We start from the raw sequence: 115,343 nt of genomic DNA, 5'->3' as shown, positions 1-115,343 counted from the left end.
ACTCCGGCGGCACGCGCGCGTTTTCGCCGCGCGAACGCGAGCCAATGCTCTGGGACAACTGGACCATGGAAGCCGACGGCGGCGCGGGCGGCCACGCCGTGGTGCAACCGTCCGCCTGGCTGATGGCGTATTGGATGGGGCGCTATCACGGTTTCATCGAAGCCCCGCGCGTCACCGATCCGGCGCTGCTCACCGTGGAGCAGAACCGCGGACGGGTGCTGGGCGCGAAACCGTATGCCGGGCCGCCACGGCCCAGTGGATTTTGAGCGATGAACCGGTTTCAAATGCCGGCCAACTGAAAGACATTAACATGCAACAGATCAAACAACTCATCGGGCCTCGAAAAGGGGCGTCCCTGTGCCGGTCGCTGAGTTTCCTGTTTGCGCTGCTGGTGGCGGGCGCCACGGCTTGCGCTGACGACGCCGACATTCGGCAACGTGGGAATCAGTGGACGCTGCGCACGTCGCAGATGGAGCGAGTCATTGCTCTCGAAGATGGTCGGCTGGTGTTGAAGCGCTTCACGGATCGAACCACCGGGCGCGAACTGGCGGCCAGCGGCGCGGCGACCGAGGAATTCCTTGCGCCACTGGCCGACAGGACGGAGCTTCAGAATGTTTCCGCTGGTGGCTGGCGGCTGCTCGGCTCGAAGCAATCCAAGCTGCCCCAGGGTGAGCGCCAACTGGACATCACCGTTCAGCGCGAGGCGCTCCAAGCCACGAAGAGTTATCTGCTTTACCCCGGCTCGAGCATCGTGCGCGAGTGGGTCACGTTCAAGAACGCCGGCACGGTTCCGCTGCCCATCCACGACCCGTGTTTTCTCAACGTCACCGTCCAGCCGGGCGCGGTGTCGTCCCCGGATTTCTCCTGGATGTCCGGCGGCGAAAACAACCCCGGCTCCTGGAAGCTCAAGACCGAGTCGTTGGATCCGGTGAAGCCGCGGACGTTTGATTCCTACGAACCTTTCCCCGCCGAAATGATCGGTGCGCAGCAATTTCCCGGCGACGGCGTTGACGCCAAGGTTTTGCTCAATGGCCGGCAAGTCTGGCCCGCCACAAACTGGCAGTACGTTGCCAACGCCACAGTGCGCGTCCCGTTCGATTTCAACGCCGACGTTCAACCCGGTGACCAGCTCGTCTTTCTCGTCAACATGCACGGGAACATCGGCTATGACACGACGGCCTTTGACCCGAGGATCACCTACGCCGATGGCTCGCCCCGTGGGATATATCGTCCAGAACCCGGCAGAGTACCGGTGGCGCCTATCCCACAGGGCGAGACGCACACCGCCTCCAAGGAGTTCAGCGAACAACAAGGCAGGAACGGCTGGCGCTATCAGTATCTGGAAAACGGCAAGTTCGTTGACCTCGTTTACTATCCTACCCCGAAGCAGTGGCGAAAGGAAAAGGACAACGCCACCGGCACGCCCTTCGTCGGCATCGGCGATCAGCATCCTGATGTCGGACAAGATGCCGCTCGCGTGTGGACGGCCCCGAAGGCGGGCCAGGTCCATGTCACTGGCTCGATTTGCAACACGGGGAACGGCGTGGGCAGCAACACGAGCTATGGTTTCCGGCCGGGGAGTGCGAGTTACGCTCCGTGGTATGCGCTTTACGCCAACGACACGAAGCAGGGCATTTTCATCGGCTGGGATTACTTCGGACACTGGACTTCGTCGTTCTCGCTCAATCCGAATGGCAGCGTCACGGCCCAACTCAAAGTGGCCGGTCACCAACAAACCCTCGCGCCAGGCGAATCCGTTACGACCCCGAAGGCGTTCGTTGGCCTCTACTATGATGACCTCGACAACGCCGGCAACGAGTGTCTCGACTGGCAGTATCGCTATCTCTGGGATTACACGAGGGACGGCTGGTTTCCGGCGATCCGCATGTTGGGCTACTGGATGAACGGCACGGGTTGGGGTCAACCCGGCGCGGCCTGGACCGGCGGCGGGCCGGATTACGACAGCACGTTTCGCAAAGTGTTTCGCGTCGCTGATCTGATGAGCTACGTCGGCGCGGATGTTTATCACCGCGACTGGGGTTGGTGGGATCGCGCCGGGGATTGGAACGGCCCGGACTTCCGCACGACCATCGCCTACCTCCGCAAACACGACATGGGCCAGCTCATTTACGCCTTCCTTTACACCGTGGACAAGAAGTCGCGCGTCGCGCAGGAGCATCCGGACTGGCTGCTGGGCGAGACGCTCGACATGTCGAAGCCGGAAGTGGTCGCGTTCATGCAGAACCAACACGACCAGTTTGTCGCGCGCTGGGGTGACTTCGAGTGGCGCAATGACAGTTTCTTCACCGCCAAGCGCGAGGGAGGCGACAGCGCAATGCTCGCGCAGGACGAAGGCTTGCGCCGCCTGATCCGCACGTTCCTCGACCGACATCCGAAGTGCGCCTTCCAAGCCGTCAACGGCGGCGGCAACTACGGCGGTTATGACTACACGCGGTACGCCTCGGCGTTCTCGTTCAGCGACGGCGCCGTCGGCCCGTTGCGCAATTATTACGCCGCGTTGCTCTTCCCGCCGGACAAGACCAGCGACATTCCGGACGTCTGGAATCCGAACGACTACAACAAAGCCACCTGGCGCGGGTTGCTCTGCATCAACTTCGACATGACCGGCGACACCACGGACGCCGCGAAGCTCGAAGGGTTGCGCGAACTGGTGGACATTTATCACTACCTGCATCAGCAAGGCGTCGTGGGCCGCTGGGTGCGCGTCTTCCGTCCGCTGATCACCGGCGACGACCCGACGATGTATTTCCAGCGGTTGAGTCGCGACGGCAAGCGCGGCGTCATCATCCCCAAGCGGCCCGCGCCCGGCCCGGTCACGATCAAGCCCAAAGGACTTTTGCCGCAGCAAACTTACTTCGTTTCGTTCCACGAATCTGATCGGAGCGAACGGCGCACCGGCACCGACCTGATGGAGCGCGGCATCTCGTTCGACAAAATGCCAGCCGGGGAACTCATTTACCTTAATCTGCCCCTCCATCCCGGCAGCAAGCTGGACACGAAACCGCCAACGCCACCCTCGCGAGTCTCCAAGCGTAGCGGTGAAAACATGGGCTATCCTGGCGTCGAACTTGGTTGGAAGGCGGGCACGGACGACAATTGGGTTTCGTACTACGAGGTGTTTCGCAACGGCGCAGCGTTGGACAAAGTGGCCAAGGGAGCGTTTTACTTCGACCACTCTGCCGGCGCTGATTTGGCGGCACGGTACGAAATTCGCACGGTGGACGGTGCGGGCAACGTCTCAGCCCGGGTCGCGGCCAAAGGCCCGGCGGCAAAGCCCGCGCAAGTCTTCGACGATGCGTCGGGAGGCGGGATCAAGTTCGGCGGCGAATGGAAGCACCAGAACAATCTGCTCCTCACGCACAACCACACGCTCTCGTCCTCGAATCAAAAGGGCGTCAGCGCCGAATTGAGTTTCAATGGCCGGACCGTGCTCGTGTTCAGCAAGCTTGGCGCAAACTGCGGCAAAGTGGCCGTCAGCATTGATGGCGCGGCGCTAGAAGTCGTGGACACTTATTCCGCCGACGACATCTGGGGCGTCTGCATCTATCGCAAGGAACTCGCGACGGCTGGCCCGCACACGCTCCGGCTTGAAGTGCTCGGGGAACACAGCACGCGCGCGAAGGACCAAGTCTTCCACCTCGACGGCGTGCGCGTGGAGACCGATTGAGCGGCCGGGATTCCATCCGGCCCACCGCCGCCAACTCCGCCGGCCTAAAAATCCGGGAACAACGTAAGCAAACTCACAGCGGCCTTCGGAAACGGAGGCCGCTTTATAATTCTGCGGCTGACTTCCACCCTTGTTTCAATGGAAGCATTCAAGTTTACTTCGATGAAGATCGTTGCAAAGATTCTCAAATGCTAAATTCAGTTGACCTTACAACCCGAGACGCTCCGGTCAGCGTGTTGTCGCTCCCTCGCGAGGACAACAAGCTCCGGGTTGAAGATCATGCTGCCCACGACTGGTATCGCTTTGTTCTATCGTTTCCAGCTCATTTGGTAAGAACTTATATTGACCGGTTTTCACTCGACGCAAGACACACTGTTTTGGATCCTTTTTGCGGCACCGGAACCACCTTGGTGGAATGCAAAAAGCACGGAATCCCAAGCTTTGGGATTGAACCCAATCCAATGGCTGCATTCGCCAGCCGCACCAAAGTTGATTGGGAAACAGACCCAGAAGCTCTAATCAGGCACGCAACTCAGATTGCGAAGATCGCATTGGACAAATATGCGAGCGAAGGAATTGAGGACGAAGGGGCGCTCCCATTGTTCAAATCGAAGGAAATGATTGTTCCAACACTCCAGAAACTCACGCCCGATTTGCTGAAGCTTTTGTTGACCGATTCGATAAGCCCACTTCCGCTCCATAAAACTTTGGTGCTCTTGGAAACGCTGGAGGAAAATAAAGACGAACGATTAGCTCGGCACGAGCATCTGGCGCTTGCGAAGAGTTTGGTGAACGACATAAGCAATTTGCACTTTGGCCCTGAGATTGGCGTTGGGACGGTTAAGCAAGACGCTGCCGTGGTCGGCCCCTGGCTCCGCAACGTCAAAAAGATTGCAAATGATTTGCGGAAGCTGAACCAAATAGCTGGAGCTCCGGCGATTATCCATCAGGCCGATGCGCGCGATCTGATATCGCTCTTACGGCCAAGTTCAATTGATGCCGTAATAACATCTCCACCATACCCAAACGAAAAGGATTATACCCGGACGACGCGTCTCGAATCGGTGCTGTTAGGATTCATCAAGAGCAAGGATGATCTGCGACGCCTGAAGCAAAGTTTGGTTCGGTCAAACACGCGCAGCGTTTACAAAAGTGATACAGACGACCGGCTGGTTGAAAATCACGAGGAGATTCAGCGGATTGCAGACGCAATTGAAAGGCGTCGAATCGAACTTGGCAAGACGTCCGGCTTCGAGCGACTTTACGCACGCGTCACGAAACTGTATTTCGGCGGCATGATGCGCCATCTGATGGACCTCCGGCCGGTCCTCCGCCCCGGTGCGCAACTGGCGTACGTCGTGGGTGATCAAGCGTCCTATTTGCGGGTAATGATCAGGACCGGCCAGCTCTTGGCCGATTTGGCGAAATCTCTTGGATACGAAGTCGTAGGTATTGATTTGTTTAGAACCCGGTTGGCAACGGCTACTAAAGAGCAGCTTCGCGAAGAGGTTATCATCCTCCGTTGGCCGGGACCAATGAAAATTAGTTCCTATCCTCAAGAACCGACCTGGAACATTATGAGCATGAAAGACGAACCATTGAAAAAGCCGGCAAAGAAAATTAACCGTTACTCTGCCATCATAGAGAAAATCTTTTTCTCGAAATATGAAAAGGGGATGCGCGAAGTGCCGTTTGAACGGCACGAGATGGAAAGGTTCGCCACAAAGCTAAAGGTCACACTCCCCAAAAACCTCGGCGATTTGGTCTATACCTTTCGATACCGGGCGTTGTTGCCAAAATCCATTACGTCTCTTGCGGGCGAAAAGGAGATTTGGATTATCCGTCCCGCCGGGCGCAGCAAATACAGTTTTGCTTTGATCGCAAACACTCCAATTGTTCCCAACGAACATTTGGCGGTAACGAAAGTTCCTGATTCGACGCCGGGAATTGTCGCCAAGTATGCGTTCAACGATGAGCAGGCGCTGCTCGCAAAGGTGCGATATAACAGGCTGGTCGATATATTCAGTGGCGTTACGTGTTACTCGATTCAAAATCATCTCCGCACGACCGTCCCGGAGATGGGTCAAGTCGAGACTGATGAAATCTACATTGGGGTCGATAAGAAGGGGGCGCATTACGTTTTCCCAGTTCAAGCAAAAGGTGGCACGGACAAACTTAATATCGTGCAGATCGAGCAAGACTTCGCGGTTTGCGCAACCAAATTTCCCCTGCTGGTTTGCAGGCCGATTGCCGCTCAATTCATGAATGCAGGGATTATCGCGCTTTTCGAATTCGAATCTGGCGAAAACGGAGTTACCATTTCCTCTGAAAAGCATTACAAGCTGGTTTTTCCCAAAGAAGTGACAGACGCGGATTTAGCAACTTATCGCGCGAGAACAGAAGCCACGCCCTAATCCGGCCGTTGAGTTCCCTTCCCGCCGCTTGATCGAGGCGGGGGCTATCCGCCGCGTTCCGCCAGAAACACTTCCTCGTCGCTGCGCCGCCAGTTTTTCGCCGAACGCAGCGGCGTCTTTCGAAAAAAGCTAAGTCCAGAGCATTGACACGCACTCGACGCGCGGTTAATCAGGTTGACGAGCGCGACGCTCCAGTGGATTGCGGAGAAATCGCAAATGAGCACGTGGACAGAAGATTAACCTTCAGGAAACCGCCAACTGAAGGCACCAAGTATGAAACCAGCCACACCTGCCTGTGCGGAGCACGCAGACAGGCCGAAAATCGAACTGCCACCATCAACCCAACTCCGAAAAGTGGTTTGAGAAGGTTCCCAAAAAGCCGCCTGCAAAAAGCAAACGCAAACCTGACCCGATGAAAACCTTGAACCTTCTGGCGGTCGCGCTCGGCTGTCTCGCAACCGTCTTCAATGCGCACGGCCTGACGGTCAATGCCCGCGACTGCGGCGCGGCGGGCGACGGCACGCAGTTGGATACGAAGGGGATTCAGACGGCCATTGACAAGTGCGCGGCTTCCGGCGGCGGGACGGCGTTGCTCGCAGGCGGCAGGTTTCTCTCCGGCACGATTTACCTGCGCAGCCATGTCACGCTGCGGATCGAGGCGGGCGCGGCCCTGCTCGGCAGCACGAATGTCGGCGATTACCCGCACAACATCCCGGCCATTCGTTCCTACACTGACAATTACGTGAAGCAAAATCTCATCGCCGGCGAGAACCTCGAAAACGTCGGCCTGGTCGGCGACGGGTTGATTGACGGCCAGGGCCGCTTCTTTGCCAGGAAACCTGGGCGGCAATACGAAGACCGGCCGTATCTCCTCCGGCTGGTGAATTGCCGCGACGTGCGCGTCGAGGGCCTGCGGTTGCAGAACTCGGCGATGTGGATGCAGCATTATCTCGCGTGCGAGCGCGTGACGGTGCGCGGCATCCGCGTGTGGAATTTCTGCAACGCCAACAACGACGGCATTGACCTCGACGGCTGCAAGGATTGCCTCGTTTCGCAGTGTGTCTTTGAGTCCGATGATGACGGGATCACGCTCAAGAGCACGCTCGACCGGCCAACGGAGAGCGTCACCATCAGCGACTGTGTCGCCCGCAGCCATGCCAACGCGATCAAGCTGGGCACGGAGTCCAACGGCGGTTTCAAGGACATCACCATTGTCAACTGCGTCGTCACGTCGCCCCGTGGAGAGAGGCTGGTTGGCGGCAAGGGGCGCGGGCTGAGCGGCATCTCGCTCGAGTTGGTGGACGGCGGCCAACTGGAGCGCATCGCCATCGCCAACATCACGATTCACGGCGTCACCGTGCCGCTTTTTCTACGGCTCGGCGACCGCGCGCGGCCTTTCAAGAAGGACATGCAACCCCAGCCCATCGGCTCGTTCAGGAACGTGGTCATCAACAACATCGTCGCGACCGATGTCGGAAAGATCGGCTGCTCCATCACCGGCCAGCCGGGACATCCCATCGAGAACGTCCTGCTCAGCAATCTCGCGTTCACCTTCGAGGGCGGCGGCGACCGCGAGTTGACGGCAAAGGAAGTCCCGGAACTTCCGAAGCAATACCCGGAGTGCCTGATGTTCGGCGAACTGCCCGCTTATGGGTTCTACGCCCGCCATGTGAACGGGCTGCGGTTCTCCAACGTGCGGTTGCGGACCTCCAAGCCCGACTTGCGTCACGCGATGGTCATGGACGACCTCGAAGACCTGGCGATTGACGGACTCGACGCCGGTTTCTGGCCGGGCGCCGCGCCCATGTTGAGCCTGATTCAGCCGCGCGGCGCGATCATTCGCGGCTGCCAACCGCGTGCGAAGGACGGCACCTTCCTCAAACTGGCTGGCGACGCCGCACGCAATGTCACGCTCATCGCCAACGACCTCGCGGGCGTTGGCCAGCCCACGGAAGTCGCCCCGGATGTGCCGGCCGGCTCGCTGTCCTTGAAGTGAGCATCGCGGACCGGGCGGCCCCTTGTTCCGCCGACGACATCTGGGGGCGTGTGTGCCATTCCGCGATTCATGGTTGCATGATTTGGTTCATCGGTTCGCTGCGGGAGGGCTGGCGTTCGACTCCCGAACACCAGGGAAGTAGCCGTCGAAGAACTTCGCGAGCGGGACGTCGGCGACCGAGCGCCGGAGCTTGGCCCAGGTGTGTTGGTCGCCGACCGAGTAGTAGAGATAGGTCTTCCCCTTGAACTCGATGATGTCCGGGTCGGAAGCGTTGATGCCGTCGTTGAGGCCGGGCGTGAGCACCGGGTTGGCGGAACTGAGTTCCCACGTCTTCAAGTTCTTCGAACGCGCGAGGTAGGTTTCGAAGAACCAGCGCGGCGTGCGGTGTTCCGTGTAGAGCACATAGTAGGTGCCGTCCATATAACGAAGGCACGGGCAGGCGACGTAGCGGTCCGCGCCAAACACGGTGTCCGGCAGTTTGGTCCAGTTCTCCAGGTCAGTGGACGTGGCGAACTTCACAGTGAACGGCGTGAACTTCTGGTCATTGGATTCGTAAGCCATCACGAAACCCTTGGGCGTGGCGCACACGGAACTGTTGAACAGGTGTTCGCCTTCCTGCGATACGACGACTTTCTGCTCCCAGTTCTTGAGGTTCTTGGATTTGAACATCGTCACGTCGTTCCAGTCGGCCGACTCAAAGCGCGACGCGAAAATGTAGAGCGTACCTTTGTGAACGAACGCGGAGGCAAGGCTGTAACCCTCGGCGAAGCGTGCGAGTTCGCGCCCGGTCTCCACGTCTTCGAGCGAGATGGTGTAGTCCGCCTTGGTGCCGCCGCTGGCCGGCCGCAGGCATTTCATCAACGTCAGCCGGTTTTTCCAAACGATGGGTGCGACTTCGCAAACCTCGCGCGATTCCGGGCGCTCGCTCTTCAGCGCGTGGCGATTGGCGGGCGGTGCGTTTGGCAGAATGGTTTGAAACACGTCCGCCGGCCAGTGGCCGAGGCGGTGCATGCCCTTGGGCACGTCTTGGTTGAATTGCACGTAGGCCTTCACGTCGCCCGCCGTCGTGAAACTGACGTCACCTTTGCCGGCGCCAAAAATCTTGCAGCCCATCAACGTGGAATCCTCGATGTCCACGTGCAGGAAGCGGCCTTCAATCGTGCTGTGGATGACGCCGGAGCCGGGCTTGCCCTGCGGTTGCGAGAAGTTGAGCGAAACGAGTTGGCAGTTCTTCACCTTCACGCGCGTAAAGCCGCTGTAACCGGGATTGCCGGCCTGCAACGCGTTGTCCGGTCCGACGAGCGTCGAGTCTTCGAACACCACGTCCGGATGCGTGGGCATTTCCGGATGCTCGGCGCGCACGTAGGCGCCGGCGGCATCGCCCCACCAGTCCAGACACCAGAGCTTGCAGCGACGGAACACGCACGGTTCGTCGGGGCGCGAGAGGATGTTGCCAACACCGCCGCCGAAAGCGCGGCCGATGCTGATGCAATCCTCGACGATCACGGTGAACGGCTCCGCCGTGTCCACGAGATCGAAAAATAGCCCGGCGTCGCCGCCCGTGGCGTAGAGGTTCTTGAATTTCCAGCGATCCCAACCGATCGAGGAGAACGTCTCGGCTTTGTGTTCCTTCGACCAACCTCGCTTATAGGCGCGAATCGTACCCCACCAATCATAACTCTTGAACCCTTTCTCCGCGTCGCCAGAATCGAGGATCACCCAACCGCTGGTGCCGGAGCCAAGACGGCCATCGGTATCGCCGATGAGCAGGTTGTAAGCGCCGGCGACCCCTTTGTGGGCGGGGAACAGATTCGCCTCCATGTAAGTGTCCGGCCGGACGATGATGCGATGCCCGCCCTTGGCATCCGGCACCGCGTTGAGCGCGGCCTGGACGGTGCGAAACGCCTTCGGCCACGACGAGCCATCCGAGTTGTCGCCGAGCTTGGAGACGTAAAGGTTTTGGCCGGCGTCGGCGGGAAACACTCCGAGCGTGGCGGTGAAGAACGCGAACGCGGCGAGCATCGCCGCTCCTCGCAACGAGGAACCTGGAACGTGATGTATGGGCATATTGGTGGTCAGTTGGTTTATTTCATTTTTTGGCCGCCGGCTTGATGAGTTTGTACTGGAAGATCGCCGATCCGCGAGGCCCCAACGTGACGGTGAGGCCGGTCTTCATCAGGTCTTTTCCCGAAACCGACGATTTTTCTGCCTTGTCGAAATCCTCCACTTCGTAGGTCTGCTCCGGCTCCAATCCCTGCAATGGGAAGGACATGGTGGCAATCGGGCTATTGGTCCGGCGAAAGATCTGGGCGTGACCTTCGCCAAGATCCGGCCGGTCAAACTGCCAGGCCATCCACACATTGTTCGAGCGGCTGTACGGTGTCAGCGGATAGTAGTCGCCATGGATGATGGCCGGGCCAAGTTTCTTACACTCGTTATAGGCCTGCTTCTGCGCGGCAGTTGTTTCAGGAGAAAGTCCTCCCATGCCGAATGAGGCCATGTAAAAGCTGCGGAAGGAATACGGGTCATAAAGATAAGCGCCCGTGCCTTGAAACGGCAGCCACGACGAAGCGCCATAGGTCTGACACTGGTTTCCATCCACGACATTCGGCATGTAAACGAACTCGAAATCACTGCGGGTCAACGGCACCGCCCGCCGCATGGTTTCGAGATCATTGCGCCTGCCGCCTGAAGCGCACGAATCAATCCTTAATCCGGGATTCATGGCCTTCAAGGCATCCCAATACGCAAGGTGGTTTTGCACGTAGAAGTTTTCCGTAATGCCTTGACGATTGGCAGTGTCGTTGGTGCGCCACGCGGTCAACGGCCCGTCGCCATTCATGTCCTCTCGATACCAGTCAATGCCGTTTGCCTTGATCAAGGCATCGAAATGATTCGTCAGCCAGTGAAAGGCGCCCGGATGTCCTTCATTCAGGATGTAACCTACCGTCCAACGCGTTCGCGGCAAAATCCACTCGGGATGATTTTTGCTTAGCCACGAATTCGTGTTGCCAATCCGTTCCGGCTCGAACCACAACAGGAACTTCAACCCCCGCGCGTGAATCCAATCGCTGTAGGGCTTGAACCCGGCCGGATATTTGGCCGGATCAACTTCCCAATCGCCGGTGTTGAGCCAGATATTATTGTCGCCCGAGAAAAGGCCGGTGCTGCACGGATACCAGGTGTGCGGCCCGCCGGCGCCGGCGTCACGCCAGCAAACGTCGGGCTTGACGCCTTCCTTAAAAAAACCCTCCACCTGGGAAGTGTCGTCGCCGCTCACCTGGATTTGGGAAATGGGCGCGGGCGGCTGGCCGTTGATCCGGGGAATGTTGTGGGCGATATACCAACGCCGCCAGAGATTTTGCGCCCGCACCGTGTTGGTCCCTTGCCAGAACAGCAGCGCGATCAGCGGCGTGCGGATGGTTTCGCCCGGTTGCAAAAAGAGATGCGTGAGTTGCTGACCGGCTTGGAGATTGAGACCGTCGGTGGCATCGCGGGTGAAGGAGCTTTCCCATTGCCCCGGCCAGCCGATCGCCAGAATGACGCCGCCGCCGGGAATCTGCAGATTGTAATAGGGCCAGCCTTCGGGACCATCGGACGACTTGCCCGAATAATAAAACGGCGCGCAAGTCTTGACGGTGTTGGGCCGCAAGGTGACCCGGTACGGCTCATAACTATCCTCAGTGGTAAAATCGCCTTTGTTGCCGTTCAGAACAAACTCCGGGCCGTTTGCGCGATGGAAGCTGGTGTTCAGTCCTTTGATGTCTTGCAGGATCGGGGTGTTGCTCGTGCCCGAATTTTTCAGGAAGACGGTCCATTCCACCACGGGATAATCGCTGTATTCCACCGCCACGCATTTCACGACGAGGCCGCTGGCGGCATCCGTCCAAGTGATGACACGCTCGGTGCGATTGGCATCCAGGGTTCGCCGGGCATCAACACGCTTCCACGAGCGCAACAGCGCAGCCGAGGATCTGCCGTCGAAGGTGAATGAAAATGGCGGAGCTTTCGCGGGCGTGAGAAGATTTTTTTGCACCCAGTCGGTCTTCAGCGCCATTTCCGCCGGGGCCACCGTGACCGCGGCGTGTGCCGAGACGGCGGCGAGTGCGGACAGAAAAACCAAGGCCGCCTGGAGTGTTCCAAGCCGTTTCAGACCGCGCACGGAACCGTTGGTCTCTTGATCGCGGAAAAACTTCATGTTGAGATCTGTAAAGGTCCAGCCGGCAATCACGATCCTGGGTTTGGTGGAGTTCATAATTTGGTTGTATCGATTGCAGTTGATGTTAACTCTTTCGCAACGTGCCGTCTGTTATTTTAACCGGATTTTTCGGTGTGTTGCACGCTTCGAAAGATGTTATTCGAAGGACAACTCCAAGAAGAGTATGAATCAAACAACGAACCCCAAACGAGCGTTGGTAACCGGCTCCGGCACGGGTATCGGCCGGGAAATCGCGCTGGAGTTCGCCCGCGAGGGCGCGGACGTGGCACTCCATTACTCGCACAACGCCGCCGGTGCGCGTTCGGCGGTCCAAGTAATTCAAGCCCTGGGCCGGCGCGCTGAGGCGTTCCAGGCCGACTTCAACGATGTGGCACAAGTCCAATCCCTCGGCCAACAGGCCCTCAACTTTCTCGGCGGCGTGGATTGTCTTGTGAACAACGCCGGCATCACTTTCAACCGGCCCTTTCTCACGGTGACCCCGGAGCAGTTCGACACGGTTTACCACGTAAACATACGCGCGCAGTTTTTCCTCACCCAAGTCGTGGCGGAAGACATGTTGAAACATGGCGGCGGAGCGATTTGCAACATCACCTCCATCCACGGCATATCCGGCGCACCCGAACATTCGGTTTATGCCGGCACCAAGGGGGCGATCATCGCCTACACCCGCTCACTGGCAGTCGAACTGGCGCACAAAGGCATTCGCGTCAACGCCATCGCGCCCGGCTGGGTGACGGTGGAAAATTATTCCCAGGCGATTCCTGGCTTCAACGACGCGGACACGCGCAAGGTCGCCTACGAAAAAGTCCCGGTGGGCCGCTCCGGCGAAAAAGTCGAGATCGCAAAACTGGCGGTGTTTCTCTGCTCCGAAGCCGCGGGCTACATCATCGGCCAGACGATCATTGCGGACGGGGGCACGACCGCGTTGATGTCGCTCATTTCGGATTTCCGCAATCCATCCACCGCCCGGTTCGGGGCTGGTTACGTGCCGGGAGTTTGAGTTACGCGATTGAAAACCCTGCGCAAATTATGGGCGGTTCCCGAGCTGGGCGTGCTGGTTCCGCTCGTGATTTGCACGCTGCTGTTCTATGGCGTGAGCCACTCCTTTCTCAGCTACAACAGCGTTGCGTCGATGCTGCGGGCGATGGCATTTGTCGGCGTCATCGCGGTGGGCCAGACTTGGCTGATGATCGCGGGCGAGATTGATCTGTCGGTCGGTTCGGTCGCGGGTTTGTGTGCGGTCGCGTCGTCCTGGCTCATGAAACATGCGGGCTGGCCGGTCGAGGCCGGTTTGGCGGCGGGGATTCTGCTCGGTTGCATGGCCGGGTTGATCAACGGAATTGTTGCGGTACGATTTGGCATCCCCGCCTTCATTGCCACGCTGGGGATGCTCTACATCGCGCGGGGTTTCAATTATCTTCTGTGTAAAGGCTATCCGATCTACCCCATTCCTGATTCGTTGAAAGCGTTTGGCCGGGCTGAACCGCTGGGTTTGTCCTGGGCCTTCGTCATTTTTATCGGGGCGGTGCTGATCGGTGATTTCTGTCTGCGCAAGACGGTATTCGGCCGGATGGTTTACGCGACCGGAGGCAACAAGGAAGTGGCGCGCATCGCCGGGATCAACACCGATTGGGTGAAGCTGAACTGTTACATGCTGACCGGTGCGCTGGCCGGAGTTGGGGGCATGCTCCTGATGGCTCAACTCAATGTCGGCCAGCCAGAGATCGGCGTGGGCTGGGAACTGGACGTCATCGCCGCTGTGGTGATTGGGGGCGTCAGCCTCTTCGGCGGAATCGGGACGGTCACCGGGACGTTTCTGGGTTTGATGATCATGCAGGTCGTCCGCAGCGGCTTGGTGGTCACGGGCGTCAATACTCATTGGCAGACCGTGGCGGTGGGCGTGATCATGATCCTCGCGGTGGGCGTTGATCTCCTGCGGCGGCGCACCAAAATATCGTGAGCGCAACCAGAGCAAGAAGTTGAACGATTTGGAAGATGAAACTTTTCGACATCCTGAAACTTGAACTGCCTTCACTGAAACCGGAGGAATGCAAAATCCATCTCGCAAGCTGGAACGGCAGAGACGATCCGTTGGATGTTTTTGTGCGCGGCGAATTTCCTGAGTGGCAAAATTGGCAGAGCAACAAGAATTTTGAGCGTCCGTATATCGTTTCGCTAATCAAAATGGACGGCCCGTCCAGATGGCTTTTCGCCGGAGTTTTCTCCACGCATGGATGCAGCGCCGTGGAAGCGCAACAGGATCGGCCCTGGGAGAAAAGCACAGAATATCGCCCAACCACCGAGAGCAAGGTCGTAAAACAAGCCTTCCGCTACGATACCAAGGAGCTGCCAGAATTTGCCGCGCTGACGGGCCGTTTAATCATTGAATTCTCACGTCCGGGGCGTCAGTCCTACCTCAAGGCAGAGAATTGGGCGGAGCGATTGCAGGTGAGCGAGCTAAAGCCGCGTCCTGTGGCGGTCGAAGAATTTCCAGGTTTTTCAAATGTCCTCCTGCCAAAGTGGAAATTAGACATCATCGTGGCGCAAGAAATCGAATCTTGGAAGTCGGCATTGTCGAGTGTGGCTGGGGTTTATTTGATTACCGACACAAAAACAGGGCGGCATTACGTTGGCAGCGCATATGGCACAGGAGGCATTTGGGGAAGGTGGAAGGCGTATTCGGAGGATGGACACGGGAACAACAAAAATCTAAAGAGCCTCCTGCAAAAAGAAGGGGTTGATTACAGCCTCAACTTCCAGTTTTCCATTTTGGAAACAGCGGATACCAGCGCGAGCGAGGACGATGTTCTAAAGCGCGAGACGCATTGGAAGAACGCGCTTTGCAGCCGAGAAAGTCATGGCGGCTACAATGCAAACTGAATTATTTGAATTGCGGTTTCAGATGTGTGGCGCGAACAAGTGAGTTCAGATTAGGACACTACCAATATGAAGATGATGCGAAACATGAAGTGGTTTTGGGCGCTGGGATTGGTCGCGCTGCTGAATGGCTGCGACAAACCCTCAGCCGAATCCTCCGCCCTGAAGAAGAACGGAAAGAAGTTCTATTGGGTGCAGCCGATGAAGGGTCACCCGGTGCATCAGATGACGCAGATCGCGTTCAAGGAAGGCTGCCTCAAGTATGGCTACCAGTATGAGATCATCGGCACGGACGCGTGGGATTTGGCCGGGACGATTGCGCTGGCCGAACAGGCGCTCGCCAAGGGCGACGTGGCGGGCCTGGCGATCTGGACGGGCAATCCGGCGTGGAATCCCTTCATCGAAAGAGCCGGCAAGGCGGGTGTGCCGGTCATCCTCCCGCATTTTCCGGTGACGGAAGGTTCGGTGCCGGGCGCGACCGGCATCATCAGTTGCGATCCGGCGGCGTATGCAAAGGAAGCGGCGCGGGAGATCGGCAAAGCCATCGGCGGCAAAGGCAGCGTCGCGATTACCCAAGGCTCCTTTAACACGACCGAGAACATGGTGTCCGAAAGCTTCACCGCCGCGATGAAGGAATTGTACCCCGACGTGAAAGTGCTCGCGCCCGAGGAGGAGGGTTTCGACGCGCCCAAGGCCATCTCCAAGGCCGCGTCCATCCTGCAATCCCATCCCGAGGTGGTCGCGGCGCTCTCCACGACTGGTGGCGGCCCGACGACTTGGGCGGGCGCCCAAAGGGAAGCGGGGCGCAAGATCATTGCCGTGGGCATGGATTACACCCGGGTCAACTTGGACTTGGTGAAAGACGGCGCCGTGTATGGGGTGATCGGCCAGCCGTTGTGGGAAGAGTCTTTCGGCGCGGCGGAACTGCTCGACAAAGTCATGCGCGGCGAAAAGATTCCTTGGTGGACAAAGCTGCCCGCCCCGTTCATCACCAAAGACAAGCTCGCGCCGTACTACACCCTGATCAACAAGGTGGAGGCGGCCATCCAACGGTGAGAATTCCCCAAAAAAGAAATTCGCGCTTTGAACCCCTGAACCGTGGGTCGGCCTCGCGGCAGAGCGAGAGCGGCGCTAAAGCCGCCCGCACTCCAGACGCTGACGCGCGGTACGAAGCGGCTGGGTTGGCGCGAAGCGTTTGGAGTGCGGGCGACTTTAGCGCCGCTTTCCCCGCGCCGAGGCGGTGCTCGACGTTCCGGTTCATAGGGAGGGGTTGCGTGAAAACACACCGACGGGCCGCAGTTTCCCCCTCACCCCAGCTCTCTCCCCCTCGGCGGGAGAGAGGGAGAATCTCCCGGCCGGCTCTTGGTTCTGGCGTCCATCCTACGGACTGCTCCGCATGTCGCTCCATTTTGCGATTCTCCTTAGCCTGCCTATTTCACAAATATCCAACTCAGGAGCTACGTCCGCCCTGTAGCGCAGGTTTCCCAACCTGCTGTATCGCCGATTTCCAAATCGGCACGGGATTTGAAACGCCGGACGCGCGGCGGGTTTGGAAACCCGCGATACAGCAGACTTGGAAGTCTGCGCTACGAACAACCTGTGAGATATCCGGGTTAGCACCGGGCTTCAGTCCGGTGTCGGGTTGCCGGTGGATGTCTCCAGCCGTTTCAACAGCTTTCTCGAAAGTTCACAAAGCCGCTAAAGCGGCTGGATTGATTTTCTGCGGCTTGGTCACCGGGCTAAAGCCCGGTGCTAATGAGAGAACTGCGCAGGACATCGAATTTTCAAAAACCCCGTGAGCGTCAGCCCTGATCCAAACCCGCCCGTTGTCCTGGAGATGCGCGGCATCACCAAGGAGTTCCCGGGGGTGCGGGCGCTCGACGACGTGACGCTTCAAGTCCGGCGCGGGCACATCCATGCGTTGCTGGGAGAGAATGGGGCCGGCAAATCCACGCTGATGAAGATTCTCGATGGCGTCTATCCCGCAGGCACGTTTCAGGGCGAGATCATCCTGGCGGGCATGCCCATCCAACTCCACTCGCCACATGACGCCCAGCGCAAGGGGATCGGTTATGTCCCGCAGGAGATCACCGTCATCGAAGGTCTCACAGTGGCGGAGAATATTTTCGTCGGACACTGGGTTGACCGGGGCGTCCTCGTCAGTTTCCGGAATCTCTTTGCGCGCGCGGCGCAATTCCTGAAACAGATCAACATCAATCTCGATCCCCACCGGCTGGTGTCGTCGCTCAACGCCAGTCAGCGCCAGTTGGTGATGATCGCCCGGGCCATGTCCACCCATCCGTCCGTGCTGATTCTCGACGAGTCCACCGCGTGCCTGACGCAGGACGAAACGGAAAACCTGTTCCGCATCCTGCGGCTCCTGCAACAACAGGGCGTCACCTCGCTGTTCAGCACCCACAAGCTGAGCGAGGTCTTTGAACTGGCCGACCGGGCGACGGTGATGCGGGACGGCGCAATCGTGGCGCACTTTGACCGAAGTCAGCTCAACGAAAACGATATCGTGTCGGCGATGATCGGACGGAAGATCGAGAACTTCTATCCCGCCCGCGACTCCGCTGTCGGCCTTGACGAAGTGCTGCGCGTCGAGAACTTCACCGTTCCTCATCCTCACATCGCCAACAAGAACGTCGTCGAAGCCGTCAGCTTCGCGGTGCGGCGCGGGGAAATTCTCGGCATCGGCGGCCTGGTCGGTTCCGGCCGGAGCGAAATTGTGAATGCCTTGTATGGCCGCCTTCCGTGCAGCGGGCGGATTTTCATCGAGGGCCGTGAGGTCAAGATCCGCAACCCGCGTGACGCGAAGGACCACGGCATTGGCTTGCTGACCGAAGAGCGCAAACAAGACGGCCTGCTGTTCAACTTCGCCATCCGGGAGAATGTGACGCTTCACAGTTTGGCAGCGGTTTCCCGGTTTCAGGTGCTGGACCGGAAACGCGAGACCCAGTTGGCCAACGATTACAAGGATCGGCTGGCCATTCGCGCTCCGTCCGTCGCCACCTCTGTTGCGACCCTGAGTGGCGGCAACCAGCAGAAGGTCGTGCTCGCCAAGGTGCTGCTGCCGAATCCGAAAGTGCTCCTGCTCGACGAGCCAACCAAGGGCGTGGACGTGGGCGCGAAGAACGAGATTTACAAACTGATGATGGACTTGGTCCGCCAAGGCATCGCGCTGGTGGTGATCTCGTCGGAACTGCCTGAACTCCTGGCGCTCTGCGATCAATTTATCGTTTTGACCCGGGGGAAACTTGCCGACCTATTCGCCAAAGCCGAAGCCAGCGAACATCGCCTCATGCTGGCCGCGACGGGACTTGCCCAGGGTCGCCAAAGCTCCACCGCCGCCCTGAATTTGACGAGCCCTTCGACATCGTGAACCGCGATGCAAGCCCGGATATTTCATCCGCTTTTCGTAGCGCAGACTTCCAAGTCTGCTGTGTCGCGGGTTTCAAAACCCGCCGCGCGGTCTGCGTTTCGAACCCCCTGCCGATTTGGAAATCGGCGATACAGCAGGTTGAGAAACCTGCGCTACAGGGCGGGCGCAGCTCCGGCGCTGGAAGTTTGTGAAATATGCGACGCCTGCCAGACTCGATGAAATCGCTGATCAATGTTCTGAAGAAAGTCGGCAAGCCGACGAAGGTTTACTCAACTCCGGACGGAACGCGCGTGCTTGTCCTGCCCTACGGTGGCCGCATGCTCGGATTGTTCCCGCCGAAGAGCGATGAAAACTTCTACTGGACACACACGGCGCTGGAGTCCGTGAAGACAGCCAAGCAGTGTTATGCCGGCGACCAGTGGCACAACTCGGGCGGCGACCGCACGTGGCTCGCGCCGGAAGCTGATCTGTTCTTCCCAAACTTTCCGAAGCTCGACCCATACTTTCAGCAACGCTCGCTCGATCCAGGTCGCTACGAGGTGGTGGAGACGAAGGACGGTTTCCAGCTCGTGAGCCGATTTACCGTAAACCTCTCGCGGTCGAAGAGAGACTTGCGTCTCAAGATCACGAAAAGCTTCGGTCCGGCCGCAAATCCGTTGCGCCATGAGCGCGGGTTGATGCTCCGAGGCATCGCGTATGCCGGCTACACCCAATCCACGTCGCTGGAACTCGTCGGTGCGAGTCGGCAAACTCGCGACCAAGTCGGGCTTTGGAATCTCATCCAGATGCCGCATGGCGGCGACCTGTTGATCCCGACTTTCAGCCGCGCCGAACCGCGCCACCTCTTTAGCACCGTGGGCACCATCCCGCCGCAGGATTTGATTACGACGGATCATTTGATTCGCTATCGCATGCGGCAGAAAGGCGAGCACAAGATCAGCATCCGCGCTGTCTCGGTTTGCAACCGCATCGGCTATCTCCACCCAACCGGCAACCAGTGGGCGTTGATCATCCGCAACTTCGTCGTAAATCCTTCGGGCGAATACGTGGACGTGCCGTGGACGGAGACGGACGACTTCGGCTTCGCGGTGCAGGCGTGCAACATCAACAGTCAACTCGGCGCGTTCAGTGAACTGGAATACCACAGCCCCGCCATCGGCCACGGCACTGGTTGCACGCGCCGCGACGATGCGGCGCAGGTCTGGGCCTTTCGCGGAGGGAAGCCGGAAATCGAACAGATCGCCAAAACCTTGCTCACGCCGACTCCGTGGGCGGAAGGGGAGGCGTGAATTAGGCAGTGTTCTAATTTGACGATAGGGATTAGCCCGGACAAGACAACTCACCCTGTCGTTTTGTTTTTCCGCAGCGCGAATGGATGAAAACTCCCGCGAGTTCGTGAAAAGGGTGCGGAGGTTTACATCCGGGCTTAAACCTGTTATCCGTTTTGCATGATTCAACCGGAACAGTTGGTTGGAGGCGAGTGGGCCGAGTGGTATCGGCTTACGCCCGTCCAACGCTGGCTGGAAAGCGAGAAACTCTGGCAAACCTATCTCGCGCTCGGAGGCTCCCTTGATCCCGAACCCGATACGCAAAGTCCTTTCTTCGATGCGCACGCACCGCGTCCGCGCCCTGCTAATGGGCGGACAGGCGTGCGTGTTCTACGGCGCGGCCGAGTTTAGTCGCGATACGGATCTGGCCATCGTCGCCAACGCCGCGAATCTCGCCCGGCTGCGTCGGGCGCTGGAAGATTTGGAGGCGGGAGTCATCGCTGTCCCACCGTTCAAGTTGAAATATCTGCGCCGCGGCCACGCCATTCACTTCCGTTGCCGGCATCCGGAAGCCTTGCGGATGCGCGTGGATGTCATGTCCAAGATGCGCGAGGTGGAGGGGTTTCCCAAACTTTGGCAACGACGTACAACCATCGAACTCCCCGACGGCACGCGCTGCGATTTGCTTTCCTTGCCGGATCTCGTGCGGGCCAAGAAAACCCAGCGCGACAAAGACTGGCCCTTGATCCGGCGGCTGGTCGAGGCGCACTACTTTCAGAACCACACCAAACCCAATCCGGCGCAAATCCGCTTCTGGCTTTTGGAACTCCGCACCCCGCAACTGCTCGTGGAAGTGGCACGAGGCCGTCCCCAGATTTGCCGACAGTTGGTCACGCAGCGACCGCTGCTCGCCCAGGCCACGCCCGGCAAGCTGAAGGAATTGGAACGGGCGTTGGCGGCCGAGGAATCCGCCGAACGCGAAGCGGACCGGCGTTACTGGTTGCCGTTAAAAGCGGAATTGGAGAAACTACGCCACAGCAAATGAGAATTTGCAGCAACCCCGGCTGACTCTCGCCCGGGTTTGATTCGCCCACGTCCGGGGTCAACGAGCATGGCGGTTGCGGAGCGGGAACCGTGTTTCGCTCTCGACTTGAAACCGCGCAAATTTTCTGGAAAACAGGTTGAGTCGTGAAACGCATCAATGTCAGTCTGAGCACACCATGAGAGTTGATCTTAACGGCCAGGTGGCGCTCGTCACGGGTGCCGCCCGTGGCATCGGCCAGGCGATCGCCGACCTGCTGACGCAAAATGGCGCGCGGGTGGTGTATGCGGACATTGATTTCGAAACGGCGAAGATTTCCGCTGCGCGATCACCGTCCGGCACCGCCCTGGCGATGGACGTGCGCAACGAGGCGCAGGTGGACGCGGGCGTCGCGCAAGTGCTCAAGCAGCACGGCCGCCTCGACATCCTCGTGAACAATGCGGGCATCAATACCGCGAAGCACCGCGTGAACATTGACCAATTCCCGCTAGACGAATGGCAGCGCATCCTCGACGTGGACCTGACTGGACTGTTCCTCGTCAGCCGCGCCGCCAGCCGGGCGATGATTCCGAGGAAGAGTGGTCGCATCGTCAACATTGCTTCGGTCATCGGTGTCGTGCCCGCGCGGTTGCAATGCGCGTTTGCGGTGGCCAAGGCCGGCGTGGTTCAGTTCACACGCGCGATGGCCATTGAGCTTGCGCCCAGCGGCATTCTCGTCAATTGCGTCGCCCCCGGCTCGACCCTCACCGAGGCAACGAAGTCGTTGTTTTACGGCGACGATGCGCTGATGAAAGATCGGGCGCAGCGAATGCTGAGTCACGTACCATTGGGCCGGCCAGGCACCACCGAGGAAATCGCTAACACAGTGCTCTTCTTTGCCGCGCCGGAGAGCAGCTACGTCACGGGCCAAATCCTTTGCGTTGATGGCGGCTGGACCGCGGGCGGATTCTTCCGGGACTTTTGACCAGTAACCCTGAGCTACGAAACATTCCCATGAAACGATTAACCATGAAGCAGATCAAAGCCCACCGGGTGCCGCGCCGATCGGTGACGATTTGGTGGTTGGGCCAGGCGGGTTTCATCATTAAGACGCCGGGAGGTAAAATTGCCGCGCTTGATCCGTACCTCTCCAATTCCTGCAAAGCGATCGGCGAACAGCACGGCTTTCGCATGGATCGCCAGGTGCCCCCGCCGCTGGCGGCCAAAGACCTGGTCGGCGTTGATCTCTACCTGATGACGCACAGTCACCAGGATCATCTCGATCCGGAAACCATCGGGCCCTATCGCAAGGCAGGCGGACGCGGCAAGTTCGTCGCGCCCGCCGAAGCGCTGGAGCGTCTTCATGCCATCGGAGTTCCAGAAGAGGAAACGACGCTGATCTGGCCCAACAAGAGCGTTACCGTTGGCGACCTCACGGTGCGCGCGACGTTTGCCATTCCTTTCGGTGGCGATGATCTGACCCACGTGGGTTATCTGGTTTTCGTCAAGGGCGGGCCGACGCTCTATTTCACCGGAGACACGGCCTATCACGATTTGCTTGCGGATGCCGTCGCGCCTCACAAGCCGGACCTGCTCGCCGCCGTGATCAACGGTGCGTTTCGCAATCTCAGTCCCGCCGAGGCCGCGCTGCTGGCCAAACTGTTGCAAGTCAAGGTGGTCATACCCTGCCACCACGATCTCTTCCTCGATAACTGCCAACCGCCCCAAATGCTGCACACCAATCTCAAGTTGCAAGGCATGGGCGATGCGTATCGGCTCCTCGAGCAGGGCGTTCCATTCAGATTCGCGCGGATTTGAAGCGTGTTCAACCTCGGCAGACTGCCCGGCACGGATTATTTTTGTTTCCTGCGGTTGGCGCGCCTTGTTCATTGCAAGTGGGCGATGGCCCATTAGCATCCGTCCGAAACGATTGACCTGACGTGGTCATTACTGCTGTTATGCAGAGACTGAATTTTGTTTTCTTTGGCATCTACCTGTTGCTCACGGTCGCGCTGGGCCTCTGGGTGGCACGCCGGAAGACCGCGAATGCTCGGGATTACTTCCTCGCGGGGGAGGGACTGCCGTGGTACGCGATCGGCGGTTCGATCATCGCGGCAAACATCAGCACGGAACATTTCATCGGCATGGTGGGCGTGGCGTATGCCGTGGGTTTCGTGGTGGCGCAGTGGGAATGGGGGAACGTCATTACCTTTTCCGTGCTGATCTGGATTTTTCTGCCCTTCTACATCCGGGGCGGGCTTTACACGATGCCGGAATTTCTGGAGCGCCGCTACAACTCACATTGCCGCTACTTTTTCGCTGTGTGCTGCCTCGTGCTGTGGATCGTCGCGCAAATGGCGGTCGTGATGCTCGCCGGCGCCAAGGCGATGCGCGGCATGTTTGACATCAATGAAACCGTCACCATCGTGACGCTCGCGTTGCTGGCTGGGAGTTACACCATCTACGGCGGGCTGCGCTCGGTGGCGTGGACAGACTTTGTTCAGTTCCTTGTGATGATGATGGGTGGTTTGCTGGTGGCCATCGTCGGTCTGGCGAAAGTCGGCGGGTTGATCGCACTCATGCACGCCGCGCCGGCGAAATTCAAGATCGCCTATCCGATCACCGATCCCGATTACCCCTGGTTCGGCGTGTGGACGCTCTTTCTCTCGATCGGCATCTGGTACAACTGCACGAATCAATTCATCGTGCAACGCTGCCTTGGCGCGCGCAGCGAATGGGATGCGCGCATGGGCGTCGTCTTCGCCGGCTTCATGAAAATTCTTCTGCCGCTGCTCGTGGTGATTCCCGGCATCATCGCCTTCCGGCTTTACCCCGGCTTGGTGGACAAAGACCTCGCGTTTCCGAAACTCGTCCGCGAACTGTTGCCGGTGGGCTTGAGCGGCATCGTCATGGCCGCGCTGGCCAGCGGGATGCTCTCGCACATCAGCTCCGTGCTGAACTCGTGCAGCACAGTGTTCACGATGGATTTGTATCGGCCGTTCTTCGGAAAAAACAAAAGCGACCATCACATGGTCACGGTCGGCAGATGGAGCGCGTTTCTGATTCTGGCAATTGCCACGCTGCTGGCAATTTGGTTCACGAAGAGCCAACTGGGCGTCTTCATGGTCATTCAAAATGTCGGCGCGTGGGTTGCCGCGCCGATCGCCGCGCTGTTTCTGGTCGGCGTGATGTGGGGCCGCACCACCGCGGCGGCGGCGACGTTTGTGTTGTGGTTCGGTTTTCCGTTCACGGCCCTCGTGGAATATGTGCTCTTCAAGCACGTGCCGTTCTTGATGCCGTTCGACAACTGGCTGAATCGCACATTCGTCGTGTGGCTCACCTGCATGGCGGCGATGGTCATCGTGTCGCTGTTCACGCGCGCGCCATCACCGGAAAAAATCGCGGGCATCATCTGGTCGCCGAAAATGGCGGCGCTGCCGGAGTCGGAACGCCAGCGCAATCGCGGCTGGCGCAGCCTGTTCCTGTGTTGGAGCATTTTCGCGGGGCTGGTCGTCGTGCTTTACCTCTATCTCTTTTACTTCCAGTTTTTCGGACCAGCGAAAGGACTTTAATTCATCATGAAAATTACCGCCATCGAAACACACGTCTGCCACGCGCGGATGCGCAACTGGGTGTTCGTGAAAGTGCTAACCGATCAACCCGGGCTTTGGGGCTGGGGCGAAGCCACGCTCGAGTGGCACACGCGCGCGGTTGTGGGCGCCGTGGAAGACATCTCGCAACTGCTCATCGGCGAAGACCCGCGCCGCATCGAGCATCTCTGGCAGATGATGTATCGCCAGCACTTCTGGCACGGGAACGGCATCGTCCGCGGCACGGCGATTAGTGGCATTGACATCGCGCTCTGGGACATCCTCGGCAAAGTCCACGGCGTGCCCGTCCATCGTCTCTGGGGCGGCCCCGTGCGCGACCACATCCGGCTTTACTGCCATCTCGGCGGCGGCAAGATGGAGGACTTCTACGAAACGGACGTGAGCGATGCGAAGCGCTTCGGCGAACTGGCGCAGCAGGCCGTCGCGGAAGGGTTCACCGCGTTCAAATCCATGGCCGTGCCCTCGACGATGCCACTGGAGGGCAATGCGCCCGTGCGCTATGCGGAACGTTGCGTGGCGGCGATGCGCGAGGCGGTGGGGCCGGACATTGACATCATGGTGGACTGCCACGCGCGTCCCTCGCCGCGCATGGGAATGCTGTTCGCAAAGGCGCTGGAGCCATTCAACCTTTACTGGTTCGAGGAACCCTGCTGGCCGGAATCGGTGGACGACATCGTGCTCATCCAGCACGCGGTGCGCACGCCGATTGCCACCGGCGAGCGGCTCGTGACGCAACATGCGTTTCGCGAGCTGTTGGAGAAACGGGCTTGCTCGGTGTTGCAACCCGACATCACGCATTGCGGCGGACTCTCCGAAGCGCGGCGCATCGCGGCGATGGCCGAGGCGTATCGCGTGGCGCTCGCGCCGCATAACCCGCAAGGCCCGGTGAGCACCGCCGCGTCGCTGGAGTTCGGCTTCGCCACGCCGAGCTACATCATCTGCGAAAGCGTCCACAGCGATGTGCCGTGGCGTCAGGATTTGGTGAGCGAACGCTTCACGGTGGAAACGAAAGGCCGCCTCGTGCGCCCCAGCCCCCGCCCCGGTCTCGGCATCGAAATCAACGAATCGGAGGTCAAGAATCACCCGTTCCAACAGGAGGCCCTGCAGCGGGTGCTCCATCGCGATGGATCCGTCGGCGACTGGTGATCTGACCTCGAGACCGATTATTTATGACAACAATCTCCGGCGTCCTTCCCGTCCTGCAACTGCCCTACGGCGACAACGATGCCATTGACTGGAACACGCTCGACCGCGAGGTGGACTGGGCCTTTGCCAACGGCGCGCAGGGCGTGGTCGCCGCGATGGTGACCGAAGTGTTGCGGCTCACCGATGCCGAGCGCGACGAACTCGCCGCGCGCCTGGTCGCGAGCGTGAACGGCCGCGGCCCCGTGGTGATGAGCGTAGGCGCAGAGAGCACCTGGCAGGCGGTGCGTCATGTGCGCGCGGCGGAGCAGGCAGGCGTATCGGCGCTCATGGCCATTCCGCCGACCAACACCCGCGCGTCGGCCGCCGAAGTCATCGGCTATTACGAAAGCATTCTGGCCGCGACCACGCGGCCGCTCGTGGTGCAGGATGCGAGCGGTTACGTGGGCGCGCCGCTGCCGATCGCCGCGCAGGCGGACTTGTTTCGCCGTCATCCCGTGCGGGTCATGTTCAAGCCGGAGGCGCAGCCGCTGGGGCAGAACCTCTCCTTGCTGCGCGAGGCCACCGGTGGCCAGGCGGCCATCTTTGAAGGCAGCGGCGGCATTGCGCTGCTGGATGCGCATCGCCGGGGCATTGCGGGGACGATGCCCGGCACGGAAATCGTATGGGCCATTCGCGCCGAGTGGGACGCCTTGCAAGCGGGCGATCTCGTCCGCGCGACCGCGCTTCAAGGCCTCATCGCCCCGCTCGTCGCGCTCCAGCATGGATTGGACGGCTTCCTCGCCGTGGAGAAACTTCTTCTGCATCACCAGGGCGTTCTGAAAAATCGTCGCGTGCGCGGGCCGGTTGGATTCAAGCTCGATGCCGCCACGGAGAACGAAGCGCTACGGCTCTTCGCGGCGCTGCGAGAACTCTGTTCACGATCAGGGGCCTCATTCAGAACCGTAGCCGCGGACGTTGGTCGGCGCTCGGTTTGATTTGATTTACGGCGACTAGAGCGGTTGCCAAAATAAATTTCTAAAAAGAAACACACAGACCCCTCACCCGGTCTTCGACCACCCTCTCCCCATCGGATGGGGAGAGGGAAGGGGTGAGGGGCAATTCGGAAACTGATTCGGGCAGACAGTATAACCCCGGCTGCTATTTCAAAAGCCACTTATTCAGCCATTCAAATGCCTCCTCCTGCATCGTCGCATTGAACTCGTGCGGCGCGTCGAAAAGACGGGTCTCCAGTTTTTCGCCGGCCTGCTGCGAATTCCACACCCGCCGCATTTTCGTGAACGCCTCTTCAATGGCCTTCACCGGAAACAGCGCATCGCGGCGTCCGCACAAAAACATCATCGGTTTTGGACACGCCAGACTCGCAACGTCCGGATAGTCGAAGTAGTTGGCCAGTCCGGGATGAATCATCGTGAACGCGGACTGGCCGGAGGTCTGATTGTTGCCCGGCACGAGCAAACCTTTGCTCGTCGCCATCCAGCAAACTGACACGCCCGCCACGATGCGTTCCGACAACGCCGCCAATTGCCAGGTCCGATATCCGCCGACCGACAATCCCATCGCCGCGATGCGCTTGGGGTCAACTTCGGCACGGCTGGCAAGAAACTCTGCGGCATGGAGGTCTTCGTGTGCGATCAAACCCGCGAACGAAGTGCCGAACTGCAACAGGTTCGCCGCCAGCGCTTGTTGCCCGTCGAAACCCGCGCCGCCGCGGTCGGACCAGTTCAACATGTCTGTGGCGAAGCAGACGTAACCGCGCTGCGCCAGTTCATCGCCGAGGAAGCGTCCGCCATAATATTTTTCAACCCACTTCTGTGCGGATTCGATCTTCTCCGGTTTTTCGTCCCACGGGCGGATGACCTTCTCCTTGCCTATATCGAACTTGGCTCCGTGATCGTGGAGGAGCAAAACAGCGGGAAACGGCCCTGCGCCTTTTGGGACGGTCATGAGCGCCAGCACACGGCTGTCGGCCGTAAGATTGAAAATAATCTTGCGCGCCACGTAACCGCCCCGGTCTTGCTCGGCAATGTTGCGCGCGTCAAACGGCGCAGGCGGCGCCGCCGCGAGCAGATGCTCCATCACTTTTGCCCGGCCCGCAGATCGCCACGCATCGAAGTTGGTAAAGTTGCCCGACAGCCACGACATCGGAAACGTCATCCGCTCCGCCAGCCGCTCGTAAAATACCGGAAGCCGGTCCCGGATTCCCGGCGTCTGAAACGCCGTTCCGCCTGTCAACATGTTTCTTGCCTGCGCATGATCGAAATCCTTTTCAGCTCTGCGCAACAGCTCATCGGGATCGCTCGCCATCGCATAGATTTTCAATCGCCAGACCTGTTGCGCGGGCGGAGCATTGGCGGGTGTCCATTGCGCGTTGTTGTGCATGCAATCGTGCCAAGCTTGCGCCATCACCGTAGCGGAGTCGTTGGCAATGGCAGCAAGATATTGGCCGTCGCGCGAAACCGCGCCGATGACACGTGTCATGTAGCGGTCGGGACTGTAATCAGCCCAGGAATTCGTGGTGGCTTCGGGCACGTTCTGCCACGTGCCTACATACATCTGCACCCACGGCGGATTGTTGTAAGGATCGCTGGCAGCGCGAACTGGAATCTTGCGCCGGGCGGTGTGGTCGAGAAACGTCCGTCCCTTTTCGGTGAAAATGAAACAACGTTTGACAAACTCCGGATAAGGGTCAGGCGCGCTGCGGAAGCCGGGTGCGCGCCGCAGTTGCCAGCAAAGATTCGGCGTGAGCAGGTTTGCCGGAAGTGACGCGGCGGCAGGCGGGACATTCGTGGCGCGAACAAGAAACTCAATCGCGCCCGGCTCCGGTGTGATGGTCGTGATGAACAGGACGTTGGACTGTTCATTGACGTGATGACGCAGTTCCAGCGCGCCGTCCGGCAATCCGCGCGCACCGATGAACTCCAGCGCGCTTTCGTAGCACCAGGAGTCGCAAATGAAATCGGGCACATTGGGAAACGCCGCCGAAACCATCGTGAGTTTCCGTCCCGGGCTGAACTGCGCATCCTCCCAAACGCCAAGCGTCGGCAGGTGTTGCGGATCAGGATTGGTCGCGGTCACGATCATCTTTGGTTCAGCGGAAATGGCGGCGAGCAACGACAAGACGATAACAAAAATCGTGATGGGAAATGGTGGAACGATGGGGATGCGATTGAAGAAATTCATGGCTGTTTGAGCGGGACGCGGCTCAGCACCTGGCCGAGCGGCTCGTCGGCTTTTGGCTCGGCCAGCAATCGTGACGCTGGACGATGCTCCAGGTAATACGCCAGCACTTCGTTGAAATAAACCAAGCCCTCCGGTGGAGCAGACCCAAAGCCCGGTGCGCCTTCGGTATAATCACGCGTCGCATCGCGGTCGGAAGGCTTCTTGTAGAGATCGTAAAGTTCTTTGGGCGATTTCACTTTGCCCGTAGTAATCTCCCAACCGCTCAGGCCGGCGAAGATTTGTCCAGTGCGTCGCCATCCATGAATCCGCTGGCGCAGAACGCGCTCGATGGCGTCGAGGTAACGCCGTTCTGGTCCGAGTAACTTCGCCGCCTGCGTGATCTGCCACGCGTGCTCCAATGCCTGACCGAGGATCAAGCCGCTGGAGCGCGGATGTGGATAACGCCAGCCGCCAAGCGGGTCCTGGCTGGCGGCCAGAAAATCGGCGACCGCACGAACCGTGTCACGGAGTTTCGGTTCATCGGGTGCGAGGCGGGCGAGTTCCGGCAAGCCGGCAAGTGCGTAACCGATGATGTAAGGTTTGGCGTAGCCGACTTTCAGTCCGCCCTGATCCTCCTCGATGAACGGCGGGTCGGGATCAATCGGCTTGCCACCTTGATCAAACAAGTCGCCGAGTGAAAGTTTGCTGCGAAGCTCACGGAACAAGCGCAGAGCCTCGTCGAGATAACGTTGTTCACCGGTGTAACGGTAGAGATCGACGAAGTCGCGCACGTCGCCGATGTTGCGGCACTCGCCTCGGTCAGCGTGCAAATGCTCGGCGGCGTAAGCGAGTTGTGCGTCGAGCGCTTCCTTCATGCGCGGATCGCCGGTTTCCTCCCACGCGAGCCAGAAAGCCGCGTAGCCCTTCGTGCAGAAATTCACCGAGCCGTTCGAGCGCCACATGTATTTTTTGTCCGGTGGCGTGCGGTTCATGGCCACGATGTTGTTGTAGCGTGTACCGCCGCGCTCTTTGTCGCCCCACCAGACGGATTGGTTGTAAAAGTTGTCGCACCAGAGCAGCGCAGTGTCGCGCAGCCGTGTGTCGCCGCCGCGCCAGGCTTCCTCGAAGATCGGCGCGCAATGGTTTAGCCGGTTCATGCCAAAGATGCCGCCGTGCGGCTCGGCGTCCGAATAACTCGTCACATTGCCCAAGTCGTCGCCGACGGCCATGCTGCGGACAATAGCGTCGCTATGGAAACGAACAAGCGCCTGCAACTCTTCCGGCAGCTTGTTCTCAGCAAGAGTGGCGCTCTTGCCGTAAAGCGCGTCCCAATTTTTCGCGTCCACCTCGACGCGGTGCGGCGACAACAAGGTGGGCGTCAAATGGGCGAGGTTGGCCGGGGCGATGACGATCTCGGCGCGGTGCCAGGATTCCGGCTGCATCGGGACAAGTTCCTCCGCCGTGCAACGCAAATAGTGATAGACTAGTTGTTCGCCTTCGGTGAAGCGCGCTTCAACAAAACCTCGACGCTTGAGCGACGCGACCGGGTGATAGACGGTGAGGCGATTTCCGAAGAGTTGCAACGCGACATTGTCGTCGTTGGTAAAAGCGTGTTTCTGAAGCGTGCCGGTGATTTGCCGACTGCCTTGCGTTGTTTGCAATGTGGCTTGGTCAGAGCGCGCGTGCAGTTCCCAGCCGAAATCTGGCGCGCGGCCATCGTCGGCGAGGTTGCGTTGCAGATGTGCAACCACGACAACGCCGCCGAGTGCGTCCATGCGCAATTCGATTACGCGCGGCCACTGCGGGTCGTCCAGATGAAGGCGCTGCCAGCGGAAGTATTGGTTGTGCTCAACAATTTCGACGCGTGGAGCGTTAGTCGAGGTGCGTTGTGGAGCCAGCAGTCGCAGTTCTACGCGATTGCCATCCGTCCAGATGAACGTGAGGGAACCGTCTTCGAACATAGTCCGAATCGGAAAATCATCGGTGGGTTTGGCCACGTTCTTCTGGGAGTTGAACGTGAACCGGATCGGTGTCTTGGCCTTGAACGAATAGGGGAAGGTGACCAGCACGCGGCGGCCGGAACGAACTTCGCGTTCCTTCGAGGGGTACCACGAAAGGACGCGAACAGCCACCGGCAGACGGCGATGGCCGTCATCGGCCACGAGCGTACGCCCTTCCGCCAGCAAGCCGCGAGGAAGCGGGAGTGAAGTGCGAACCAATTGCTCCCCCGTCGTCGTCGGAGTGATGGCGGCCGAAAAATCCCTGGCGGCGCAAAGTTTCGGGACGACAGAGCACAAAACCGAGGCGAGCAATGTTATGCGAACGAAAGACAAAAGGGTTAGGTGTGATCTCACGAGTATCCTGATTGGAATAAAATTCTGTTAGATAAATAAGGGCAAAGGGGTCCCGCACAAGCGCATTTTTGGAGGTTTCGAGCATTAAGCAAACACGTGGAACGCGGGCTCGCGGCGGTCGCAACGATTCATGACGCTTGTCGCGCTGAAACTCACAGCGCAAGCGGATGATAGATCGCCCCAGGATATTCGATGCGCAGTTGGCGCGGCATGGCAACCCTTTACCGCCACGCCCGATTTGTGTCAATAGTATGGAGCGACCCCTTTATGGAGCGACCCCTTTACGACCCCTTTATGAACCATTTTGAAACAACCCGGATCCGGGGTCCAGAACTATCTGCAACCAGATGAAGATTTTTTACGCCCTGCCTTAACTAAGCGCCATTCAGGACCCCTTTAAGGAGCGACCCCTTTACAAATAGTTGTCAATACCAAGACCCCTTTACAACCCCTTTAGAAATCAGCCTCTGGTGCTTGTAAGCCGGCTTGCTCAAGCCGGCTCCTTAAATCACGCACTAACTGCCGATAATCGCGTGTAGGGTGGGAGATATGGTCCTCCTCTACGTCAACTCTGATTGGGAGCCCACCAAAATGGATCGTGATCCATAAATTCGGTTTATACTCGGCCAGCCGGACATAGCTTTTGTCACGAAGCTGACCCTTCTCATCAACGCGCGTTTTGAGGAGGCTCAGCCCGTGGGCTTGTGCCACGGCTTCCACAATGCGGTCTGTTGTTTGTTCTATTTGGAAGCGTGGAACCCCGGCGGAAACCGGAGTAACCGAGTAGGCGCGCCGCACACTGGGCTCACCAAGCAAATTACACCCGCTAAGAAACGCTAAACTGCACGCCATCGCTACGACAAAGAGTATTTTGTTCATCGTCATCACTTGGATTGACACCTTTCCAGCTTAAAATCTCGGCGGGAAGAATGATGGTCTGTAATTCGCATCAATGATTTTGGGCGAGCGCTTACTATCCAACCATATAAACGTTTCATTCGTTGTCATCGCGAGATAGCTATCACCATAGGTTTTCCCCACCCGAACGGCAACAACACATTGATACTGCGTCTTGTCGATAGTCACTACAACGTTAGTCGGCAGCCAAACCTGATAGTTAGGGTTACCACTCGTGACATATCCATGTTTTGAGTACTCCGCATAGGTCAGCTTTAGCAAACTCTTTCCCTCGGTAATGCTAACGCGCCGCGTCATCCACGCATTGTGAAGAAATACGTGCACGAAGAGGCCAGTGAATATAATGGCCAAGAATGCTGCGATCCATTTAACGTTCATGAAAGGACAGCGATATTATGGTTTTACTTCCACAAAGCGCGAACCCGTTATTCCATACCAGCGAGAACCTGTCTGGGTTGTTCCCCACCAGCGCCAAGCAGAGCCCGTATATCCAGATACTTTGGCGGATGGCAGGATCGTCTTAAATCCACCCGCAATGGAAGACATGCCGCCACTAGCCGACTCGCAGCCACACAATTTTATTGTAGCATTTGGGGCAAATGCTCGTCGTATGACGGCGCTCGCTGACGTAAAATCCCCAGTTGTGCCGCGAGCAATTCCAACATCCCCATTCTGATTCAGAAGTATATCATCTCCAGAAAATGCTAAGGCCAAAGGGTTGGAATGCCCAACATATTTCTGCGTCAGAAGTGAGTGTTCCTCCACTTTTGCCATCCACTGGACATATTGATCTGGAGAAGTGAATTCCTCGCTGTAAGACTTTCCTGACGTAAACTTCCCCTTCACAAATGCTTTGTCTCCCTGGAGAGCTGGGCCGAGTTCTTCGGCCTGCTGAGACGCCTGTACCGCGCCAATTGCACCTACAATCGACGCTGCCACTCCGGTCCCAAACGCTGCCCATCCCAGATCTTCGGCAAGTCTCTGGTCGCCGGCTAACGAGGCGCCGGTTGCGGCGATTGATAACGTTGCCGACGTAATGCTCAGGACTCCCGCTGCAATCACCCAGGGTCCCGCTGGCGCGCCGGGTGTGAAGAGAAGAATGACTCCAATAACAATTGTGGCCACCGCCAAGATGATGTTTGCTGCCGCGCCCTGGTAAAAAGCAGCCTGCTGTCCGAACACCTGACCGAAGAGGTAGTTGTCCGTCGCCTGGAACAGCGGCAACAACCCTCCACTCAGCACCCCCGTCACAATACTTTGTGGACTGGAGAAGGCATTCCCCCAGGCACGGAGCAGCCCGCTGAAAAAGGCGCCATGCCCACTGGGGTCGGTAAGGTTAAGCGGGTTGTTGTTAACATAAGAATAACGGTTGAGGTTTTGAGGATTAGCTGCGCCCGGCACCATCGAATCCGGCTGGATGAAACGCCCAAGTTCGGGGTCGTAGTAACGGGCATTGTAGTAATACAGCCCGGTGTCTTCATCGAGCACTTGGCCGGTGTAACGATTCGAGACTTGAAACGCGCTCGTTGGCTCTTTGTATTGCTCCCGGCCAAACCCGCTATATTCGTAATGCTCCACCCGGTTGCCCTGCCGGTCCGTCATCACGCTTGATGATCCCAAATGATCCGGGTGGTAATAATAGAATACTGGATCGTAAACTTGGGCCTGGACGTTCGTCTCAGTCGTCGCCATTACGAGCGCGATGATGACAAGCAGGGAGACGAACTGCTCGCACAGTGGACGCGGCTTGAGAATAGAAACAAACGCCCTCACCCCGGCCCTCTCCCCCAGGAAAGGGTGAAGTTTTCGGCGCGGGCGCTTGCTCGTGGGTAGTTGCCGACGGGCGGCGACGCAGACGCCGAGAATGCCGAGCAATGTGCCGACGAGCAGAGTCCACGGAGTGCGGCCTTCCTGGAATGGCCAGTTGGAGGTTCGCGTCAGGAACGCGCTGGTGGCGGCGAGCCAGGGGCGTTTCTGGATGGACCAGGCGAAGCCGCTTTGCGGTTCAAACGTGGCGATGCGCCGCCCACCGGCAAAGACATGGCACAGTTGCTTGTTGTCCTTAATCTCAAAAATGCCGGCGATCCAGATCGTGTAGCCATTGGTGCTGCCTTTCCAGAGTCGCGTGCCGCCGTCAGCATAGCCAAACGTGACCGTCGGTCCGCCGCCGCCGCTGACTTGTTTGAGTTGATTCTCCTCATCATACGCGAGGGTCTGCGAACCACGCGTAATCATGTTGCCGTTGGCATCGTAGGTGTAGCTCTTGCCGTTGGCGTTGGTGACGGCGTGCGGTTTGGCCCCGTAAAGATACTGTCCCGCGACGGCCTCGCCATTTGTGATGACATTTCCGATGGCGTTGTAACTGTAGGTCTTCGTTCCTGCTGCCGTCGAAGTCAGTTGAGTGAGCCGATGCAAGTCGTCGTACAGAATATTGGTACGCGTGGCCGAGGCTGTGGTGCCGAAAACGCCGTCGATAATGCTCTTAAGGTTGGATACTTTGTCGTATGTGTAGCTCAAGTCTTGATGCCAACCTCCACCCGGCGCCGTGGTCTTGAGCCGCTGAAGTCGCTTGGAATTCGCATAATACAGATTGGTACTCTGCAAGCCGTTGCCGAAAGCGATGCCCAGCGGCTGGCCGAGCGCGTTAAAGCCGAGCGGGCGGTAGAACGTTTCCGCCGTGCCGGTGCCCGCGGTGCTCACCACGTTGCTCAGGTTTCCGCCGGTGTCATAGCTGTACTGAATTTTGACCGTGAGCGTGGAAGGATAAGTGACCTCTTTGATCCGGTCGGCATCGTCGTAAGTGGACTGGGTTGTGTAAGTCGTGGAGTTGACGGACAAGAAACGGCCGGTTTTGAGGACCCGTCCCCGCACGTCGTAACTGTTTTTCTGCCAGCCTTGCGCGTCCGCCACTTTGTAGAGGAGCCCCTTGAACATGGTATAATTATTCGTATCGTCACTCACGTCGTAAACGTTGGTGACGGTGTTCACTAAATTGGTATTTGAATCGTAGATTTGTTTGGTAATCAGACGGCCCAGCGGATCGTTGTAATTGAGAACACGTTTTTGATTCTTGGCGTCGATTTGCTGAGTCAATCGGTTGGCCGCATCATAGCTGTAACTCCACGTGCCCATGTCCGGGTCGGTCATCGAAGTTTTGCGGCGCAAACTGTCGTAAACCATCGTGGTGACGTTGCCCGCATTATCCGTCACATTGGTCAGGTTTCCGACGAGATCGTATTTGAAGTAGGTGTTGTAATTGCCCCCACTCGTGACCTCGACAACCTGGATCACGCGACCATAGGCATCGAAGTAGGATTTGTTGGTCTTGCTTTCAGCATCGGTCGTCACGGTCGCCCAGGGATTCGAGCCATCGACGTATGCCATTGTGCTTGGTCCCGTTGGCGAGCCGGTGTCGCCGGCGGGCGGCGTCACGCGGAAGGGACGGATGATCGGATCATACTCAGTCAAAGTGCCCGGCGCATTCGGATCGCGGGCGGTGAAACTGAAATTCGTGCTGAAATAGGGTAGCGATTGAAAGTAAGCGTTGCCGCGGACATCATACCAGACATCTGCCGCCCGGAACTGCCCGGTCTCCGCTTCCACGCGCGTCTGGATCGTGCGCCCGACGCCGTCGGCATAAACGTAGGACTCAAGACCGTTGGTGGTATCCACAGCGTCGTTCACCTGTTTGCGCACGTAATTGTAGCTGAGGCCACTGACAATCCCGAACTGGGCGTAAAGATAGCGTTCTTTCCAGAGCACGGGCGCACCGAAGGCGTTCGTCGAGATTTTGGTTTCAACCAGACGGAAGAAGGTGTCGAATGCATTGCTGACCACCAGACCTTTTGCGTCGGTTGTGGTAATCACACTGCCCGAACGAACATCGACGGAAGTATCGTTCGTGAAAGTGGCGGTGATTTGGCGAAGAGGAAAGGTTTGATAGGTTGTGTCGTAAACCGTCGTGGTGACGATGCCAACCGTGTTGGTCGCTTTTACGGGGTTCCCATAAGTGTCGTAGCCGATGGAGTTCGTGACGTATTGCCCGCTGGTGTTCAGCCAATCAGCGGTGGTGGTCAAGTTTCCACGGCTCCCGTCGTAATAGAACAGGGTTTCCCGGAGTTTCTGCGTTCCGCTGGTATCCGCGGTGACCTTGAGGCTGGAAGGTTTGCTCAGGATGTTGGTATTAGCCAGCGATGCGTAAGCGGTGAATGTAAAGACCGAATCGTTACCAATGTTAGTGAAGCCATGCGTCGAAACGACAACGTTGGTGACCTCCCCGAAATCACTTTCCTTGATGATATTTCCGGTGTTCGTGTCATAAGCAACTTGCTTGACCGTGGCACGATAATTTGTCAACCCTTCATACACCATGTTGATCGACTGGGAGAGGAAAGGAAAACACCAGCCGTTGGTATGAAGCATGACCTCTTCGATCTTGTTCAAAGTGAGGTGATAGAGGTTCCCGTTGGTGCCGTAAGCTTCAATGCGATAAGGCATCCCTTTCTTGGCAAAGGAACTCTGGTCCTGGTATTCTCCGTTCGCGCTCTCATCCCGCCCGCCGCCTTGATGAAAGTATGTGGTAGTTTTTGCGCCGAGCGGCTCGGTGACTTCCACCCGGTTGAATCCTCGGAACTCGCGCCGGACTGTATCATAGAAGCCGCCGCGATAATTGTAGCTGGTGGTGTTGGTGTTTCCCATGCCATCCGTTACGGCAACGGTGGAAACCGTGTAAACAGGAAAATTAAGCGTGCTGATCGCATTGTTCGTCCACGGATCACCCACCCAATCACGGTCCCGATTGTCGTATTGGGTGGAAGGTTTGTACGTGACCTTCACGTTGCCACCCAGGTTGTTGGTGACGCCACTCAGCAGGTCAGGGAACGGCCCCTTGTTTAACTGAACGACAAGCGAGTCGTAGGGAGATGAAAATTTGCGCATCACGCGGTCGGGCAAACCGTCCCCGTTGATGTCGATCAAATCGACTTTTGTGTCACCACTGGCTTTGTAAACCACGCTGTTCCAATCAGCACTCGTTTGGTTCTGGCTCTCCAACGGCGTCCAATCCACGTTGTTGGTGATAAAACCCGAACCCGTGTTGATCTGCACCTTGAATCGGTCATAGGATGGATTGGCTACGCGCATCACACGGTCGGGTAATCCGTCGCCGTTAATATCAATGAGGGTGTTGAAGGTTACGCCGAGATCATTTGCCGCCGGACTCGCCCAGCCGTCACCGCTTTGTCCTTGCGTATCCAACGGCCCCCAATACTCCCACCTGTCGGAGCCAGCACCGTTGGTCTCGAAACCGGCACCATTGTTGAATTGAACGGCAAAGTTGTCCCTGGGGTTGTTAAGCTTCTTCATGACCCGGTCAGGCAGGCCGTCACCGTTAATGTCATACATGCCCACGAAGGTGTTCCCGTTGGCGTCGGTGCTGAAGATACTGTTCCAACCGTCGCCTGCCTGTCCTTGACCATCGACTCCCAGCCAATCCACCAAGCCACTGAAACCGTTGCCGGTATTGAACTGAACCTTGAACCGGTCGTACGGCGAATTGTATCGGCGCATGACGCGATCGAGCAATCCATCGCCATCCATATCGATCAGATCAACCTTGGTTGGATCACCTCCCCGGGGTGAACACCAGTCCTGCACTGCATTCTCCGCCGTCACCGGCCCCCAAATTTGAGCGGCTCCAAATCCATTGGTTCCTTGGTGCCCGAGATTGAATTGGACCCAGAAGTTGGTGTAGGGGTTGGATACATTCCGCATGATGCGATCCAGGAATCTGTCGCCATTGAGGTCGAGGAACTCAACGTAAGTATCTCCAACACCGTTGCCGGCCCTTGGACTGTTCCAATCACTGCCGTTCTGACTCTGACTGTCCAATGTGCCCCACGTATAATTGCTGTTAGTCGGCCAAAAACCGGTTCCGGTGTTCCGCTGAATGTAGAAATTTGAATACGGCGAAGAGACGCTACGCATCACGCGGTCCGGCAAACCATCCGCGTCAATGTCAGTCAGGAGCAAACGGTGGTCATTATTGCCATCAATCGAATGCACACTATTCCACATGGTATCCGTTTGTCCCTGGCTATAAAGTCCCGGCCAACTCGTCGCGGACTCAAACTGAAATGGCTTCACTTGATACGTGAAATTGAGCGGCGGCAACGTAGTTGTATCGTCCGCACCGTAAACTGTCACAGAGTTGAGCAATGAACGGAATGTGGAGGGCGAATTGGTGTAGCCTAGCACGTAAGTCCGGACCTTTAACCCGTTCGCCTTGACAACGATTTTCGAAAGTCGGTTGCTGGTTGTTACACGGTAGCCCGGCTGAAAGGTAATCGTCTTGTCGCTCCGGCCCTCCGGAATAAAGTCCACCGTATGGGTCGCGCTTAACGAGTTGGTGTTTCCGTTGTAGGCGATCTGCGACAAATAGAGCATGCCGAGCATGTTCGTGTAGCTGAAATACGTCGTGTTGGCGTTGGCGTCCTCAACGTAGTTGATGGCCCAGCGGAACGTGCTCTTGGCCAGGCCAGCCGTCCAATTCGTCTTGTTGTTTTCCATCCGGCTGTTGGAAGCCGTGCCGAAATACATTTTATTTCCGCCCTTGTCCGTGACCAGCCAGTAGTTTTCAAAGTAAGCAAATTTTAAGAACGCTCCGTCCACCTCAGCCCGGTATTGGTTGCCGCCCACATTGACCAATTTGCCACTCACCCCGCCCATGCTGAAAATGAAACCAAGACCATCATCATATTCGCTAAGCGGCTGCGTTGAACCCCATTTGACCGGCACCCCGTACCGCGTCTCTCGTTGAATGAATCCGACTTCCAGTCCCCAGCCCACACCGCACCAACCATTGCCATTCCCTGAATTGTAGCCTAAGGCAAGTTGCGGTTGCGCGCCTTGCCGGGCCGGTGCAACGACAATGGGCACGGTGTACGTAAATCGACCGGTGAAAAGATCGGGTTGAAAGTTCAAGATTCCGTTGGGCAACTGGCCGCTACCGGAAGCACTGCCCGGCAGACCATCTGCAGTGGGCGAGGTCGACGCGGTTTGTGTAGATAAGGTCGAGTCTGTAGAAACAGCGTCAGTCGCCGGTGCTGCAGCAACTGGCTGGTCGGAAGTTGTTGCCGCATCTTGCGCTGTCGCGGTCAGTGCGAGGGCGAGAAAGAGGGTGGCCAAAAAGCAAGTCGTTTTCATAAATGAATTTTTTTATGCGGGGGGCGTGGGGGGGTTGGGTGGTCCTGGTTTCGGCGGTGACCCGCCGCGCGGCGGAAATCTGCCCAGGCGAAATTCCGCGCGCACCGCCGCGTTCGAGGAGTCGCGTTCCGGCCATTGCAGGTTCGCCGCGTTCTGCACGGTGAGCAGCCGCTCGTAAAGGTCGTTCGCGTTGCGATTGCGCGTGCCCGTCGTGCCCGTGCGCGTGGTCTTGGCCGTTTCCTGGGAATCGTCCGCCGATTCGGCGGGAGCGATTGGCGGTTGCGCGGGAACGCCCGCCGGGAACGCGGGAGCGCCGCAGGCTTTCGTGAACCGCGACACGGCGGTCGTCCTCACCGGAAAATCGTTCCGCAGCGAAGCACACAATCGGCTGGATACACTACCGCGCTTGGGGGAGTCAGCGTTACGGTTTTGCTGGGCGGCCTCAGGTCGTGCGACTCTTGTCACGGTTTGTTTCATAGCTCACCACGAAACCGCAAAACAAGAAGCTCGAACAGACACTTGGAGTTTTCTACGGAACGGAGTTAACCAAACTTGCCCGGAACTTGTAAAGAAGTTCTTCGGGAAATCTCTCAGCCTCCAGCCGGAATTTGGATTGCAGCCGCCGGAGTGAGGAGGCGAAACAGGCTCAAGTTACTAGCGTGGGAGGTCCGCCTCGTTTCCTCGCCGCCTACACCTTGACCCACTGACGGGTTTTGGCGGATTGCTCGACGGCGGCGAGCACTTGCTGATTCTTTAATCCGTCTTCGAACGTCGGTTGCACGGATTTACCGCCCACGATTCGGCACTGCTCGTCGCCGAAAGCGGCATTCACACACGCGCGGATGTCGTGCGGCTGGCCAACTGGGGCGTGCGAGTGATTCTTGTGGGCGAGGGATTGATGAAACACCGGGACATTCAGGACGGCGTGCGGGAATTGATTGCGATTGACCACAAGCGCGTCCTTGCTTGCTCCCTGCCGGGCTCGTTGCTAGACTTTGAGTGCAATCTTTTTAACTAACATGAAAAGGCCATCCAAAGAATTCTTCCCAGGTATTTCAAAAATCCAATACGAAGGGCCACGTTCGAGAAATCCTCTCGCCTTCAAATATTACAATCCGGACGAGGTCGTCGCGGGCAAATCCATGCGCGAGCAACTTCGGTTCTCGGTCACTTACTGGCACACCATTCGCGGCCAGTTATCGGACATGTTCGGCGTGGGCACGGCCGTTCGGCCGTGGGAAGACGGCACCAATTCGATGAAGATGGCCGAGACGCGCGTCCGCGTGGCCTTTGAGTTCATGGAGAAACTCGGCGTGCCGTTCTACGCGTTTCATGACCGCGACGTGGCGCCCGAGGGGCGCAACTTGCGCGAAACGAATCGAAACCTCGACGCCATTGTGAAGGAGCTGAAGCAGGAGCAACAGCGCACGGGCATTGGGTTGCTTTGGGGCACGGCGTGCCTGTTTGTCCATCCGCGTTTCGTGCATGGCGCGGCGACCAGTTGCAACGCGGACGTGTTTGCCTACGCCGGCGCGCAGGTGAAGAAAGCCATTGAGGTCACACACGTATTGAAAGGCGAAGGTTATGTTTTTTGGGGTGGACGCGAAGGTTACAGCACATTGCTGAACACCGACCTCAAGCGCGAGATGGATCACCTCGGTGCGTTCCTCCACATGGCCGTGGATCACAAGAAGGCCATCGGATTCAAAGGCCAGTTCTACATCGAGCCGAAGCCCAAGGAGCCAACCAAACATCAATACGATTCCGACGCGGCGGCGTGCCTGAATTTCCTGCGCGAGTACGACCTGCTGCGCGATTTCAAGCTTAACCTCGAAACCAATCACGCCACGCTCGCTGGCCACACGATGCAGCATGAACTCGAGGTGGCCATCGCTGCCGATGCGCTTGGCTCGATTGACGCCAACACCGGCGACCTGTTGCTCGGCTGGGACACGGATCAATTCCCTACCAACATCTATCTGACCACGGAGATCATGCTTTCGATCCTCAAGATGGGCGGTTTAAAGACCGGCGGGACCAACTTCGACGCCAAGGTGCGCCGCGAAAGCTTCGAGCCGGTGGACTTGTTCCACGCTCACGTCGGCGGCATGGACGCGTTTGGGCGCGGCCTGAAGATCGCCGCCGCCATTCGCAAGGATGGGCGGCTGGCTGAGTTTGTGCAGAAGCGGTACAGCTCGTGGGACAGCGGCATCGGCGCGAAAATAGAAGCCGGCAAAGCCAGTTTCGAAGACCTCGAAGCCTACATGCTCAAGAAAGGTGATATCGCGCCAAACACCAGTGGCCGGCAGGAGTTTCTCGAAAACCTGATCAACGAGTTCATCTGATTCTTTCGGTGCATGGCATTTCAACATCGGCGAGTTGAAGTGCTTGAAGTTCCAGCCAACAAAAAAGGGACGGCGTGAATCGCCGCCCCATTGTGCAAAACTCCACCGAAACTAAATCTTCTTCGGCAACGCTTTCCAGGCGCCCTTCTTCGCGCTACTCCTGACGCAGGTTTCGATGAAGGCAATACCCATCCAGCCGTCCTCGATGTTGGCGTACTTGGAACCGTCGCAGGCGAAGGGCTTGCCGGCTTGCCATTTGCGCACGTCGGCCTCGAAGCAGCGATGCAGGCGGGCATAGGCATCGTGGAATGCTTCCGGATGTCCCGCCGGAATGGTTGGCTCGGCCATGAGGTCAGCCGGCATTTCCTTGGGCAGAAAACCATCGCCCGGCGTGACCGCGCCGCGCCAATACACGCGATCCGGTTGGTTTGGCAGTTGAATCGTCAGGCACTCGGGATCTTCCGCACGCCAGACGAGAGTGCCCTTGGTGCCGGAGATTTCGATGCCAAGATCGTTCTTGTGGCCGATGCAAATCTGCGAGGCGCGCACGAGGGCTTTGCCACCGTTGCTCAACTCGCAATAAATGGTGAAGTGGTCGTCCAACATGCGGCCTTCGACGAAAGTTTCGAGATGAGCAGCCACCTGCGTGACATCGAGTCCGGTTACGAAACGAAGTTGCATGAGCGCGTGCGTGCCGATGTCGCCGCCGCAGCCGGAGCCGCCGGCGAGTTTCGGGTTGGTGCGCCAGGTGGCCTGCATCTGGCCGGTGGCTTCGAGCTTGGTCGCGAGCCAGCCTTGAAGATAGTAGCTGTCCACCCAGCGGACTTCACCCAACAACCCCGCGCGGACGATGTAGCGGGAGAATCGGCTGGTCCAATGGCCGATGTAAGTGTGCGCCACGCCGAAGGGAATCTTGTGTTTACGAACAGCCTTTACGAGGGCGTTCGCCTCTTTGAGATTCAGGCACAGGGGCTTTTCGCAGAATACCGGGATGCCGGCCTTGATGGCCTTCATCGCTGGGTCAAAATGCACGTGGTTCGGGGTGACAATGAGGATGTAGCTGAGCTTCTGGTCTTCGGGCAGGCTGGCGTTCGCTTCGATCATCTCGGTGTAAGAGCCGTAACCTTTGATGGGATAAGGCCAGTTCGCCGCTTCTTCGAGGGCGATTTTGGGATCGGGGAACAGCGCGCCCGCCGTCACCCGGCGCGTGCCGTCAAAGTGGATGGCCTTTTGATGGGGATTGACGATGAACGCGCCTTTGCCGCCGCCCACCAAACCGACATTGATTGGTTTAATTGACATAGCTGGTTGTGTTTTGTCTGTTCTTTAGTTTGTCTGCAATCGTTATTTCGTCCGCCGGGAACCGTTGGGAGACACAGCAAAAGAAGCTGTCCGTTTCGCACCAAGATTATCGCAACCCCAAGTCCGTTCAAGCAATTTGTGCCGGCCTAAACTTTCACCCAGTGAACCTTTTTGGCCGAACGTTCCACCGCGTTCAAAACCTGCTGATTCTTGAGGCCCTCTTGAAACGTCGGGTGAACCAATTTTCCCGCCACGCAGGCGTTCTTTTGCCATAAAGTAAACTTGGTGTTGAATTAGGTTACGCGGACTTTATAGTGACAACCGAATTTCAAGTCAACGGGCGAACGCAAATCAAAATTGAGTTCAACACCTGAGGCGCGACGCTGAAGAGTTGGGCGTCGGCTGAATCTTAACCTGTATTCAAAACATGCCTTTCACGGCCGCTGAAATTGCCGAACGTCTGCGCGGGGAAGTTCTAGGGGACGGCGCGACGCCGCTGACGGGCTTCGCGCCCGCCAGCACCGCCAAACCCGGCGATCTGACCTTCGCGGAGAACGAAACTTATTTTGCCCGCGCCGAACAGAGCGCCGCCTCGGCGATTCTCGTTGAAGGCAGTTTCGCCTGGAAGCAGAAGGTGTTGATTCGTGTGCCCAACGCGCGCATCGCCTTTGCCAAGGTGCTGCCGCTGTTCTTTCCCGAAGTGCCTTTTGAGCCGGGGGTTCACTCCACAGCCGTGATTGCCGGGTCGGCCCGCATCGATCCGACCGCGCACATTGGGCCGTATTGTGTGATTGGGGAGGGGACAACTGTGGGCACACGCGTGGTTTTGGAAGGCGGCGACCATGTCGGGGCGAAGTGCGTGCTGGGTGAGGACACGCATATTTTCCCCAACGTCACAGTTTATCCGCGCACGCAGATCGGCAAACGCGTGCGCATTCACGCGGGCGCGGTCATCGGTGCCGATGGATTTGGTTACGTGTTTGACGAAGGGGTGCACCACAAAGTGCCGCAAGTGGGGAGCACGATCATCAATGACGATGTCGAAATCGGCGCGGGCGTCACGATTGATCGTGGCGCTTTGGGACCAACGATCATCGGCAAGGGAACGAAGATCGACAACTTGGTGCAGGTGGCGCACAACGTGGTGATTGGGGAGCATTGTCTGTTGGTTTCCCAATCCGGCATCGCCGGCAGCACGAAACTCGGCAGTTATGTGACGCTGGCCGGCCAGGTGGGGCTGGCGGGCCATTTGAAGATCGGCAATCGCGTGACCATCGCCGCCAAATCGGGCGTGATGCACGACATCAAGGACGGCGACAAGTGGTTTGGTTATCCCGCGCAACCCGACCGGCAAATGAAGCGACAACTCATCGCCCTGCAACAGTTGCCCGACCTGTTGCGCCGGATGAGTGAACTGGAGAAAAGGCTCGCGGCGACGATTCCGCAAACCACCGCACCGGAGCATACCGCGAAGCCGCCCCCCGCGTAGCGCAAGCCCCGACGGAGATTTACGGGAGAAAATTTTTCGCTTTCTGGTTGACCTCCACCGCCAATTTGTGTCGAGATGATAAACCTTTACAGGTTGTTTTAATCAGATGGCAAAACTTTCAGTCAAAAACGGAAATCGTCCAAGGCCCGCCGGTGCCACCCGCTACGACGCACATCACAAGGTGCTCTCGAAGACCTATGGCGCGCTCGCCGATCTGCGTCGCGAACTGGCCGATTCCAAATCCGCCGTCGCCGAGCGGGAGGAAATCCTGAGGCAGTTTGCCGCCTGCGCCGATTCTCAACGCGCGTGGTTGCTGCTGGAGGATTATTTCGAAAAGCTTTCCCTCTCCCGCAAGGATTTCAACGGGCAGGATTGGTGGCCGCATCTGCTCAACGCGCAAGGCCAGGCCCGGCTCGAAGAAATCGCCATCCTGTTCCTGCGCGCCCGCCGTCCGCTGCCGACCGAGCTGATCCCGCACGCCAACCTCGACCACTTTGCCGAGGTGGAGGAAGCCGAGCAGGAACAAAAGCTGGTGCAACAGCTCGAGCACTGGCTCTTTCCACCCACGCCCGGCCATCTGGACCTGCCGCGAGCGGCATTGCATGTGATTTGCCAGCCGCAGGCCGAGGGCGAGCAAAGCGCGCTCCACCGGCTGGCGGTTCAGTTTCATCTGGTCCGCCAGCGCACTGGTGGCAAAACCAAAACCCTCAAGGAGCTTGTTGAACTGACCACACGGGCTGCCCACGAGCAGGAACTTTTTCCGCCCGGCGACTGGGAATTCATTCAGTGGCTCACTGAAACTTACGCGGGCCGCGAACTGGACGGGGAACCATTGCTGTTGTCCGACCTGGATTTGCTCCAGTGGCTCGCGCGCTGGGGACACGCGGCGCGACTGGAGAGCAGAGACGGCAAGAACACGTTCAACTTTCTCGGTCAGTTGGCGGAGCTGACGCCACATCTGGAGAATGGCGACAAGGAACTCTCCTTCACCCACCGCCTGACCTTGCCCAACAATGAGATTCACGCGCTTGAGGGAGTTCAGTTTTTTTCCGGGCGCCCGCCCCTGGTCCTGATCGGGAACACTTTTTATCTTTTGCGCAACGCGCCACCTTCCGCTGTGCTGGAGCATTGGACGAAAAAACCCGCCGTCCTCGTCCGCAAACTCAGTCATCGCCTGCTCATGCACCTGCGCAAAACCAAGTCCGGTGAAAGCGTCGATTGGGAACAACTCTGCGTGGCGCACACCGCGATGCCGCAGTTCATCTTCGAGTTGTCCGAGGACACCGTGCGCCTGCGCTTGCGCGCGCGCAGCGAACGCGATCAAAGTCTGTGGCTCTGGAACGGCCACGATTGGCAACCCGAAGAACCGCGCGTCCGGCAGCACGCGAAGCCGGAAATCCTCGACGACCCGCGCCTCGAACCGGCCGCCCAATGGCTGCGGCGGCTCGACTGGTTCACGCCCGAACCCGGCCTGTGGCTTGGGGACGCGAACGAAAATTTTTTGGGGGCGCTCGCCACCGCCTGGCCCGAGCGTCCGGCGGCGGCCGAATATCTCGGCAATCCCTCCTTCCATCGCCTGTTCCTGAACCGCCGCCAACTACGACCCAAACTCATCGTCAAAGGCAGCGGCATCGACTGGCTCTCCGTCTCGGCGGAGTGGGAACAGGAAGGACTCAAACTCACCGCCGCTGATCTGCAGCGGCTGCAAACCGCGACCGGACGCTTCGTCAAACTGCCCGATTCCGGCTGGGTGGAATTGGACTCTGCCGCAGTGCAATCCGCTCACGAAACGATGGCGGACCTCGGCGTGGACGGTTTGATCGCCGTGCCCAACCGCATCGGTCTGGAACAAGCGGCGCATCTGGATGAGGCCGGCCTTCAACACTTCGCCGACTCGCCGCAGGCCCAGGCCCTGCGCGAACGCCTGAGCGAATTCAAAGGGGTTCCCGGCGTGCCGCTCCCCGCCAATGTACAGGCCGAGATGCGCCCCTACCAGAAGGACGGTTTCGATTTTCTGTGCCACCTCGCGCGACTCAAACTCGGTGGCATCCTGGCTGACGACATGGGCTTGGGAAAGACGTTGCAAACCCTCGCGTGGCTCGCGTGGTTGAAGGAGACGCGCGCCGAAAAGAAATCCAAGCCCGCCCTGGTCATCTGTCCGGCCTCCGTGCTGCACAACTGGCGGCGCGAAGCCAACCGTTTCACCCCGCACCTGAAGGTGCTCGTGCTCGAAAGCGGCGCGGCGCGACACAACCTCCGCAAACAGATTCCGCAGCACGATTTGATCGTCACCAATTACGCCCTGCTGCGGCGCGACCTCGAAGCCTTGCAGAAATTTGATTTCAATGCGGTGATCCTCGACGAGGCGCAGTTCATCAAGAATCCCGCCGCGCAGGTGACGCATTCAGTCAAACAACTCCGGGCCAATCATCGGCTTGCCCTCACCGGCACGCCGCTGGAAAACCGGCTGCTCGACCTCTGGAGCATTGTGGAATTCATCCAGCCGGGCTACCTCGGCAAGCAGGACCAGTTCACCCAGACCTACGAACCGCGCGGCGAGGGGGCTGAAGGCGCGCAGCGCATCGCCCGTCGCCGGCTCTCGGCTAAACTGCGACCGCTGCTTCTGCGTCGCTTGAAAAAACATGTGGCCAAGGACCTGCCTGACCGCATCGAGCAACGGCGCGATTGTTTGTTGGGCGATGAACAGCGCAAACTTTATCTGGCGGAATTGCGGCGCAGTCGCGAACAAGTGTTCCAGACTGTGGCGGAAAAGGGATTGAACAAGAGCAAGATTCACGTGCTTGCCGCGCTCACGCGGTTGCGGCAGATCTGTTGTCATCCGCAGTTGGTGGGCAATGATTCCGCCTCCGGCAAGACTGAGACGTTGTTCGAGTTGCTCGAACCGTTGCTGGCCGAGGGACAAAAGGTTCTGCTCTTCAGTCAGTTTGTGCAGATGTTGCAACTGCTTGAAAAGGAATGTCAGCAGCGCCAGATCAATACGCATCTGCTCACCGGCCAGACCAAGGATCGGCAGGAAGTGGTGAGCGCCTTTCAGAACGATCCCAATGCCGGTGTCTTTTTGCTCAGTCTGCGGGCCGCCGGCACGGGCCTGAATCTGACCACCGCCAGTTACGTCGTGCTTTATGATCCCTGGTGGAATCCTGCCGTCGAAGCGCAGGCCATAGACCGCTCACATCGCATTGGCCAGACGAGCACCGTCAACGCCTATCGTTTGATTGCGCCCGGCACTGTGGAAGAAAAAATCTGGGAATTGCAGCAGAGCAAAGCACAAACAATCGCTGACGTGCTCGGCGAAGAAGGCTTTGCCCGCAGTTTGTCGAAGACGGATTTGGAATACTTGTTCGCGGAGGATTAAGCCCGTGGAATCTACGAAGTCTCAGGGCGGCGAGGTTTCTTCGACGCGCTGTAGTTTTGGCAATATTCGCCTCCCCCCATAGTCGAGTGATTTCACGAGCAGCCAGAAGAACAGGACGATCATGGCGAAAACCGCCGCCGCAACCATCCAGTATCGCGACCGGTATTGCGCCAGAGACGGTCCGAAAGCAAACAAAGCCAGCACCGCCGCTACGACTACGATGCTATCCCAACTCGCCCGCTGCCAATAGCTGCCGCCCAGGTGCAGCCACATGCCGAACTCGTCGAAGGTCAGCGCGAGGCCGACGCCGTAGAGAATCGCGGGCCAGCGGAAGTTCCTGGGCGGACGTAGCAGCAACCACGCGCCCACGGCGACAAGCAGGAAGATACCGTAGTTGAGGTGATGCACGTGCGTTCCACGAACATGCAGGAAGAAATCGGGGATCTTCCTGGCCATGATGAGGAACACGAGAAGGCGAGCGCAAATAAACGTGGCGAGAAAGGCCAGTAGAATCAACTGTGCCCGTTCGCGTCCGGTGACGATGGTGGCATCGCGCGAAAGGTCGGCGGCCGATTCCGGCGTTTTGGTTTGCGCAGCTTGCATCGCCGGAACGCGGAACGGATGGTTGGCAAGAGCATTCCGAAATCCGTTCCGCGTCTCACCAGTCTCCTCCTGGCGGGCCGCTCCTTCAACTCCGCATTGGCTGTGCATGGCTTCACGGCTTCACGTTGGCGGCGAGTGTGGATTGCCGCGCTTCGCTGGCGAGTATGTCTTGCCGGCGGCGTAGCGGAACGGCACGTCGCGCCCCGCAAGCCGGGCGAGGTGCGTCTCGTCCGATTCGGCGAGCAATCGAGCGATGGTTTGGAGCAGAATGGGAATGTCCAAGGGCTTTTCCAACAGCGCACCCACACCCGCGCCCACCGCCGTGAAAAGTTGGTTCGGCCGCGCGGTGATAAGGACGACGGGCACGAGCGGATGCTCGGCGCTGAGGCGCTCGAAGGTGTACCAACCGTTCTTGCGCGGCATGTTCAGGTCGAGGAGCACGAGGTCAATGGAACTGGAGGCGCTGAGTTCCAGCGCTTGCTGGCCGTCATTGGCGGGAATCACCACGTAGCCTTCCTCAACCAGCACGTCCTGGAGCGAGCCGCGCACGTCGGCGTCGTCATCCACAAGCAAAATGCGGCGGCGAGCAGGCGGTTTCGTGGTTGTCGCGCTGACGGCGGCCGAGGCCTCGCGCGTTGCCCCCTTCTCTGTCTTGTCGGGTTGCCGGTCGCGGGACTTTGACGCTGCTTTCATGTCAGGAATGGTTTGAGTGGTTGCCGTTAAGCAGCCGCGTGACGAATGCCCGGTCGGTGATGCGCTCGGTATGCCGTTTGTCCGGTTCGTGCGTGAGCTTGTGGATGGCGCGCAGCAGCACCGGAAAATCGAGCGGCTTTTCCATGAACGCATCCACGCCCAACCGCACTGCCTCCTTGTATTGGTGCGGACGAGCCGTGATGACGATGACGGGCAGCAACGGACACACATGGTCGAGTTTCGTGAAGGCAGTCCAGCCGTCCACGTGGGGCATGTTCAGGTCCAACAGCACGAGAGCCGGTGGCTGAGCGGTGGCGTGCGCGACGGCTTGACGGCCATCCGCAGCCTCGTCCACGTCGTAACCTTCCGATGCAAGCACGGCGGCCAGCGCGGCGCGCACCACGGTATCGTCGTCGGCTATGAGAATGCGTTTGCGATTCGCGGTGGCGTCGGATAGGCGCGCTGCCGGTGATGGCTGCACGCGAGGGTCAATTCTTGAGAGGGTCGTCAAACTATTCATAATCGTCTTTCTTTGAGTTGCCCGTCGGAGCGGGCGTTCGGACGAGCTGAAGTTAAGCCGCCAGGATGCCAACCGGTTGGTCTGTTGATTTGCTGGCCTTTAGTTCGAGAACGAGTCCGGCGGGTCGTTTTTTTGATTAAGAAGTTACCGCCATCTGATAAGCTGCTTGCCATTGGGATGCACTCAGCAGTTCACCTGGGACGCCTGACGCTTGTCCTTCAAGAAACCTCAACTTTCGAGAATGTGGCGAATCGTATCGAGAAGCTGATATGGCGGACAGGGCTTTTGCACGAAGTTCTGTCCGGCCTTCAATTTCAACTCCTGCCCGGCGATTTCCAAGCTGTAGCCGCTGGTGAAAATCACTTTGAGTTCCGGCCGATCCACCTGCAACTGGCGGGCAAGTTCCCGACCGCTCAAGCTCCCGGGCATGACCAAATCGGTCAGGAGTAAGGCGATTTCGCCGCGATGGCGCTGCCAGACCTCATGCGCCTCAACTCCATTGGCCGCCTCCAGCACGCGATATCCTTGCCGCTCCAGGGTCACGCGCGTCAGCATCCGGACGGCAGCGTCGTCCTCGACGACGAGAACGGTTTCCGTTCCGCCATGCGGTTTGAGTTGAACGGCCTCGTCCGCGAGTTCCTCTGGCGACGCGTCGCTGGTCGGCAGAAAGACCTGAAAGTTCGTGCCCTGACCGGGTTCGCTGTAAACCTTGATCCAGCCGCGATGTTGTTTGACGATGCCAAACACAGTCGCCAGCCCGAGGCCTGTGCCCTGGCCCGCCTCCTTGGTGGTGAAGAATGGTTCGAAGATGCGGGGCAAGACCTCGTGCGAAATGCCGCAACCGGTGTCGCTGACGCTTAGCCACGCGTAACGTCCCGGAGTTGCCTCCGGGTTGAGGCGCACCTGCTCCTCGGCAAAAGTTTTCTCCGCCGTCTCGATGAGCAACCGTCCTCCGTTGGGCATGGCGTCACGAGCATTGACCGCCAGGTTCATCAATAATTGGTCGAGCATCCCGGCGTCGGCATAGATCATCAGCGGCGCGGAGTGGAGGTGCAGTTGCAGACGCACGTCTTCCCGGATGATGCGCTGAAGCATTTTGGCAAGGCCGGTCACCACTTCGTTCAGATCCAGCAGGCGCGGCTGCATCACCTGGCGGCGGCTGAACAGCAGCAATTGCCGGGTGAGATTGGCCGCGCGTTCGGCTGCCGCTCTGATGTCCCGCAAGGTTTCCCGCACTTCGGGGGGCGTGGCTTCGACCAGGTCCGCCAACTCAGTCTGCATCATCATGGCAGCGAGAATATTGTTGAAATCATGCGCCACGCCGCCGGCAAGCTGGCCGACGGCCTCCATCTTTTGTGATTGGCGGAGCTGCATTTCCAAGCTGCGCCGGTTTGTGATGTCTTCGATGACGGCGATGAAATAATCCGCCTCGCCGCCGGATTTGCGCACGAGGGACACGGTCAGCTCGACCCACACTTGCGAGCCGTCTTGGCGAATGTATCGCTTTTCCATCGAGTAGGTTTGGATCTCCCCGGCGAGGAGACGTCGCACCTGTTTGAGGTCTGCCTGAAGGTCGTCTGGATGTGTGATGTCCTGGATGGTGCGCGCAAGCAGTTCGTCGCGCGAATAGCCCGTGATATCACAAAACTTCTGGTTCACGCGCTTGAACCGGCCTTCGGGCAGGACGTGCGACATGCCGACGGCCGCCTGCTCGAACGTGGCGCGGAAACGCCGCTCATTTTCACGGAGGGCTTCCTCGGCGCGCTTGCGTTCGATGCCTACGGCAATAGCGTCCGCCACCGAACCCAAAGCTGTTAACGTCGTGTCTGATAGCGGGTGTCGGGCAAAGAGAGCCATGACCCCGATGACACGGTCTTCGACCAACAGCGGATAGCCGGCAAACGCGACCATGCCCTCGCGCCTGGCCCATTCCTGGTCATTGACGCGTGGGTCGCCAATCACCGAGTTGGTGAGATGCGGCTTTCGCTCCTGCGCAATGAGACCAATTTTGAATTGGCCGACCGGCACACGTCCGTGCGATCCGTCCAGGTGCGTGTAGATGCCGGCACTCGCCTGCAACTCGAGCACCTGTTCTGCTTCGTTGAGTGTCCAGACGCGGGCAAACGCCGCGTCCAGATGTTTGACCAGCGCTTCGGCGCAGTGCCGCAAAACCTCTTGCAATGACCCGGATCGAGTCAGAGCCATCCCCACATTGGCGCCCAAGGCCGCGAGGCCGGCGTGTTGCGCGAGCGCTTCGCCCGCTTGAATGCGGTTGAGGGCGCCACCACAATGATCCGCCAGCGCTTGCAGCGTGGTCAGATCGTTTTGCGTGTAAGCGTGACGGGTATAGCTCTGAATCGAAACGATGCCCACGACCCGCTCTCCGATGGGCATGGGGGCGAACATCAGGGAAGCGGACCGGCGGGTTTCGCTTCCAAAGGGAATCAATCCCGAATCAGCCTCGTCAGGCTGGCCGCGTAGAATCAGACGCGGGCCTTCCAGGATGACCTGGCGCATGAGCGGTCCCGGGCGGCCGGCCGCACCCCAAGGAACGGTCACCTTTTCCCCGTTGATGGTGTCCATTCTCAGGACCAGTTCCCAGAGTTCTTGCTGCGGATCACACAGCCCAACCAGACAGGCGTCCCAGCCCATAAGTTGCTCGGCTGCGTCAACGATGATCCTGGCTGCTGCCGCTCTATCGCGTGGGCGTGCGCTCCGAACTGGTCATGCTAGGCGATTTCAACAGCGACAAGCGTTGGGATCAACAGGACCGCGAACTCATGCAGTCGTTGCTCGCGAACCCTTTTCAGCGCAGCGCCAAAGATTGCATCAGGGCCGACCTGAACAACGACGGCCGACTGGACGCCGAGGACCTCGCAATTTTGGAGCAACTCACCGCCACCGGCGATCCCTACGAGACCGAAGCCAAAGCCGTGGACGCGGGCAAACCTTTCCCCCGACCGCGTGAGCTTTATCGCTACGTGTCACCGCAAGATTATGTGAACCGCCCTCTGTTCGCGCTGCCTTACGCCGGGGCGAAACAAAGTCCGCTCGATTCCCTCAGTCACCCCAAACCGCCCGCTGCCGATTCGCCGTACGCGCGGCAACTGGCGGAAGAGACTTACAACGAAGCCGTGCGCTTCGATCTGGCTTACCACGCGCGCCTCCCGCAATTGACCGAGACCGAACAGACCTATTGCCGCGGCAAGATCGAAGACTGCAACCAGTTTTACGCGGCAGGCATGGGCTACGATCTATTGCTTGAATTGATCGGGCTGGTCGAAGACGCGGAAACGCTCACCACCCGGGGGCAGGACGAGTTTATTTCCAAGACGCTTTTCTTCCGCGATCACCTGCGCGAGTTGCTCGACTCACCGCAATACTCGAAATTCGAGGCGGGCCGCGTAACGGCGCCGGAAATCTTGAAAACCATCGAACGTTACCTCAAACAAGACCTGGGGTTGGAGGTCACGCTGGAAAAACTCGGGCCACCGCGCGACCTGACGCATCTCAAGAATTACCTGAGTCGCACGCAGTGGCAGTATTACAAGTCCCGCACGCGCGTCGAACAGTTCGAGCAACTCATCCACTTCGCTCAGCACGACCGCCGTTATCTGCGCGCCGTGTGCCAGACCACGCCCAAGCATGGCGACCCCGGCGTCGAGAATCACAACCTGCCCATGATCCTGCTGTTCCGCGAAGCCGTCCGCATCACCGGCGACAAGCGCGCCGCCGTGGGACTCGTGGACGAAACCATCCGCATCCCGTTCTTTTGGGTCAAATCCATCCCGCGCGACAAACTCCCCGGCTCGGTGGCGCAGGAAAACTTCCTGCTCCCGGGCAACAAGGAGGACGGCTCGGATAAAAGCCGGCACTGGAATGTCTTTGGCGGCATCTGCCTCTACAAATCACCGCAGGAATCCCTGGACCTCGCCTTGAAACGCGAAAGCCAGGATTTGCGGGAAGGCCATTATTCACCCGACGCCATGACCGAATTCATCCGCGACACCATTGCGAACCTGAACGGCATCTACTACGTGGTCAGCATGAATCCCGACCTGTTGCGTCCTGCGACCAACGCGATGCCTGCGGCGGACAAGCGGTGAAAAGATAATAGCCCGGGGTGAAGCCCCGGGTTAATCGGCAATAAATCCCAAGCCCTGTAAGGGCGACACACCTACCCTCAGGACATTCCTGCAAACCTGCAGCGCACATTTTGTGTCCGGCAATGTGGACACATCAATTCTTGTTTCGTCGCTTTTGCGACTGTCGTAAAGTCCGCCGCTCCACAGTGGGTACAATTGCCCAACTTCAGCTGGAGATTTTCTTTTCGCCAACGCAGCCAGCTAAGACGCCTTCGACTTCCGGCGCTTTACCACACGCAGTGCATTGGATGCGGTAAATGGCAGGCATGAATTAAATAGGATTCGACTGCAGACGAACGTTCAGAGCTGCGGTGCAAGAGCCTGCGCACGGGGCGAGACTCTGCGAATCAGTTCCCGTCTTTGGCCGCGTCAGCAACGGCGTGTTTATCAAACCCGATGTAGATTCGCGCGTTGGCATTTCCTCCCAACTCGCGAAGGGTTTCCAGTTCCAAGATGCGCATGAGAGCCGGGTGTTTTGCGTAGGCTTGCGCGTTACGTTCGCGTTCCTGCAGGCGTTTGATTTCGGCTTCGGTTTGCAGGCGCTGGACTTCGGCATCGCCTTGCGCGGCGAGGCGTTGGGCGTGGGCCCGGCTTTCGGCTTCCGTTCGTTGTGCGTCGGCTTTGCTTTGCGACTCGATCTTTTGCACGTCGGCCTTGGTGCGGGCTTCCACGAGTTGCACCTGGCTCATGCGTTCGGCGGCGAGCACCTTGTTCATGATCTCCTGAAGGTTGCCGGGGAAGACGAGGTCTTTCACGTCGGCGCGTTGGATGGTGACGCCGTAGGTGGCGGCGGTGTTCTTCACGTCGCGCAGGATGTCTTGGCTGAGGCGATTGCGGTTGGTGAGGATTTCCTCCAGCGTCATGGTGGCCAGCGAGCGGCGGGCGGCAAGTTGCACGTCGCTGTAAAGGCGGTCTTCGTATTTCTCGACGGCGTGCAGCGCGAGCTTCGAGTCAACGACGCGAAACTGCACGATGATGCTCACGCGCAGGGAGACTTTGTCGGCGGTGAGGATTTCCTGGCCTTTGATGGTCAGGTCGCGCTCACGCATGTCCACGAGCTGAACTTCGACGCGGGGTTTTGGCCGGAAGAAGAGCAAGCGTTTGAGGGGAATCTAGTAGCGGCCGGCTTCGACCACTTTGGTAAGCACGCCGTCCTCGTACCACAGTCCGCGATGGGTGTCCTTGATAATGATCTCGAGTTTGGTTCGGCTCATAACGCGCTCCAGTTTGCTGCATTGGTACCCCGAAGCTGGGCTGATATTGAGCACGGCCGAGAACAGATCTGCATCTGCTGAGTCACATTCGCAATGAGTGACAACAATGCTTGTTGGAGGCCGCTCATTAACCCCGCCGGGGCGAAAAGCAGTGAACACCTAGCGACGCGAGAAGTCAACGACGGGTAGGAAAAACCCGCAGCCTGTCACAAAATCGTTTGCGTGCGATTGGATGAGCGGCAATCCTTGACCGAAACCATTACTCCGGACAAGAGCTCAATCTGCTGGAACTTGAAACCGATCTAAACCGTGCAAGATCATTCGCCATCCACCAAAAAGTCTCCCATGACTGAAGGCGAAATCGCATCACCGCGAATAGGCTATTATCGTTGGATCATCTGCGCGCTGCTCTTGTTTGCGACGACGATCAACTACATGGACCGTCAGATTCTGGGCATTCTGGCGCCGCTGTTGCAAAAGGAGATTGGCTGGAGCGAGGTGGACTACGGCAACATCGTCGTGGCTTTTCAATTGGCTTACGCACTGGGATTGCTCGTGGCCGGAGCGTTGATCGACCGGTTCGGGACGCGGCTCGGCTATGCGGTCGCGCTTGCGATTTGGAGTGTGGCGGCGATGGCTCACGGATTGGCGCATTCGGTAGCCGGTTTTGCGATCGCGCGGTTTTCGCTCGGTCTCGGTGAGGCTGGCAATTTTCCAGCCGCCATCAAAACGGTGGCCGAGTGGTTTCCGAAACGCGAGCGGGCGCTGGCCACTGGCATTTTCAACTCGGGCACCAACTTTGGCGCCATCATCGCGCCATTGACAGTGCCGTTCATTGCATTGAACTGGGGCTGGCAATGGGCCTTCGTGATGGTCGGCGCCGTTGGTTTTCTCTGGCTGGCCCTTTGGCTGCCGCTTTATCGCCGGCCGGAAAAACACCCGCGGTTGTCGGCGGCGGAACTGGCCCACATCCGCAGCGACCCGTCTGAAAGTCTGGAGAAAATTCCCTGGCCACGGTTGCTGCCGCATCGGCAAACGTGGGCGTTCGCCATCGGTAAGTTTCTCACCGATCCCGTGTGGTGGTTCTATCTTTATTGGACGGCAAAGTTTCTCGACAAGAACTACGGCATCAGCCTGGCGCAGGTCAGTTTGCCGCTGGTCGTGATCTACCTGGTCGCGGATGTGGGGAGCATTGGCGGCGGCTGGCTCTCGGGGCGGCTCATCAAGCGCGGCTGGAGCGTCAATGCCGGGCGAAAGACCGCGATGTTGTGGTGCGCGCTCTGCGTTGTGCCGGTGATGTTCGCGTCGCAGACGAAGGATTTGTGGATCGCGGTTGCGCTGGTAAGCGTGGCGGCAGCGGCGCATCAAGGCTGGTCCGCGAATCTGTTCACGCTGGCGTCGGACATGTTTCCCCGCCGCGCGGTGGGCTCGGTGGTCGGAATTGGCGGCATGGCGGGTGCCGTGGGAGGCATTCTTTTCAGCAGCGCGACCGGACACATACTGCAATGGACCGACGGCAACTACCTGCCGGTTTTTGCGGCCTGTAGCGTGGCGTACCTTGTGGGGCTGCTGATCATTCACGGGTTGGTGCCGAGACTGGAGCCGGCGAAATTATAGCTGGTCAATTTGATGCGGTTCAGTGCCGGGACTTAAATCGAGTTTGACTCCGCATGGCTTTCTCCGCCTACTTTGCCCGCATCAGTTTATGAGCGACCCGGCCCAAGTATTGCGCGACTTCAAACCAACGAAGGAATTTTTCATTGGTATTGATTCGGACGGCTGCGTGTTTGACACGATGGAGATCAAACACAAGGAATGTTTCGCGCCGATGTTCATCAAGCATTTCAACCTGCAAGCGGCGAGCAAATACGCCCGCGAGGTTTGGGACTTCGTCAATCTCTACTCGAAGACGCGCGGCGCGAATCGCTTCCCCGCCCTCTCGCGCGCTTTGAATCTGCTGCGCGAACGTCCACAAGTCGTCGCCCGCAAGGTCGTCGTGCCCGCCACCAAAACGCTCGACCAATGGGTTGCTCACGAAACCAAGTTGAGCAACGCCACGTTGAGCGCGGCGGTCAGAAACGGGAACCAGGAACTCGCAACGGTTTTGACCTGGTCCCACGCGGTCAACGCCATGATCGGGGACATTGTCAAAGGCGTGCCGCCCTTCCCGCGGTTTCGCGAGAGCCTTGGCCAGATGAAGCAGAAGGCCGATACGATTGTGGTTTCCCAAACTCCGACCGAGGCTTTGGAACGGGAGTGGGCCGAGCACGACATCGCCAGCGCGGTGCAACTGATCGCGGGTCAGGAACTGGGCACGAAAACCGAACACATCAAATTCGCCGCGGCTGGAAAATATCCGTCAGAGAAGATCTTGATGATCGGCGATGCCCCAGGGGATTTCAAAGCGGCGAAATCGAACCAGGCGCTTTTCTATCCTATCGTGCCCGGCCGCGAGGAAGCTTCCTGGCAACGTTTATACGACGAAGCTCTCGAAAGGTTTTTCGCCGGCGAATACGCCGGTGATTACGAGGCGCAACTCGTGAGCGAGTTCGACGCGAGTCTCCCGGAAAAACCCGGCTGGTAATTTTTCCATCGGCCGCGTTCTTCACCCGTCTGGACGCCGGACCAGAAGCGAAAGCGGTCGAAACGGCCTGGCGGTTGAAGTCGTTGGCGATAATGATTTGCGAAAATCAGGCGTGGCAGGACGCGCCCCGCGTTCCCAAGCTGCTCCATCTGGAAATTTGTTCGGTCCATGATCATGGATTTGTCCGGCGGTCTTGACCTGCATCAAAGCAGACGGCCGCGGGCAAATTTAATTTGATTGGCATGAACGAAACCTTGAAGGCCCCGCAAACCAGCCCGCTCGTGCTGGACACGCGCCCATTCTTTGCGCGCGGCGCCACACCGTGCGATGCGATTGACAACGTTGTCGCGCGGCTGCGGCCTGGACAACCTTTGGTCCTGCTCGTACCCTTCGAGCCGGTGCCGCTTTACACCAAGCTGGGCAGAGAAGGGTTTGTGCACCAGACGACCCAAATGGAAGACGGCACCTGGCGGGTGGAATTCCGGAAGGGCGCTTGAGGATAGACAGATTTTTGTTTGGTTGATTGATTTGGAAATGGCCGTGGGTCTTGCCACACTTAAGTGAGTTCACTAATCGCTAATCTTCTTGCCCGAGGGCCGGTTGTGACCGACGGCGCCTGGGGGACGGAGCTACAGGCGCGTGGATTGGCCACCGGCGAAAATCCCGATGCTTGGAACCTCGCCCATCCAGACCTCGTCCGTGAGGTTGCCGACGCCTATGTTGCGGCCGGCAGCCAGATCATTTTGACCAATACCTTCGGCGCCAACCGGATTCGGTTGGCGGAGTTTGGTCTGGCCGACCGGGTTGCGGAGATTAATCGAGCCGGTGTTGAGATCTCGCGGGAAGCGGCCAATGGCCACGCCCGCGTTTTCGCGTCGATTGGCCCCAGCGGAAAATTGTTGATGAGTGGCGACATCGGCGCGGACGAATTGGCCGACGCCTTTGCGGAACAGGCGCAGGCACTGGCCAACGCCGGCGCGGACGCGCTCGTGATCGAAACAATGGCGGACCTGGCGGAAGCGCGCTTGGCGGTGGGTGGCGCGCACACGACCGGTTTGCCGATTGTGGCGTGCCTGGTGTTTGATTCGGGCAAAAACAAAGACCGCACGATGATGGGGAACACGCCGGAGCAGGCCGTCGCGGACTTGGTCGCGGCGGGCGCGGATGTGATCGGCGCAAACTGCGGGCAGGGCATCGCGTCGTTCGCCGCAATTTGCCGGCGGCTGCGGGCGGCCACCGACCGCCCGATCTGGCTCAAGCCCAACGCGGGTTTGCCCAGGCTGGTCGATGGCCGGGCGCACTACGACGTGACGCCCGAAATATTCGCCAGCTACGTTCCTGAACTGATCGAACTGGGTGCGGACTTTGTGGGCGGCTGTTGCGGCACGCGACCGGAGTTCATTGCGGCCATCCAGCAGCGTCTCTTCGCCGTGCACTCCATCCGCTGATGCTTTAGCAGAGAACCGAAACATGACTGGTCGTGAACGAATTTTAGCCCACTTGAACGGTCGTCCAGTGGATCGACTGCCGCTGATGCCCATCACCATGATGTTCGCGTGCGACCAGATTGGCGCGCGGTATCGCGATTATTGCACCGATCATCGCGTGCGGGTCGAAGCGCAGATCCGCACGGCGGAAACCTTCGGCTTCGATTACGTCAATACGATGTCCGACCCGGCGCGCGAAGCGGCGGATTGCGGCGCGGTCGTGGAGTATTTCGACGACCAGCCGGTGGCGATAGTCGAAGAACAAGCGTTGTTGACGGACAAGACCAGGCTGGCGCGGCTGAAAATGCCCGACCCGCTCGGCGGTGGGCGAATGCACAACGCTGTCCAGGCGGTTGCGCTCCACAAAGAAAAGTTGCGCGGCGACAAATTGATCGAAGGCTGGGTTGAAGGCCCGTGCGCCGAAGCGGCCGACCTGCGCGGCATCAACAATCTCATGCTGGATTTTTTCGACGACCCGCCATTCGTGCGCGACCTGTTCCAGTTCGTCATCGATCTGGAATTGCGCTTTGCCCGCTGCCAGGTCGAAGCGGGCGCGGAGGCGATTGGGATCGGCGACGCCGCTGCGTCCCTCGTCGGTCCGCGAATCTACGAAACCTTTGTCTGGCCGTACGAGAAGAAACTGGTGGATGGCATTCAGGCGCTCGGGGCTTTGGTGCGATTGCACATTTGCGGCAACACGCGTCCCATTCTCGGCGGCATGGGCCGGCTCGGCTGCGACATTGTGGATTTGGATTCACTGGCGACCCTGTCCGAAGCACGGCAGCAAATGGGCGCCAGCCAGGTTCTGCTTGGCAACATCAATCCTGTGGTGGTGTTGCGCAACGGCGATGCCCTCGGCGTGACGAAGGCGATTGCGGAATGTCATCGCCAGGCAGGGGCGCGTTACATCGTCGGCGCAGGTTGTGAAATTCCGCGCGACACGCCCCGGGAAAATGTTCACGCACTGGCAGAGTATGCACGCCGTCAAACACCTGTTTGAGCTGGAAACCAAAACTCTTGCCTGGGAAATGACGCGAATAGATGACCCTTCTGGCCGAAATGTTGGTGACGCTGTCGCTCTCACCGGGTGCCTGGGAGACTCCCTTCAGGCGTGGTGCTGATGAAAGTTCACCAGCCGAAGTCGCTGGCCAAACTCCGGCCTCCGAACTCCACCCGCCCATTGCTCAATATGGCGCTAAAGACGGAGAGGAAATCTTGATGTGGCCGCGGCGATCGGGTGATAGGTTTGTTTTGCACAGTTGCTGGCGGCGCTGAAAATGTTATGAGGATTCTCTTGGTTTATCCGCAAAACCCGGACACGTTTTGGAGTTTCAAACACGTGCTGCGTTTTGTTTCGAAGCGATCCCCCTTCCCGCCGCTCGGCCTGCTCACCATCGCCGCGATGCTGCCCGCCGATTGGAAGCTCAAGTTGGTGGATTTGAATGTGGAGCGGCTCACGGACAGCGATTTACGCCGGGCCGATTACGTGATGATCAGCGCGATGATCGTGCACAGGGATTCAGCAAATGAAATCGTGGCGCGGTGTCTGGCGCTTAAAAAACCGGTCATCGCCGGCGGTCCGCTCTTCACGACCGGCCACGAAGCGTTTCCCGCGATTCAGCATTTCGTTTTGGGCGAAGCTGAGGAAATCATGCCGGAACTGGTTTCGGACCTGATCGGTGGAACGGTGCGTCCGCTCTATCAGGCCACGGGCCGGCCCGACATCACGCGCGTGCCCGTGCCGCGCTGGGACCTCATTGATTTGCGGCTGTACGTCACGATGGCGGTTCAATTCTCGCGGGGCTGCCCCTACGACTGCGAATTCTGCGACATCATCATCATGAATGGCCGCGTGCCCCGCACCAAGACCCCGGCGCAACTCATCGAGGAGCTTGAATCATTGCGGCGACATGGGTGGCAGGACATGGTTTTTATCGTGGATGATAATTTCATCGGCGACAAAAAGCGGACGAAGAGTCTGCTCCGCGAGTTGATTGCCTGGCGTTCGCGCACGCGGCCCAGCCTGGGTTTCTTTACGGAGGCCTCCGTCAATCTGGCTGATGATGCAGAACTTTGCGAGTTGATGGTCAAGGCGGGCTTCAAAAAAGTTTTTGTCGGCATCGAAACGCCATCGCCCGAAAGCCTCCAGGAATGTCACAAGCTCCAGAACAAAGGCCGCGATCTCGTCGCCACCATCCACACCCTCCAGCGCGCCGGGATGGAAGTGATGGGCGGATTCATTGTCGGCTTCGACAGCGACAAGCATGACATCTTCAAGCGCCAATTCGAGTTCATCCAAAACTCGGGCGTGGTCACCGCCATGGTGGGTCTCTTGCAGGCGTTGCCGCAAACCAGACTGTATCAACGATTGGTGAAGGAGGGTCGCATGGAAACGGCCAGCACCGGTAACAACACCGAAGCGGTGCTCAATTTCAGAACCAAGCTGGACCGGGAGTTCCTGCAATCTGGTTACCGTGAATTGATGAAGAAACTTTACGAGCCGAAAGTTTATTACCAAAGAATCCGGACTTTCATGGAACAGCACCGGTCCCGCGGCCCGCGTTTGCGGCTTTCGGGAACTGATTTTCGCGCGTTCGTGAAAACCTTCTGGCTGCTCGGCGTTTGGGACCGGGGTCGCCACTTTTACTGGAAGTTTTTCTGGAGCACGTTGCTGCGTCGGCCAAGGCAGTTTCGTCATGCCATCGAACTCGCCGTTCTGGGCTACCATTTTCGCCGCATCGCCAGCCGCCTCTAAGCAGGCACCTTGCAGCCTTGGCGGATCGGGGCGGGCGGAGGACCTCGGCGGGCGGTCATTTCACGGCGGGCCGATTAGTAGCTGAAAACGTTTGCTCGTTATTGGCGAGGATGGCCTGTTCGCCGATTTCATTTAGAATTTCCACCCCCTTGACGCCGTTATTCTCGCTGATGATGGCGTGCTGAAGTCCCGGGCGCAACGCGATGGCCGGTTCATCTGTTCCAAAGCTGCACCCGCGCACTTGCAATTTGCCGCCATCAGCCTCAACCAGGGGCAGGCGGGATTTGTTCTTCCCGCCGAAAGTCGTGCTCAGGTAGCAATCCGAAAGCGAGACGAAGCTCTTGCTGTGCGACACGACGCATTGCCGGTTTGGTCCCCAGAACGCGCAGTTCACGAGGCGCACCGAACCTTGACAAGTGTTCTCGACCACCACGGGGACGCGCGTGTCGCCGTGCATGCAGACGAACTGGCCGTTTGAGATGAGCAGGCCCATCGGCTGGATCGCCTCGACCTTGACGCAAATTTGCGATTCGTCCGCGCCAATGCCGGAGAACTGGCCGTTGGCGGCGCCGGCTTTTGTTTGAATGAACCGGTAACCGATGTTCACGGGAAAGACGAACGTGTTGTTCACGTACTCCCAGTCCGTGCGGCCGAAGATGAAGGCTTCGCAGTTCTTCCACATGAACTCATGCACCGGTTTCCAGTCGCCGCCCACTTCCTTTGCCGACCACCAATGGCAGTGGAACTGGACGTTCTCGATGCGCCCGATGTCCGAACAGGAATCCACAAAAATTCCGCGCCGCAACACGCAGCCATAAACGCTGCGGATGCGATGTCGCACGTTGCCTTCCGGGCCGATGCGAATGCCGTTATAGCTGTTGATGAGGGTGACGTTCTCCACGGTGTTGTCGTGACCTTGCAGGTGAAATGTCCAGGCGTACGGATGAATGTTTGTCGCGATCTGTTCGGGATAAAATACCGTCAAGCCGCGCGCGGCAGAGGAATGACCCAGTTCAAACAGCGCCGGGCCGTCCTCGTTGTCGCGTCCGCCGGTCGCAAGAATAATCGAGCCGTTCAGCGGTTCAGTCCACACGGGCGATTCCATGTCGCCCTGCAGCGTGACGCCGGGCGGAATACGCAAACTGCCTTTGACGAGGTAGCGCGCGGGCGGCAACCAAGTGCGTCCACCGGTTTTGCCCGCGTCGTCGAGCGCTTTCTGGATGGCGGCGGTGTCATCAGTCACGCCATCGCCTGTGGCGCCGGCGGATTTCGCCGAGAAGATCCCTTCCACGGCGAGGTCGCTCGCGGATGGCTCGCCCCCTCCGACTCGCAACGGAGTTAAAAATGACGGCAGGCAGGCGATCAGCAGGGCGATGCGTAGTTTCATGGTTTTTCCTCAGAATTCGGGGCGCAGCCTGATTGGCAATGCGCCGGGCGTGATGGTGATCGTTTCTGCTCCGGAGTCAAACACGCGATGGCGTTGGGGGCATCTCAATTCTTGAGCACGGCTGCCAAAGCGGAAGGTCCTCCCTCACCCCGGCCCTCTCCCGCTGGGAGAGGGAGTCGTCTTCGCCGGTGCTTGAAAAGTCGTGCGTTTGAATCGGCCGGACTATCGTCCGCAAGTCGAAGAGTATTCGCCTGCTGTTCCCTCTCCCAGCGGGAGAGGGTAAGGGTGAGGGAGAGCCGCTGAACTGGATTTGACGCGCTCATTTTTTGAGGTGCCCGCGTTCACCTGAATTCTTGGCGAGCGGAGCGCCACGCATGGCCGCTCACCAGAACCGCCAATAGAGATACACCCAGACGATGGTGTAAATGACCCACCAAAGCAAAACGCTCTGATACCACGGGCGTTTCACGCCGTCGTCGTATTGCTTGAGCGCTGTGAGCGTCCAGTGGAATGGCCGCCACTGACTTTCCGGGGGCGGTGAGGTGAGCAGCGAAATCACCACGATTCCTGCCATGGTGATCGCCTGCGCGATGGCCGCGACGTAAAGCCAGTGCAGCTTGATGCCGACCAACGGCGCGCCGAACGCCATCGCCAACGTGATCGCCGAGCCGCCGATCAACCCGAACAGCGCGCCCTGGCGATTGGTCCGCTTCCACAACAGCCCGAGCAGCATCACCGAGATGAACGGCGTGGCTAGGTAAGTCACGCCATTTTGAAAATATTTGAAGACGCCGCCCAAGTGCGCGACCGATGGGGCCACAAGCGCGGCGATGCCCATCGCCGCCAGCGAGGCGACGCGCCCCATCCGCACCAGCCGCGCGTCGTCCGCGTCGGGGCGGAAGATGCGTTTGTAAACGTCGAGGCCGAAAATCGTGGCTGTCGAGTTGGCCAGCGCGCTGACGGTGGACATGACCGCGGCGAGAAAGCCGGCGAGGATGATGCCGCGCAGTCCCCAATCGGGCGCGAGGTAGCGCAGCGCAAACGGGAACGCCTCATCCGGATTCTTCAGTGGCGGCGCGGCGTGCATCACGTTGATCCAGTGGAACACGATCAAGCCCAGGAAACACGTGACCAGCGGACGGAGCAGGTTGACCACGCCGGCCCACCACACGCCCATCAACCCGTCCCACGTCGAGCGCGCGGCAAGGATTCGTTGGGCCATCACCTGGTTGCCGGCGGAGTAAAAGATGTACACGCCGAACGTGGCCAGCAGGATGCCGGGAAACGGCGCGGCTTCGTCGCCGGGTGGGCGGTAAAGGTGAAACCGATCCGGGTTCGCGGCTGCCATCGCAGCCCAGCCGCCCGGCACTTTGCCCAACGCGATGAAAAACAAAATCACCCCGCCGCCCACGAGCATCAGACATTGCAAGGCATCCGTCCAGATGACCGACGAGAGGCCGCCCTTGGTCGTGTAGAGCGCGACGAGCGCGACCATGCCCCACAGCACCGCGTAAAAATTCCAGCGGGTCAGTTCGGTCAGCGCGAGGCTCCCGCTGTAAAGCACCGGCACCAGGAACACGAAGACGTACGCAACGAGCATCACCCAACTGTAAATGTCCGCGCACCCCGGCCCAAAGCGGCGTGCCAAAAAATCCGGGATGGTGATGACGCGGTTGCGCATCCAGATCGGAATGAACACGAGCGTCATCAGGCCGTAGGTGGGCACCAACCACCATTCCCAGTTCGCGATGCCCATGCCGTATTTGTAGGTGGCGCCGACCGTGCCAACGATCTGCTCACTCGACACGCTCGTGGAGACAAACGCCGCGCCGATGATGTACCACGGCAGCCGGCCCGAAGCGAGGAAGTAGCCGCGCGCCGATTTCTCCTGGTTGCGCGCCGCCCACAACCCCACCGCGACCACGGCCAGGATGGAAACTGCGATGACCGCGATATCCAGGGGGCTGAGGGCGAAGGTCATTTGGTTATCGGGTTTGCGCTTCTCCGGGCCGGGACTCCTTCACGAACTCAATGCATTTCTCGCCCAGCAGTTGTTTCAACACGTTGTCCTGCGGATGGCCTTCGCCGACGTGCTGGATGAAACCTTCCGCCTGTGCCACGCCCGCCCGTCGGCCGTCGTTGACCGCCAGCTTCCGCATCAGGTCCAGATACTCGTCGCAGTTCATGATGGCGCGCAGCCATTCGCGCTGCGAGGCGTGACAGGCGAGCATCCGCGTCTTGGTTTCCATGACGGTGGAAATGTCCACCGCGCAGGTGAGCGGCAAAGGGCGGCCAAAGATGTCGCGCCCGCCGATGGCGTTTGCGTAATACAAATGCGGGATGCGCAAGGTCGGCGGCGTGGGCGTGCCGCAATCATAGTTGGGCACGGGACCGATGAAGGCGGCGTTGCGGACGAGGCGGGAGGTTTCCTCGTGGTCCGGCAGGTAATCGTACGGCGGGTGGGTGAACACGATGGTCGGGTTCACCACGCGCATCACGCGGATCGCGCGGCGGCGATACTCGGCGTTGTATTCCACCTCGATGTCCTGGCCGCCTGCGAAATGGAAACGCGCTCCGATGACATCCGCGGCGGCCTGCGCTTCCTTGAGCCGCAACTCGCGAATCTCCGCACGCGGCAAGGTCGGCGAGCCGACGTCGCCGCCGGCCATGATGGCGATGTGAATTTCGCAGCCGCGTTGCGCGAGCAACGCCAGTGTGCCGGCGCAGATGAACTCCACGTCGTCCGGATGACAGCCGAAAGCCAGTACTCGATGCATGTCAAATCTCCTTCAGGTAACGGAGGGTGCGTTTCAAACTTTCCGCCGGCGGCAGCGTGGGCTGGTATTCGAAGGCGAACACGCCTTTGTAACCGGTCTTTTCAATTTCCCGGACCACGAACGGATAATTCGTCTCGCCCAGCCACAGTTCGTGGCGGCCCGGATGCCCAGCCGAGTGGAAATGGCCGATGACGTCCAGATTCCGGAAAATGTGCCCGCATAAGTCGCCTTCCATGATCTGCATGTGATAGCAGTCGAAGAGCAACTTCAATTGTGCCGACCCAACCTCGCGGCAGAGCGCCGCGCCCTCGTCCGAACTCGTAAGGAAATAATCCGGGTGGTCAACCTTGTCGTTCAACGGTTCCAGCCAAAGATTCACCTTCAGTTTCTCCGCCAACTCCGCAGTGGCCGCGAGGCCGTCGAGCACGTTCCGGCGCTGGCGTGGCCGCGGCAGGGCCTTCACCACGTTGCCCGTGCAGACGATGGCCGCGCCGACGCCCGCCTCGCGGCAGAATTCCAGCGTGTCCTTCGCCCGCGCGAGCCAGGCGCGGCGGTTTTTGGCGTCAGTCAACCCACCGCCAATCGAGCCGTCCGGTGAACCGATCACGGCGTTGGTGAGCGTCACGCCCGCCTTGGCAGCGGTGGTGCGGACTTTGTCCGGGCGCTTCACGTCGTCTTTGTTCATCCCGTTCGTCCACGCCGTCAGGTCGGTGAACCACAGCTCGGCGAACTTGACGCCCGCCCGTCCCGCCGCCGCGATGCGGTCGAGAAACGGACGGTCGGGAAACTGCATTTCCAGGCAAACCCCGTATTTCATAATCGTTCCTCCCGTTGAAAGTGATTTTTCAATGAAGTATTCATGCTGCCATTATCTTGATTGCTTCCATTGCCGGTTATGAGTCTCACAACTTCTTCGTCAGCACGATGGTGTGACATCCGGTCGCGCCGGTGAAGTTGAGGCTCAGGCTGCCCTGCGCGTCAGTTTTCAGTTTCGTTTTACTCATCGGCTGCCAGGCTTGATCGTAAACTTGGGCCGCCCAGTCGCCTTTTACACCTTCCAACCGGGTCGCGGTGCGTTTGCTGAAGGCATTGACGATGGTGATTCTGTCCACGGGCTTCGAGACTTCGATGAGGCCCGGCACGGCTTCGAAGAAACCGAAGAACGCCTGTTTCTCACCCTCAATCCGCAGGGCGGCCGAGGGCGGCGTGGGCAGCAGCGGCGTCGTCCGGCCAAGCACGAGGTCGCGCTTGTTCGGTTCGTAGAACGCCAGCCAGGCTTTGACGATGGCATTGTGCGCGGCGGGCGACTCGGCCAGCTTGACCGAGAAGGCCGGCACGCCAGCCAGGACCATGCTGGCCATCTGCCGGGCGACGTTCACATCGCTTTCGGTGATCGCCCAACTCGTGCAGCACGCGTGGGTCAACACCCCCGGCCCGAACGTCTTCATATAGACGATGTCGCGCCGGTTCATGTTGTAATCCTGCGGCGTGTCCATCGGCCAGACGTGCGTGCAGTAAGTCTTGGCGTTCAGGTTGGCCGAGGGACGGCGCAGAATGATCACGGCATTGGAGTTCAGCGCGAGAGATTTGTTATAGAGCGATTGCATCAGTTGCGTGTAGGCAACGTGCAGGTCGGATGAGGCGACTCCCATCCCGGCTGCCGGCGGGTCGGCACGATCGGGAATTTCGAGAAAGTCGTACCACAGCCCGTCAATTCCATACTCGGTGAACATGTGTTCCCAGGCAGCCAGCAGGTAATCCTGAACTTTCTTGAGGCGCGGGTCCAGGTGCGCATCCGGCTTGCTGCCCACCATAATCATGCCGTCCTTCATCTGTGCCCAAGCCCGGGAATTCTTACCCATCAGGAGCGGGGCGACGTGGAGGACGACGCGCTGGCCGGCGGCGTGCATCTCGCTGATCATCCCCTTGGGGTTGGGGAAACGGCCGGAGTCGAAGTCGTAGTCGCCCTCGTTATCAAAGGAGTAGGGAACCCCACGCGGCATGTTCCAGCCGGCGTCAAGCTCGATGGTCGTTGCGCCGAGGGCGCGGGCATGGCGGGCGTCGTCCCGGATCTGCGCCTCGTCAATTTTGTCGCCGTGGGCATACCAGGAGTGCCACATCGGGTTCAAGGCCCACTCACTCACCGGTCGCGCCTTGAAGTCGCGCGCCGCGTCAACGGCCGCGCTGTAACCTTCGAGGGCCTCGAACCAGGTAAGGTCCGGATTGGCGTTGAAGTAAAGGGCGTCCTTGAAAACCAGCGCGGGCGCGCCATTGGACCAGGTTTGTTTCAGAACGATGCGCACATAGCTGTTGGCAATGCCGGGCGCTTCGCCGCCATTGCTGGGGTCGTAGGTCGAGCCTTCAAAGCTGGTGACCGCCACCTGGTCCAGCAGACCCAGGGTCAGCGTGTTGCGACCGTCGGTTTGCTGCATCCAGAGCACCGGTTGATCAATCTCAGCGCGCGCTCTGCCGCTGATGCGGAAGGGCAGATCAATCTTGTAGTTCTGCTGGCTGAAGGACCCGGGCTCGAAAATCTTGTAAACGCCCGAATAGCTGGTCTTGCACTCAAGGCGACTCTCAAGCCTCCGGAAGGGCTGACCATCCGCGCGGGTGAGTTCATAGTTGATCAGGCGCGTTTGTTTGCCCGCGTCCTTCTCGCTGAGCTTGAGCCGGTAGGCGCCACTCTTGTATTCGCCGCTGGCCAGTCGGGGATCATCGCGTTTGAGCGCGTCCCAAGTGGCCGCGGGCGGATCAAGGGTGAAGCTTATGCGAAAGTGTCCACGCAACGTGTCCCAGACCAGTTGGCCCGTGGAGTTGGGGTAGGCTGGTTGCGCCTTGATGGTATCTTTCGCATCGGCGGATTTGCTTTCAGTTGCTGACAAACTGGCACCCACCACAGCCACAACCGCGCAGGTGGCAAGCCACTTGGTGAAGATTCCACGGAAGGAATTGGCATTGTTTTTCATTGCAGATTCGTTCAAAAGCGCTTTCGTCTTGGGGCAATATTTTACAGCGCCGCCAGCACTTGATTGATCGCCCGCGCAATGGCCGCGCAGTCGTCCTTCGAGTATTGCCAGTGGATGTCTATCATGATTGCGCGCGACAGGTAATCCGTGCATTGCGGACACATCGTCGGCGAGTAGCGCGGCAGTTCCTCCGCCGGCACGCCCGACCACGGCAGACCATCGCGGGCCACAGATTTCTTGTCCAGGATATGCTCCCAGTACGTGTAGATGTGCCAGTCCTTGACCTTGCTGTCGTAAATGCCGCCCGCCGGAACGCCGGCGGCCTGCATCGCGGCGAGCGCACGCTTGGTCTGCTCCACACTCGGCAGGAAGAGAATCAGATTGGAGCACGCATCGCCGGTGGGATCCGACACCCGCTGGAGCGTTACTCCCGCTGGCAGCTTCAGTTGGCCCACGATCTTTGTGAACGCCGCGCGATAGCCCAGAATAAACTTCCGCGCCTTCCGGATTTGTGCCAGCGCCACCGCGCCCTGCAATTCGCTCATACGATAATTCTCGCCGCAGAACAATTCGCCCTCGCGCCGCTCGGTGGCGAACCGGTTGGGACGCCAGCACGCGGCGCAATCGTGCCACGACTGCGCGCGGGTGTGCAGCCACTCATCGTTGGTCACGACAAAGCCGCCTTCGCCAGAGTTCAGAATCTTGTAGTAGTCGAAACTGAAGCAGCCCATCGTCCCGATGGAGCCGAGCATGCGGCCTTTATAGGAACCACCGGCGGCCTGCGCCACGTCCTCGATCACCGCGAGCTTGTGCCGTGCCGCAATCGCCATCAATTCATCCATCTGCGCCGGTTTGCCGCGCATGTGAACGACGATGATCGCGCGCGCGCGCGGCGTGATCTTCCGCTCCACGTCTTTCGGATCCAGTGTGAGCGTGTCATCCACGTCCGCGATGACCGGGATCGCGTTGCACGTGCCAATCACAGCGGCGGACGCGAAGAACGTGTAGGCCGGCACGATCACCTCGTCGCCCGCGCCTACGCCCAACGCCCGCAGCGCCGCGATGAGCGCTGACGTGCAGGAGTTCACGGCCAGCACGTGTTTGACGCCCAGCAACTCCGCGAACGCCTGCTCCGCGGCGGCGACCTTGCTCGGTCGCGGGTTGTAGTAGCGGAAGAGGTGCGGCCCCTTCAAAGCATCCGCCTGGTCGTGGATCAGTCCGGCGATCTTCTCCTTGAGCCCCGGGGCGAACTCCCACAGGTCTAGCAGTTCGATCAACTCTTCCTCGTGAATTTTCGTCGCATACGGTCCCAGCGTGATTTTGGTGTCGGTTTCAGCAGTCATAAATTGGTTCTTCCGGGCCGCGCCTTTTGGATGACGAACTCGATGATGGCCCGGCCGTCGTCGTAGCTCGTCAAGTGGCCGGCTTCCTCGCGATGGATCAGCAGCACTTCGCGGCCACGCGCTTTCAGATCATTGGCCAGTCGCACGACGCTTTGGGGCGGCACGACGTCGTCCTTGCCGCCCGACGTGATGCCCACCGGCATCGTGAAGCGCTCCGGCCAAAATTCGGCGCTGCGCTTTTTATATTCCTCGGGGATCGCCGCCTTGCTGCCGCCGAACGAGGCCGCAATCGCTTCCGAAAAACCGGCATACTCGACCAGGTTGGCCGTCCCGTTCATCGAAGCCACGCCGTCCACAAGTTCCGGATGCAACGCCGCGAACGTCAGGCTCGCGGTGCCGCCCATCGAAGCGCCGCACAGGAAAACGCGCGACACCCGATACGCCTTTTTCAACTCGCCGATGATCTGGACAAGATCGGCTTCCGCCTTTGGGCCCATCCATGAAGTTTTCGCGCGATAATCCGGCGAGACGTAGATCATCCCGTGGGCCGCCGCCACGTCCCGCGCCGCGCGGCACTCGTCGCGCGTATCGCGGACAAATTGCCAGCGATCCGAGCCGTGGCCGTGCAACGCGACCAACAGGTCGTGTGGTTGCATGGACTTGAAGCTCGCCGGCAGCATCAGCACATAACGCTGCTCCGTACCGTCACACGCCGCAGTGAAAGCGACATCCGTGGTCAGGGCATCGTTCGTCCCGCCCCAAACCGCACCCAGGTTGGCGAGCAGGACCAGCAGCGCGAAAATCGTTCGTTTCATGCCTCAATAGCTGGCTCGCACGACGATGGTCGCGGCCTTGTCGGGAACGATCCGGACGGTTTCCGCCTTCGGGTCGAACTTACGGTGCGCCTTTCCATTTACCGTCACCGTGCGCATCGGTTTGCCGTCGGGATGCCGCAATCGAAGCACCAAAATTCTCGGCGTCCGTCGGGTTGGCGGATTGATTGTGGCTTCAATGTAGCCCTGGCCCGCGCGTGACTTTATCTCGTAACTGACCTCGCCAAATCGAGTTGGAGCATTCTTCACCGAGACGCGCTGCCCTGCGCGCAGCCAGTTGCTCGTCGCGAACGGCGCGAGCCAGAGTTCGTTGCCGCGTTCCTCCACGAGCATGGTGCGTGTCTGATGCAGGAAGTATCCAGTCTCGTGTGTCTTGTCCCACGCGCCGCTGTGATGAAAATGTTCCCACATCGTGAGCACTTCCGGATTCAACATCGCGGCGATGGTGTTGAAATAGGAGCGGACAAAGGGCTTAACGTCGTCCCGCAGCGCATAGACTTCGCAGTTGCGCGTGTAGTAGGGCTGCACTTTCGAGAAGCCGCCTAGGTTGAACCAGTCGGTGTGATTTGTCCTCGCGGGATAATCAAACCAGCCGTCAGCGAGAAACTGCACGTCTTCGAGGTGATCCAGCATTCGCTCGACCTCACGGCTGCGCGGGTCAAGCACGCCGGTTGGTACAAGTTGATGCGCGCCAAGCTCCACATCGTAACACCAACTGCGGCCGGCATCCTGCCCGGGAAAAAAATCCGTGAGCTTGCCGGGACTCTGGACCTGAGACGGGTAGTGCGGAATCCACGTGCCGTCACGGAGCGCAAGCGCAGGCGAGCGCGATTGCGTCCAGGCATAAGCGCGCAGCGTGTTGGCTCGCAGTTCTGCGGCGTGGCGTTTGAAGAACGTAGCGTCAGGATGACCGATGTCGCCAAGGGCATCGCCCAATCCGCGCAAAGCCGCCGAGTAATACGCGTTCATCGCGAAGTGATAGGCGAAGGAATTCCAATCCGCCAAAACACCCGGCGGCATGAGACCGCATTCGGGTGTGGCCGCCGACGTGAAGAGGCGGACTGGCGTCTCTGGCAATGATTCGTTCCGCCTCCTCACGTCGGCGGCTACGGATGTTTTCGTTTTGTCCGTCTGCCGGACAATCCAGTGGCCGACGCGCGCAATTTCCGGCGCGATTTGCCGCAGCCACGCCTTGTCGCGCGTGAGCTGGTAATGCTCGCCGAGCGTCCACAAATGCCACGCCGTGCCGAACGTCGTGTAGCCCGTCGTCAGAAAACCGTTGGTGTTGTAGCGATGGACGAAGAACTCCAGCGATCGGCGGGCGAAATCCGCGTGGCCCATGCAGTCCATTCCGCGAATGACCGAATGCGATTCGCTTTCCAGCGGGCCGTAGTGCATCGCGGCTATCCACGCGGCGAGGCGCGCGCCGTCGGCTTCGTTGCGCGCATCAATCCAACAACGCACTTGCGACGAACGGATCACGTCGTTCAACAGCGGATCGGGCGTGGCGATTTGCATCGCGGGCGCGAGCACGGCTTTCCAGTAGTCCTCGGTCGCAGCGCGGAGTGGTGCAACTTCGAGCCGGTCGAGCGCGGTATCGGCTTGTGCAGGGACGAAGATCGCGAACTGCGCGGTGCCATTAGCCGGCAGCGTGCCGGAAAGTTTGAGTATGCCTTCCTGGGCTGTGGCCAACAACGGAGTCGCGGCGGCGGTCGCGGCCAGGGCTAGGGAGCCGCGCTCGCTGCTCACCAGCCACCCGCGCGAATCAGGCGCGAATTTCACCTGGGCGTTTCCGGTCCGGCGGTCAGCGAAATTCAAAGAAAGCATCGCCTCCGCCGGATTCGACTGCGTGTTGGTGATGGTGAATTCCACCACGCAAACGGAACGACGATTGAACCGGGCCGGCTCGCCGCCCGGTTCGTCGCAAGGCGCGACGAAACTGCGCTGGCGATACTCCACGCCGTCGCGCGCGACCGTGATGATCGGAATTGGCAACCAGCCACCGTCGAGCGTGCGTGACAGGTTGCCGGGTTTTCCGTCGCCAAATTGCGGCTTCAGTTCGAGCCATGTTTCGTGTTTGACAACCGCCGCGTTCGTCGCGACCACGCAGCGCACCACGCCGTCGCGCTCGACGACAAACTTGACGTTGTCGCACGCCAGCGAGAGCAGCACCGGACCTTCGCGTTGGAAATCGTGGTGTGTTCTCGCCATCGCCTGCGCGAGCGTCTGGTCGGGCAAGGCGCGAACTTCCTCGAGGATGGTCTTTCGGCCCGCGATGCGGCGCTTGTAGTCGGCCAGCGTGACCGGCAGCGGCTCGCGCGCGACGAACAGGCTGAGGTCGGGCAAATAAACGCAGTCATTCGTCAGCACGTCTTCGACGGCGACCCCGACATTGCCCGTCGGAAGACGGAACTGGAGCACCGTCGGGTCGGACTTAAACGACGATGGACGGCTAAAGCGGACGCTTACGTGAAGTGGTTGAGACAGTTTCCATGCGATTCCGGCTTTCAGATTTCGGATTTCGGATTTGGCAACCGGTTCACCGTTGCAAATGGTGAGTTCGCCGCGTGCGCCCGCCTTTGGCCGCTCGAACTGCACAAAAAGATTCGTCGTGGCCCAACTCGATCGCGTGAAGGCAGAGAGCCGAACCAAAGAAGGCTGGGGAGTAGCCGGGAGAATCCAGCGAATCTTCTGTGTTTGAATCACGCCCGCTTTGGGAGCGAGGCTGAAAATCAGCCGAGCGCCCTCGCGGTGAAATTCGCCGTTCAGCGGTCTCCAATTTCCCTGCCACGCGGACTCGCCAAACCAGCCTTCGACGCGCACGGCGTTCGTTGCCGGAACTTTCGTCGCGTCGGCGAACTCCAGCGCCAGCTCACGAAGCGCGCGGCGGTTGAGCCACTGCAGGCCAATGCAGCCAACGCCGTTGGTCCAGGCGGGCACGGAGTAGCTCCCGCTTCGATTTGGTTTCAGTTCGGTTTCGGTGAAGAGATCGTCTGCGCGAAATTCCTCAATGCGGCGCGCGCGCGCGCCGTCCAAGCGTTTTGGATCCCAAGTCACGACGCGCGCGAACGGCGCCATGTCCACGGATGTTTCGGCGCGTCGGACTTTTGTGGCGTTTGCGGCAAGCACAAGCCGGGCATCGGCCCAGTTTGCCATGTCGCAATTGATGCCATCACCCGCATCATTGGCTTCGAGCCGCACTTCCTGCGCGCCGGCGACCGAAACGTGAACCGGCTTCGGCGCGTCGCCACTGCGCATGACACCGCTGTCGAATCGTGGGTGGCCGTCCACGATGACGCGGAAGATCACACTGCCGCCACTGCATGGTTGGACGCCGATCTCCGCGTCGAAACTCTCGTATTGACCGTCGGTCATCAGCGAGATGACGCCGTTGGCGTGATGGCCGAGACCTTTCGCGAAAGTCTTTTCGCCGATCTGGAGCGTTACTCCCTCTTTGTCCGGCGCGTGCGCGGCGGAGTCGAAACCCAACACGCCCCAATCCTGCGTGTTGGAGAGAATGAGCTCGGGATGATCCGACAGATAATCAGGCTGAGCCGTTGCGGCCGCGAGCCCACTCGGTGTCACGAAGGCCGGGAGAATTGCCAGCAACAGACTGCGGCAAATTCTCCGGGCGACTGAAACCGGTTGAGTGTGCGAAGGTTGTGCGGGAGAGGTCATCGTGGAAATGATTTTCGCCCGGCCATGATGTCGGCAAACCTAGTCGACATCGTTAGTTCTGAGCAACGCCGAAAGAACAGCCAGGAATCCTTAAACATTCCAATCGCGGTCACAGTCGTTTCAAAATGCCGTAAGGCAGGGCAACCGACGCCATATAAACTGGGTTCTGCCTCGCCTTCCCGTTCGGACCGTAAACCTCCCACGGCGCGCCGTGACCAGGCCCTTGGCGAAAATCCTGACTGCGCAAATGGGCAATCATCTCCCCGAAGATCTGCAGCGCCAGCTTCCGGTCGCTTTGCCAGAGCGACTCGATGAGCCAGCCGGACGCCGTGTGCCAATACCCGCCATTCTGATACGTGTTCACCGGACACATCGAGCGCTCCCAGGCGCTGGTCTTGCTGAAGTCCATATCCGTCGGCACCTGACGCACCCCGCCATCGAGCGTGATCGTGCCGCGCCGCACGGCATCGGCGATGGTTTTGCGCGCAGCGTCCGCCTCCGCGCGGTCGAGGATGCCGAGGTGCAGCGCGAAGAGCGTGCCCCAGACATCTGCTTGCCGACTGATCTCGGTCGAGGCACGCAGCCATCCGCCGATGGCTTTCGGATCGGCGAAAGTGGGAACGATGTTCGCGCGGATCTTCTTTTGGATTTGACGGTAGCCGGGCGCACGTTCGCGTTGGCCAACGGCGCGCGCCAGTTCGGCCAGTTCGCCCGCAGCCCGATAGCGAAGCAGCGAGGCGAACAACAACTTCCCCGTGTGCGTCTCACCGTCGCAAAAACCGAATCCGACGGCGCGATCTGCCTCGGTGGTCACGGCCAGCCCAGTCACGGGATCAGTGGTGGGACTGGAGAACGCCTTTTCCAAACGCTCGAAGACGCGGACGCCGTTGACCTCCATTTCAAAAACTTTGATGTCATGCGTCGCCATCCAATAGGCATAAGCGATGTGGACGAACTCATAATGGTCGTCAATGGGAGGGACGCGGCCACATGCCCCCGCGCCCTGATCCTGGCCCGAGGAATAAGTGCCGGGGTAGAAGGCCGGCCGCCCGTCGTAATTGATGTGATCGGGAATGGCCCACGGCGGCACGTGGAGGCCATTGGCAAGCTGGCGATCTGCCGGTCCGTTCTGGGCTTTGCAGGTCAGCAGCAAGTGATCGCGCAGTTCGTCGGGCGAGATGAATCCTGAATCCACCGACATCGAGAAATCACGGATCCAGTAAGACGTGTACGTGTCCTTGCCCGGCGTGATGAGCGTGAAGCCGCAGGAGTTGGTGATCGTCCACTTTCCGCCGCCATTCGAACCGGGCTTGACCCGCGAGGCTTCGATGACGTCCCGTGTCATGTCGCGGAGGAAATCCATGTCCGCCTTAGGCAAGCCGCTGCTACCGAATGCGGAGGCTGCCGCCAATGTGATCGTCGCGAGGAAGCTGGACAGAACCGCTCGGGAGAACGACCTGCGGGCAAATTGTCGCCCCGAACACGCTTGAGCAAGTGGATATATTGCAGTCATTTTGAACCTCGATAGATCACAAATGTTGCCACACGGTGGGCTGACGCGGGACCGAATGCAAAGCATTCTTTGGTTCTTGCATCCCGCGTTGCCGCTTGCCCGGCCACGGCTTGCTGCCTGACGGGATTTAAAAAATTCTCTTGCCAAATGCGCTTGCTGTGGTAAATGTATTACCACACACTCAAAACCAAAACCATTTATGTTTGGAACATTCATCAAAGAACTGAGAGCGCGACAACGGCTCGGCCTGCGCGAGTTGTGCCTCAAGACCGGTTACGACCCCAGCAACTGGAGCAAGATCGAGCGCGAGGTCTCACCTCCACCCAAAGACGATAAAACCCTTCGCGAATGGGCGAAACAACTCGGCCTCAAGCCCGACACCGACGGCTGGCACAAGTTCTTCAATTACGCCGCCGTGGACGCCGGGCGCATTCCGGACCATCTGCTCAAGGACGAGGAACTCGCCGCGCACCTGCCGGTTTTCTTCCGCACACTCTCCGGCCAGAAACCGTCGCGCGAAGACTTGGACAAGCTGGTCAAACTGCTCCGCGAGCGATGAACCAACGGGCACTGGATTCTTAACCACGGATGAACACCGATGAACGCGGATTTAGTTCAACGCAAAGAGACCAAGCCGCAAAGGCGCAAAGTTTGAACCGCTGATTGACGCTGATGAACGCTAATTCAAAAGGGCTGCAAGCCCGACCGATGATAGCCCGGGGCAACGGCCGGGGTTCACGTTCCACAAACATTCCAAGCCCTGAATGGGCGCCTCAAGTTTGGTTGCGAGAACCGCCTGAACCGTTGCGCGAAGCATTTCAAGCCGCGATTCAATCCGCGCAAGCCGCCGGCTATTCCGACTGGCTGGCTGCCGACGAAGCCGCGCTCGACTACATCGCCACGCGCATCGCGGCAAAGGTCGGCGTCTTGGCGGAAGTGATTGGCAAACGGTCGCGCTCTGAGAAACTTTGGCCGCCGAATTAAACAACACAAGGTCTGCAAATGCACATTTCCAAAGTCACGATTGAAAACTTCCGTTGCTTCGGTGAGGGGGACGACCGTCTTGAGCTCTCATTACGTCCTGGCTTGACAGCTTTGGTTGGCGAAAACGATGCGGGCAAGACAGCCGTGATTGATGCGCTACGCTTCGCACTCGGAACAACCGATCAAGATTGGTTCCGACTGGAGGATGCTGACTTCCGTCCCCGGGCAGCCGCTAAACAATTCAAAGAAATCAGGATCGTCTGCAAATTCGAGGGTTTAAGTGACGAGGACAAGAGGGCGTTCATTGAGTATTTGAGTTACGAGGAAATCGGTGGCGACCATCACCAATTCCTTTTTGTCAATTGGACGGCTGAGAATACAGGGGAGACGCGCAAGGGGCGGCCTTACCGACGTGTCGAAGTTCACTCGGGAAAGAACGGGGACGGCCCCAGTATCGCCCCGGAAGCTCGTGAATTTCTGCGTGCCACCTATCTTCGACCGTTGCGGGACGCCGAGGAATCCCTTTTGGCCGGGCGTGGCTCTCGGCTGGCACAAGTGTTACGTCAGTCGAATCAGATTCGGGAAGGGCAGGATATTTGGGATGATTCCAAGAGCCTGAAAGACCTGGATCTCAGCATGCGCGGGATCGCCAATTTGGTCAATCACCTGCTTGAGAAGCACAAAGGAGTCGAAGTGGCACGAGGCGAGATTGACAAAAACCTCAGCCAACTTGCCATTCTTGGAGATACCCTCGCGAGCACCATAACAGTTGGCGGAGCAAAAGCCTCACCTGACGCGCAACTAACAGAGTTGCTGGAGAAACTTGATCTCCGCCTTGGCGGCGCCGGCAAACTTGGTTTGGGCTCGGATAACCTCTTGTTCATGGCTTGCGAACTCCTTCTGTTGGCAAAAGAAAGCGTGGGGAACAGGTTGCTCTTGATTGAGGAACCGGAAGCACATCTTCATCCTCAGCGGCAGTTGCGGGTGATGAAATACTTGCAGGAGCAGGCCGAGAAGGAGAAGGAAAGCATTCAGATCATCGTTACCACTCACAGCCCCAACCTTGCATCGGCAATCAAACTGAACAACCTCGTGATGATGCACAAGGGGCGCGCGTTTTCGATGGCCGAACAACAAACGAAATTGGATTCGTCGGACTACCGTTTCCTCGAACGCTTTCTTGATGTCACCAAGGCGAATCTTTTTTTCGCTCGTGGCGTGATGATCGTCGAAGGTGACGCAGAGAACATCTTGCTACCCACTTTAGCAAAACTCCTTGGTCGTGATTTCACGAAACATGGCGTGTCTATCGTGAATGTGGGCGGTGTTGGCCTGCGACGCTACGCAAAGATTTTTCAGCGCAAGGATGAAGAAAAAGACCGCGTGCTCGAGATTCCGGTCGCTTGCGTGACTGACATGGACGTAATGCCGGACTGCGCGCCTGTGATTATTGGAAAAGTTGAAGGAGGCGTTGACTGGCCAGCCCCAGTCGCCCGTCGCTGGCTCGCTAAGAAAGACTTCAAAAATGAAGAAGCCTTGGCCGTGCATCGCATTGAAAAGATCGCCAAAGCTGCCGGTCAACGCGTCCAAACGTTCGTCTCTGACGAATGGACTTTGGAGTTTGACCTCGCACTTGGCCCAAAAAACGAGAACGGTGGTTTCTCCGCCGGACTGGCTAAAGACGTTTTCGTTGCCGCCTCTCTCGCCGATCAAGATGACGCGATAAACGCAAACAAGAAGACAGTAGCCGACGTAGAACAAGATGCTGAGAAAGAATTTGCTGCTCTTGAGGCCGTGGTGGTGGGGAAGGATCATTGCTCAAAGGAAGAGGTGCTTGCGTCGCATGTTTACGCGAAATTTGTCAAGAGAGGCGTTTCCAAACCCATCGCCGCCCAATACTTGGCGAGCCGGCTACAGGTCAGGAAGAAGGACAATGTTCCACTCAGCCTTGAGGATTGGCACGAGCTCCTGCCGAAATATCTCGTGCGTGCAATTGACTGCGTAACTCGAGAATTTGAAGCTGCACCTGAGGGGAAACCAGAACCGAATGAGTGAGTCCTGTCCTTTTGTTCCCCCACTTGTCAGCGACAACGACATTCGTTGGGCCTCCCACCTTCTGCATCTTTCGCCGGGCGCATTTCACGGGAAGGATGGAGATGACCCGCGCCAAGCAGTCTTCAAGTCAATGGAGCCGATGGACATTGCGGCCTGCCCGGGCAGCGGCAAGACAACGCTCTTGGTGGCCAAGCTGGCGATCTTGTCGCAAAAGTGGCATTACCGCACGCGGGGCATCTGCGTGCTTTCACACACCAACACTGCTCGGAGCGAGATTGAGACGAAGCTGGGCAATACCGCTGCCGGACGGCGTCTGCTCTCTTATCCGCACTTCGTCGGAACCATCCACAGCTTCGTGAATGAATTCCTCGCCAGACCGTGGCTGAGGTCGCGGAGTTATTCTGTCAAAATCATTGATACGGAAATCTGCGAACGTCGCCGATGGTGCAAGCTCGATCGCGGAACTCGTGTCTTTCTCCAAAAAAACGGCGCCGACGAATCAAACATTCGCATCATTGATATAAACTTCAGGTTGGCGAAGAAGAATGGCGCGTTTCCTTGCGGTGAACATACGCCTACTTATCAACGCGTACAACGTGCCTGCGAAGAAGCAACGCGCGAGGGCTATCACTGCTTTGACGACATGTTTATTTGGGCAGGGGAGTTGATGGACAGGATGACAGTTGTGGTCAACGCAATCCGCGAACGCTTTCCTCTGCTGTTCCTAGACGAGGCACAGGACAACAAGGAAGATCAATCTGCAGTCCTTCATCGGATTTTTATGGACGAAGGGAGTCCGGTCAGGCGTCAACGTTTCGGCGATGCAAATCAGGCGATTTTTAACTTCGCGGGAGACAAGGGTGCAGAGACGGATGTATTTCCCGGCGAAAAGCCAATGGAACTTCCTAACAGCCATCGCTTCGGGCAACAAATTGCGGACCTGGCAGATCCGCTCGCGCTCGTTCCTCACGGTTTGAAAGGTCATGGGCCCAAGAAGAAGGTCCTCGCTTCGGGCGCGCAAGAAGGGCGGCACACGATTTTCCTGTTCGACTGCGCCAATGCATCCAAAGTCTTGGACGCCTATGGAGCGCTGCTCCTCGAAACATTCTCCGACCAAGAACTTCGCGAGGGTAGCTTTTGGGCCGTCGCTCAGGTGCATCGGCCACCCGACAAGGAGGAGCAACACAAATTCCCGCATCATCTTGGCCACTACTGGCCTGACTACGATCCGGAGCTGTCGAAGCAAGACCCCAAGCCCGATTCTTTTGTGCAGTACGTCTTGGCCGGTATGGCAAAGGCGAAAATGACTGGGGAAGCCTCTCCGGCCGTCGAGAAAATCGCTGAAGGTATCCTCCGTTTGGCTGGAATGGCGGACGGAGGGAAAACCTTACACCAGCGCAAACATAGCCACCGATACGTCCTTCAACTCTTGGTAGAAAACTCCGAAGCACGCACGTGCTACGACATGATTCTCAGCAGGTTCATCCTGAGAACCGAACTCCCGACCAAAGAAATGTGGAATGACGATTGGCGAGGCATTGTAAAGGAGGTCGCCGAGACCGCAGCGAGAAGCCCTTTGGTCGGTCCTGAAGTTGCGGAATTCCTCGGATGGCCGAATGAACCAGCTGCTCCTGCATTGGCCGCCGCCCGAAAAGCCCGGGACAACATTTACCGCTTCGCAAACAATGGCCGAGAAGTGGCCGTCCAAGTTGGCTCAATCCACTCTGTCAAGGGCAAGACCCACACAGCGACACTGGTGCTCGATACGTATTGGCAAGATAGGAAAGGACGGCACAATCTTGAACTCCTATCACCTTGGTTGCGAAAGCAGAAAGCGGGAGGAATTGACGCCGGGCCGCAGCAGCGAACGCGCCTCAAAATCCACTACGTAGCAATGACCCGCCCCACGCATCTACTGTGTTTAGCGATGCAGCGGAGCGTCTTCGAGAAAGGCGATGGCAGACTTGATCAGGAAGTGATGCAGGAGTTGGAACAGCGTGGCTGGCAGATCAAGTGCGTCTGACTCTTGGGCCAAGGCGATCGCATCAGCGTTCATCAGCGTCAACTCGCCGCGCTGTCGCAGCGGGCCAGCGGTTTCATCGCCCCACATTGAATTCCTTCCAAACCGCAGTGGAGCGCCTGGCAAGGCCGATCGTCGCGGCGCGCAGGAAGGGCGTTGGACCTTGGAGTCAATTCGTCTTGCGATAGGTGAGCACGATAGCGGACGGTTGGCCGGGAGCGGTGACGAGCAATCCCCGATCCGCGAGGGCAGCGCCCGTGAATTCCTGCGGGCCGGCCGGTTTATCAATGTCCGTGACTGCATAACGCGCCTTGACGTCGAGTCCGCGGAGTTTGACGCGGGCGGATTCGTAGATGCTGTTCGCGCGGCGAAACACCTGGACTACGCCTTGCCCGGCTTCCGGGCGGTCGAATTGCCACGCGAGCCAGGCGTCGTTCGAGGTGGTGTAGGGCGTGAGCGGATAAAAATCGCCGAGGTAGTTCGGCGCGTATTGCCGCCAGTCGCTGACGGTCTTACGGAGGAAGTTGTAGTCGAGCTTGCGGTCGCGCACGTCCCAACAGGCGATGAAGTGCGGGCAGTCCATCGCGCTGCGGAGATCATAAACGCCAAGCTGGTCCGTGCCCGTGCCGTGATACGGCAGCCAGAAGGAGAGGCCGTAGGTGTGGCACTGGTTGCCGACGGCGTCCTGGATAAAATCGCTGCGCAGGAACGGCAACGAGCGGCGCAGCGTTTCGAGATCGTTGCGGTGGCCGCCGCTGGCGCAGGTGTCAATCAACATGCCGGGATGCCGCTTCAGCAGTTCGTCCCAATACGCCAGGTAGCCGGTGACGTAGTGATTCTCGGTGCTGCCCTGCCGGTCCTCGGTGTCCGCTTCGCGCCAGAATTTGAGTGGGTCAACGTTGTAATCCTGGCGATACAGATCAATGCCCTGCTCGGTCAACAGGCGGTCAATGTGATTGACCAGCCACGCGCGTGCTTCGTCGTGGCCGAGGTTGAGGAGCTTCTGCTGACCGTCGCGGCCAAGGAGCCACGCGGGGTTGTTGGTGTAAAGAAACGTTCCGGGCGTCACCCGCTCCGGTTCAAACCAGACGATGCTCTTCACGCCTTTGGCGTGCGCGTGGTCGGTGATCGCGCGCAGGCCGCGCGGAAAACGGTTCGTATCCACCTCCCAGGTGCCAACCTGCGGCCAGCCTTTGCCGTAGTGGAAATACCAGCCGGCGTCCATCCACCAATAATCCGGCGCGAGCTTTTCTTCGAGGTAGCGATCAATGAAAAGTTTCTGGCTCGCTTCGTCCGCCTGGATCATTTCGCCGAATTGGTGCGAGCTGCACGGCGTGAGCAGCGGACGCGGCGGCTGGCCGTTGGGGCGCGGGATGTTGTGCGCGACCATCCAGCGCCGCCAGACGTTCTGCGCGCGAATCCAGTCGCCGCGCCAGAACTGGAGCACGACCAGCGGCGTGCGGATTTCTTCGCCGGGCTTGAGGCGCAGGTGAACTTTTTCCTGTCCGGCAATCACGCGCAAGCCAGTGCCGTTGTCGCGCGCGAACTCGGCGAACCATTGCCCCGGCCAACCGACGACGGCGATCACGCCTTCGTCTGCCTGCTGCTCAAGGTTGAAATAGGGGAAGACGTGGCCGAGCGGACGCCCCGCCGGCGGGGCAAAACGCAGCGTGCTGTTTGGCTTGAGCGTCGTGGTGAGCGGTTCGAAATCATCGGCGCGGACGAACGTGCCTTTGTGATGGTGCAGAACAAAGTCTCCTTTGCCGCTCTTCTCGATGCGCGTGTCGAGCGCGAGAATGTCCGATAGAATTGGCGTGTCGGTCGTGCCGGTGTTCTTGAAGTAGAGCGTCCACTCGACGTTCGGGAAGTCGGCATACTCGACGGCGACGCAGCGGACTTGAAGGCCGGTGGCGGGATCGGTCCAAGAGAGTTCGTAGCCGCCGACTTGAGGAGGCGGAGAGTTCGTCTGCGGGCCGCGGGCCGCCTCGTTACCTCGGCGGCTACGTTGGAACTTCCACGTTTTCAGCAATTCCGCCGACGGCTTGCCTTCATAGACAAACGAGAAGGGCAATTCGGTGGAGTAAGGCGCCCGCTCGCCTTCCCGCAACGGCAGATCGGCGAGCCACAGTTCCCGCCCGTCCACCAGCGTGACTTTCGCCTCGGCCCAATCCGACTGATCACAGGAAATGCCGTCCGGTGTTTCGTCCACCTGAAGGACGAACTCCATCGCTCCGCCGAGATCCACGCTCACGGGTTTGCCCGCCATCCCTTCTCGCATCACACCGGAGCGAAACTTTTCAGTGCGGCCCACGCTGACGGAAAAATCCACACTGCCGCGCCCGCCGCTCGTTTGCTCGTTACTGTCCACACCGACGATGGCGCTGAACTTCGCACCCGACGAGGGCAACCGCACGATGATCTTGCTGAAGGCATGACAGTAGAGGCCGCGCGTGAATTCCTTGTCCGCGATGCGCATGGGTTTGCCGGCGCGGGCGTTCTTCTGGACGGGATCGTGGTTGGCGAGCACGATGAGCGCGGGTTCGGCGGCGGTTTTCGCCTGCACGCCTTCGAATTTGGCGGCGGACCAGGCGCGAGACTCCGACAGTTCGTCTGGAGCGACGACGGTGGCGGATGCGCCGCGGATGGTGAACAGCATTGCGGTGAGGAAGATTACTGTATTCTTGGTTTTCATAGGCTAATCGCTTTTCGAAGCGGACCGCTCTTGGTAAAGCCCGACCACGGTTGAAAAATCCCAGCGTCGCTTTTGATCAGCGCGGAATTCGACGCTCACCCTTTTCGGCGGTTTGGCCAAGGGGCGAGACTCGGGGAGGTGAAGAACGATGTGCTTCGGCGGTTGGCGGCTTGGAGGGTCGAACTTCACTTCGACTCCGTGTGCTTTGCCGCGCACGCGCAAGTTCAAGCGACCAAAATGCGTCGGAGCATTTTCAACCCGGATTTCCCGACCTGCTTCGAGCCACCAATCCGGAACGCCACTGAGTAGGTGGAGTTCATCGCCACGCTCATGCACCAACGCGTGGCGGAGCAGGAAGGCGTAGTTCGCCGCGCCGGTGGCGTGCGGGATGGTGTCGCTCCAGGCGGTGCGTTTCTTGAAGTAAACGCCCTCGGGAAACGCGTGCGTCGCGGTCGAGTGAAGCAGATACCAATAGATGTCTTCGACAAACTGCTCATGCTCGCCGCGCGCCAGCGACGCCATCGTCGTGTAGGACGACATGTAAGGATGAATCACGTCAGGGAAACCGGACCAGCGAATCGTACCTTCGAGGAAACCGCCCATGAATTTCTCGCGGACTTCACGAAGTGACGCGATCACGCGCGGGTCATCGAGTGCGAACAATTCGGTGGGCCAGAGCGTTTCGGTGTTGCCCCAGTGCGTGCCGACTTTCTCCCAACTCGGCGGAAAATGCGACAGACCTGTGAGCTGCCAAGCGGTGTCAATGGCTTTGCGGTAATCCTCAGCTTCCTGCCGCAGGGCCGCGGCCTCGGCATCCTCACCGAGCGCTTGCGCTGCGTCGGCGGTGCAAAGCAGGCCGCGCAGATTCCAGAAATCATATCCGACAATGTGTTGTTTTCCGTCCCAGAGGTACTCGCCATCGGCGACCGCGTTGGGCAGCACGCCCGCAAACGGCGAATCGGGCGACGCCTGCCGGCGGGCTTGCTTGATCCACTCGACCGCCCGCCGCATCTGCGGATACGCTCGTTTCAGGAACTCGCGGTCGCCGGTGATTTTCCAAAACTGCCAGAGCGTCCAGAGCGCCTGACCGTTGGCGTCGAACTGGTTCTTCTGCGTCTCGAAACGACCATCGGGCCGCTGCGCGTTCAGGTATGGCTCGACAGCCTTCCGAGCCGCGTTGATGAAACCGCCTTCCTCGAACTGCAAAATCTGATACGCACCGTCGCGGATGTAAAACTCGTCGTAGAAACCTTCGCCGCCTTTCAACACGCCGTGGTCGTTGTCAATGAACTGCTGGACATGGGCCGCCTTGAGTGCCTGCGTGGCCTTCTCGCACGGCACCTCGATGCGGGTGCCGGTTGCCAGCAGGTTGCGCCAGTATGCAACCGTTCGGTTCAGCCAAACCTGCGGGCTTTGGTTGCTGAACAAGTCAGAGCGATCCCTGTGGCCCCTCACCCCGGCCCTCTCCCCATCGGATGGGGAGAGGGTGGCCTGAGGCCGGGTGAGGAGATTGGTCGAAAGTGGCGCGAACGGGATGCGGAAGCACGTCGTCGCGGTTTGCCGCGGTTTGAGCGGCGTGCGCCATTCCGCTAACGTCGCCGCGTTGGTGCCAACGCGTTCGAGGCGGACACTCGCTTCGGTGCGTTCGGTGCCGAGGTTGCGGGCTTTGACTTGAATCCAGTTCAGGAAGTTCTCGCCCTCGGTCGGCCAATCAAACGCAGCTTTCCAATTTTTCACCGTCAGCAACGGCGTGGCCCAAAGCGTGAACTCATAGCGGACGCCGGCTTCCTCCGTGCTGAGCAGCACGACCGGCAGCCAGCCCTCGAGCAGCGTCTTGGTTTGCTGGCGATCAAGTGGGATGAGACGCGAGCCGACTGAAATTCGGAGTTTCGACTTGTCGCCGAGCAGCAACTCGTTCTGCGGCGTGATGCGTGTGCCGTCCTGGTAGTCCTTGAGGCCGATGACCTGCCACGAATTGACGAAGTAATCGAACGGCTCGCTGGCGGGAACCGTGGCCGAACCCACAGAGTGCGCGAACTGCACCACCAGCCCGCAGACAGCCCGGACGAAGAAGTTTCTCAAGCGCATGGCAGCCATTTGTTGAATCGCGTCGCGCGTCGCACGCCGGAACTTCGGGACACACCGCTACGCAGCCGAGTCCCAGCAGCTTTCAAATCTTGAACTGCGGAATCTTCAGCAGTTCGCCGCCCTTCAGGGCGGATTGGTGCGCGACGATGCCGGCGACGGTCATGTTCAGCGCCTTGGCGATGTCCACCAGCGGCTTGCGGTCCTGAAGGATGGCGTTGACAAACTCATTCATCAGGTAGCCGTGCGAACCGCCGTGTCCGCCGGAGGCGACACCGGGTGGCAACGGGGGGCGGTGGGTATTGGGCAGCGTCTTTTCAAGCCCCTCGTACTTGCCGTAAAAGCTGCCGCGTTGCCCCCGGATGCGGCCCATCTCGCCGCCCAAACCGGGCGTGTCCCAACTGACCGCCATGCGCGATATGCCACCTTCGCTCGTGCGGAACAACGCGATCTCGGTGCCGAACGGATTCCGATATGGATTGTTCTTCGGTAGCAGATGGTCCACGCGGCTAGGGATGCCCATGCAGGAAACTTCTGTGAAGCTGCCGCCGGTGACGCCAACGTAGTAAGCGTTCGAGTGGGTTGGATACCATTGGGGCGGCAAACCGACGCGCCAGCCTTTGTAAGAGTCAATCGGCTGCTCCATGTAGTGGTAATATTCACCTTCGGAATACACGAGCTTGCCAAGCCCGCCGGCATTGAAGATCTGGCGCATTGCGTAGAGGTCTTCGTGGAAACAGGAGGTTTCAAACATCATGTACTTGAGGCCGCTGGATTTCACCGCTTCAAACAGCTTCCCGGCCTCTTCGAGTGACCCGAACACCGCCGGCACTGCCGAAGCCGCGTGCTTGCCGTGCTTGAGAATTTCGATGCAATGCTTCGCGTGGTTCGGCGCGTCGGTGGCCGCGAACACCGCCTCGATCTTGTCGTCCTTCACCAATTCTTCAAGGGACGGATAAGTTTTCGCGCAGCGGGTCACTTTCGCCAATTCCGCGCAACGGTCGGGAATGAGATCGCTCACCGCGACCACCTCGACGTTCGGGTGGTCTTGGAAGCCGAACGCGGCGGCGAACTTGCAGACGCCGTAGCCGACGAGGCCCACGCGCAGTTTGCGGTCGGAAACGGGCCGCCAACCTTTGGATGCGTCCGATTTCTCGGGCGCGCTTTCAAAACCCTGAATCGGTTTTTCCGTGGCCTTCTCTACGGCTCGGGCCGTGGATTGGAGTCCATAGGCCGCCGCGCCGGCACCGACCACTTGAAGGAAGGCGCGCCGGGTCAGCGGCGGAGTGACCAGAGGTTGCGCGTTTGATTCTGCGTTGGGAAGGGAGTTTTTGTTGGTCAGGTTCATTTGCTGAGAATGTATTCTTCAGCCGGCTGGCGTAAAGCGCAGAAGACAGGGGCGGATGAGGATCAAGTAACAATGACATTTCTCACGATTGCGTCCGGTCATGCGGATCAAGTAAATGCGGAGTGCCCGCCCAGCCGACCTTTCCAGTCGGACCACGGCATCGGTGATTTGTTGCGGGATGTCCGAGGACATAGATCAGACGGGTTGGGGTTCGATGACGTGGTCAGGCGTCGCAGCGATTATACCCTCGTCATAGCTCGCCACGACGCGTTCACCCGGTTTCACGACGAGGAAATCCGCGGAATCCCATTGGGCATCGAGCCAGCGCTGGAGCAGGCGAAGGTCGCCTTCGATCTTTTCAAACTGCCAGCCGCGCTCGGCGCAGATTTTCCGCACCTGTTCGTCCAGCGCCAGCGGCTTCGTGAAATCAAAATCAATCAGCGTGCCGTGCGAATAGTTGTCCGTCCACCGGCCCATGACTTCGAGCAGGTATTGGGCTTTCTCTTCGCCGTATTTTTTGACCCAGTGTTCGTAGGTTGCCTTCGCGCCCGCGCCGGTGTGCGCCGGCAGAAAGGCGCCGCCCGCCTCGTCTTCGCGCAGACCGCGGCGCTGGCGGCACTCGAGCCAGCCGGAAGTGTAATAGTACGTTCCCGGCCGCTCGGCGAAACAATTTTGGTAACGCTCCTTCGAGCCGAGAAAAAACGTGATGCAATCGTGCGCGCGCGGAATGACGAGGCGGGTGTGGTCGGAGCGAAGACCCACGAGCATGTTGCTGCAGAGACCGTAACCGAGGAGAATGGCGTCGAACTTTCCAGCGGGCACCGCGTTGATGCGCTCCTGAATTTCCTGGCGGCCGGCACCGGGAACGTCGTGATGGCCTTGCGTCAGAAATTCCAGGTCGATCACATTGGGCGACCGCGCAGCCGCAAAACAGATTTCACGGAAGGCGATTTCGCAGGCGATGACTTTAAGGAACATGGTTGCTTACTTGGACCGCTTACCTGGCACTCTGCTTGGACAAGCCTCCCCGCTCAAACGACAAAGGGCTTTGATGCAGGTCAATGAGTTTCCGGTTCACTTACACGAAGTTTTGTCTCATATGGGACAAAAGGTTGTACGCCGTCGGAAGACATTCAGAGCTCGGTAGTCCTTGCGCTGTCGGAATTCGACGGCCAGCGGAAATTCAGTCGCGTGCGGCGGACGGGATTCTGCCGACGACGCGCGCAAACCGGCGCTTCTGCGTCACGCATCCCGAATGGCAACATACGGCAAGAGAAAGCCAATAAAAGCGAAGTGAAATGGAGTGCCAGCTTCCGTCTATAAGGACAACGCTTAAGTCCATTGGGTGGGCTGACGGTTTTGCTCCCCCGCAATTGGTATGAGGACGACATGATACCGAGTGAACTGCGTATGCGCACGCGCGAGGCAGGCGCCAAGCGGGTGACAGTGGTTCACTCCGCTGGAACGTAAACGGCCATGAAGATCTTGCGTCTCGCAACCCTCGTGCTCATCGGAACATTGAGCGCGAACGTGGCGACGGGAGCAGCGATGGGTCCTTTTGAACTTCAGGCGGACCTGACGCCGGACAGCCGGATTGATGAACTCGTTTTCGCGCAACTCAAACGACTAGACATCCCACCGGCGAACCTTTGCGCGGACGCCGTGTTTGTCCGACGCGCCAGCCTCGATGTCATCGGGACGCTTCCGACTGTGCGCGAGGTCAACGAATTTCTCCTGAACCGAGACCCGAACAAACGTCAGGTCCTGATCGACACTCTGCTCACCCGCGACGAGTTTGCGGATTATTGGGCGATGAAGTGGAGTGATTTACTGCGCGTCAAGGCGGAGTTCCCAATCAATCTCTGGCCGAATGCCGCGCAAGCGTATCACCGGTGGATTCACACCTCGATCCGCGACAACCAACCGTATGACAAATTCGTGCGCGAGATGCTTACGTCCAGCGGCAGCAACTTCCGAGTCCCGCCGGTCAATTTCTATCGTGCCATGCAAAACCGCGAACCGCCGGCCATCGCACAAACTGTGGCGCTGACCTTCATGGGCACGCGGGCGGAAAAGTGGCCGAAGGAGAAATTGTCTGGCATGGCAGCCTTTTTCTCCCAGGTCGGTTACAAGCAGACGGCGGAATGGAAGGAGGAGATTGTCTTTTTTGATCCCGGCAACGCGACGAACAACCTGTGGCGCGCCGCTGCGTTCCCGGACGGTAAATCGGTGAACCTGTCGCCAAACCAGGACCCGCGCGAGGTCTTCGCGGATTGGTTGATTGACGCCAAGAATCCGTGGTTCGCCCGCAACATTGTCAATCGCGTCTGGGCGTGGCTGCTGGGACGCGGCATCATTCAGGAGCCGGACGACCTGCGGCCTGACAACCCGCCGAGCAATCCCGAATTGCTCGCGTTTTTGGAGCAGGAGTTGATCGACTCCCATTATGACCTCAAGCACATCTACCGGCTCATCCTCAATTCCAAAACGTATCAACTCTCCTCCATCGCCAAAAGCGACCGAGCCGAGGCCGCGGCGAATTTCGCCTCGTACCCGCTGCGCCGCCTGGAAGCGGAGGTGTTGATTGACGCGGTGAACCAGATCACCGGCACGACTGAGAAATACACGAGCGCGATTCCCGAACCCTTCACCTTCATCCCGGAACACCTGCGTTCAATTTCGTTGCCGGATGGAAGCATCACCAGCTCCTTCCTTGAACTGTTCGGTCGTCCGCCGCGTGACACGGGTTTGGAATCCGAGCGAAACAACCGGCCGGCCGCTGCCCAGGAACTGCACTTGCTCAACTCGCGTCACCTTCAGACCAAACTGGAACAGAGTCGCTACCTCGCCAACCTGCTTCAATCCAAGGCCAGTCCGCGCGATGCCGTGAACGGGATTTATCTGATGATCCTTTCGCGGTACCCGACCGAGGATGAATGGAAAGCAGTTTCAGACCACGCCACCGGCGGCGACGTGAAATCGCGCGAGCAACTCGTGGACCTGACGTGGGCTTTGGTGAACAGCGCGGAGTTCCTTTATCGACATTGAACGAAAGGCCAATCCATGAACACGCAACCAAGTTCAACAGACTGCGCATTGAATCGCGATTCAGCGCGCGTGATTTCAAACGTGGGCGGCATGCCGCTCTCGCGCCGCGAGGCCATGCGCCGTTGTCTCTTCGGCGCCGCCGGCTTGCTGCTGGCCGAGGGCTGGGGTCTTCGCACTCTGGCCGCGACGGCTCTAGCCAAAGCCAGATCTGTCATTCAAATCTGGATGTGGGGCGGGCCTTGTCACATTGATACGTTCGACCCCAAGCCGGGTGCGGGTTACGACTATTGCGGTCCGCTCTACACCGCGATCCCCACCAACGTGGACGGCATCCAGATTGGTGAATTGCTGCCGCTGCTCGCGAAACAGGCCGACAAGTATTCCATCCTCCGCGGCATGACGCATGGCAACTTCGGCCATGAGACGGCCTCCTACCTGGTTCAAACCGGACGCGCCGCCGGCGGGCGGGATGTTTTTCCCAGCGTTGGCGCCGTAACCTCGTTGTTCAAAGGTTATGACGCCGGCTACACCGGGCTGATTCCGCCCTACATCGTGCTGACCGAACCACAGGGTCGTTTCTCCGAAGCGGGCTTTCTGGGGTCGCGCTACAAACCGTTTGCCACGGGCGGCGACCCGGCGGCAGCGCGGTTCAACGTGGAAGGCGTCGTTGCGCAGGGCATTTCTGATTCGCGGCAAAAAACGCGCCGCGACCTACTGCATAAATTGAACACCCTCGGCAACGCCATGCCGGGTGATGCGCGGCTGAAGGCGTTGTATCAATCCGAGGACCAGGCGTACGAATTGATTCTGGGCGACGCCGGCAAGTTGTTCGACTTGTCGCAGGAGAAGGACGAACTGCGCGACCGCTATGGCCGCAACACCTTCGGCCAGTCGTGCCTGATGGCGCGGCGGCTCGTCGAGAAAGGCGTGCCTTACATCACCATCAACTACAAAGGTTGGGACACCCACAAACAGCATTTCCAGACGATGCGCCGCAAACTGCCGGAGATGGACAAGGCCCTCGCGACGCTGCTCCAGGATTTGTCCGAACGTGGATTGCTCGGCGGCACCATTGTCTGGTGGAGCGGCGAATTCGGCCGCACGCCGCGCGTGCAATGGGAAGCGCCGTGGAATGGTGGACGCAACCACTGGGGCAAGGTTTTTTCCGCCGTGGTTGCAGGCGGTGGATTCAAAGGTGGTCAGGTCGTCGGCGCGTCGGATGCGAAGGGCGAAGAGTTGAAGGAGCGTCCCGTGTATCCAGCCGACCTCATCGGGAGCATGTATGAACTGATGGGCATCGACCCAAACGCGACGCTGCCGCATCCGCAAGGACTGACTGTCCGCGTCGCGCCGTCGGCTGCGGATGGCGTGACGACGGGAGGACGGTTGAAGGAAATCATTTGAGCAGTTCAGCGCACGATGAATACACTCGCAACAGCCAAACCTCAACCGAAACAGGAATCACCTATGAAAAAGCTCATCCCGCTCTCACTCATCACACTGGCTGTTCTGACCGGCGCCAGTCACACGTTCGCCCAAGGCACCGCCTTCACCTATCAAGGTCGTCTCGCCGACGGCGGCACTCCCGCCAACGGCAGCAATGACTTTACTTTCGCTGTGTTTGCCTCGGCGAGCGGCGGATTGCCCCTCGCCGGACCGATCAAGGTGGAGGACGTCATCGTCAGCAACGGTCTGTTCACGGCGACGGTGGACTTCGGGGCAGGCGTGTTCACCGGCACCAATCTCTGGCTGGAAATCGGCGTGCGGCCCGGTGACAGCGGCGGCGGTTACACGGACCTGGCACCGCGCCAACTCATCACCGCCACGCCCTACGCGATGCTGGCCGGAAATATCAGCGGCGTGCTGCCCAGCGGCCGGCTCGCCGGCAATTACTCCAACGAGGTCACTTTCGCAAACACCGCCAACAACTTTATCGGCAACGGCGCGGGATTGACTTCGCTGAATGCTTCTGAGTTGCTGAGTGGAACCGTGCCGGGCGGGCGGCTTGCCGGCAACTACGCCAACCCTGTTGTCTTCCTCAACGCCGGCAACAGCTTCAGTGGCAGCGGCGCCGGATTGAACAACGTCAACGCGGCGATGCTGGGAGGATTGACCGCGTCGAGCTTTTGGAAGTTGAACGGCAACTCCGGCACCACGCCCGGCACAAGCTTTCTGGGCACGACGGACAACCAACCGCTGGAACTCAAGGTGAACAGCACACGCGCACTGCGCATTGAACCCAACACGAACGGCGCGCCCAATCTCATCGGCGGGGCAATGGTTAATTCTGTCGGATCGAACGCAGTTGGGGCCACCATCGGCGGCGGCGGCGCGGGGGACTACTTTGGCAGTCCAGCCACCAACAGGGTCACCGCCGATTTCGGCACCGTCGCCGGTGGACTCCGCAACACGGGCAGCGGTTTCGCCGCCACCGTTGGCGGCGGCAACGACAACACCAGCAGTGGCAGTCAGGCTACCGTAGGTGGCGGCTGGCTGAATGTCAGCAGCGGGTCTTACGCGACCGTCGGCGGGGGTGTCGCCAACCTGTGCAGCGAGATTTACGCGACGGTGGGTGGCGGAATCCACAACACCAACAACGCCTACGGGGCGACGATTGGCGGCGGTGTGTACAACGGCAGCAGTGGTGACAACGCCACAGTCGGGGGCGGCTGGTATAATGTCGGCAGCGGGTCGGGGGCGACGGTGCCTGGCGGGGTGGAAAACTATGCAAACGGGCGCAACAGTTTCGCCGCCGGCTATCGGGCGGTAGCCGATCATGTTGGCGCCTTCGTCTGGGGAGCCTCTCCACCAGGCGCCGGATTCTTTCACTCCACCGCAGATAACGAGGTCAGTTTCCGTTGCAACGGCGGGGTGCGTTTCACCAGCGGTTATGCCGGCGTCAATCAGACCGTCTGGTGGGTGCCTGGCAATGCCAGTTGGAGTTTTACCAGCGACCGCAACACCAAGGAACGAATCTCGCCCGTGGACGTGCGCGGCGTCCTGGAAAAGCTCGCGCGGCTGCCGCTGGCCGAGTGGAGTTACGTGGGCTATTCGCAACGTCATCTCGGGCCGATGGCCCAGGATTTCCACCGGCAATTCCCGCTCAATGACAGCACCACCGCGCTCAACGACGCGGACCTGCACGGCGTGGCACTGGCGGCAATTCAGGGATTAAATCAAAAACTCACGGACGAGTTAAAACAGAAGCAAACGGAAATCGCCGAGTTGAAACAACGACTGGAAAAACTGGAACGAGTGATGAACCGCGAGAATTGAGGTGCGAAATGAAAAACTCCAAATTCCAAGCACCAACAGCCAGAGAAATTCCAAATCCTAAACACCAAACCAAATCTGTGTTGCGCCGTGTGATCCGCACCCGGGCTTGGAGCTTGAAGTGTGGAGTTTCTCTGGTGCTTGGAAGTTGGTGCTTGGTGCTTCTGTTTGCATCCACGGCATACGCGCAATACTCGATTGATTGGTCCACGATTGACGGCGGTGGCGGCACGAGCACGGGCGACGTTTATTCCGTGAGCGGAAACATCGGCCAGCCGGACGCTGGCGGACCGATGACCAACGGGCAGTATTCCGTCACCGGCGGTTTCTGGGCGCTCTACGCGGTCCAAACACCCGGCGCGCCATTGTTGTCCATCTTCCGCACGACCACCAACACGGTGGCCGTCTCCTGGCCTTCCCCTTCGCCGGGCTGGACGCTGCAACAGAACATTAACAGCGTCAGTTCGCTGAACTGGAGCAACGTGACCAGCGGGATTCAGGACGACGGCACAACCAAGACGATCATCGTCAATCCGCCCACCGGCAACCACTTCTATCGCCTGCAGAAACCGTGACCCAAAGTCGATGAAAATTGCGAAAGAACACAAGGCCGATTCAACGCAGACCAGATTGTGAAAATAAAAGCCATTGTCGGTATCATCGTTGCGTTAACGTCGGTCGCGGCTGCGCAGCAATTCACCCCTCACATCGGTTACGTTTATCCCGCGGGGGGCCGGCAAGGGACGACATTTCAGGTTACCCTCGGTGGACAATTTCTCGACGGTGTCAGCAATGTGTTTGTCTCCGGCACAGGGGTTCAGACGAGCGTCGTTGATTTCACCAAGCCAATGCCTCAAGGTGACTTCAATCGCCTGCGAGATAAGCTGAGAGAGCTGCAGGATAAAAAACAGGCGGCATTCAAGGAAAACAGGAAGGGTGTCCAGGGCAGTGCGCGCGTTTCTACAAATGTCTGGTCATCGGCGGACGAGAAAGCGATTGCGGAAATCCGCGGAAAAATTCTGAAGAATCCTCCCAACCGGCAGGGAACACCCGCGATTGCAGAAAACGTCATCGTACGCGTGATACTTGCCACGAACGCCGAACCGGGCGAACGGGAAATCCGGCTCGGAACATTGGCTGGCCTCTCCAACCCGCTCAAGTTTTGCATCGGTTCACTGACGGAATTCTCCGCACCGCCGGCCAAAGCCGCCAACCCGGACCTCGACCGTTTTCTGGAAAGATTGGGCCGCACGCCGATCAAGACTCCCGCGCGGTCCGAATTGCGGATCACTCTGCCGGCGATTGTGAACGGCCAGATCACTCCTGGCGCCGTGGATCGATTTCGCTTTACGGCGCGCGGGGGACAGCACCTCGTGGCGGTCGTCAGCGCACGCGAGTTGATTCCCTATCTCGCCGACGCCGTGCCCGGCTGGTTTCAGGCCACCCTCGCGCTTTACGACGCAAAGGGAAAGGAACTGGCGTATGATGACGACTACTCTTTCCATCCCGACCCGGTTCTGCATTACAAGATTCCCAAGGACGGCGAATACATCATCGAGATCAAGGACGCCATATACCGCGGTCGCGAAGATTTTGTTTATCGCATCATGCTGGGGGAATTGCCATTTGTGACGAGCATCTTTCCCCTGGGCGGCAAACTCGGCAACGAAACCAGTGTGGAACTGCGCGGCTGGAATCTGCCGACAACCAGTCTGACGCGAACGAACACCGTGCCGGGAATACAACTGGTTTCCGTTTGCGATGACCAGCGCCCCTTGCCAACTACACAAACTTCGGTCCGGCAAATTTCCAACCCTGTGCCTCTTGCCGTGGACACGTTACCGGAATGTCTGCAACGGGAGACAAACAATTCGCCGAGCACCGCACAACCGGTCATACTGCCCGTAATTGTGAACGGGCGCATCGATCAGTCCGGCGAGACGGATGTGTTCCGGTTCGAAGGCCGCGCCGGCGACCAATTCGTTGCGGAAGTTTATGCACGCAGACTCGATTCGCCATTGGACTCGTTGTTGAAACTGACCGATGCCACCGGCCGGCTGCTCGCCTCCAACGATGACTACGCCGACAGCGCCTCAGGGTTGAACACGCACCACGCCGATTCCTATCTCCGCGTCACGTTGCCTACAAACGGCAGCTACTACGTTCACCTTGGTGATGCGCAGCATCACGGCGGCGCGGAATACGCCTATCGCCTGCGCCTCAGCGCGCCACGACCCGATTTCGAATTGCGCGTCGTGCCGTCCAGCATCAACGCGCGCGCCGGGGTGAGCGTACCGCTCACCGTCCGTGCGCTCCGGAAGGATGGATTCTCAAACGAGATTGGGCTCGCATTGAAAAATGCGCCGCCGGGATTCACCTTGAGCGGTGGCCGAGTGCCCGCAAACCAAGATCAAGTGCGCGTCACCTTGACCGCGCCGTCCACACCGCTGCTTGAGCCAGTCAACCTTGCTTTGGAGGGGCACGCGATCATCAACGGTGAGGAGATTGTTCGCGCCGCGGTCCCGGCGGACGACATGATGCAAGCGTTCGCCTACCGGCATCTTGTTCCTGCGAAAGAACTGCTGGTCGCCGTTTCCGGACGACGGGCGTTCAATGCCACCGCCAGAATTCTTGATGAGGGACAATTAAAAATTCCTGTCGGCGGAACGGCCCGCGTCCAGATTGCGGCACCTGCCATCGCGCTGGCCGATCGGTTCGACCTCGAGTTGAACGAGCCGCCGGAAGGAATCACGATCCAAAACATCTCGCCGGGTAACGGGGGCGCGGAGATCGTGCTGCAAAGCGACGCAAAGAAAACCAAACCGGGGCTGGCGGGCAACCTGATTATCAATGTCGTGCCGGGGAAAAACCTGACCGGTTCGGGTAACGGAAAGAACCCAGGACCGCAAAGGCGCGCAGCCATCGGAACGTTGCCCGCGATACCCTTTGAAATCGTCGGACAATAGCAAAACAAAAACAGATCACTCATGAAAAAATCCACCTACGCAGTTTTTACCGTTCTCACTTTGATGATTGGTCTCGCTCAGAATTCAATTTACGCGCGTGACCTGAACCACGCATTGGCGAAAGGTTTTGATCATCCACCACCGGACGCCCGCCCGTGGGTCTATTGGTTCTGGCTCAACGGCAATATCACCAGCAACGGCATCACCGCCGACCTCGAAGCGATGAAGCGCGTCGGCATCGGCGGCGTGCTCATCATGGAGGTGGACCAGGGCGCGCCCGTCGGCCCGGCGGATTTCATGAGCCAGCGCTGGCGCGACTTGTTCAAACACGTCCACAATGAGGCGCGCCGTCTCGGTCTCGAGGTGAACATGAACGATGACGCTGGCTGGAACGGCAGCGGCGGTCCGTGGATCAAACCCGAGCAATCCATGCAGGAAGTCGTCTGGACCGAGACGAACCTTGCTGGCCCGCAGCATTTCGAGGGAACGCTGGCACAACCCGAAGCCACGGCCGGCTTTTACCGCGACATCACCGTGCAGGCGTTTCCAACCGTCGGCGATTACCGCATTCCGGACATTGAGAGGAAAGCGGCCTTCCAAAAACGCGGCCGCCACAAACCGTCCAAAGGCGCCAGCGCTCCGGACTCGATCCTCGGACGTAACGCGCTCACGAACCTCACGCCGCGCATGGATGCCTCCGGCAAACTCGTATGGGATGTGCCGCCGGGGAATTGGACTGTGATCCGCTTTGGCCACACCAGCACCGGCGTCGAGAATTCACCCGCGCCCAAGTCGGGCCGCGGTCTCGAATGCGACAAGCTCCGCAAGGAAGGCATCGAAGCGAACTTTGCCGGCATGATGGCAAGACTGGCGGCGGACAACAAACTCAAGACTGGCAACCAGAAACCCGGTCTGATTGCCACGCACATTGACAGTTGGGAAAACGGCACGCAGAACTGGACCGCGAAGATGCGTGAGGAATTTCAGCGGCGGCGCGGCTACGACTTGTTCCCGTTTCTCCCAGTCTTCACCGGACGTGTCATCGGCAGTCTGGAAATCTCCGAGCGCTTCCTCTGGGATTTGCGCCAGACGATTTCGGAACTGGTGATTGAGAATTACGGAGGCCACTTCCGCGAGCTGGCGCACGCGGCGGGAATGCGCTTCACCTGCGAAGCCTACGGCGCTCCTTGCGACGCCATTCCCTATGGCGGGCAATGCGACGAACCGATGGGCGAGTTCTGGACGCCAAGCGGCGCGATTGAAACCTGCAAAGCGATGGCTTCCGCCGGGCACGTCTATGGCAAAACCATCATCGGCGCAGAGTCGTCCACTTCCGCCGATCAGGAAAAATGGCGCGAGCATCCGGCCACTTTGAAGTCGCACGGCGACCGCGCGTTTTGCGAAGGAATCAATCGTTTCGTCTTCCATCGTTACGCGCTGCAACCGTGGACGCCCGAGCGCCGACCCGGCATGATGATGGGTCCGTGGGGCCAACACTATGAGCGCACACAGACTTGGTGGGAATGGACGCCTGCGTGGCACGAGTATCTGGCGCGCTGCCAGTTCATGTTGCGGCAGGGGTTGTTCGTCGCCGATATCTGCTACGTCCAGCCGGAAGCGCCGCCGCAAGGCCCCGGCGATCACAAGCGCGGCGGCTACGCGTGGGATGGATGCACCGCGCACGAAGTCATCACCCGCATGTCGGTGAAGGATGGCCGCATCGTGTTGCCGGACGGCATGAGCTACCGCGTGCTGGCCTTGCCGTGGCCGCAGACGATGACGCCAGCGTTGTTGCGCAAGGTGAAGGAACTCGTTCAAGCCGGCGCCACCGTGCTCGGCCCGAAACCGTCTGCCTCGCCGGGCTTGAGCGGATACCCGCAATGCGACGAGGAAGTGAAGCAGCTTGCGCAGGAGTTGTGGAGTGATGGAGTGATGGAGAAGTGGAGTGATGAGAAGAAACGCGTCCGGCCTCTTGATTCAACACTCCAGCACTCCAACACCCCAACACTCCACCGTGTTATCGTTAGCGATTCGCCGGAGAAGGTGCTGGCCGAATCCGGCGTGTCCGCCGATTTCACCAGCGGCCAAACATTGCGGTTCATCCATCGCACCACCGGCAGCGCAGAGATTTACTTCGTCGCGAACCCGCAGCCGCACGAATTCACGACTACCTGTAGTTTTCGTGTCACGGGCAAAATACCGGAACTGTGGTGGCCCGACAGTGGACGCATCGAACGGGCGGCGATGTGGCAGGAGCAGGACGGCGTGACGCATGTGGTGGTGCCGTTCGAGCCCAGCGGTTCGGTGTTCGTCGCATTTCGCGAGCGCACCAGCAAGAGCGATCCGGTTGTGCTGGTGAAGCGCGATGGCAAGGCGGTCTTGTCCGCCGCGCCCGAGCCGCGATTAAAAATCGTCGTGACCAAGGCGCGCTACGGCGTGCCGGACGATCCGCAGCGCACCCGCGACGTGACGCAGAAGGTTCAGCGAAAGGCCGACACCGGTGAATTCAGCTTTCCAGTAACGACGATGGCGGAGGGCGACGACCCTGCGTTCAAAGTAGAGAAGACGCTCGTTGTGGATTACACCATCGATGGCAAACCGTACACAGTTCAGGCGCGCGATCCTGAAACAATTCATCTGACGCGTGAGGCGGTGCAAGTGAAAGTTGAGAAAGCGCGCTACGGCGTGCTGGATGATCCGCAGCGCACACGTGACGTACGGGAAAAGCTGCAGCGCCTCGTGGATGCCGGCGTGAGCAGCTTCGTGGTCGCGCGCATGGCCGAAGGCGACGACCCGGCCGTCCTTGTCGTGAAAACGCTCAAACTGGACGCCACGGTGAATGGCGAGCGCCGCCATTTTACCGGCACCGACCCGGACACGATCAACCTGGCCCCAGAAATCATTCCGCCGCGATCAACCCTCGCGGTGCGCAGTGGAAACAATGGCGGCGTGCGGCTGGAAACGCGCGAACCGGGCGAATATGAACTGGTGAGTGCCTTGGGAAAAACACGTCACGTCACGATCTCAGCCGCCCCGCCCGTCGTCGATGTCAGCGGTCCGTGGCAGGTGCGTTTCGCGCCGGGCTGGGGCGCGCCCGCTCAAGTTTTTTTCGACAAACTCATTTCCTGGAGCGAGCACAGCGAGCTGGGCGTGAAATATTTCTCCGGCGAAGCGATCTACTCGAAAACGCTCATCGTGCCCAGCGAAATGCTCGGCAAGGGAAAAGAGCTTTCTCTCGATTTAGGCAGGGTGGCGATTATGGCGGAAGTGAAATTGAACGGTAGGAACCTTGGCACGCTCTGGAAGCCGCCGTTCGTCGTGAACATCACCGACGCCGCGAAAGCCGGCGCGAACAAACTGGAAGTGCGCGTCGTCAACCTCTGGCCCAACCGCCTGATCGGCGACGAGCAATTGCCGGAGGACAGCGAGCGCAATCCGGACGGCACGTTGAAGAAATGGCCGGATTGGCTGGAGCAAGGCAAGCCCAGCCCGGCCGGACGTTTCACATTTGCAATGTGGCGGTTGTGGAAGAAGAATGATGCGCTGCTTGAATCCGGCTTGATTGGGCCGGTGCGATTGGTCGCAGTGCCAACGGCCGTTTTGAAGTGATGAAAACACCCATCCGCGCACGCATCGCAGCCGGTTGTCCCCTCACCGCGGCCCTCTCCCCTTCTAAAGGGGAGAGGGAGAATCGTCGGCAGTCTGTCGGTGTGGCGAGCGCGCTTGAAAATTTCGCGAGTCGCAGTTTGCTTTCCCCTCTCCCTCGCCGAGGGGGAGAGGGTCAGGGTGAGGGGGTAGCGGCGAGTCTCAACTCAGGAATTGCGGACGTGCCTCGTCTCACCTTGCGTCCCTCGCCTCCGAAGAAAAGAGTGCGAACTGCATCGCGCGCTTTGTCTTTCCCCGCTTGCCTGCTCGTGTTGCTCGCGGCAACGGCCACAAGCTTCGCCGGAAGATTGGAAAATGATTTCGCCGTCCCACCCGCGTCGGCGCGGCCCTGGGTTTATTGGTTCTGGCTCAACGGCAACATCACCAGCAACGGCATCACCGCCGACCTCGAAGCCATGCAGCGTGTCGGCATCGGCGGCGTGCTCATTATGGAAGTGGACCAAGGGACTCCGAAGGGTGACGCCGCATTCGGTGGCCCGCAATGGCGCGACCTGTTCAAGCACGTTTGCGCCGAGGCCAGCCGGCTTGGTCTTGAGGTCAACATGAACAACGACGCTGGCTGGTGCGGCAGCGGCGGTCCGTGGATAACGCCCGACCTGGCCATGCAGAAAATCGTTTCGACGGAAACCAACATCATCGGCCCGCTCCGCTTCGAAGCGGCGCTGGCCAAACCGGACGCGGTAGCCGACTACTATCGCGACATCGCCGTAATGGCTTTCCCGACCCCGGCTGGTGATGCACACGTCGAGGGGTTGCCCGCCAAGGCTGCGTTCGTTCCCCGGCAAGTTCCGCCGCAAGCGAATTGGCCTGCCTTGCCGACGGAGCAAACGGTGGCTCGCGATCGCGTCGTCAATCTGACCGTGCAAATGGACGCCGCTGGCCGCCTGACTTGGAACGTGCCGGCAGGCAAATGGACGATCCTCCGCCTCGGCCACACGCTGACGGGCAAGGACAATCATCCGGCGCCGGAAGCCGGACGCGGCCTGGAGTCCGACAAGCTCAGCCGCGCAGCGACTGACGCGATGTTCGCCGGCTTGATGGGCAGGCTCATCGCCGATTCGAAGCCGCTCGCGGGCAAGACGCTCGTGGCGACGCACATTGACAGTTGGGAAACTGGTTCGCAAAACTGGACGCCGAAGTTTCGCGAGGAATTCCAGCGGTTGCGGGGCTACGATCTGTTGCCGTTCCTTCCCGTGATGACTGGGCGCGTCGTCGAGAGTGTCGAAGTTTCGGAGCGTTTCCTTTGGGATGTGCGCCGGACGGTTTCCGATTTGTTGATCGCAAATTACGCCGGGCGTTTCCGAGAACTCGCGCATCAGAACGGCCTGCGGCTTTCCATCGAAGCTTACGACGGCAATCCGTGCGATGACATGACCTACGCCGGCCAGGCCGACGAGCCGATGGCGGAGTTCTGGTCGTGGGGTTTCAACACCGGCTACAGTTGCACGGAAATGGCGTCGGCAGCGCACGTCTATGGCAAGAGCGTTCTCGGCGCGGAGGCGTTCACGGCGACCGATGGCGAGAAGTGGCTGCATCACCCAGCCTCGATCAAGGCGTTGGGCGACTGGGCGTTTTGCGAAGGCATCAACCGCTTCGTGTTCCACCGTTACGCGCTGCAACCGTGGACGCAGCCCGAGCGCGCGCCCGGCATGTCCATGGGACCCTGGGGGCTGCACTACGAGCGGACGCAAACCTGGTGGGAGCAATCCGTCGCGTGGCATGAGTATCTGGCCCGCTGCCAGTTCATGCTGCGGCAAGGATTGTTCGTCGCAGACATTTGTTTTCTCGAACCAGAAGGCTCGCCGATGCGTTTCTCTCCCACACTGCCGGATCGCCTCAGCATGCTCCCTGAACGTCCCGGCTACAACTTCGACGGCTGCACGCCGGAGGTGCTGCTCACGCGGATGAAGGTCAAGGACGGCCGGCTCGTGCTGCCCGATGGCATGAGCTATCGGCTGTTGGTCTTGCCGCAGATCGAAACGATGACGCCAACGCTCCTGCGCAAGGTCAAGGAACTGGTTCAAGCCGGAGCGACGGTCATCGGTCCGCCGCCGCAGAAATCACCGGGCCTCGCCAATTATCCGGAGTGTGATGTGGAGGTGCAAGAACTCGCCAAAGAACTGTGGAGTGATGGAGTGATGGAGAACTGGAGTGATGGAAAAAACAAAGCCACGACTCGTGACCCAACACTCCAACACTCCAACACTCCAATCCCCCAGCGCCGCATCGGCAAAGGCCGTGTCATTTGGAGCGATGCCTTCAAGACGCCGCTCCTCGTGCCGGGCGAAGGCAGTCCGGTGAAGAACGCCAAGTGGATTTGGCACCGGGAAGGCAATCCCGCCGTGGCCGCTCCCGTGGGCAAACGGTTTTTCCGCCGACTCTTGGTGTTGGACGCCGCGCGCGAAGTCGCCTCCGCGCGCATGGCCATGACGGCGGACAACGGTTTCGAGTTGTGGGTCAACGGTCAGCGGGCCGGGGCCGGCCAGGACGCCAACCAATTGTTTCGACTGGATGTAACCCGCTGGCTCAAGCCAGGGACGAACCTGCTCGCCGTCGCCGGATTCAACGCGCACGCCGAACCGAATCCCGCGAGTTTGATCGGCGCGCTGCTTGTGCAGTTTCGCGACGGCGGGACACTGGAAGTGAACACGGATAGCCAGTGGCAAAGCGTCGTCACCGCGCCGGAGCAATGGCGCGGCGATGCGGCATCTTCCGGTTGGAGCGCGGCGATGGAAGTTGGTTCGCTTGGCTTGGAGCCGTTTCCGGTGCCGGAGCAAACCCGTCCTCCGGCTTACGTGTTCCCGGACTTCGGCGCCATCACGAACGTGCTCGCGCAAATGGGCGTGCCGCCGGACTTTGAAGCGGATCCAACCTTTCGTTACATCCATCGGCGAGCGGGCGGCACGGACATTTACTTCGTCTCGAATCGCTCGAACGATTGGTGTGGCGCGACCTGCGCGTTTCGCGTGACCGGCAAGGCGCCGGAGTTGTGGGATCCGCTCACGGGCAAAATCCGGCGGCAGTTGATTTACGAGGAGCGCGATGGGCGGACAATTCTGCCATTGTGGCTTGAGCCGGCTGGCTCGGTGTTCGTCGTGTTTCGGAACTCGAGCAAGGCGGATGCAAAACAAATCGTGGCGCTGGAACGCAACGGTCTGAGTTTGTTGCCGACTGCCAGCGCCTCATTAACCGAACCGCCGCCGGCGGAGTTGATCGCCGCTCGCGGACAGGCCGTCACGCTTCGCGCTTGGCAGCCGGGCCGCTACGACTTGCGGACGGCAGCGGGCAAGGTTCAAACCATTGAGATTCCGGCGTTGCCGCCGCCGGTCGAAATCGCCGGCCCGTGGGAAGTGCAGTTCGAGCCGAATCGCGGCGCGCCCGAACGGGTCACGTTCGACAGGTTGACTTCCTGGAGCGAACAAAATGATCCCGGCGTAAAGTACTTTTCTGGCCACGCGACCTACCGCAAGACGTTTTCTTGGAAAGCGGAGAACTCTCAACCTTCAACTCTCAACGCTCAACTCTTCCTGGACCTTGGCCGGGTCGAAGTGATTGCCGAAGTGAGGCTGAATGGCAAGAACCTCGGCCTCCTCTGGAAGCCGCCATTCCGCGTGGAGGTGACCGATGCCTTAAAGCCGGGCGATAATGTGCTCGAAATGAAAATCGTCAACCTCTGGGTGAACCGCCAGATCGGCGACGAACAATTGCCCGAGGACAGCGACCGCAACCCGGATGGCACGCTCAAGTCGTGGCCGCGATGGTTGCAAAAAGACAAGCCCAGCCCGACGGGTCGCCACAGCTTTACAAGCTGGCGGCTGTGGAAGAAGGATTCGCCGCTCCAGGAATCCGGCCTGCTCGGTCCGGTGCGGCTGATTTCGGTTGCCGAGAAACGGTTGTGAGTTTGCACGAGCTGGTGCAGGTGAGGGCAGTTGGATTTGCCGATGAGTGAAACCATGAATCACGTCGAGCGCTTTCGCGCGGTGATGAATTTCCAGCCGTTGGACCGGTTGCCGCGATGGGAATGGGCCATGTGGTGGGACGAAACCATCGCCCGCTGGCACAACGAAGGATTGCCGCGCGAAATGAAGTTCAGTCAGGTCTTCGAGATTGCAGCCCACTTCGGCCTCGATCCCTACCAGCAGTTCTGGTTCAGCACCACCGACCCAACCATCGAGGCGACGCAGCATCACGTCGAAGGCATCGTCGGCAACCTGGACGATTACATCCGCGTCCGACCGCAATTATTTCCGGATCACAGTCGCGCCATCGAGAGCATGGCGGCGTGGGCCGAGCGCCAGCGGCGCGGCGACGCGGTGGTTTGGGCGACGGTTGAGGGCTTCTTCTGGTTTCCGCGGACGTTGATGGGTTTCGAGAAGCTCATGTTCGCCTTCGCCGACCAGCCGGAACTGCTGCACCAAATCAACCGCGACCTGCTCGAGTTCAATTTCCGTCTGCTCGATCAAATCTTCCGCGTCTGCGTGCCGACGTTCATGACCATTGCCGAGGACATGAGTTACAACCACGGCCCGATGATCGCGAAGCGGACGTTCGACGAGTTCGTCGCGCCGTACTACCGCCAGCTTTTGCCGCGGCTCCAGGAGCACAACGTCCCGCTGTTCATGGACACGGACGGCGACGTGACGCTCCTCGTGCCGTGGCTTGAGGAACTCGGCGTGCAAGGCGTGCTGCCACTGGAAAGACAGGCGTGCGTGGACGGCTTGAAGCTGCGCCGGCAATTTCCGCGGCTGCTGATGGTCGGGCATTTTGACAAGATGACGATGAACCGCGGCGAGGCGGCGATGCGCGCCGAGTTCGAGCGCCTCGTGCCGTTGATGAAGACCGGCGGGTTTATTCCGAGCGTGGATCATCAGACGCCGCCGGGTGTGTCGCTCGAACAATACCTGGTTTACCTGCGGTTGCTGAACGAGTACACCTCGGGAGGCTGAAAGGGATTCGACGATGGCCAGACGAGAAACCATGACTTCGCGCGAGCGTCTGCTCACGGCGTTGCAGCACGAAACGCCGGACCGCGTGCCGATTGATCTGGGCGGCAACCAGACCGGCATCCACAAGAACGCTTATCGCAATCTGATCGCCCACCTCGGCGTTTCGGACGAAGTGCGCATCCTGGACGCCGTGCAACAACTGGCCGTGCCTTGCGAGGCGGTGCTCGAGCGGTTGCGCGTGGACACGCGCTATGTTCGCGCCGGCGCGGCGGCGAGCTGGAAAGGCGGCATCGTCCAAACCCAGCGCGACGGCAAGCTTTGGCACGACCTCACCGACGAGTTCGGCATCCGCTGGTCCATGCCCGATGACACGCCGTACTACATGGACATCTCGTTGCATCCACTAGCCAGCGCCACGCTTGCCGACGTGAACGATTTTCCCTGGCCCAAGGGCGACGATCCCTCGCGCTTCACCGGCTTGCGTGAGCGGGCGCAGCAGTTGAAGCAGGAGACGCCTTACGCCGTCGTTAGCGGCATCTCGGGCGTGGTCTATGAAATCTGCTGGTACATGCGCGGGTTGGAGCAATGGTTTTGCGATCTGATGACCCAGCCGGAGTTTTGCGAAGCGATGCTGGAACAGACGCTGAAATTCTGGCTCGACTGGTTTCGCCTCTTCCTCGATGAAGTCGGCGACGTGGTGGAAGTGATCATGATCGGGGACGACATCGCCGGGCAGAACGGCCCGCTGTTCAACCCGGAGCTATACCGGCGCATCGTCAAGCCGCGGCACAAACGTCTCGTCCAATACCTCCGCTCCCGCACGAACGCCCGCATCTGGTATCACACCTGCGGCGCGTGCAGTGATTTCATCCCCGACCTGCTCGACAACGGCATTCATATTTTGAACCCGGTGCAAACCAGCGCGAAGAACATGAATCCCGCCGAACTTAAGCGCCGTTTTGGACGCGAACTGGCGTTTTGGGGCGGTGGTTGCGACGCCCAACATGTGTTGTCGCGCGGCACACCGGCGGAAGTGGCGGCGAGCGTGCGGCAGAACGTTGGCGCCTTGATGCCGGGCGGCGGCTACGTTTTCAACAACGTGCATAACATCCAAGGTGAGGTGCCGCCGGAAAACATTTTGACGATGTTCGACACAGCCTACAAGTGCGGCTTCTACTCCTGATCCGTCGTGTGAAGCTTGCGAGAATGAAAACAACTGCGCACAGTCCGGACCAGACGCTTCGCGCTCTGGGTTGAACCGGCTTACAAAGAACGACGATCTATGAACAAGTTCGTGAAACTCCTGCTCCTTGCGGCTGGATTGTGGGTGGCGTTGGCCGCCGCTCAGGTCACGGCGGCGAATGGCGGCGATTTGGCCGCCAGCTTTGCGGCACCGCCGCCTGCCGCCGCTCGTCCGTGGGTCTATTGGATGTGGATGGACGGCAACCTCAGCCGCGGAGGACTCACCGCCGATCTCGAAGCGATGCAGCGCGCGGGCATTGGCGGCGTCATCATCATGGAGGTGGACGTGGGGATTCCCAAAGGCCCGGTGAAGTTCATGAGTGCCGAGTGGCGGCAACTTTTCAAACACGTCGTCGCGGAGGCGGAGCGGCTCGGGCTGCAAATCACCCTCAATGCCGGGCCCGGTTGGACCGGCAGCGGCGGGCCGTGGGTCAAGCCCGAGCAATCCATGCAACACCTCGTCGCCAGTGCGGTTGAGGTCAGCGGCCCAACCAACTTCAACGCCTTGCTGCCGCGCCCAATTCCGCGCAAGCCGTACTTCGGCACGGGTGGCCTGCCGACGGAATTGCTCAAGGCGCAAAATGAGTTTTACCGCGATGTTGCCGTACTCGCGCTTCCGACTCCGGTTGGCGACGAACGCATTGCCGACATTGACCACAAGGCGCTTTATGTGCGCGATCCGTTTTCCTCCATGCCTGGCGTTAAACCGTTTATTCCCGCGCCAGCGGAATTTCCCGCGTCGCCCAGGGGCGCAACCATCGCTTCCGGCGGAATTCTCGATCTTACCGACCGCCTCGACTCCGAGGGCCGACTGACGTGGAACGCGCCGTCAGGCAACTGGACTGTGATGCGATTCGGTCGTACCAGCACCGGCGCGAACACGCGGCCTGCGCCGACGCCCGGCCTCGGGCTTGAATGCGACAAATTCGACAAGGCTGCGCTGGACTCCCACTACGAGCATTTTGTTGGCGCATTGCTGCGCGAACTTGGCCCGGACAAACGCCGCGATGTGGGTTTGACTTCGCTGCACATTGACAGTTGGGAAATGGGCGCGCAGAACTGGACCGCAAACTTCCGCGAAGAATTCCGCCGCCGCCGCAGGTACGATCCACTCCGCTACCTCCCCGCCTTCACGGGCCGCATCGTGGACTGCAGTGAAGTTTCGGAGCGTTTCCTCTGGGACGTGCGCCAGACCGCGCAGGAACTCGTCATCGAAAATCACGCGCAACATCTGAAGGAACTTGCGCACCGTCACGGCATGGGACTTTCCATCGAGCCTTACGACATGAATCCGACCGCGGATTTGAACCTCGGCGCGGTGGCCGACGTGCCGATGTGCGAATTCTGGGCGAACTGCTTCGAGTCTTGGTACAGTTGCTTCGAAGCGGCCTCCATCGCCCACACCGGCGGGAAACCCATCGTGGCGGCGGAGTCCTTCACTTCCGATGACAAGGAGCGCTGGCAATTTCATCCGGGCAGTTTGAAAGCGCTCGGCGATTGGGCGTTTTGCTCTGGCGTGAACCGCATCGTCTTCCATCGTTACGCGCATCAACCGTGGCTCAACCGCGCGCCGGGAATGACCATGGGGCCGTACGGCGTCCATTGGGAGCGCACACAGACCTGGTGGGCCATGGTGACGAACTTTCATGAGTACCTCGCGCGCTGCCAGTTCATGCTGCGACAAGGTGTGGCTGTGGCGGACATTCTCTACCTCACGGCCGAGGGCGCGCCGCAGGTCTTTCGGCCGCCGCAGTCCGCCCTGCGCGGTAATCCGCCGGATCATTTGGAATACAACTTCGACGCCTGTTCGCCGGAGACGCTGCGGGCGCGCGCCACGGTGAAACGGGGCAGGATCGTTTTTCCCGGAGGCACAAGCTACCGACTGCTCGCCTTGCCGAACGTGGACACGATGACGCCCGGATTGTTGCGCAAGGTGAAGGAACTCGCGCAAGCTGGGGCCACGATCGCAGGCACGCCACCGCGCAAATCACCGAGCCTGGCGAACTATCCACAGTGTGATGCGGAGGTGCAAAATCTTGCCCGTGAGATCTGGGGTGCGTTTGGAGTCCCGGCTTTAGCCGGTCGGGCGTCCCAACCGCCTGAAGGCGGAACTCCCAACCGGCAGCGCCGCCTTGGCAAAGGTCGGATCGTTTGGAGCACTGCACTCACGAACCACGGCGGGACGACTGAATTGCCGGCGGATGCGGCATTCGAGATTTATCCCGACTACGCCGCGTTGGCGGTAATGTTACGCGCGGACGGCTTGCCGCCGGATTTCGAGTCGGACGGGCCATTGCGGTACACACATCGGCACGACGGCAACACCGAAATCTACTTTCTGGCAAACCGCAGTGCCGAGACTTGCATCACGACAGCGGCATTCCGCGTTTCGGGAAAAGCACCCGAGCTGTGGAATCCGCTCACGCGAGAAATCCGCCGGGCGCAAGTCTGGCAGGAGCGTGATGGACGCACGTTCGTGCCGCTGAAACTCGAAGCGCACGATTCGGTGTTTGTCGTGTTCCGTCACTCTGCAAATGCGTCATCGGCGAAAGCGTCCGGCCGCAATTGGGACGAGTTTGCACCGGTCCAAGAAATCAAGGGTCCGTGGGAGGTTCGTTTCCAACCGGGCCGTGGCGCGCCGGAGCAGCCCAGTTTCGAGACGCTGGCGGATTGGTCGAAGCACGCCGACCCGGGCGTGAAGTATTTCAGCGGCATGGCAACCTACCGCAACGCGTTCAACTGGAAGCCGGAGAACTCTCAACCTTCAACACTCAACCCTCAACTTTTCCTGGATCTTGGCCACGTCGAGGTCATGGCACGGGTGAAAATCAACGGCAAAGACGCAGGCACGGTCTGGAAGTCGCCGTTCCGCGTGAATATCAATGGGTCGTTGAAGTCCGGCGAGAATCAGCTCGAAATCACGGTTGCGAATCTTTGGCCGAACCGCTTGATCGGCGACGCGGCTCTGCCAAAGGAACAGCGTGTGGCATGGACGACTTGGAATCCATTCGCCAAGGATACGCCGCTACTGGAGTCCGGTCTGCTGGGTCCGGTGACCATCGTTAACGGAATGTAAATGCTTCCTGAGGCCAACGCGCCGGGCGCGTGGAGCACAACGCCGCGGGAGAGGTTGGGCTTTACTGCACCTCCACGTAGGGAATTTTAAGCAGAAAAGCGATGATCCGAATGACCGGCATCACCCGACCCACACCCAGCGCGCAATGATGCGTGGGTCCTTCCAGACACCAACGATTCACGAAGTTCGTCAAGCCGCCGGCGAATTTGATCCGGCTGTTGGTGTTTCCAATCTGCAATGTCGGGCCGGGAATGCTTTCGCCCTCGGCGGCGAGCATTTTCAAGCGGCCATCGGCGGTTTGCGTCAGCGCCAAGAGCGTGACCGGTCCGAGCTTCACCCGCGCCTCGACGCTGACGCCGAAGCCGCGTTTGCCATGATAAAGACCGAGGCCGCGCAGGATCGGTTTCCCTTCGGCGATGTGGAGGTGAAACGGTCCGTCGTGGCCCATGAGCAGAAAATCCTCATCGAAATCCATCGCGTAAAACTCGGTGTAGCTGCCGCCGCAACCGAGCAGGTCCATGATTTTCATCGCCTGACAGTTCTTCAAATCGCCCTCGCCGCTGCATGGGATGCCGCGCGCCGTCAGCAGCGAGCAACCCAGAATCATTCCCGCCGCGAGCCGTTCGTATTCGTCACCGTCGAGACCGCGATAATAGTAGGCGAGGCCGTGCAGATCGAAATCCTCCACGAGCCGGTCGAGCGCCACGGCGACGCGACTTGCCCAGTTCAGTTGCTCCGGTGCCGGCGCGCGCGCCAGCGGATCGGAAGGACTGTCCCGGCTGATCTCGAAAATCTTTTTCGCCTCGCGTTGCTTGGCTTTGATTTCGGGTGATTTTTCATCGGGCAGGCGCTTCGCCAGGTCGCACATCTCCAACACTTCGACGTGTGTCCCCAGTTGCGCGGTGTGTTGGGTGAAGTCGGAATACATGTCCAACATACCGGGATAAGTGTGACCGAGAAAGCCGATGCGGCTGCGCTTGAGCCGGCTGACGACGGACGCCGCGCGCAGCCAATCCTGGATCTCCTGCCAGGCGCGTTGTGAATCGGGATGGTCCGGCGGCGCTTCACCGAATTTGCAGCGCGCGATGCCCAACACACCCGTGACGACGTGGAAATCAATCCTGCTGCGGGCAATCGCGCAGGAGATTTCCGGCACGCAACACGCGCAACAGTTCGCCAGCCATTCGCCCGTGTCGGTCTTCGCGTAATTGAGCGCGCTGACCGGCTGCAGGTTCAGGATCAGCACCGGCACATGAGCTTTCTGCACCGCGGGCAAAACCTGGCTGCTGGTCGCATAAGTCGCGACGTAGCAAACAACGAGTTCAACGGATTCCCGCGCGAACCGTTCACCCGCAGCCGCTGCTTTGGGTGCCGTATCGACGAGCCCCGCATCCACCACTTCACAGAATTCGCCGAGCCGCTGCACGACGGTTTTCTGGTAGCCCTCGAGCCGTTGCTTAAGCCCGTTGAACTGCGGCCAGTACGCGGCGAGGCCGATACCGAACAAACCGACTTTGCCGTGGTGCGTTTGAAGTTTCATGCCCGATAACGGAACCAATCGTAGCTGTTAACTGAGCCACGCCAAGCACAACTCATACGAGGGGTCGCAGCGTGAAATCCGGCCAAGCTGTGTCGGATTTTCACAAAATGGTTTCGGCGAATTTGTTCTGGACGGGAAGGAGAACTTGAAAACGTTCTTAAGCCTCTCAAATGGCGGCCTTCCCCCTGTGGTCTGGAGCCGACACCTCACTTCGGCTTGGAAATGTTGCGCGGAGTCAAAAGGATTTCGTAACGCAGCGCGTCGCGCATCTCAACGGGCCGAAGTTGAACCAGGTTTCCGGGCTTGCGCTGGTCGGTGGGATCGGCGGGCTGTCGGAACTCCGGAAAGGTCAGGTCAACACGGCGGTCGCGCGTCAGCACGGCCCTGGCTTGGAGCGCCCGCTGGTCGCGGTCGGTGCCGGGCAACTCACCCAGTCTGAGCGTGATGCCATTCGGTTTGAGAATTTCGTAAACGATGACTCGATCCTCGCCCTCCCGGGTAACGGCTACCGCGCCATCGATGATGAGCGGCCCAAAGTCCATCGGCCTCGGACAGGCGAAGTAGTCATACTCGTCGCAATGGACGTGGTCCGCGATTTGTCCGTTCCTGCGCGCCCGATATTCCAGGAAGCCGCCCGGTCCCCGCACCAGATACCCGAGTGGTGGAAGCTGGAAATCGTCCACTGTCCAGTCATCGCCGCTCCGGTTGATCCAGGCGCGCGCGCCGTTGGAATACGAAACAATGCAGCGGTTGATGTCGTTGTCCTGAAAATCGATTCGCTCCATCCGGCTCAACCCCAGCATCTGATGAAACGCTTTGGTCATGTAATAAACCTGCAAGCGCCCACCCACGTCGTCCTGCCGGGTGCCGTAGTACAGCGACACGGCTTGCGGCCGGCCAAACAGGAGCGCGAGATTCACCATGTTGGTGTCGTAGTGGTCCGGCGGATAGTAAATGCTCATGTTCAACAACCGCTCCCGATGCACCAGGTCGATGAACGGAAAGTACTGCCACTTGGCGGATTTGATGCCCAGTTCCTCCGGTGGCCGGTAATCCATGAACCAACCGCCATCCATCAGCCCGACGTAATCCTCGCCGCCGCCTTCCGACCAGATCGGCACGTTTCCGAGGAAAGAGCGCGCAAAATCGAACAACGCCTTTTCGCCGCGCAGGTGTTCCCACGCGCCGTGGTGGCCGCCTTTCGAATCGAAATAGTGATGGGGCGCTTTGGACGCATGCACGTCAAGATACAGCGCGTTCGGTCCAACCTCGGCCCGCGTGATGGCCAGATTGGAGTACCGCGTGGCCTTGCTCGATGTGAAACCCGGCTTGCCTTGGTCGTCGTTGAACTCGTGACCGAACACTCCCATCACGCGCTGCGTGGCTTCCATCACATACAACTCCGGCCGCAGCCACGACGAACCCCAATACCCACGCACCCGCTTGCCGTTGCCACGAAACTGAACTTTGTCCTCCGACCAGTCTGCCGCCTTGCGCGGTCCCTCGGCAAAGTAATCCAGATAAAGATCATACGTGGCGTAGAGCGCACCGTAGGGCGCTACCTTTTGCCGGTCCCCCGGAGTTGGAAAGTAAGAGAGCCAGACGAAATCCCGCGCGCCGCGACCTGTCCATTGCTCTAGGAAATCCTCATAGCGCTCGGCGATGGGATACGCCGTCATCATGCCGACCCGCCCGGGCAATTGTGAAAGCGTTGACGGCGCCGGGATCTGAATCGTCTTCCGATACTCGGCGATCGCTTCGTTCGGACCTTTGCCGGTAAAGAAAAACAGATACTGGATCGGCGATTCGCAATAGTTGTACAAATCGTAACGGCCCAACGCCGGATCGAACCTGAAGCCTTTGGCCGGCCCGCCGGTCGCCTGCAACTCAGTCAGACCGTTGGCCATCGTCCAGCACCAGAATCGACAGGTGTTGTAATTGTGCTCGTGTTCAAAAGCCTGCGGCTGATCCAACACGTACATCCGACCAAAGAACATCCGCTCGGCTTCGAGGCCGCCGCCTTGATGGTCGCCCAGACCCAATCGGTCGAGGTGCTGCCCCTTTCCTTCAACCGCGACCTGCACTCTCACGCCGCGGTCCGGCGGTTCCATCCAGAGCGCAAAGTTTATTTTCGTCGGCTCCGTCAATGTGGGATGCCGCAGCACTTGCGCCACTTCAATGCGATTGTCGTTCAGACTTGCGCGCGTGCTTTCGACGACAAATCCGTTGGTGCGGTTATTGATGTGAACATAGAACCCGCCCAGACTGACCTCGCGATTGTTCACCTTGATACGCATCGGGACTTGAAACAATCCGCGACTTTTGGAGACCGCCACCTCAATCGTTTCATCGCCCTGCCAGGTGAGCACCAAGTCGTCGCCCTCCGCTTTGGCGCTCACTCGTGCCGGCACGGGCTTGATTTGAGGGTCAGCCGCCGAAGCCGGATGGATAACTGCCAAAGTGAGCAGGAATTTCAGGAAAACATCCCGCGCTGGAAAAAATGAACAGGGTTTCATTTCAGTTTGATCCAGGTTCGTACGGTCAATGTAACAAAGGCGTTCGCGGCGCCAATAGCGAAACCCGACAGCGGCTTGATGATTTAGCAACGACCAATCGGTTCAGCCTCCTCAGCACCAACGCGTCCAATCCCGAAGTAACCGTCCCTCCGACGGATGTGATCATTTCCGGGACGAACCGTTTTGCCAGAGTCAGAAGATCGTAACCTGACGCGTCCGACGATTCCGCGGTCGGATTTCCAAGGCTGCGCGGTGGTCACGTCTTCCAAACTTTGTCGCATATGCGACAAAGTTTGGGAAGATCCGGTTCATGGTGCCGATGCGCGATTGTGAATCCGTGGTGACTACCCGTGCATAGAAGGCGGGGAGCGAGCTCCGGCCTTGACGTGATCGTTGCGATTATGGTTTGGAAATGGTATCCGCCGATCACATGAAATCCACAACCCTGACTGGCTTGTTGCTCGTTGGATGCACCATCTCGGTTTTCGCCCAGTCCAGGCAAGCTGCCTCGCCTGCCACGAGTCGGCCCGCAGCAAGAGGCCAGCAGCGTGCGGTCGGCACCAAAGACCAGGGAGACAACACCATGGGATTCGTGCAGAATGGGAATAGCGTTGCTGATCCTTTCTCCAAGCAGAATCAAACGGCTGTTGGTATTGACGGTGTGAAAGCCGTCCGCTGCATTGGCGGTGTAGCGGGTGATTCGTCCAATGGTGGCCCGGTAGTAGTCGTTCGAACTGGCGTTGTATCCGGGCAAACCGGAATTGACCAAATGGTAGTGGTCCACCACGTACATCAGGTAGATATAACCGTTGGTGTGAAAATTCGGATCAAGCGCAAACCCGAGCAGACCGAAATCACGATAACCGGCGACCTCGTCGTTGATGTCGATTAGCGGTTGCGCAAGTTTGTTGGTGCCATTTTCCACGATCCAGACTCGACCAGCCCGTTCCCAAACGAACATCCGCCCATCCGGCGCAACGGTTAGTCCCACCGCTTCGTTCCAGGTGCCGCCGATCGTCTGTTCTACAAAGTCGGCGGGAAGTGTCGTCGCATAGACTCGAACTGAACTTAAAACGCCGAAACAAACCAAAGAGACCAGGATCGACTGTGCTCTCTTGAATCGAGTCGTCGCCTGGAGCAACCGAAGCGTTTCAGTCATCATGCCAAACCTCCCTGACTCGATAAGAGCTGGTGGGCAAAAAGCAAATTTCAGAAGGAGGACCAAAGTCTGTCTGATCGACCGCCATAATTTATGGTGGCAAAGGCGAGCCGAGTTGCTTGCGCACAATCTGAGATAACCTTCGCTCCCGTTTGTAAAACCCTCGCCGCAACAGAACAAACACATAAATCTTCTGCGCCCTCGCGCACCACGATGTATATCATTTTTGCGTGAATAATCAAAGCCGAACGCGGGGAATTTAACCGACCACGAAAGCGACAAAAGACGTCAAGAAACCTACATTTACAGCACATTATCGCGCCGTTTCTGAGTCCGTGACCTCAAAGCCGGATTGAATTACGCTACAGGTTAGAGGGGCAGGCCCTGGCGAAGGAAGCCCGTAGGGCGACCGGAGCCAGGGCCTGCCCCTGGCGGTCCAAAACCGAAACGGAAACATG

The 115,343-nt window shown here is 59.3% G+C and carries 70 protein-coding genes and 2 pseudogenes (1 of these 72 running past the window's edge); 42 read left to right on the top strand and 30 right to left on the bottom strand.

Going from position 1 to position 115,343, the window contains the following annotated elements; translation table 11 throughout:
• From HY298_21835 to HY298_21815, 5 genes and pseudogenes are all read left to right on the top strand, one after another.
• Window positions 1-266: the final stretch of a hypothetical protein gene (locus HY298_21835; protein MBI3852904.1), read on the top strand. 2,053 nt of this gene lie to the left of the window's left edge; only the last 266 of its 2,319 coding nucleotides appear in the window; its start codon lies off the left edge, out of view; the stop codon is at window positions 264-266.
• 44 nt (window positions 267-310) lie between these two features.
• Entirely contained in the window at window positions 311-3,688 is a 3,378-nt protein-coding gene (locus HY298_21830) for a hypothetical protein (protein MBI3852903.1), read from the top strand.
• A 188-nt stretch (window positions 3,689-3,876) separates the two neighbouring features.
• Window positions 3,877-5,220: pseudogene (locus HY298_21825) on the top strand (DNA methyltransferase).
• 51 nt (window positions 5,221-5,271) lie between these two features.
• Complete coding sequence (locus tag HY298_21820) at window positions 5,272-6,102, top strand: endonuclease (GenBank protein MBI3852902.1); 831 nt, start codon at window positions 5,272-5,274, stop codon at window positions 6,100-6,102.
• Window positions 6,103-6,514: 412 nt separating this feature from the next.
• Window positions 6,515-8,098 carry a glycoside hydrolase gene (locus tag HY298_21815; protein MBI3852901.1) on the top strand — a complete coding sequence of 528 codons (1,584 nt, stop codon included), beginning with the start codon at window positions 6,515-6,517 and terminating at the stop codon, window positions 8,096-8,098.
• A gap of 87 nt (window positions 8,099-8,185) precedes the next feature.
• Here the strand turns inward: HY298_21815 and HY298_21810 are convergent, their stop codons facing one another.
• The gene (locus HY298_21810; protein ID MBI3852900.1) at window positions 8,186-10,165 is read right to left on the bottom strand and encodes a hypothetical protein; all 1,980 of its coding nucleotides are present in this window, start codon (window positions 10,163-10,165) and stop codon (window positions 8,186-8,188) included.
• A 22-nt stretch (window positions 10,166-10,187) separates the two neighbouring features.
• On the bottom strand, window positions 10,188-12,353 hold the full coding sequence (locus HY298_21805) for an alpha-galactosidase (GenBank protein MBI3852899.1): 2,166 nt from the start codon (window positions 12,351-12,353) through the stop codon (window positions 10,188-10,190).
• A 127-nt stretch (window positions 12,354-12,480) separates the two neighbouring features.
• Here HY298_21805 and HY298_21800 point away from each other — a divergent pair, with 127 nt between their 5' ends.
• The 12 genes from HY298_21800 (at window position 12,481) to HY298_21745 (ending at window position 26,599) form a co-directional block, all read left to right on the top strand.
• Window positions 12,481-13,317 (top strand): glucose 1-dehydrogenase, encoded by an 837-nt coding sequence (locus HY298_21800; GenBank protein MBI3852898.1) that lies wholly within the window; start codon window positions 12,481-12,483, stop codon window positions 13,315-13,317.
• 9 nt (window positions 13,318-13,326) lie between these two features.
• Complete coding sequence (locus HY298_21795) at window positions 13,327-14,277, top strand: ABC transporter permease (protein MBI3852897.1); 951 nt, start codon at window positions 13,327-13,329, stop codon at window positions 14,275-14,277.
• A gap of 35 nt (window positions 14,278-14,312) precedes the next feature.
• Window positions 14,313-15,197, top strand: a complete 885-nt coding sequence (locus tag HY298_21790) for a GIY-YIG nuclease family protein (GenBank protein ID MBI3852896.1) — start codon at window positions 14,313-14,315, stop codon at window positions 15,195-15,197.
• Between the two features lie 66 nt (window positions 15,198-15,263).
• Entirely contained in the window at window positions 15,264-16,250 is a 987-nt protein-coding gene (locus HY298_21785; protein MBI3852895.1) for a sugar ABC transporter substrate-binding protein, read from the top strand.
• Window positions 16,251-17,031: 781 nt separating this feature from the next.
• Window positions 17,032-18,579: a sugar ABC transporter ATP-binding protein gene (locus HY298_21780; protein MBI3852894.1), complete on the top strand. Its 1,548-nt coding sequence runs from the start codon at window positions 17,032-17,034 to the stop codon at window positions 18,577-18,579.
• A 194-nt stretch (window positions 18,580-18,773) separates the two neighbouring features.
• Window positions 18,774-19,868, top strand: coding sequence for a hypothetical protein (locus HY298_21775; protein MBI3852893.1), 1,095 nt, complete (start codon window positions 18,774-18,776; stop codon window positions 19,866-19,868).
• 316 nt (window positions 19,869-20,184) lie between these two features.
• On the top strand, window positions 20,185-20,892 hold the full coding sequence (locus tag HY298_21770; GenBank protein ID MBI3852892.1) for a hypothetical protein: 708 nt from the start codon (window positions 20,185-20,187) through the stop codon (window positions 20,890-20,892).
• A 175-nt stretch (window positions 20,893-21,067) separates the two neighbouring features.
• Window positions 21,068-21,853 carry an SDR family oxidoreductase gene (locus HY298_21765; GenBank protein MBI3852891.1) on the top strand — a complete coding sequence of 262 codons (786 nt, stop codon included), beginning with the start codon at window positions 21,068-21,070 and terminating at the stop codon, window positions 21,851-21,853.
• A gap of 29 nt (window positions 21,854-21,882) precedes the next feature.
• A complete protein-coding gene (locus HY298_21760) occupies window positions 21,883-22,686 on the top strand; it encodes an MBL fold metallo-hydrolase (protein ID MBI3852890.1) in 804 nt (267 codons plus the stop codon).
• 140 nt (window positions 22,687-22,826) lie between these two features.
• Entirely contained in the window at window positions 22,827-24,440 is a 1,614-nt protein-coding gene (locus tag HY298_21755; protein MBI3852889.1) for a sodium/solute symporter, read from the top strand.
• Window positions 24,441-24,446: 6 nt separating this feature from the next.
• Window positions 24,447-25,625: a galactonate dehydratase gene (gene dgoD / locus HY298_21750; protein MBI3852888.1), complete on the top strand. Its 1,179-nt coding sequence runs from the start codon at window positions 24,447-24,449 to the stop codon at window positions 25,623-25,625.
• Between the two features lie 23 nt (window positions 25,626-25,648).
• Entirely contained in the window at window positions 25,649-26,599 is a 951-nt protein-coding gene (locus HY298_21745; protein MBI3852887.1) for a dihydrodipicolinate synthase family protein, read from the top strand.
• Window positions 26,600-26,762: 163 nt separating this feature from the next.
• On the opposite strand, the gene HY298_21740 is transcribed toward HY298_21745, so the two are convergent.
• The 5 genes from HY298_21740 to HY298_21720 form a co-directional block, all read right to left on the bottom strand.
• A complete protein-coding gene (locus HY298_21740; protein ID MBI3852886.1) occupies window positions 26,763-28,805 on the bottom strand; it encodes a dienelactone hydrolase family protein in 2,043 nt (680 codons plus the stop codon).
• The gene (locus HY298_21735; protein MBI3852885.1) at window positions 28,802-31,138 is read right to left on the bottom strand and encodes a hypothetical protein; all 2,337 of its coding nucleotides are present in this window, start codon (window positions 31,136-31,138) and stop codon (window positions 28,802-28,804) included. Before HY298_21735 ends, HY298_21740 begins: the two co-directional genes overlap by 4 nt.
• 453 nt (window positions 31,139-31,591) lie before the next feature.
• Entirely contained in the window at window positions 31,592-32,017 is a 426-nt protein-coding gene (locus HY298_21730) for a hypothetical protein (protein ID MBI3852884.1), read from the bottom strand.
• A gap of 432 nt (window positions 32,018-32,449) precedes the next feature.
• Window positions 32,450-39,259, bottom strand: a complete 6,810-nt coding sequence (locus HY298_21725) for a hypothetical protein (protein MBI3852883.1) — start codon at window positions 39,257-39,259, stop codon at window positions 32,450-32,452.
• A 12-nt stretch (window positions 39,260-39,271) separates the two neighbouring features.
• The gene (locus tag HY298_21720) at window positions 39,272-39,613 is read right to left on the bottom strand and encodes a hypothetical protein (protein ID MBI3852882.1); all 342 of its coding nucleotides are present in this window, start codon (window positions 39,611-39,613) and stop codon (window positions 39,272-39,274) included.
• A gap of 421 nt (window positions 39,614-40,034) precedes the next feature.
• Between HY298_21720 and HY298_21715 the strand changes: the two genes are divergently transcribed.
• Window positions 40,035-40,277 (top strand): hypothetical protein, encoded by a 243-nt coding sequence (locus HY298_21715; protein ID MBI3852881.1) that lies wholly within the window; start codon window positions 40,035-40,037, stop codon window positions 40,275-40,277.
• Between the two features lies 1 nt (window position 40,278).
• The gene (xylA, locus tag HY298_21710) at window positions 40,279-41,604 is read left to right on the top strand and encodes a xylose isomerase (GenBank protein ID MBI3852880.1); all 1,326 of its coding nucleotides are present in this window, start codon (window positions 40,279-40,281) and stop codon (window positions 41,602-41,604) included.
• Between the two features lie 111 nt (window positions 41,605-41,715).
• Here the strand turns inward: xylA and HY298_21705 are convergent, their stop codons facing one another.
• Window positions 41,716-42,906: a Gfo/Idh/MocA family oxidoreductase gene (locus tag HY298_21705; GenBank protein ID MBI3852879.1), complete on the bottom strand. Its 1,191-nt coding sequence runs from the start codon at window positions 42,904-42,906 to the stop codon at window positions 41,716-41,718.
• 427 nt (window positions 42,907-43,333) lie between these two features.
• Between HY298_21705 and lpxD the strand changes: the two genes are divergently transcribed.
• Window positions 43,334-44,395, top strand: a complete 1,062-nt coding sequence (gene lpxD, locus HY298_21700; GenBank protein MBI3852878.1) for a UDP-3-O-(3-hydroxymyristoyl)glucosamine N-acyltransferase — start codon at window positions 43,334-43,336, stop codon at window positions 44,393-44,395.
• A 106-nt stretch (window positions 44,396-44,501) separates the two neighbouring features.
• Window positions 44,502-47,771, top strand: a complete 3,270-nt coding sequence (locus tag HY298_21695; protein ID MBI3852877.1) for a DEAD/DEAH box helicase — start codon at window positions 44,502-44,504, stop codon at window positions 47,769-47,771.
• A gap of 21 nt (window positions 47,772-47,792) precedes the next feature.
• On the opposite strand, the gene HY298_21690 is transcribed toward HY298_21695, so the two are convergent.
• The 4 genes from HY298_21690 to HY298_21675 form a co-directional block, all read right to left on the bottom strand.
• Entirely contained in the window at window positions 47,793-48,314 is a 522-nt protein-coding gene (locus HY298_21690) for a hypothetical protein (GenBank protein ID MBI3852876.1), read from the bottom strand.
• A 180-nt stretch (window positions 48,315-48,494) separates the two neighbouring features.
• A complete protein-coding gene (locus HY298_21685) occupies window positions 48,495-49,067 on the bottom strand; it encodes a response regulator (protein MBI3852875.1) in 573 nt (190 codons plus the stop codon).
• A gap of 1 nt (window position 49,068) precedes the next feature.
• Complete coding sequence (locus tag HY298_21680; GenBank protein ID MBI3852874.1) at window positions 49,069-49,587, bottom strand: response regulator; 519 nt, start codon at window positions 49,585-49,587, stop codon at window positions 49,069-49,071.
• A gap of 228 nt (window positions 49,588-49,815) precedes the next feature.
• Window positions 49,816-52,239, bottom strand: a complete 2,424-nt coding sequence (locus HY298_21675) for a PAS domain S-box protein (GenBank protein ID MBI3852873.1) — start codon at window positions 52,237-52,239, stop codon at window positions 49,816-49,818.
• Between the two features lie 56 nt (window positions 52,240-52,295).
• Here HY298_21675 and HY298_21670 point away from each other — a divergent pair, with 56 nt between their 5' ends.
• Window positions 52,296-53,693, top strand: a complete 1,398-nt coding sequence (locus HY298_21670; GenBank protein ID MBI3852872.1) for a hypothetical protein — start codon at window positions 52,296-52,298, stop codon at window positions 53,691-53,693.
• Between the two features lie 386 nt (window positions 53,694-54,079).
• Here HY298_21670 and HY298_21665 read toward each other — a convergent pair.
• Window positions 54,080-54,946: pseudogene (locus HY298_21665) on the bottom strand (slipin family protein).
• A 345-nt stretch (window positions 54,947-55,291) separates the two neighbouring features.
• On the opposite strand from HY298_21665, the gene HY298_21660 reads away from it, so the two are divergent.
• The 6 genes from HY298_21660 (at window position 55,292) to HY298_21635 (ending at window position 61,772) form a co-directional block, all read left to right on the top strand.
• Window positions 55,292-56,563 (top strand): MFS transporter, encoded by a 1,272-nt coding sequence (locus HY298_21660; GenBank protein MBI3852871.1) that lies wholly within the window; start codon window positions 55,292-55,294, stop codon window positions 56,561-56,563.
• An 88-nt stretch (window positions 56,564-56,651) separates the two neighbouring features.
• Window positions 56,652-57,530, top strand: coding sequence for an HAD family hydrolase (locus tag HY298_21655; protein MBI3852870.1), 879 nt, complete (start codon window positions 56,652-56,654; stop codon window positions 57,528-57,530).
• A gap of 242 nt (window positions 57,531-57,772) precedes the next feature.
• A complete protein-coding gene (locus HY298_21650) occupies window positions 57,773-58,027 on the top strand; it encodes a DUF2249 domain-containing protein (GenBank protein ID MBI3852869.1) in 255 nt (84 codons plus the stop codon).
• A 63-nt stretch (window positions 58,028-58,090) separates the two neighbouring features.
• On the top strand, window positions 58,091-58,978 hold the full coding sequence (locus HY298_21645) for a homocysteine S-methyltransferase family protein (GenBank protein MBI3852868.1): 888 nt from the start codon (window positions 58,091-58,093) through the stop codon (window positions 58,976-58,978).
• Window positions 58,979-59,000: 22 nt separating this feature from the next.
• Window positions 59,001-60,017 (top strand): uroporphyrinogen decarboxylase family protein, encoded by a 1,017-nt coding sequence (locus HY298_21640; protein MBI3852867.1) that lies wholly within the window; start codon window positions 59,001-59,003, stop codon window positions 60,015-60,017.
• A 282-nt stretch (window positions 60,018-60,299) separates the two neighbouring features.
• Complete coding sequence (locus tag HY298_21635) at window positions 60,300-61,772, top strand: DUF4070 domain-containing protein (protein ID MBI3852866.1); 1,473 nt, start codon at window positions 60,300-60,302, stop codon at window positions 61,770-61,772.
• 55 nt (window positions 61,773-61,827) lie between these two features.
• Here HY298_21635 and HY298_21630 read toward each other — a convergent pair whose 3' ends face one another.
• From HY298_21630 to HY298_21590, 9 genes are all read right to left on the bottom strand, one after another.
• The gene (locus HY298_21630) at window positions 61,828-63,159 is read right to left on the bottom strand and encodes a hypothetical protein (GenBank protein MBI3852865.1); all 1,332 of its coding nucleotides are present in this window, start codon (window positions 63,157-63,159) and stop codon (window positions 61,828-61,830) included.
• A 382-nt stretch (window positions 63,160-63,541) separates the two neighbouring features.
• Window positions 63,542-65,140, bottom strand: a complete 1,599-nt coding sequence (locus tag HY298_21625; protein MBI3852864.1) for a sodium/solute symporter — start codon at window positions 65,138-65,140, stop codon at window positions 63,542-63,544.
• Window positions 65,141-65,144: 4 nt separating this feature from the next.
• Entirely contained in the window at window positions 65,145-65,936 is a 792-nt protein-coding gene (locus tag HY298_21620; GenBank protein MBI3852863.1) for a PIG-L family deacetylase, read from the bottom strand.
• A gap of 1 nt (window position 65,937) precedes the next feature.
• Complete coding sequence (locus HY298_21615) at window positions 65,938-66,753, bottom strand: TIM barrel protein (GenBank protein ID MBI3852862.1); 816 nt, start codon at window positions 66,751-66,753, stop codon at window positions 65,938-65,940.
• A gap of 85 nt (window positions 66,754-66,838) precedes the next feature.
• Window positions 66,839-68,902, bottom strand: a complete 2,064-nt coding sequence (locus HY298_21610) for a hypothetical protein (GenBank protein MBI3852861.1) — start codon at window positions 68,900-68,902, stop codon at window positions 66,839-66,841.
• Window positions 68,903-68,943: 41 nt separating this feature from the next.
• The gene (locus tag HY298_21605) at window positions 68,944-70,245 is read right to left on the bottom strand and encodes a DegT/DnrJ/EryC1/StrS family aminotransferase (protein MBI3852860.1); all 1,302 of its coding nucleotides are present in this window, start codon (window positions 70,243-70,245) and stop codon (window positions 68,944-68,946) included.
• Window positions 70,242-71,060 (bottom strand): prolyl oligopeptidase family serine peptidase, encoded by an 819-nt coding sequence (locus HY298_21600; protein ID MBI3852859.1) that lies wholly within the window; start codon window positions 71,058-71,060, stop codon window positions 70,242-70,244. The genes HY298_21605 and HY298_21600 overlap by 4 nt, the downstream gene beginning before the upstream one ends.
• A gap of 3 nt (window positions 71,061-71,063) precedes the next feature.
• A complete protein-coding gene (locus HY298_21595; GenBank protein MBI3852858.1) occupies window positions 71,064-74,756 on the bottom strand; it encodes an NPCBM/NEW2 domain-containing protein in 3,693 nt (1,230 codons plus the stop codon).
• A gap of 109 nt (window positions 74,757-74,865) precedes the next feature.
• The gene (locus HY298_21590) at window positions 74,866-76,269 is read right to left on the bottom strand and encodes a hypothetical protein (protein MBI3852857.1); all 1,404 of its coding nucleotides are present in this window, start codon (window positions 76,267-76,269) and stop codon (window positions 74,866-74,868) included.
• Window positions 76,270-76,468: 199 nt separating this feature from the next.
• Here HY298_21590 and HY298_21585 point away from each other — a divergent pair, with 199 nt between their 5' ends.
• From HY298_21585 to HY298_21570, 4 genes are all read left to right on the top strand, one after another.
• Entirely contained in the window at window positions 76,469-76,828 is a 360-nt protein-coding gene (locus HY298_21585) for a helix-turn-helix transcriptional regulator (protein MBI3852856.1), read from the top strand.
• Window positions 76,829-77,073: 245 nt separating this feature from the next.
• On the top strand, window positions 77,074-77,253 hold the full coding sequence (locus tag HY298_21580; protein ID MBI3852855.1) for a hypothetical protein: 180 nt from the start codon (window positions 77,074-77,076) through the stop codon (window positions 77,251-77,253).
• A gap of 18 nt (window positions 77,254-77,271) precedes the next feature.
• A complete protein-coding gene (locus tag HY298_21575) occupies window positions 77,272-79,308 on the top strand; it encodes an AAA family ATPase (protein ID MBI3852854.1) in 2,037 nt (678 codons plus the stop codon).
• Window positions 79,268-81,331: a UvrD-helicase domain-containing protein gene (locus HY298_21570; protein ID MBI3852853.1), complete on the top strand. Its 2,064-nt coding sequence runs from the start codon at window positions 79,268-79,270 to the stop codon at window positions 81,329-81,331. Before HY298_21575 ends, HY298_21570 begins: the two co-directional genes overlap by 41 nt.
• A 166-nt stretch (window positions 81,332-81,497) precedes the next feature.
• Here the strand turns inward: HY298_21570 and HY298_21565 are convergent, their stop codons facing one another.
• The 5 genes from HY298_21565 to HY298_21545 all read right to left on the bottom strand — a co-directional run bounded on the left by HY298_21565 (window position 81,498) and on the right by HY298_21545 (window position 88,431).
• On the bottom strand, window positions 81,498-84,020 hold the full coding sequence (locus tag HY298_21565; protein ID MBI3852852.1) for an alpha-galactosidase: 2,523 nt from the start codon (window positions 84,018-84,020) through the stop codon (window positions 81,498-81,500).
• A gap of 3 nt (window positions 84,021-84,023) precedes the next feature.
• Window positions 84,024-86,108 carry a hypothetical protein gene (locus HY298_21560; GenBank protein MBI3852851.1) on the bottom strand — a complete coding sequence of 695 codons (2,085 nt, stop codon included), beginning with the start codon at window positions 86,106-86,108 and terminating at the stop codon, window positions 84,024-84,026.
• 82 nt (window positions 86,109-86,190) lie between these two features.
• Window positions 86,191-87,453 carry a Gfo/Idh/MocA family oxidoreductase gene (locus HY298_21555; GenBank protein ID MBI3852850.1) on the bottom strand — a complete coding sequence of 421 codons (1,263 nt, stop codon included), beginning with the start codon at window positions 87,451-87,453 and terminating at the stop codon, window positions 86,191-86,193.
• Window positions 87,454-87,471: 18 nt separating this feature from the next.
• Entirely contained in the window at window positions 87,472-87,645 is a 174-nt protein-coding gene (locus tag HY298_21550; protein ID MBI3852849.1) for a hypothetical protein, read from the bottom strand.
• 3 nt (window positions 87,646-87,648) lie between these two features.
• Window positions 87,649-88,431 (bottom strand): DUF1638 domain-containing protein, encoded by a 783-nt coding sequence (locus tag HY298_21545; protein ID MBI3852848.1) that lies wholly within the window; start codon window positions 88,429-88,431, stop codon window positions 87,649-87,651.
• Window positions 88,432-88,929: 498 nt separating this feature from the next.
• Between HY298_21545 and HY298_21540 the strand changes: the two genes are divergently transcribed.
• The 10 genes from HY298_21540 (at window position 88,930) to HY298_21495 (ending at window position 109,670) form a co-directional block, all read left to right on the top strand.
• The gene (locus HY298_21540; protein MBI3852847.1) at window positions 88,930-90,501 is read left to right on the top strand and encodes a DUF1553 domain-containing protein; all 1,572 of its coding nucleotides are present in this window, start codon (window positions 88,930-88,932) and stop codon (window positions 90,499-90,501) included.
• 90 nt (window positions 90,502-90,591) lie between these two features.
• Window positions 90,592-91,905, top strand: coding sequence for a DUF1501 domain-containing protein (locus HY298_21535; GenBank protein ID MBI3852846.1), 1,314 nt, complete (start codon window positions 90,592-90,594; stop codon window positions 91,903-91,905).
• A gap of 63 nt (window positions 91,906-91,968) precedes the next feature.
• Window positions 91,969-93,777 (top strand): hypothetical protein, encoded by a 1,809-nt coding sequence (locus tag HY298_21530; protein MBI3852845.1) that lies wholly within the window; start codon window positions 91,969-91,971, stop codon window positions 93,775-93,777.
• 155 nt (window positions 93,778-93,932) lie between these two features.
• Complete coding sequence (locus HY298_21525) at window positions 93,933-94,349, top strand: hypothetical protein (protein MBI3852844.1); 417 nt, start codon at window positions 93,933-93,935, stop codon at window positions 94,347-94,349.
• A gap of 57 nt (window positions 94,350-94,406) precedes the next feature.
• The gene (locus HY298_21520) at window positions 94,407-96,740 is read left to right on the top strand and encodes a PPC domain-containing protein (GenBank protein ID MBI3852843.1); all 2,334 of its coding nucleotides are present in this window, start codon (window positions 94,407-94,409) and stop codon (window positions 96,738-96,740) included.
• 21 nt (window positions 96,741-96,761) lie between these two features.
• Window positions 96,762-100,349, top strand: a complete 3,588-nt coding sequence (locus HY298_21515) for a hypothetical protein (GenBank protein MBI3852842.1) — start codon at window positions 96,762-96,764, stop codon at window positions 100,347-100,349.
• Window positions 100,349-104,305, top strand: coding sequence for a hypothetical protein (locus HY298_21510; GenBank protein ID MBI3852841.1), 3,957 nt, complete (start codon window positions 100,349-100,351; stop codon window positions 104,303-104,305). The genes HY298_21515 and HY298_21510 overlap by 1 nt, the downstream gene beginning before the upstream one ends.
• 54 nt (window positions 104,306-104,359) lie before the next feature.
• The gene (locus HY298_21505; GenBank protein MBI3852840.1) at window positions 104,360-105,352 is read left to right on the top strand and encodes a hypothetical protein; all 993 of its coding nucleotides are present in this window, start codon (window positions 104,360-104,362) and stop codon (window positions 105,350-105,352) included.
• Between the two features lie 13 nt (window positions 105,353-105,365).
• The gene (locus tag HY298_21500) at window positions 105,366-106,535 is read left to right on the top strand and encodes a hypothetical protein (GenBank protein ID MBI3852839.1); all 1,170 of its coding nucleotides are present in this window, start codon (window positions 105,366-105,368) and stop codon (window positions 106,533-106,535) included.
• 99 nt (window positions 106,536-106,634) lie between these two features.
• The gene (locus tag HY298_21495; protein ID MBI3852838.1) at window positions 106,635-109,670 is read left to right on the top strand and encodes a glycosyl hydrolase; all 3,036 of its coding nucleotides are present in this window, start codon (window positions 106,635-106,637) and stop codon (window positions 109,668-109,670) included.
• Between the two features lie 61 nt (window positions 109,671-109,731).
• On the opposite strand, the gene HY298_21490 is transcribed toward HY298_21495, so the two are convergent.
• From HY298_21490 to HY298_21480, 3 genes are all read right to left on the bottom strand, one after another.
• Window positions 109,732-111,210: an L-fucose/L-arabinose isomerase family protein gene (locus tag HY298_21490; protein ID MBI3852837.1), complete on the bottom strand. Its 1,479-nt coding sequence runs from the start codon at window positions 111,208-111,210 to the stop codon at window positions 109,732-109,734.
• Window positions 111,211-111,416: 206 nt separating this feature from the next.
• Complete coding sequence (locus tag HY298_21485) at window positions 111,417-113,726, bottom strand: hypothetical protein (GenBank protein MBI3852836.1); 2,310 nt, start codon at window positions 113,724-113,726, stop codon at window positions 111,417-111,419.
• A 256-nt stretch (window positions 113,727-113,982) separates the two neighbouring features.
• Window positions 113,983-114,951: a PQQ-dependent sugar dehydrogenase gene (locus HY298_21480; GenBank protein ID MBI3852835.1), complete on the bottom strand. Its 969-nt coding sequence runs from the start codon at window positions 114,949-114,951 to the stop codon at window positions 113,983-113,985.
• Between the last annotated feature and the right edge of the window lie 392 nt (window positions 114,952-115,343).

This window comes from Verrucomicrobiota bacterium (assembly GCA_016200005.1).
In the GTDB taxonomy this organism is placed as follows: domain Bacteria; phylum Verrucomicrobiota; class Verrucomicrobiia; order Limisphaerales; family PALSA-1396; genus PALSA-1396.
This window is presented reverse-complemented; position numbering and strand designations above follow the sequence as displayed.

Bases quoted from the DNA above. Each gene is read 5' to 3' on its own strand.
- HY298_21830 (MBI3852903.1), top strand. From the start codon at position 311: ATGCAACAGATCAAACAACTCATCGGGCCTCGAAAAGGGGCGTCCCTG.
- HY298_21820 (MBI3852902.1), top strand. From the start codon at position 5,272: ATGAAAGACGAACCATTGAAAAAGCCGGCAAAGAAAATTAACCGTTAC.
- HY298_21815 (MBI3852901.1), top strand. From the start codon at position 6,515: ATGAAAACCTTGAACCTTCTGGCGGTCGCGCTCGGCTGTCTCGCAACC.
- HY298_21810 (MBI3852900.1), bottom strand. From the start codon at position 10,165: ATGCCCATACATCACGTTCCAGGTTCCTCGTTGCGAGGAGCGGCGATG.
- HY298_21805 (MBI3852899.1), bottom strand. From the start codon at position 12,353: ATGAACTCCACCAAACCCAGGATCGTGATTGCCGGCTGGACCTTTACA.
- HY298_21800 (MBI3852898.1), top strand. From the start codon at position 12,481: ATGAATCAAACAACGAACCCCAAACGAGCGTTGGTAACCGGCTCCGGC.
- HY298_21790 (MBI3852896.1), top strand. From the start codon at position 14,313: ATGAAACTTTTCGACATCCTGAAACTTGAACTGCCTTCACTGAAACCG.
- HY298_21785 (MBI3852895.1), top strand. From the start codon at position 15,264: ATGAAGATGATGCGAAACATGAAGTGGTTTTGGGCGCTGGGATTGGTC.
- HY298_21780 (MBI3852894.1), top strand. From the start codon at position 17,032: ATGCGCGGCATCACCAAGGAGTTCCCGGGGGTGCGGGCGCTCGACGAC.
- HY298_21775 (MBI3852893.1), top strand. From the start codon at position 18,774: ATGCGACGCCTGCCAGACTCGATGAAATCGCTGATCAATGTTCTGAAG.
- HY298_21770 (MBI3852892.1), top strand. From the start codon at position 20,185: ATGCGCACGCACCGCGTCCGCGCCCTGCTAATGGGCGGACAGGCGTGC.
- HY298_21765 (MBI3852891.1), top strand. From the start codon at position 21,068: ATGAGAGTTGATCTTAACGGCCAGGTGGCGCTCGTCACGGGTGCCGCC.
- HY298_21760 (MBI3852890.1), top strand. From the start codon at position 21,883: ATGAAACGATTAACCATGAAGCAGATCAAAGCCCACCGGGTGCCGCGC.
- HY298_21755 (MBI3852889.1), top strand. From the start codon at position 22,827: ATGCAGAGACTGAATTTTGTTTTCTTTGGCATCTACCTGTTGCTCACG.
- dgoD (MBI3852888.1), top strand. From the start codon at position 24,447: ATGAAAATTACCGCCATCGAAACACACGTCTGCCACGCGCGGATGCGC.
- HY298_21745 (MBI3852887.1), top strand. From the start codon at position 25,649: ATGACAACAATCTCCGGCGTCCTTCCCGTCCTGCAACTGCCCTACGGC.
- HY298_21740 (MBI3852886.1), bottom strand. From the start codon at position 28,805: ATGAATTTCTTCAATCGCATCCCCATCGTTCCACCATTTCCCATCACG.
- HY298_21730 (MBI3852884.1), bottom strand. From the start codon at position 32,017: ATGAACAAAATACTCTTTGTCGTAGCGATGGCGTGCAGTTTAGCGTTT.
- HY298_21725 (MBI3852883.1), bottom strand. From the start codon at position 39,259: ATGAAAACGACTTGCTTTTTGGCCACCCTCTTTCTCGCCCTCGCACTG.
- xylA (MBI3852880.1), top strand. From the start codon at position 40,279: ATGAAAAGGCCATCCAAAGAATTCTTCCCAGGTATTTCAAAAATCCAA.
- HY298_21705 (MBI3852879.1), bottom strand. From the start codon at position 42,906: ATGTCAATTAAACCAATCAATGTCGGTTTGGTGGGCGGCGGCAAAGGC.
- lpxD (MBI3852878.1), top strand. From the start codon at position 43,334: ATGCCTTTCACGGCCGCTGAAATTGCCGAACGTCTGCGCGGGGAAGTT.
- HY298_21695 (MBI3852877.1), top strand. From the start codon at position 44,502: ATGGCAAAACTTTCAGTCAAAAACGGAAATCGTCCAAGGCCCGCCGGT.
- HY298_21685 (MBI3852875.1), bottom strand. From the start codon at position 49,067: ATGAAAGCAGCGTCAAAGTCCCGCGACCGGCAACCCGACAAGACAGAG.
- HY298_21680 (MBI3852874.1), bottom strand. From the start codon at position 49,587: ATGAATAGTTTGACGACCCTCTCAAGAATTGACCCTCGCGTGCAGCCA.
- HY298_21675 (MBI3852873.1), bottom strand. From the start codon at position 52,239: ATGGGCTGGGACGCCTGTCTGGTTGGGCTGTGTGATCCGCAGCAAGAA.
- HY298_21660 (MBI3852871.1), top strand. From the start codon at position 55,292: ATGACTGAAGGCGAAATCGCATCACCGCGAATAGGCTATTATCGTTGG.
- HY298_21655 (MBI3852870.1), top strand. From the start codon at position 56,652: ATGAGCGACCCGGCCCAAGTATTGCGCGACTTCAAACCAACGAAGGAA.
- HY298_21650 (MBI3852869.1), top strand. From the start codon at position 57,773: ATGAACGAAACCTTGAAGGCCCCGCAAACCAGCCCGCTCGTGCTGGAC.
- HY298_21640 (MBI3852867.1), top strand. From the start codon at position 59,001: ATGACTGGTCGTGAACGAATTTTAGCCCACTTGAACGGTCGTCCAGTG.
- HY298_21635 (MBI3852866.1), top strand. From the start codon at position 60,300: ATGAGGATTCTCTTGGTTTATCCGCAAAACCCGGACACGTTTTGGAGT.
- HY298_21630 (MBI3852865.1), bottom strand. From the start codon at position 63,159: ATGAAACTACGCATCGCCCTGCTGATCGCCTGCCTGCCGTCATTTTTA.
- HY298_21625 (MBI3852864.1), bottom strand. From the start codon at position 65,140: ATGACCTTCGCCCTCAGCCCCCTGGATATCGCGGTCATCGCAGTTTCC.
- HY298_21620 (MBI3852863.1), bottom strand. From the start codon at position 65,936: ATGCATCGAGTACTGGCTTTCGGCTGTCATCCGGACGACGTGGAGTTC.
- HY298_21615 (MBI3852862.1), bottom strand. From the start codon at position 66,753: ATGAAATACGGGGTTTGCCTGGAAATGCAGTTTCCCGACCGTCCGTTT.
- HY298_21610 (MBI3852861.1), bottom strand. From the start codon at position 68,902: ATGAAAAACAATGCCAATTCCTTCCGTGGAATCTTCACCAAGTGGCTT.
- HY298_21605 (MBI3852860.1), bottom strand. From the start codon at position 70,245: ATGACTGCTGAAACCGACACCAAAATCACGCTGGGACCGTATGCGACG.
- HY298_21600 (MBI3852859.1), bottom strand. From the start codon at position 71,060: ATGAAACGAACGATTTTCGCGCTGCTGGTCCTGCTCGCCAACCTGGGT.
- HY298_21595 (MBI3852858.1), bottom strand. From the start codon at position 74,756: ATGACCTCTCCCGCACAACCTTCGCACACTCAACCGGTTTCAGTCGCC.
- HY298_21590 (MBI3852857.1), bottom strand. From the start codon at position 76,269: ATGACTGCAATATATCCACTTGCTCAAGCGTGTTCGGGGCGACAATTT.
- HY298_21585 (MBI3852856.1), top strand. From the start codon at position 76,469: ATGTTTGGAACATTCATCAAAGAACTGAGAGCGCGACAACGGCTCGGC.
- HY298_21575 (MBI3852854.1), top strand. From the start codon at position 77,272: ATGCACATTTCCAAAGTCACGATTGAAAACTTCCGTTGCTTCGGTGAG.
- HY298_21565 (MBI3852852.1), bottom strand. From the start codon at position 84,020: ATGAAAACCAAGAATACAGTAATCTTCCTCACCGCAATGCTGTTCACC.
- HY298_21560 (MBI3852851.1), bottom strand. From the start codon at position 86,108: ATGCGCTTGAGAAACTTCTTCGTCCGGGCTGTCTGCGGGCTGGTGGTG.
- HY298_21555 (MBI3852850.1), bottom strand. From the start codon at position 87,453: ATGAACCTGACCAACAAAAACTCCCTTCCCAACGCAGAATCAAACGCG.
- HY298_21550 (MBI3852849.1), bottom strand. From the start codon at position 87,645: ATGTCCTCGGACATCCCGCAACAAATCACCGATGCCGTGGTCCGACTG.
- HY298_21545 (MBI3852848.1), bottom strand. From the start codon at position 88,431: ATGTTCCTTAAAGTCATCGCCTGCGAAATCGCCTTCCGTGAAATCTGT.
- HY298_21540 (MBI3852847.1), top strand. From the start codon at position 88,930: ATGAAGATCTTGCGTCTCGCAACCCTCGTGCTCATCGGAACATTGAGC.
- HY298_21535 (MBI3852846.1), top strand. From the start codon at position 90,592: ATGCCGCTCTCGCGCCGCGAGGCCATGCGCCGTTGTCTCTTCGGCGCC.
- HY298_21530 (MBI3852845.1), top strand. From the start codon at position 91,969: ATGAAAAAGCTCATCCCGCTCTCACTCATCACACTGGCTGTTCTGACC.
- HY298_21515 (MBI3852842.1), top strand. From the start codon at position 96,762: ATGAAAAAATCCACCTACGCAGTTTTTACCGTTCTCACTTTGATGATT.
- HY298_21510 (MBI3852841.1), top strand. From the start codon at position 100,349: ATGAAAACACCCATCCGCGCACGCATCGCAGCCGGTTGTCCCCTCACC.
- HY298_21505 (MBI3852840.1), top strand. From the start codon at position 104,360: ATGAATCACGTCGAGCGCTTTCGCGCGGTGATGAATTTCCAGCCGTTG.
- HY298_21500 (MBI3852839.1), top strand. From the start codon at position 105,366: ATGGCCAGACGAGAAACCATGACTTCGCGCGAGCGTCTGCTCACGGCG.
- HY298_21495 (MBI3852838.1), top strand. From the start codon at position 106,635: ATGAACAAGTTCGTGAAACTCCTGCTCCTTGCGGCTGGATTGTGGGTG.
- HY298_21490 (MBI3852837.1), bottom strand. From the start codon at position 111,210: ATGAAACTTCAAACGCACCACGGCAAAGTCGGTTTGTTCGGTATCGGC.
- HY298_21485 (MBI3852836.1), bottom strand. From the start codon at position 113,726: ATGAAACCCTGTTCATTTTTTCCAGCGCGGGATGTTTTCCTGAAATTC.